This is a genomic window from Pantoea stewartii, assembly GCF_011044475.1.
GTDB classification, from domain to species: domain Bacteria; phylum Pseudomonadota; class Gammaproteobacteria; order Enterobacterales; family Enterobacteriaceae; genus Pantoea; species Pantoea stewartii.
Genome location: NZ_CP049115.1, coordinates 3959039 through 4073676, shown reverse-complemented (window position 1 = coordinate 4073676; position 114638 = coordinate 3959039). Strand labels below are relative to the sequence as shown.

113 protein-coding genes, 8 tRNA genes and 3 pseudogenes (1 of these 124 cut by a window edge) are annotated in these 114638 nt (G+C 51.2%); 70 read left to right on the top strand and 54 right to left on the bottom strand.

Going from position 1 to position 114638, the window contains the following annotated elements:
* From nagA to G5574_RS19185, 11 genes are all read left to right on the top strand, one after another.
* On the top strand, nt 1-635 hold the 3' portion of the coding sequence (nagA, locus tag G5574_RS19235; RefSeq protein WP_164483057.1) for an N-acetylglucosamine-6-phosphate deacetylase. The gene continues 514 nt to the left of window position 1, outside the view; the window shows 635 of its 1149 coding nt (coding positions 515-1149); the start codon falls outside the window, past its left edge; it ends in the stop codon at nt 633-635.
* Between the two features lie 7 nt (nt 636-642).
* A complete protein-coding gene (gene nagC / locus G5574_RS19230) occupies nt 643-1863 on the top strand; it encodes a DNA-binding transcriptional regulator NagC (RefSeq protein ID WP_033739308.1) in 1221 nt (406 codons plus the stop codon).
* 40 nt (nt 1864-1903) lie between these two features.
* Nucleotides 1904-2656, top strand: a complete 753-nt coding sequence (locus G5574_RS19225; RefSeq protein WP_164483056.1) for an HAD-IIA family hydrolase — start codon at nt 1904-1906, stop codon at nt 2654-2656.
* A 304-nt stretch (nt 2657-2960) separates the two neighbouring features.
* Nucleotides 2961-4628, top strand: a complete 1668-nt coding sequence (gene asnB, locus G5574_RS19220) for an asparagine synthase B (RefSeq protein ID WP_006118422.1) — start codon at nt 2961-2963, stop codon at nt 4626-4628.
* Nucleotides 4629-4844: 216 nt separating this feature from the next.
* Nucleotides 4845-4921 (top strand) — tRNA-Met (locus G5574_RS19215).
* Between the two features lie 10 nt (nt 4922-4931).
* Nucleotides 4932-5016, top strand: a tRNA-Leu gene (locus tag G5574_RS19210).
* Between the two features lie 22 nt (nt 5017-5038).
* Nucleotides 5039-5113 (top strand) — tRNA-Gln (locus G5574_RS19205).
* 34 nt (nt 5114-5147) lie between these two features.
* Nucleotides 5148-5222 (top strand) — tRNA-Gln (locus G5574_RS19200).
* A 22-nt stretch (nt 5223-5244) separates the two neighbouring features.
* Nucleotides 5245-5321, top strand: a tRNA-Met gene (locus tag G5574_RS19195).
* Nucleotides 5322-5327: 6 nt separating this feature from the next.
* Nucleotides 5328-5402, top strand: a tRNA-Gln gene (locus G5574_RS19190).
* 26 nt (nt 5403-5428) lie between these two features.
* Nucleotides 5429-5503: transfer RNA gene (locus G5574_RS19185), tRNA-Gln, on the top strand.
* A gap of 93 nt (nt 5504-5596) precedes the next feature.
* On the opposite strand, the gene ubiF is transcribed toward G5574_RS19185, so the two are convergent.
* Nucleotides 5597-6769 carry a 3-demethoxyubiquinol 3-hydroxylase gene (gene ubiF / locus G5574_RS19180; RefSeq protein WP_006118486.1) on the bottom strand — a complete coding sequence of 391 codons (1173 nt, stop codon included), beginning with the start codon at nt 6767-6769 and terminating at the stop codon, nt 5597-5599.
* Nucleotides 6770-6937: 168 nt separating this feature from the next.
* On the opposite strand from ubiF, the gene miaB reads away from it, so the two are divergent.
* The 5 genes from miaB to lnt all read left to right on the top strand — a co-directional run bounded on the left by miaB (nt 6938) and on the right by lnt (nt 12592).
* A complete protein-coding gene (miaB, locus tag G5574_RS19175; protein WP_033739300.1) occupies nt 6938-8362 on the top strand; it encodes a tRNA (N6-isopentenyl adenosine(37)-C2)-methylthiotransferase MiaB in 1425 nt (474 codons plus the stop codon).
* A 207-nt stretch (nt 8363-8569) separates the two neighbouring features.
* Complete coding sequence (locus G5574_RS19170; RefSeq protein ID WP_033739297.1) at nt 8570-9631, top strand: PhoH family protein; 1062 nt, start codon at nt 8570-8572, stop codon at nt 9629-9631.
* Nucleotides 9628-10101, top strand: a complete 474-nt coding sequence (gene ybeY / locus G5574_RS19165; RefSeq protein WP_033739295.1) for an rRNA maturation RNase YbeY — start codon at nt 9628-9630, stop codon at nt 10099-10101. The genes G5574_RS19170 and ybeY overlap by 4 nt, the downstream gene beginning before the upstream one ends.
* 81 nt (nt 10102-10182) lie before the next feature.
* The gene (gene corC / locus G5574_RS19160; RefSeq protein ID WP_033739293.1) at nt 10183-11064 is read left to right on the top strand and encodes a CNNM family magnesium/cobalt transport protein CorC; all 882 of its coding nucleotides are present in this window, start codon (nt 10183-10185) and stop codon (nt 11062-11064) included.
* Between the two features lie 4 nt (nt 11065-11068).
* The gene (lnt, locus tag G5574_RS19155) at nt 11069-12592 is read left to right on the top strand and encodes an apolipoprotein N-acyltransferase (RefSeq protein ID WP_164483055.1); all 1524 of its coding nucleotides are present in this window, start codon (nt 11069-11071) and stop codon (nt 12590-12592) included.
* Here the strand turns inward: lnt and G5574_RS23525 are convergent.
* A complete protein-coding gene (locus tag G5574_RS23525; RefSeq protein ID WP_174250604.1) occupies nt 12573-12800 on the bottom strand; it encodes a hypothetical protein in 228 nt (75 codons plus the stop codon). The two genes, lnt and G5574_RS23525, sit on opposite strands and share 20 nt — an antisense overlap.
* A 350-nt stretch (nt 12801-13150) precedes the next feature.
* On the opposite strand from G5574_RS23525, the gene G5574_RS19145 reads away from it, so the two are divergent.
* From G5574_RS19145 to G5574_RS19130, 4 genes are all read left to right on the top strand, one after another.
* Nucleotides 13151-14047: an amino acid ABC transporter substrate-binding protein gene (locus tag G5574_RS19145; protein WP_033739290.1), complete on the top strand. Its 897-nt coding sequence runs from the start codon at nt 13151-13153 to the stop codon at nt 14045-14047.
* A 153-nt stretch (nt 14048-14200) separates the two neighbouring features.
* Complete coding sequence (locus G5574_RS19140; RefSeq protein WP_006118418.1) at nt 14201-14941, top strand: amino acid ABC transporter permease; 741 nt, start codon at nt 14201-14203, stop codon at nt 14939-14941.
* Nucleotides 14941-15618 carry a glutamate/aspartate ABC transporter permease GltK gene (gene gltK / locus G5574_RS19135; protein ID WP_006118417.1) on the top strand — a complete coding sequence of 226 codons (678 nt, stop codon included), beginning with the start codon at nt 14941-14943 and terminating at the stop codon, nt 15616-15618. The genes G5574_RS19140 and gltK overlap by 1 nt, the downstream gene beginning before the upstream one ends.
* A complete protein-coding gene (locus G5574_RS19130; protein ID WP_039342886.1) occupies nt 15619-16344 on the top strand; it encodes an amino acid ABC transporter ATP-binding protein in 726 nt (241 codons plus the stop codon).
* Between the two features lie 33 nt (nt 16345-16377).
* Here G5574_RS19130 and G5574_RS19125 read toward each other — a convergent pair whose 3' ends face one another.
* Entirely contained in the window at nt 16378-16860 is a 483-nt protein-coding gene (locus G5574_RS19125) for a zinc ribbon-containing protein (RefSeq protein ID WP_006118415.1), read from the bottom strand.
* 222 nt (nt 16861-17082) lie between these two features.
* Here G5574_RS19125 and leuS point away from each other — a divergent pair, with 222 nt between their 5' ends.
* From leuS to lipA, 13 genes are all read left to right on the top strand, one after another.
* Complete coding sequence (gene leuS, locus G5574_RS19120) at nt 17083-19665, top strand: leucine--tRNA ligase (protein WP_164483054.1); 2583 nt, start codon at nt 17083-17085, stop codon at nt 19663-19665.
* A 14-nt stretch (nt 19666-19679) separates the two neighbouring features.
* Nucleotides 19680-20279, top strand: a complete 600-nt coding sequence (gene lptE, locus G5574_RS19115; RefSeq protein WP_164483053.1) for an LPS assembly lipoprotein LptE — start codon at nt 19680-19682, stop codon at nt 20277-20279.
* Nucleotides 20276-21307, top strand: coding sequence for a DNA polymerase III subunit delta (gene holA, locus G5574_RS19110; RefSeq protein WP_039342893.1), 1032 nt, complete (start codon nt 20276-20278; stop codon nt 21305-21307). The genes lptE and holA overlap by 4 nt, the downstream gene beginning before the upstream one ends.
* Complete coding sequence (nadD, locus tag G5574_RS19105) at nt 21300-21941, top strand: nicotinate-nucleotide adenylyltransferase (RefSeq protein ID WP_006118411.1); 642 nt, start codon at nt 21300-21302, stop codon at nt 21939-21941. Before holA ends, nadD begins: the two co-directional genes overlap by 8 nt.
* A 90-nt stretch (nt 21942-22031) precedes the next feature.
* Nucleotides 22032-22349, top strand: coding sequence for a ribosome silencing factor (rsfS, locus tag G5574_RS19100; protein ID WP_006118410.1), 318 nt, complete (start codon nt 22032-22034; stop codon nt 22347-22349).
* Between the two features lie 3 nt (nt 22350-22352).
* Nucleotides 22353-22823 (top strand): 23S rRNA (pseudouridine(1915)-N(3))-methyltransferase RlmH, encoded by a 471-nt coding sequence (gene rlmH, locus G5574_RS19095; protein ID WP_006118409.1) that lies wholly within the window; start codon nt 22353-22355, stop codon nt 22821-22823.
* Between the two features lie 34 nt (nt 22824-22857).
* Entirely contained in the window at nt 22858-24762 is a 1905-nt protein-coding gene (gene mrdA / locus G5574_RS19090) for a peptidoglycan DD-transpeptidase MrdA (RefSeq protein WP_033737455.1), read from the top strand.
* Between the two features lie 8 nt (nt 24763-24770).
* Nucleotides 24771-25883 carry a peptidoglycan glycosyltransferase MrdB gene (gene mrdB, locus G5574_RS19085; RefSeq protein ID WP_006118407.1) on the top strand — a complete coding sequence of 371 codons (1113 nt, stop codon included), beginning with the start codon at nt 24771-24773 and terminating at the stop codon, nt 25881-25883.
* A 10-nt stretch (nt 25884-25893) separates the two neighbouring features.
* Nucleotides 25894-27024, top strand: a complete 1131-nt coding sequence (gene rlpA, locus G5574_RS19080) for an endolytic peptidoglycan transglycosylase RlpA (RefSeq protein ID WP_054687999.1) — start codon at nt 25894-25896, stop codon at nt 27022-27024.
* Between the two features lie 132 nt (nt 27025-27156).
* Nucleotides 27157-28368 (top strand): D-alanyl-D-alanine carboxypeptidase DacA, encoded by a 1212-nt coding sequence (dacA, locus tag G5574_RS19075; protein ID WP_006118405.1) that lies wholly within the window; start codon nt 27157-27159, stop codon nt 28366-28368.
* Nucleotides 28369-28471: 103 nt separating this feature from the next.
* The gene (ybeD, locus tag G5574_RS19070) at nt 28472-28735 is read left to right on the top strand and encodes a DUF493 family protein YbeD (RefSeq protein WP_006118404.1); all 264 of its coding nucleotides are present in this window, start codon (nt 28472-28474) and stop codon (nt 28733-28735) included.
* Nucleotides 28736-28908: 173 nt separating this feature from the next.
* Nucleotides 28909-29565 (top strand): lipoyl(octanoyl) transferase LipB, encoded by a 657-nt coding sequence (gene lipB, locus G5574_RS19065; protein ID WP_039342901.1) that lies wholly within the window; start codon nt 28909-28911, stop codon nt 29563-29565.
* Nucleotides 29566-29734: 169 nt separating this feature from the next.
* A complete protein-coding gene (lipA, locus tag G5574_RS19060; RefSeq protein WP_006118402.1) occupies nt 29735-30700 on the top strand; it encodes a lipoyl synthase in 966 nt (321 codons plus the stop codon).
* 111 nt (nt 30701-30811) lie between these two features.
* Here lipA and tatE read toward each other — a convergent pair whose 3' ends face one another.
* The 6 genes from tatE to G5574_RS24080 all read right to left on the bottom strand — a co-directional run bounded on the left by tatE (nt 30812) and on the right by G5574_RS24080 (nt 34246).
* Nucleotides 30812-31015, bottom strand: coding sequence for a twin-arginine translocase subunit TatE (gene tatE / locus G5574_RS19055; protein WP_006118401.1), 204 nt, complete (start codon nt 31013-31015; stop codon nt 30812-30814).
* A gap of 146 nt (nt 31016-31161) precedes the next feature.
* A complete protein-coding gene (locus tag G5574_RS19050) occupies nt 31162-31959 on the bottom strand; it encodes a deaminated glutathione amidase (protein ID WP_110267783.1) in 798 nt (265 codons plus the stop codon).
* Nucleotides 31960-31998: 39 nt separating this feature from the next.
* Nucleotides 31999-32430, bottom strand: a complete 432-nt coding sequence (locus tag G5574_RS19045) for a GNAT family N-acetyltransferase (protein ID WP_033737452.1) — start codon at nt 32428-32430, stop codon at nt 31999-32001.
* Between the two features lie 311 nt (nt 32431-32741).
* Nucleotides 32742-32951 (bottom strand): transcription antiterminator/RNA stability regulator CspE, encoded by a 210-nt coding sequence (cspE, locus tag G5574_RS19040; RefSeq protein ID WP_006118399.1) that lies wholly within the window; start codon nt 32949-32951, stop codon nt 32742-32744.
* A 150-nt stretch (nt 32952-33101) separates the two neighbouring features.
* On the bottom strand, nt 33102-33635 hold the full coding sequence (pagP, locus tag G5574_RS19035) for a lipid IV(A) palmitoyltransferase PagP (RefSeq protein WP_164483263.1): 534 nt from the start codon (nt 33633-33635) through the stop codon (nt 33102-33104).
* A 527-nt stretch (nt 33636-34162) separates the two neighbouring features.
* A complete protein-coding gene (locus tag G5574_RS24080) occupies nt 34163-34246 on the bottom strand; it encodes a small membrane protein YohP (RefSeq protein WP_019105993.1) in 84 nt (27 codons plus the stop codon).
* A gap of 253 nt (nt 34247-34499) precedes the next feature.
* On the opposite strand from G5574_RS24080, the gene G5574_RS19030 reads away from it, so the two are divergent.
* Nucleotides 34500-34745, top strand: coding sequence for a hypothetical protein (locus G5574_RS19030; protein ID WP_006118397.1), 246 nt, complete (start codon nt 34500-34502; stop codon nt 34743-34745).
* Between the two features lie 52 nt (nt 34746-34797).
* On the opposite strand, the gene gntT is transcribed toward G5574_RS19030, so the two are convergent.
* On the bottom strand, nt 34798-36114 hold the full coding sequence (gene gntT / locus G5574_RS19025; RefSeq protein WP_110267785.1) for a gluconate transporter: 1317 nt from the start codon (nt 36112-36114) through the stop codon (nt 34798-34800).
* A gap of 290 nt (nt 36115-36404) precedes the next feature.
* On the opposite strand from gntT, the gene G5574_RS19020 reads away from it, so the two are divergent.
* Nucleotides 36405-37553: an iron-containing alcohol dehydrogenase gene (locus tag G5574_RS19020; protein WP_164483052.1), complete on the top strand. Its 1149-nt coding sequence runs from the start codon at nt 36405-36407 to the stop codon at nt 37551-37553.
* 37 nt (nt 37554-37590) lie between these two features.
* Here G5574_RS19020 and G5574_RS19015 read toward each other — a convergent pair whose 3' ends face one another.
* The 4 genes from G5574_RS19015 to G5574_RS19000 all read right to left on the bottom strand — a co-directional run bounded on the left by G5574_RS19015 (nt 37591) and on the right by G5574_RS19000 (nt 41893).
* On the bottom strand, nt 37591-38436 hold the full coding sequence (locus G5574_RS19015; protein ID WP_039342908.1) for a Cof-type HAD-IIB family hydrolase: 846 nt from the start codon (nt 38434-38436) through the stop codon (nt 37591-37593).
* Nucleotides 38437-38543: 107 nt separating this feature from the next.
* Nucleotides 38544-38975: an RcnB family protein gene (locus G5574_RS19010; RefSeq protein ID WP_164483051.1), complete on the bottom strand. Its 432-nt coding sequence runs from the start codon at nt 38973-38975 to the stop codon at nt 38544-38546.
* Between the two features lie 380 nt (nt 38976-39355).
* Nucleotides 39356-40450 (bottom strand): ABC transporter substrate-binding protein, encoded by a 1095-nt coding sequence (locus G5574_RS19005; RefSeq protein WP_039342958.1) that lies wholly within the window; start codon nt 40448-40450, stop codon nt 39356-39358.
* A gap of 159 nt (nt 40451-40609) precedes the next feature.
* A complete protein-coding gene (locus G5574_RS19000) occupies nt 40610-41893 on the bottom strand; it encodes an HAAAP family serine/threonine permease (RefSeq protein WP_244964652.1) in 1284 nt (427 codons plus the stop codon).
* A gap of 394 nt (nt 41894-42287) precedes the next feature.
* Between G5574_RS19000 and G5574_RS18995 the strand changes: the two genes are divergently transcribed.
* Nucleotides 42288-43481, top strand: coding sequence for a zinc-dependent alcohol dehydrogenase (locus G5574_RS18995; RefSeq protein ID WP_054634334.1), 1194 nt, complete (start codon nt 42288-42290; stop codon nt 43479-43481).
* A gap of 33 nt (nt 43482-43514) precedes the next feature.
* Here the strand turns inward: G5574_RS18995 and G5574_RS18990 are convergent, their stop codons facing one another.
* Entirely contained in the window at nt 43515-44777 is a 1263-nt protein-coding gene (locus G5574_RS18990; protein ID WP_054688004.1) for an acid phosphatase, read from the bottom strand.
* A 376-nt stretch (nt 44778-45153) separates the two neighbouring features.
* On the opposite strand from G5574_RS18990, the gene G5574_RS18985 reads away from it, so the two are divergent.
* Nucleotides 45154-46347 (top strand): AI-2E family transporter, encoded by a 1194-nt coding sequence (locus tag G5574_RS18985; protein ID WP_033737441.1) that lies wholly within the window; start codon nt 45154-45156, stop codon nt 46345-46347.
* 48 nt (nt 46348-46395) lie between these two features.
* On the opposite strand, the gene G5574_RS18980 is transcribed toward G5574_RS18985, so the two are convergent.
* From G5574_RS18980 to G5574_RS18970, 3 genes are all read right to left on the bottom strand, one after another.
* Nucleotides 46396-46713, bottom strand: coding sequence for a hypothetical protein (locus G5574_RS18980; RefSeq protein ID WP_033737439.1), 318 nt, complete (start codon nt 46711-46713; stop codon nt 46396-46398).
* Nucleotides 46714-46853: 140 nt separating this feature from the next.
* Complete coding sequence (locus tag G5574_RS18975; RefSeq protein WP_039342914.1) at nt 46854-47273, bottom strand: DUF4186 domain-containing protein; 420 nt, start codon at nt 47271-47273, stop codon at nt 46854-46856.
* Between the two features lie 21 nt (nt 47274-47294).
* Nucleotides 47295-47567, bottom strand: coding sequence for a cupin domain-containing protein (locus G5574_RS18970; RefSeq protein WP_033737438.1), 273 nt, complete (start codon nt 47565-47567; stop codon nt 47295-47297).
* A 160-nt stretch (nt 47568-47727) separates the two neighbouring features.
* On the opposite strand from G5574_RS18970, the gene G5574_RS18965 reads away from it, so the two are divergent.
* Nucleotides 47728-48630, top strand: coding sequence for a lipid kinase (locus G5574_RS18965; RefSeq protein WP_164483049.1), 903 nt, complete (start codon nt 47728-47730; stop codon nt 48628-48630).
* On the opposite strand, the gene G5574_RS18960 is transcribed toward G5574_RS18965, so the two are convergent.
* Complete coding sequence (locus tag G5574_RS18960) at nt 48627-49352, bottom strand: YoaK family protein (RefSeq protein ID WP_054688006.1); 726 nt, start codon at nt 49350-49352, stop codon at nt 48627-48629. The two genes, G5574_RS18965 and G5574_RS18960, sit on opposite strands and share 4 nt — an antisense overlap.
* 555 nt (nt 49353-49907) lie before the next feature.
* On the opposite strand from G5574_RS18960, the gene G5574_RS18955 reads away from it, so the two are divergent.
* Nucleotides 49908-50357 carry a hypothetical protein gene (locus G5574_RS18955; RefSeq protein ID WP_243835872.1) on the top strand — a complete coding sequence of 150 codons (450 nt, stop codon included), beginning with the start codon at nt 49908-49910 and terminating at the stop codon, nt 50355-50357.
* A 17-nt stretch (nt 50358-50374) separates the two neighbouring features.
* On the opposite strand, the gene G5574_RS18950 is transcribed toward G5574_RS18955, so the two are convergent.
* Nucleotides 50375-51670 carry a glycoside hydrolase family 28 protein gene (locus tag G5574_RS18950; RefSeq protein WP_244964694.1) on the bottom strand — a complete coding sequence of 432 codons (1296 nt, stop codon included), beginning with the start codon at nt 51668-51670 and terminating at the stop codon, nt 50375-50377.
* Nucleotides 51671-51961: 291 nt separating this feature from the next.
* Between G5574_RS18950 and G5574_RS18945 the strand changes: the two genes are divergently transcribed.
* From G5574_RS18945 to G5574_RS18935, 3 genes are all read left to right on the top strand, one after another.
* Entirely contained in the window at nt 51962-52456 is a 495-nt protein-coding gene (locus G5574_RS18945; protein WP_054688007.1) for a hypothetical protein, read from the top strand.
* Nucleotides 52457-52465: 9 nt separating this feature from the next.
* Nucleotides 52466-52912 (top strand): DUF421 domain-containing protein, encoded by a 447-nt coding sequence (locus tag G5574_RS18940; RefSeq protein WP_033737433.1) that lies wholly within the window; start codon nt 52466-52468, stop codon nt 52910-52912.
* Nucleotides 52913-53052: 140 nt separating this feature from the next.
* Entirely contained in the window at nt 53053-53730 is a 678-nt protein-coding gene (locus G5574_RS18935) for a class I SAM-dependent methyltransferase (RefSeq protein WP_244964651.1), read from the top strand.
* Nucleotides 53731-53954: 224 nt separating this feature from the next.
* On the opposite strand, the gene G5574_RS18930 is transcribed toward G5574_RS18935, so the two are convergent.
* The 15 genes from G5574_RS18930 to G5574_RS23910 form a co-directional block, all read right to left on the bottom strand.
* On the bottom strand, nt 53955-54287 hold the full coding sequence (locus G5574_RS18930) for a DUF6694 family lipoprotein (protein ID WP_033737428.1): 333 nt from the start codon (nt 54285-54287) through the stop codon (nt 53955-53957).
* A 345-nt stretch (nt 54288-54632) separates the two neighbouring features.
* Nucleotides 54633-55289 carry an EAL domain-containing protein gene (locus tag G5574_RS18925; protein ID WP_164483048.1) on the bottom strand — a complete coding sequence of 219 codons (657 nt, stop codon included), beginning with the start codon at nt 55287-55289 and terminating at the stop codon, nt 54633-54635.
* Between the two features lie 45 nt (nt 55290-55334).
* Nucleotides 55335-57047, bottom strand: coding sequence for a PglL family O-oligosaccharyltransferase (locus tag G5574_RS18920; RefSeq protein ID WP_164483047.1), 1713 nt, complete (start codon nt 57045-57047; stop codon nt 55335-55337).
* A gap of 48 nt (nt 57048-57095) precedes the next feature.
* Nucleotides 57096-57947, bottom strand: coding sequence for a hypothetical protein (locus G5574_RS18915; protein WP_244964650.1), 852 nt, complete (start codon nt 57945-57947; stop codon nt 57096-57098).
* 124 nt (nt 57948-58071) lie between these two features.
* Nucleotides 58072-58641 (bottom strand): fimbrial protein, encoded by a 570-nt coding sequence (locus tag G5574_RS18910; RefSeq protein WP_164483046.1) that lies wholly within the window; start codon nt 58639-58641, stop codon nt 58072-58074.
* A 13-nt stretch (nt 58642-58654) separates the two neighbouring features.
* Nucleotides 58655-59284 (bottom strand): hypothetical protein, encoded by a 630-nt coding sequence (locus G5574_RS18905; RefSeq protein ID WP_226376971.1) that lies wholly within the window; start codon nt 59282-59284, stop codon nt 58655-58657.
* A complete protein-coding gene (locus tag G5574_RS18900) occupies nt 59281-59850 on the bottom strand; it encodes a fimbrial protein (RefSeq protein ID WP_050504786.1) in 570 nt (189 codons plus the stop codon). Before G5574_RS18900 ends, G5574_RS18905 begins: the two co-directional genes overlap by 4 nt.
* A complete protein-coding gene (locus tag G5574_RS18895) occupies nt 59843-60463 on the bottom strand; it encodes a fimbrial protein (protein ID WP_226374641.1) in 621 nt (206 codons plus the stop codon). The genes G5574_RS18900 and G5574_RS18895 overlap by 8 nt, the downstream gene beginning before the upstream one ends.
* A 5-nt stretch (nt 60464-60468) precedes the next feature.
* Nucleotides 60469-61209 (bottom strand): fimbria/pilus periplasmic chaperone, encoded by a 741-nt coding sequence (locus G5574_RS18890; RefSeq protein WP_164483045.1) that lies wholly within the window; start codon nt 61207-61209, stop codon nt 60469-60471.
* 90 nt (nt 61210-61299) lie between these two features.
* The gene (locus G5574_RS18885; RefSeq protein WP_164483044.1) at nt 61300-63813 is read right to left on the bottom strand and encodes an outer membrane usher protein; all 2514 of its coding nucleotides are present in this window, start codon (nt 63811-63813) and stop codon (nt 61300-61302) included.
* A gap of 22 nt (nt 63814-63835) precedes the next feature.
* Nucleotides 63836-64381, bottom strand: coding sequence for a fimbrial protein (locus G5574_RS18880; protein WP_158281340.1), 546 nt, complete (start codon nt 64379-64381; stop codon nt 63836-63838).
* Between the two features lie 89 nt (nt 64382-64470).
* On the bottom strand, nt 64471-64998 hold the full coding sequence (locus G5574_RS18875; RefSeq protein ID WP_164483043.1) for a fimbrial protein: 528 nt from the start codon (nt 64996-64998) through the stop codon (nt 64471-64473).
* Nucleotides 64999-65685: 687 nt separating this feature from the next.
* Nucleotides 65686-67104 carry a sugar porter family MFS transporter gene (locus G5574_RS18870; protein ID WP_072209526.1) on the bottom strand — a complete coding sequence of 473 codons (1419 nt, stop codon included), beginning with the start codon at nt 67102-67104 and terminating at the stop codon, nt 65686-65688.
* Between the two features lie 867 nt (nt 67105-67971).
* Nucleotides 67972-68664, bottom strand: coding sequence for a hypothetical protein (locus G5574_RS18865; RefSeq protein WP_239001166.1), 693 nt, complete (start codon nt 68662-68664; stop codon nt 67972-67974).
* 118 nt (nt 68665-68782) lie between these two features.
* Entirely contained in the window at nt 68783-68917 is a 135-nt protein-coding gene (locus G5574_RS23910) for a hypothetical protein (RefSeq protein WP_255421286.1), read from the bottom strand.
* Between the two features lie 216 nt (nt 68918-69133).
* On the opposite strand from G5574_RS23910, the gene G5574_RS18860 reads away from it, so the two are divergent.
* Complete coding sequence (locus G5574_RS18860) at nt 69134-69304, top strand: hypothetical protein (RefSeq protein ID WP_033738761.1); 171 nt, start codon at nt 69134-69136, stop codon at nt 69302-69304.
* 357 nt (nt 69305-69661) lie between these two features.
* Here G5574_RS18860 and G5574_RS18855 read toward each other — a convergent pair whose 3' ends face one another.
* Nucleotides 69662-70369 (bottom strand): DUF1868 domain-containing protein, encoded by a 708-nt coding sequence (locus G5574_RS18855; protein ID WP_133745069.1) that lies wholly within the window; start codon nt 70367-70369, stop codon nt 69662-69664.
* 138 nt (nt 70370-70507) lie between these two features.
* Here G5574_RS18855 and G5574_RS18850 point away from each other — a divergent pair, with 138 nt between their 5' ends.
* Entirely contained in the window at nt 70508-70777 is a 270-nt protein-coding gene (locus tag G5574_RS18850; protein ID WP_164483042.1) for a hypothetical protein, read from the top strand.
* A gap of 12 nt (nt 70778-70789) precedes the next feature.
* Nucleotides 70790-72334: a methyl-accepting chemotaxis protein gene (locus tag G5574_RS18845; protein WP_033738753.1), complete on the top strand. Its 1545-nt coding sequence runs from the start codon at nt 70790-70792 to the stop codon at nt 72332-72334.
* Nucleotides 72335-72602: 268 nt separating this feature from the next.
* Here the strand turns inward: G5574_RS18845 and G5574_RS18840 are convergent, their stop codons facing one another.
* Nucleotides 72603-74231 (bottom strand): ABC transporter substrate-binding protein, encoded by a 1629-nt coding sequence (locus tag G5574_RS18840; protein ID WP_164483041.1) that lies wholly within the window; start codon nt 74229-74231, stop codon nt 72603-72605.
* A 282-nt stretch (nt 74232-74513) separates the two neighbouring features.
* Between G5574_RS18840 and G5574_RS18835 the strand changes: the two genes are divergently transcribed.
* Nucleotides 74514-74669, top strand: a complete 156-nt coding sequence (locus G5574_RS18835; RefSeq protein ID WP_164483040.1) for a hypothetical protein — start codon at nt 74514-74516, stop codon at nt 74667-74669.
* 255 nt (nt 74670-74924) lie between these two features.
* On the opposite strand, the gene G5574_RS18830 is transcribed toward G5574_RS18835, so the two are convergent.
* Complete coding sequence (locus G5574_RS18830; RefSeq protein ID WP_164483039.1) at nt 74925-75116, bottom strand: hypothetical protein; 192 nt, start codon at nt 75114-75116, stop codon at nt 74925-74927.
* A 948-nt stretch (nt 75117-76064) separates the two neighbouring features.
* Here G5574_RS18830 and G5574_RS18825 point away from each other — a divergent pair.
* Nucleotides 76065-76508: an ECs1072 family phage-associated protein gene (locus tag G5574_RS18825; protein WP_039342951.1), complete on the top strand. Its 444-nt coding sequence runs from the start codon at nt 76065-76067 to the stop codon at nt 76506-76508.
* Between the two features lie 30 nt (nt 76509-76538).
* Here the strand turns inward: G5574_RS18825 and G5574_RS18820 are convergent, their stop codons facing one another.
* Entirely contained in the window at nt 76539-78140 is a 1602-nt protein-coding gene (locus tag G5574_RS18820; protein WP_244964648.1) for an ArnT family glycosyltransferase, read from the bottom strand.
* A gap of 1531 nt (nt 78141-79671) precedes the next feature.
* Here G5574_RS18820 and G5574_RS18815 point away from each other — a divergent pair.
* The gene (locus G5574_RS18815) at nt 79672-79881 is read left to right on the top strand and encodes a hypothetical protein (RefSeq protein ID WP_033738740.1); all 210 of its coding nucleotides are present in this window, start codon (nt 79672-79674) and stop codon (nt 79879-79881) included.
* Nucleotides 79882-81213: 1332 nt separating this feature from the next.
* Here the strand turns inward: G5574_RS18815 and G5574_RS18810 are convergent.
* Nucleotides 81214-81714 carry a hypothetical protein gene (locus G5574_RS18810; RefSeq protein WP_244964647.1) on the bottom strand — a complete coding sequence of 167 codons (501 nt, stop codon included), beginning with the start codon at nt 81712-81714 and terminating at the stop codon, nt 81214-81216.
* Between the two features lie 46 nt (nt 81715-81760).
* On the opposite strand from G5574_RS18810, the pseudogene G5574_RS18805 reads away from it, so the two are divergent.
* From G5574_RS18805 to G5574_RS18785, 5 genes and pseudogenes are all read left to right on the top strand, one after another.
* Nucleotides 81761-82872: pseudogene (locus tag G5574_RS18805) on the top strand (IS3 family transposase).
* A gap of 44 nt (nt 82873-82916) precedes the next feature.
* Nucleotides 82917-83267, top strand: coding sequence for a DUF4755 domain-containing protein (locus G5574_RS18800; protein ID WP_244964646.1), 351 nt, complete (start codon nt 82917-82919; stop codon nt 83265-83267).
* Nucleotides 83268-83403: 136 nt separating this feature from the next.
* Complete coding sequence (locus G5574_RS18795; protein ID WP_164483037.1) at nt 83404-84057, top strand: EcsC family protein; 654 nt, start codon at nt 83404-83406, stop codon at nt 84055-84057.
* A 23-nt stretch (nt 84058-84080) separates the two neighbouring features.
* Nucleotides 84081-85235 (top strand): hypothetical protein, encoded by a 1155-nt coding sequence (locus G5574_RS18790; protein WP_164483036.1) that lies wholly within the window; start codon nt 84081-84083, stop codon nt 85233-85235.
* Nucleotides 85236-85767: 532 nt separating this feature from the next.
* The gene (locus G5574_RS18785; protein WP_039338453.1) at nt 85768-86094 is read left to right on the top strand and encodes a hypothetical protein; all 327 of its coding nucleotides are present in this window, start codon (nt 85768-85770) and stop codon (nt 86092-86094) included.
* On the opposite strand, the gene G5574_RS18780 is transcribed toward G5574_RS18785, so the two are convergent.
* On the bottom strand, nt 86091-86900 hold the full coding sequence (locus tag G5574_RS18780; protein WP_164483035.1) for a DUF4225 domain-containing protein: 810 nt from the start codon (nt 86898-86900) through the stop codon (nt 86091-86093). The genes G5574_RS18785 and G5574_RS18780 overlap by 4 nt on opposite strands.
* A gap of 148 nt (nt 86901-87048) precedes the next feature.
* Between G5574_RS18780 and G5574_RS23785 the strand changes: the two genes are divergently transcribed.
* Nucleotides 87049-87279, top strand: coding sequence for a type VI secretion system tube protein Hcp (locus G5574_RS23785; protein ID WP_338134690.1), 231 nt, complete (start codon nt 87049-87051; stop codon nt 87277-87279).
* Between the two features lie 98 nt (nt 87280-87377).
* On the opposite strand, the gene G5574_RS18770 is transcribed toward G5574_RS23785, so the two are convergent.
* From G5574_RS18770 to G5574_RS18745, 6 genes and pseudogenes are all read right to left on the bottom strand, one after another.
* Entirely contained in the window at nt 87378-87740 is a 363-nt protein-coding gene (locus G5574_RS18770) for a DUF943 family protein (RefSeq protein WP_244964645.1), read from the bottom strand.
* Between the two features lie 168 nt (nt 87741-87908).
* Nucleotides 87909-88220 carry a hypothetical protein gene (locus G5574_RS18765; protein WP_164483034.1) on the bottom strand — a complete coding sequence of 104 codons (312 nt, stop codon included), beginning with the start codon at nt 88218-88220 and terminating at the stop codon, nt 87909-87911.
* A 633-nt stretch (nt 88221-88853) separates the two neighbouring features.
* Nucleotides 88854-89280 (bottom strand): annotated as a pseudogene (locus tag G5574_RS18760) (hypothetical protein).
* Between the two features lie 672 nt (nt 89281-89952).
* Nucleotides 89953-90558 (bottom strand): annotated as a pseudogene (locus G5574_RS24055) (tyrosine-type recombinase/integrase); the annotation flags it as partial.
* Nucleotides 90559-90722: 164 nt separating this feature from the next.
* A tRNA-Arg gene (locus tag G5574_RS18750) sits at nt 90723-90799 on the bottom strand.
* A gap of 94 nt (nt 90800-90893) precedes the next feature.
* A complete protein-coding gene (locus G5574_RS18745; RefSeq protein ID WP_054634384.1) occupies nt 90894-91397 on the bottom strand; it encodes a DUF1198 family protein in 504 nt (167 codons plus the stop codon).
* 174 nt (nt 91398-91571) lie between these two features.
* Here G5574_RS18745 and folD point away from each other — a divergent pair, with 174 nt between their 5' ends.
* The gene (gene folD / locus G5574_RS18740; protein ID WP_006117852.1) at nt 91572-92438 is read left to right on the top strand and encodes a bifunctional methylenetetrahydrofolate dehydrogenase/methenyltetrahydrofolate cyclohydrolase FolD; all 867 of its coding nucleotides are present in this window, start codon (nt 91572-91574) and stop codon (nt 92436-92438) included.
* Nucleotides 92438-92650: a ribosome-associated protein YbcJ gene (gene ybcJ, locus G5574_RS18735; protein WP_006117853.1), complete on the top strand. Its 213-nt coding sequence runs from the start codon at nt 92438-92440 to the stop codon at nt 92648-92650. The genes folD and ybcJ overlap by 1 nt, the downstream gene beginning before the upstream one ends.
* Before the next feature lie 26 nt (nt 92651-92676).
* On the opposite strand, the gene G5574_RS18730 is transcribed toward ybcJ, so the two are convergent.
* Both G5574_RS18730 and cysS read right to left on the bottom strand, forming a co-directional pair.
* Nucleotides 92677-93783, bottom strand: coding sequence for an AAA family ATPase (locus G5574_RS18730; protein ID WP_164483260.1), 1107 nt, complete (start codon nt 93781-93783; stop codon nt 92677-92679).
* Between the two features lie 42 nt (nt 93784-93825).
* Nucleotides 93826-95211, bottom strand: a complete 1386-nt coding sequence (cysS, locus tag G5574_RS18725) for a cysteine--tRNA ligase (protein WP_164483033.1) — start codon at nt 95209-95211, stop codon at nt 93826-93828.
* Nucleotides 95212-95425: 214 nt separating this feature from the next.
* On the opposite strand from cysS, the gene ppiB reads away from it, so the two are divergent.
* From ppiB to purK, 4 genes are all read left to right on the top strand, one after another.
* Nucleotides 95426-95920 (top strand): peptidylprolyl isomerase B, encoded by a 495-nt coding sequence (gene ppiB, locus G5574_RS18720; protein WP_006117856.1) that lies wholly within the window; start codon nt 95426-95428, stop codon nt 95918-95920.
* Nucleotides 95920-96636: a UDP-2,3-diacylglucosamine diphosphatase gene (gene lpxH, locus G5574_RS18715; protein WP_164483032.1), complete on the top strand. Its 717-nt coding sequence runs from the start codon at nt 95920-95922 to the stop codon at nt 96634-96636. The genes ppiB and lpxH overlap by 1 nt, the downstream gene beginning before the upstream one ends.
* Nucleotides 96637-96948: 312 nt before the next feature.
* Complete coding sequence (gene purE, locus G5574_RS18710; protein ID WP_006117858.1) at nt 96949-97458, top strand: 5-(carboxyamino)imidazole ribonucleotide mutase; 510 nt, start codon at nt 96949-96951, stop codon at nt 97456-97458.
* Nucleotides 97455-98519: a 5-(carboxyamino)imidazole ribonucleotide synthase gene (purK, locus tag G5574_RS18705; protein ID WP_054634390.1), complete on the top strand. Its 1065-nt coding sequence runs from the start codon at nt 97455-97457 to the stop codon at nt 98517-98519. The genes purE and purK overlap by 4 nt, the downstream gene beginning before the upstream one ends.
* Nucleotides 98520-98562: 43 nt before the next feature.
* Here the strand turns inward: purK and ybbP are convergent, their stop codons facing one another.
* Both ybbP and ybbA read right to left on the bottom strand, forming a co-directional pair.
* Nucleotides 98563-100980, bottom strand: a complete 2418-nt coding sequence (gene ybbP / locus G5574_RS18700; RefSeq protein ID WP_164483259.1) for a putative ABC transporter permease subunit YbbP — start codon at nt 100978-100980, stop codon at nt 98563-98565.
* The gene (ybbA, locus tag G5574_RS18695; RefSeq protein WP_058701138.1) at nt 100977-101663 is read right to left on the bottom strand and encodes a putative ABC transporter ATP-binding protein YbbA; all 687 of its coding nucleotides are present in this window, start codon (nt 101661-101663) and stop codon (nt 100977-100979) included. Before ybbA ends, ybbP begins: the two co-directional genes overlap by 4 nt.
* Here ybbA and tesA point away from each other — a divergent pair.
* From tesA to G5574_RS18670, 5 genes are all read left to right on the top strand, one after another.
* Complete coding sequence (gene tesA, locus G5574_RS18690) at nt 101631-102254, top strand: multifunctional acyl-CoA thioesterase I/protease I/lysophospholipase L1 (protein ID WP_174250603.1); 624 nt, start codon at nt 101631-101633, stop codon at nt 102252-102254. The genes ybbA and tesA overlap by 33 nt on opposite strands.
* A gap of 20 nt (nt 102255-102274) precedes the next feature.
* Nucleotides 102275-103048: an SDR family oxidoreductase gene (locus G5574_RS18685; RefSeq protein WP_033738720.1), complete on the top strand. Its 774-nt coding sequence runs from the start codon at nt 102275-102277 to the stop codon at nt 103046-103048.
* A 79-nt stretch (nt 103049-103127) separates the two neighbouring features.
* Nucleotides 103128-103985: a co-chaperone YbbN gene (locus G5574_RS18680; protein WP_033738717.1), complete on the top strand. Its 858-nt coding sequence runs from the start codon at nt 103128-103130 to the stop codon at nt 103983-103985.
* A gap of 58 nt (nt 103986-104043) precedes the next feature.
* A complete protein-coding gene (locus tag G5574_RS18675; protein ID WP_164483031.1) occupies nt 104044-104958 on the top strand; it encodes an SPFH domain-containing protein in 915 nt (304 codons plus the stop codon).
* A complete protein-coding gene (locus G5574_RS18670; protein WP_164483030.1) occupies nt 104958-105416 on the top strand; it encodes an NfeD family protein in 459 nt (152 codons plus the stop codon). Before G5574_RS18675 ends, G5574_RS18670 begins: the two co-directional genes overlap by 1 nt.
* On the opposite strand, the gene cueR is transcribed toward G5574_RS18670, so the two are convergent.
* A complete protein-coding gene (cueR, locus tag G5574_RS18665; RefSeq protein ID WP_006117867.1) occupies nt 105392-105808 on the bottom strand; it encodes a Cu(I)-responsive transcriptional regulator in 417 nt (138 codons plus the stop codon). The two genes, G5574_RS18670 and cueR, sit on opposite strands and share 25 nt — an antisense overlap.
* A 399-nt stretch (nt 105809-106207) precedes the next feature.
* Between cueR and G5574_RS18660 the strand changes: the two genes are divergently transcribed.
* The 4 genes from G5574_RS18660 to ybaK all read left to right on the top strand — a co-directional run bounded on the left by G5574_RS18660 (nt 106208) and on the right by ybaK (nt 111021).
* On the top strand, nt 106208-106540 hold the full coding sequence (locus G5574_RS18660) for a seryl-tRNA synthetase class IIa (protein WP_033738713.1): 333 nt from the start codon (nt 106208-106210) through the stop codon (nt 106538-106540).
* A gap of 430 nt (nt 106541-106970) precedes the next feature.
* Nucleotides 106971-109487, top strand: coding sequence for a copper-exporting P-type ATPase CopA (copA, locus tag G5574_RS18655; RefSeq protein ID WP_164483029.1), 2517 nt, complete (start codon nt 106971-106973; stop codon nt 109485-109487).
* A gap of 67 nt (nt 109488-109554) precedes the next feature.
* Nucleotides 109555-110358, top strand: a complete 804-nt coding sequence (locus G5574_RS18650) for a TraB/GumN family protein (RefSeq protein ID WP_006117911.1) — start codon at nt 109555-109557, stop codon at nt 110356-110358.
* Between the two features lie 183 nt (nt 110359-110541).
* Nucleotides 110542-111021, top strand: a complete 480-nt coding sequence (gene ybaK, locus G5574_RS18645; RefSeq protein WP_164483028.1) for a Cys-tRNA(Pro)/Cys-tRNA(Cys) deacylase YbaK — start codon at nt 110542-110544, stop codon at nt 111019-111021.
* On the opposite strand, the gene G5574_RS18640 is transcribed toward ybaK, so the two are convergent.
* Nucleotides 111018-111887, bottom strand: a complete 870-nt coding sequence (locus G5574_RS18640; RefSeq protein WP_033738707.1) for a LysR family transcriptional regulator — start codon at nt 111885-111887, stop codon at nt 111018-111020. The genes ybaK and G5574_RS18640 overlap by 4 nt on opposite strands.
* A gap of 86 nt (nt 111888-111973) precedes the next feature.
* On the opposite strand from G5574_RS18640, the gene G5574_RS18635 reads away from it, so the two are divergent.
* Entirely contained in the window at nt 111974-112405 is a 432-nt protein-coding gene (locus G5574_RS18635) for a multidrug/biocide efflux PACE transporter (protein WP_039338466.1), read from the top strand.
* A 36-nt stretch (nt 112406-112441) separates the two neighbouring features.
* On the opposite strand, the gene ushA is transcribed toward G5574_RS18635, so the two are convergent.
* Nucleotides 112442-114208 (bottom strand): bifunctional UDP-sugar hydrolase/5'-nucleotidase UshA, encoded by a 1767-nt coding sequence (gene ushA, locus G5574_RS18630; protein WP_164483027.1) that lies wholly within the window; start codon nt 114206-114208, stop codon nt 112442-112444.
* Nucleotides 114209-114638 lie beyond the last annotated feature (430 nt).

Below are 114638 nucleotides of genomic sequence, written 5' to 3'. Positions count from 1 at the left end.
CACCTGAAGTGGTGGGCAGCGCGGTGATTCGCCAACTGAGCGAAGCGGGTATCGTGGTCTCAGCCGGGCATTCCAGTGCCACTTATGAAGAGGCAAAAGCGGGGTTTGCGGCGGGCATTACGTTCGCCACGCATCTCTATAATGCGATGCCTGCCTTTGCCGGACGTGAGCCCGGCCTCATCGGTGCGCTGTTTGATGCGCCTGATGTATACTGCGGCATTATTGCAGATGGTTTACATGTCCATTACGCTAACGTCCGCAATGCTAAACGCATCAAAGGTGACAAACTGGTGTTGGTCACCGACGCGACAGCACCGGCGGGCGCTGCTATCGATAAGTTTATTTTTGCTGGTAAAACAATCTATTATCGTAACGGGTTGTGCGTGGATGAGCAGGGCACGCTAAGCGGTTCAGCACTGACAATGATTGAAGCCGTACAAAACTGCGTTGAGCATGCGGGCATTGCGTTGGATGAAGCCCTGCGCATGGCATCACTTTATCCCGCACAGGCAATGGGCGTTGAAAAACAGTCAGGTACGATTCAGGCAGGGAAACTCGCCAACCTGACGGTTTTTACACGCGACTTTAAAATTATTAAGACGTTAGTCAATGGAGATAACGTCCTGAGCGAGTAAGCACTGAATGACCACTGGCGGCCAGACTCAAATTGGAAATGTCGATCTTGTCAAACAACTGAATAGCGCGGCCGTCTACCGGTTAATCGACCAGCAAGGGCCGATTTCACGTATTCAGATTGCGGATTTAAGCCAACTTGCTCCCGCCAGTGTCACCAAAATTACACGTCAGCTTATTGAGCGCGGTTTGATTAAAGAAGTGGACCAGCAGGCGTCCACTGGCGGTCGCCGCGCCATTTCTATCGTGACGGAAACCCGCCACTTTCACACCATCGGTGTGCGCCTTGGCCGCAATGATGCCACGCTAACCCTGTTCGATTTAAGCGGTAAATCCCTGGCTCAGCAGGATTATCCCCTGCCCCAGCGCACGCAGGAAGCACTCGAACAGGCCTTGTTCGATGCCATTGCGCATTTTATCCAGCAGAGTGAAGCGAAAATTCGCGAGCTAATCGCGATTTCCGTGATTTTGCCCGGCCTCGTTGATCCGCTTAATGGCGTAATCCGCTACATGCCGCATATTCATGTGAATCAGTGGCCGCTGGTTGCTAATCTAAAGCACCGGTTTAACGTCACCAGTTTTGTGGGCCATGATATTCGCAGCCTGGCGCTGGCTGAGCACTATTTTGGCGCAACGCGCGATTGTGCCGACTCGATATTAGTGCGCCTGCATCGGGGAACCGGCGCAGGCATTATCGCCAACGGGCAGATTTTTTTGGGCAGTAATGGCAATGTCGGTGAAATCGGTCATATTCAGGTCGATCCCCTGGGGGAACGCTGCCACTGTGGCAACTTTGGCTGCCTTGAAACCATTGCGGCAAACAGCGCCATTGAACATCGTGTAAGCGAGCTACTGAATAAAGGCTACCCGAGCATCCTGACTCAGGCGGCGTGCCAGATGCAGCATATCTGCCAGGCCGCCAATCAGGGCGATGCGTTAGCCTGCGAAGTTGTCGAGCATGTGGGGCGTTATCTGGGTAAGGCGATTGCGATTGCGATCAACCTGTTTAACCCGCAAAAAATCGTGCTGGCAGGCGAGATCACCGAAGCAGAACGTGTCTTGCTACCCGCGATTGAAAGTTGCATTAATACGCAGACACTGGCGGCCTTTCGTAAAAATCTGCCTGTGGTGCGTTCACAACTCGATCATCGCTCGGCGATCGGCGCCTTTGCGCTGGCGAAACGAGCGATGTTAAACGGCATCCTGCTGCAACATCTTTTGGAAGACTAAGCGCAGCCTGTTTTCTGACAGCGCGCATCGGAACACATTTATGACGATTAAAAATGTAATTTGTGACATTGATGGCGTGCTGATGCACGACAATACCGCGGTGCCCGGTGCAAAAGAGTTTTTGCAGCGCATTCTGGCTAAAGATATGCCATTAGTGGTGCTGACCAACTACCCTTCCCAGACGGCGCGGGACTTAGCCAATCGCTTCTCCTCCGCGGGCATCGACATCCCGGATTCGGTGTTTTACACCTCAGCCATGGCGACCGCTGACTTTCTGCGTCGTCAGGAAGGCAAAAAAGCCTATGTCATTGGTGAGGGTGCGCTGGTGCACGAACTCTACAAAGCGGGCTTTACCATCACTGACGTTAACCCAGACTTTGTCATCGTGGGCGAAACCCGGTCATTTAACTGGGACATGATGCATAAGGCGGCTTTCTTTGTGGCAAACGGGGCGCGTTTCATTGCCACCAACCCCGACACGCACGCCAGGGGATTCGTGCCCGCCTGCGGTGCCTTGTGTGCCGGTATTGAAAAGATCTCCGGTCGCAGGCCGTTTTATGTCGGCAAACCCAGCCCGTATATCATGCGTGCCGCGCTGAATAAAATGCAGGCGCACTCAGAGGACACGGTGATCGTGGGTGACAACCTTCGCACCGATATTCTGGCCGGTTTTCAGGCCGGACTGGAAACCATTCTTGTCCTGTCTGGGGTGTCAATCCTGAGCGATATTGACGCGATGCCTTTCCGTCCTGACTGGATTTTCCCTTCCGTGGCCGATATCGATCTCTTCTAAACGTTCAGCTTATGACGCACTGCCGCCTCAGGCAGTGCATCCCCCTTCGTTGCCCCTCTCTGCTGGCTTGATATCGTTCAAAAAACACCCCAAAATCACTTTTCATTGCCGATTCATCAATAAAAAGACACTTTCATTAGATAAAATTCAATATCCAGGGTTATTCAACAACCTTTTTATCAGTGAAACACGATTCCTCTTGCATTGTGTACCTGAAATAACGCATTTTCTTATACATCACGCAGCGAACGGCTGCCGGACAAACGTAAAATTACATCGCCGCAGGTGAGTTCAGGAGTCAGATATGTGTTCTATTTTTGGTGTGCTGGATCTGAAAAGCGATCCCGTTGAGTTACGTAAAAAAGCATTGGAAAGCTCACGCTTAATGCGTCACCGTGGGCCGGACTGGTCAGGTGTGTATGCTGACGACCACGCGATCCTTGCTCACGAACGTCTCTCAATTGTCGACGTCAACAACGGTGCACAGCCACTGTATAACGCCGATCACACTCACGTTCTGGCCGTCAACGGTGAAATCTACAACCATCAGGCCCTGCGCGCAGAGTTAAGCGATCGTTATAGTTTCCAGACCGGTTCGGACTGCGAAGTCATTCTGGCGCTGTATCAGGAAAAAGGCGTCGATTTCCTGGACGAGTTGCAGGGCATGTTTGCCTTTATCCTTTACGACACCGTGAAGCAAACGTATCTGATTGGTCGCGACCATATCGGTATCATCCCGCTGTATATGGGCAACGATGAGCACGGCAACCTGTTTGTGGCGTCTGAAATGAAGGCGCTGGTGCCGGTTTGCCGCACCATTAAAGAATTCCCACCGGGAAGCTACCTTTCCAGTACTGACGGTGAAATTCGTCGTTACTGGCAGCGTGACTGGATGGAATATAAAAACGTAGAAAACAACGTGACTGACGCGGCTGGCCTGAAACATGCGCTGGAAGAGTCGGTAAAAAGTCATCTGATGTCAGACGTTCCTTATGGCGTGCTGCTGTCTGGCGGTCTGGATTCTTCTATTATCTCAGCCGTGACCAAGCGTTTTGCCGCTAAGCGCGTTGAAGATCAGGACAAAAGCGATGCCTGGTGGCCACAACTGCACTCTTTCGCCGTCGGTCTGGAAGGCTCACCGGATCTGAAAGCAGCCAAACTGGTTGCCGAGCACCTGGGTACGGTTCACCATGAAATCCACTTCACGGTGCAGGAAGGTCTGGATGCTATTCGTGACGTGATCTACCACATTGAGACCTACGATGTGACCACCATTCGTGCCTCCACGCCGATGTACCTGATGTCGCGTAAGATCAAAGCGATGGGCATTAAAATGGTGCTGTCAGGCGAAGGCGCAGATGAAGTCTTCGGTGGCTACCTCTATTTCCATAAAGCGCCTGATGCCAAAGAATTCCATGAAGAGAACGTGCGTAAGCTGCTGGCTCTGCACATGTTTGACTGTGCTCGCGCCAACAAAGCGATGTCCGCCTGGGGCGTAGAAGCGCGCGTGCCGTTCCTGGATAAGAAATTCCTGGATGTCGCCATGCGTATCAACCCACAGGACAAGATGTGCGGCAGCAACGGTAAAATGGAAAAACACATTCTGCGCGAATGTTTCTCTTCCTATCTGCCTGAAAGCGTTGCCTGGCGTCAGAAAGAGCAGTTCTCTGACGGCGTAGGTTACAGCTGGATTGACACGCTGAAAGAAGTGGCGGCTAAGCAGATTAGCGATCAGCAACTGGCGACGGCGCATTTCCGCTTCCCGTATAACACGCCGGGTTCGAAAGAAGCGTATCTCTATCGCGAAATTTTTGAAGAACTGTTCCCGCTGCCAAGTGCTGCCGAGTGCGTGCCGGGCGGGCCGTCTGTTGCCTGTTCGTCGGCAAAAGCCATTGAATGGGATGAAGCCTTCAAAAACATGGACGATCCTTCAGGACGTGCCGTGGGCGTGCACCAGTCCGCTTACAAATAAGTGCTATACTGAGTGAACAGATGGGCCAGTAATGGCCCATTTTTTGTGGAGTGGCCGTTGTATTCACTGAAAAATTGCCGAATAAAGCACCACCCTGGTTATAAGCCAGACAAACAGGCGTTTGAAGGCAAAAAACGGCAAAAAACTTGTTGACGCTGTGTAGTCAACTCCGCATAATGCGCCCCGCAACGCCGATGAAGGTTGCGCGAAAAAGATGGCTACGTAGCTCAGCTGGTTAGAGCACAGCACTCATAATGCTGGGGTCACAGGTTCGATTCCCGTCGTAGCCACCATCTTTTTTTTGCGGGAGTGGCGAAATTGGTAGACGCACCAGATTTAGGTTCTGGCGCCGCAAGGTGTGCGAGTTCAAGTCTCGCCTCCCGCACCATTTCACGAGTCGGCAGCATGGATGGGGTATCGCCAAGCGGTAAGGCACCGGTTTTTGATACCGGCATTCCCTGGTTCGAATCCAGGTACCCCAGCCAATTTCGATGTATCTCGCGGCTGCGAGTGGACGAATGGGATATCGCCAAGCGGTAAGGCACCGGTTTTTGATACCGGCATTCCCTGGTTCGAATCCAGGTATCCCAGCCATCATCGAAAGGCAATACAATTTGGCTACGTAGCTCAGCTGGTTAGAGCACAGCACTCATAATGCTGGGGTCACAGGTTCGATTCCCGTCGTAGCCACCATTTTCTTGGGGTGTCGCCAAGCGGTAAGGCACTGGTTTCTGATACCAGCATTCCGGGGTTCGAATCCCTGCACCCCAGCCATTTTAGACAATTTGATTTGACACCATTGGGGTGTCGCCAAGCGGTAAGGCACTGGTTTCTGATACCAGCATTCCGGGGTTCGAATCCCTGCACCCCAGCCAAATTAAGCAAAAAAGCCCGCAATAGCGGGCTTTTTTGTTTCTGGCTTCCGGCTCATGACCACGCGTCACATCCGTGCGACGCGTGGCTGAGGCTTACAAGCCTAACGCATAGCGCAAGACCTGACGTTTCAGCACGCCGGAATGCTCAGCGGCGATCAATCCCAGATTGCGTACCAGCTTTAACGGGCCGACGCGGTTGCTAAACGTAAAATAGAACAGATCCATCCCGCTCTGCATCAGCAGATTATCGTGGCGGCGCTGGCGCTGATAACGTAACAGCACCCGTTCCGACGACCAGGTTTCAGCGTTGTCACGCGCAGCAATTAATACATCCATTAACGCATCGATGTCACGATATCCCAGATTCACGCCCTGCCCTGCCAGAGGATTAATGGTGTGCGCCGCATCGCCGACCAGCGCCAGCCCCGGCAGGACATAACGCGCGGCATGACGACGCACCAAGGGAAAGCCACCGGCTGCATGCACATGAAAACGGCCCAGTCGGGCCGGAAAGTGATGGGCGATCTCTTTCTCCAGTTGCGCGACAGGCATGGCCTGTAACTGTCGGATACGGGCGGCGGCGTCATACCATACCAGCGAGGCATGATGACCGAACAGCGGCAGGAAAGCGCGTGGACCGTCGGGCGTAAAGTGCTGCCAGGTCGCATCGCCAGCCGGATGCTCGCAGGTGACGCTGATCAGTAAGCAGGACTGTGCGTAACTCCAGCCGTGAATCCCAATACCCGCCATCTGTCGCACCTGTGAACTTGCGCCGTCTGCCCCCACCACTAATTTTGCGGTTACGGTCGTGCCATTGCTTAATGACAGCGTCCAGCCCGCATTACAGGGCTGAAGATCCTCCATCGTCGCCGGGCACAGCAAGGTGATCCCTCGCTGCGTCATCTCTTCCCACAGCGCACGTTGCAGCACCGTGTTCTCCACCATATAACCCAGTTCAGGCAAACCCAGCGACTCCGCATCGAAACTGACCTGCGCCGTCTGCCACTCCCAGGTTTCCAGTTTGCGGTAAGGCGCACAGCGCATCGCCTCTACGCGTTGCCAGACGTTCAGTTGTTTCAGGAGCGCCACCGACGAGGAGCCGACAGCGGAAATGCGCACGTCCGGCAGGCTGTCGGGATCGAAAGGTGGCGGGGTTGCCCGCTCAATCACCGCCACCCGGAAGCGGTGCTGCGCTAAACCACAGGCCAGCGCCGCTCCGACCATGCCGCCGCCGACAATCACCACATCAAACTGGTTATCCTGCATCACTTGTATCCCTCTCTTAGGCCGCCACTTTTCAGCGCGGTGGTATTCCTGCAAAGTGTACCGGAAAAATGAGGCACGATCAGAAAAGCCCTCAGGCTGGTCACATCCGCAGCAAAGCATTACAATACGCGCCCAGCACTTCACTGCACTGATTTAATGGCTAGCTCGATGACAAAAAAACTGCATATCAAAACCTGGGGATGTCAGATGAATGAGTACGATTCATCTAAGATGTCTGACCTGCTGAACAGCACGCACGGCTATACCCTGACAGAGGAAGCCGAAGAGGCGGATATTCTGCTGCTCAACACCTGCTCAATCCGCGAGAAAGCGCAGGAGAAGGTTTTCCACCAGTTGGGGCGCTGGAAAAAACTCAAAGAGCGCAACCCGGATTTGATCATCGGTGTTGGCGGCTGCGTCGCGTCGCAGGAAGGGGATCATATTCGCCAGCGTGCGCCTTGCGTGGACATTGTCTTTGGTCCGCAAACCCTGCATCGCCTGCCTGAAATGATTAATACCGTGCGCGGCAGCAAAAGTCCGGTTGTGGACATCAGCTTCCCGGAAATTGAAAAATTCGACCGCCTGCCTGAACCGCGGGCCGAAGGCCCCACCGCGTTTGTCTCCATCATGGAAGGCTGCAACAAATATTGTACGTTCTGCGTGGTGCCTTATACGCGCGGTGAAGAAGTCAGCCGTCCGTCAGACGATATTCTGCTGGAGATCGCGCAGTTGGCTGCGCAGGGCGTACGCGAAGTGAACCTGTTAGGGCAGAACGTGAACGCCTATCGCGGCGAAACCTTTGACGGCGACGTGTGCACCTTTGCTGAACTGCTGCGTCTGGTGGCGGCGATTGACGGCATTGACCGTATTCGCTTCACCACCAGCCATCCGATTGAGTTCACCGATGACATCATTGATGTCTATCGCGATACGCCAGAGCTGGTGAGCTTCCTCCACCTGCCTGTGCAGAGCGGCGCCGACCGAATTCTGACGCTGATGAAGCGTGCGCACACTGCGCTGGAGTACAAGGCTATCATTCGCAAACTGCGCGCTGCACGCCCTGACATTGAGATCAGTTCTGATTTTATCGTGGGTTTCCCGGGTGAAACACAGCAGGACTTTGAGCAAACGATGAAGCTGATTGGTGATATCAACTTTGATATGAGCTACAGCTTTATCTACTCAGCGCGTCCGGGCACACCTGCGGCAGACTTGCCTGACGACGTCAGCGACGAAGAGAAAAAACAGCGTCTGTATATTCTGCAGGATCGCATCAACCAGCAGGCCATGGCGATCAGCCGCCGTATGCTGGGCAGCGTGCAGCGGATTCTGGTAGAAGGCATTTCACGTAAAAACGTGATGGAGCTGACCGGACGGACCGAAAACAACCGAGTGGTGAATTTCGAAGGTCCGGTAGAGATGATTGGTAAGTTTGTCGACGTTGAAATTGTCGATGTGTATACCAACTCTTTGCGCGGCAAGCTGGTGCGGACTGAAGAGGAAATGGGCTTACGTGTGGTTGAAAGCCCGGCCTCCGTTATCGCCCGTACCCGCAAAGAAAATGATATCGGCGTTGGCGTCTTCCAGCCCTGATCTTCCGTTATGTGCGGCAGCTCACCGTCGGCTGCCGCACATTCTGCTGTTTTGCACTTGGTTTCTGCCGGTGCCGCCCAAATATCACCTCGTAAGCTTGCGCCCCGGCGTGACCGCATAAATAATTTCGTTATGATGCATCCGCTTAACACATCTGATGCACCCGCAATCCCTTTCAACTGGCCCTGAGTGACCCAAAGGATTCGTTTGAATATTGAAACCCGTGAAATCGCCCTTGAACCGGCTGATAACCGCCGTCTGATGAGCCTGTGCGGTCCATTTGATGACAATGTAAAACAGCTGGAGCGTCGTCTTGGCATTGAGATAAACCGCCGGGACAATCAGTTTAAACTGGTTGGTCGGGTGCTGTGCGTGAATGCCGCGGTCGAGATCCTGAAAACACTTTATGTCGATACCGCGCCCGTGCGCGGCGAAATTCCGGATATCGAACCCGAGCAGATTCATCTGGCGATCAAAGAAAGCCGGGTGCTGGAACAAACGGCAGAAAGCGTGCCCGACTACGGTAAAGCGGTCAATATTAAGACCAAGCGTGGCGTCATCAAGCCGCGCACCCCAAATCAGGCACAGTATATTGCCAATATCCTCGACCACGACATCACCTTTGGCGTGGGCCCGGCGGGTACCGGTAAAACCTACCTGGCTGTCGCTGCCGCGGTCGATGCGCTCGAACGCCAGGAGATTCGTCGCATCCTGCTCACGCGCCCCGCCGTCGAGGCCGGTGAAAAACTGGGCTTCCTGCCGGGCGATTTGAGCCAGAAAGTGGACCCCTACCTGCGTCCGCTTTACGACGCCCTGTTTGAGATGCTGGGCTTTGAAAAAGTCGAGAAGCTGATGGAACGCAACGTTATCGAAGTCGCGCCGCTGGCCTATATGCGCGGCCGTACGCTGAATGACGCGTTTATCATTCTTGATGAAAGCCAGAACACCACTATCGAGCAGATGAAGATGTTTCTGACCCGTATCGGCTTTAACTCGAAAGCGGTCATCACCGGCGACGTCACGCAGATTGACCTGCCCCGCCACACAAAATCGGGTTTACGTCACGCGATTGAGGTCCTGTCTGAAGTGGAAGAAATCAGCTTTAACTTCTTTCACAGTGAAGACGTTGTGCGTCATCCGGTCGTGGCACGCATCGTGACCGCTTATGAAGCCTGGGAAGAAGCCGATCAGAAACGTCGCGATCAGCAGGCTGAAGAGCGTAAGCGTGAAGCCCTTGCCGCCCAACATAGCGTTCAGGAGAAACCATGAGCGACGTGATTCTCGACCTGCAACTGGCCTGTGAACAAACAGAAAATCTCCCCACGGAAAGCCAGTTTCAGCGCTGGCTGGAAGCTGCGGTGACGCCGTTTCAGCCGGAGAGCGAAGTGACTATTCGTCTGGTGGATGAACAGGAAAGCCATGAGCTTAACCTGACCTATCGTGGTAAAGATAAACCCACCAATGTGTTGTCATTTCCTTTTGAAGCGCCACCCGGTATTGAATTGCCCCTGCTGGGCGATTTGATCATCTGTCGTCAGGTCGTGGAACAGGAAGCGCAGGAACAAGGGAAAAGCGTTGAAGCCCACTGGGCGCACATGGTGGTTCACGGTACGCTGCATCTGTTGGGTTATGATCACATTGAAGACAGCGAAGCCGAAGAGATGGAAGGTCTGGAGACCGAGATAATGCTTGCTCTTGGTTATCCTGATCCGTACATTTCGGAGAAAGAAAACGCCTGAGTTGTGGACTCAGGCCATCCTGCTGCCGGTAACCCGACCGGCAGCATCACTTACTGACCAGAGAGATCTTTAAAAACCGCCATGAGCGACGACCATTCTCAAAACAGCGATGCACCCAGTAGTAAAAAGGGATTTTTTTCCCTACTGCTCAACCAACTGTTTCACGGTGAACCCAAAAACCGTGACGAGCTCCTGAGCCTTATCCGTGATTCCAATCAAAAGGACCTGATTGATCAGGATACCCGCGACATGCTGGAAGGCGTGCTGGATATTGCAGAACAGCGCGTACGCGACATCATGATTCCGCGCTCTCAGATGATCACCCTGAAACGCAACCAGAACCTCGAAGAGTGCCTGGATGTGATCATTGACTCCGCACACTCCCGCTTTCCGGTGATCAGCGAAGACAAGGACCATGTTGAAGGCATCCTGATGGCGAAAGATCTGCTGCCGTTTATGAGCAGCGAATCAGAAGCCTTCAGCGTCGAAAAAGTGCTGCGTCCTGCGGTGGTTGTGCCTGAGAGCAAGCGCGTTGACCGTATGCTGAAAGAGTTTCGTTCCCAGCGCTATCATATGGCGATTGTGATCGATGAGTTTGGTGGCGTGTCCGGACTGGTCACGATTGAAGATATTCTCGAACTGATTGTTGGCGAAATTGAAGACGAATATGACGATGAGGAAGATCGGGATATCCGCCAGCTCAACCGCCAGACCTACACGGTGCGTGCGTTAACCCCCATTGAGGATTTCAATGAGGTGTTCGGCACCCAGTTCAGCGATGACGAAGTGGATACCATTGGTGGACTGGTAATGCAGGGCTTTGGTCATCTGCCGGCGCGCGGTGAAAGCATCGACATTGATGGTTACCAGTTCAAAGTTGCCATGGCCGACAGCCGCCGTATCATTCAGGTCCACGTAAAAATCCCGGAAAATTCGGCGCTACCTCAACTGGATGACGAATAACGCTATGGCATTAGCCTCCTTTTACCAGCAGCAGCGGGGCCGTCTGCTGCTGGCTTTACTGAGCGGCGCCTGTGGCACGCTCGCCTTTTCCCCTTATGATTTCTGGCCTGCCGCCCTGCTTTCGCTGTTCGGCCTGCAACTTCTGACGTTGAACCGCACCAGTCCTCAGGCCAGCGCCATTGGTTTCAGTTGGGGGTTTGGCCTGTTTGGCAGCGGTATTAACTGGGTTTATGTCAGCATTGCCACTTTTGGCGGCATGCCTGGCCCGGTGAACGTTTTTCTGGTGGTCCTGCTGGCGGCTTACCTCGCGATTTATCCGGCGCTGTTTACCGGCATCCTGAACCGGATTTGGCCACGTCCCACACTGTGGCGACTGGCGCTGGCCGCTCCCGCGTTATGGCAGGTGACGGAGTTTTTGCGCGGCTGGATTTTAACCGGCTTTCCGTGGTTGCAGTTTGGCTACAGTCAGATTGATGGCCCGCTAAAGGGGATTGCGCCGCTGGCTGGCGTGGAAAGTATTACCTTCCTGCTGATGGTCATTGCGGGTTTGCTGGTTTATGCGCAGCAGCGACGTCAGGTGAAAAGCCTGGTGGGCGCGCTCGCGGTACTGGCAATATGCTGGCCGTTGCGTTATCTGCACTGGTATCAACCTTTACCCCAGCAGGCGGTCGATGTCGCGCTGGTGCAGGGCGATATTCCCCAGTCGATGAAGTGGGACCCGCAGCAGTTGCTGAACACGCTGCGCATTTATAACGATTTAAGCCAGCCGCTGATGGGAAAAGCCCCCATTATTATCTGGCCGGAGTCGGCAATTACCGATCTGGAAAGTAACCAGCAACCGTTCCTGCGTTCGCTGGATGCCGAACTCCGCGCGCGCGGTAGCGCACTGGTGACCGGTATCGTGGATTCGCGCCTGGAGCAGAATCGTTATCATGATTACAACACGGTTATTGTGCTGGGCGGGCCGAAGCCCTACAACTACTTCAGCACTAACCGCTATCAGAAAAACCATCTGGTGCCGTTTGGTGAGTTTGTTCCCATGGCGGATTTGCTGCGCCCGCTTGCCCCCTTCTTCGATTTGCCGATGTCTGCCTTCAGCCGCGGTGCCTATTTGCAGCCTCAGCTCAATGTGGCGAATTATCACCTTACGACGGCGATTTGCTACGAGATCGTGTTGGGTGAGCAGGTGCGGGCGAACTTCCGTCCGGACACCGACTTTCTGCTGACCGTCTCTAATGATGCCTGGTTTGGTCACTCGATTGGTCCCTGGCAACACTTCCAGATGGCGCGTATGCGCGCACTTGAGCTGGGCAGACCGCTGCTGCGCGGCACCAATAATGGCGTAACCGCCGTGGTGAATGCCAATGGCGATGTGGAAAAGGTTCTGCCGCAATTCACGCGCGGCGTACTCGTGGATAAGGTAACGCCTACCCGCGGCGAAACGCCATACTCGAAAGCCGGGCTCTGGCCGGTATGGATAGCGACAGTGCTGGCCGGGTTACTGGCCTTCATCCGACGTCAGCGCTGACACGCTGTGGTGAAGCGCTGCTTCGCCACAGCCTTTCGCGGTGTCTTAATCCGCACGCTGTTTCCCTTCCCCCTTTTACTGCTTTTGTTTCTGCTTCTGCTTCTGCTTCTGCTTCTGCTTCTGCTTCTGCTTCTGCTTCTGCTTCTGCTTCTGCTTCTGCTTCTGCTTCTGCTTCTGCTTCTGCTTCTGCTTCTGCTTCTTCAGTCAAACCGCCCGTTCACCCCACTGTCATTTTATTCTGGCACGATGATTGCTAAATGTTTCTGTATTCCTGCAACGCGGGGCTTGTTACCCACGATGGCATGGGCGTAATGCACCATTAACGCTCAATCTGCGCACCTTCCGCGTGCATGGACGCGCGATTGCCTTTTTTTGGTGCGAATGCCATCGCAAAAAAGAAACTTTTTTGTTTCATTAGGTTAACAATCCGCTATGTTAGTGAATATTCTTAAGCGCAGACGCGCGAGGGAATAATAAGAAAAGCAGTGCAAAATACACACAACATCACACTCAGTACAGGGTTGATCCTGTGCAATTTCCACACGAAGGAGTTGGAACATGCAATTACGCAAAGTGGCATTATCTCTTTTGCTGTTGAGCGCAGCAGCGGGAGCGGCCCAGGCGGAAGATCTCAGCGGTACCCTGAAAAAAATTAATGACAGTGGCGTCATTGTTATCGGGCATCGCGAATCGTCAGTTCCCTTTTCATATTACGACAACCAACAGAAAGTCGTTGGCTATTCACAGGCTTATTCAAACGCGATTGCTGATGCCATTAAAGCGAAGCTGAATAAACCTGATCTGCAGATCAAAATGATCCCGATTACTTCACAGAACCGTATTCCGCTGCTGCAAAACGGCACCTATGACTACGAATGTGGCTCAACGACCAACAACCTTGAGCGCCAGAAACAGGCGGCCTTTTCCGACACCATTTTTGTTATCGGTACCCGCTTGCTGGTTAAAAAAGGCAGCCCAATTAAGGATTTTGACGATCTGAAAGGCAAGACTGTCGTGGTGACCTCAGGTACGACGTCAGAAGTGCTGCTGCATAAACTGAACGACGAGAAAAAGATGGATATGCGCATCATCAGCGCCAAAGACCATGGTGATTCGTTCCGTACGCTGGAAACCGGTCGTGCCGTGGCCTTTATGATGGATGACGCCCTGCTGGCTGGCGAACGCGCTAAAGCGAAAAAACCGGATGACTGGGTCATTATCGGTACGCCACAGTCTAAAGAAGCTTATGGCTGTATGCTGCGCAAAGACGATCCGCAGTTCAAAAAGCTGGTTGATGACACCATTGCAAAAGCCCAGACCTCCGGCCAGGCAGAAAAATGGTTCGACACCTGGTTTAAACAGCCTATTCCTCCTAAAAACCTGAACATGAACTTTGAATTGTCTGATGACATGAAAGCCTTGTTCAAAACGCCGAATGATAAAGCGCTGAATTAACAACGATAACAAGGGCGGCGCTGTCGCCCTCTCGATTGCTGAAACCGCGGCGTGGACAGACCGCCTGATCGGGTCGTTCCCCTGACTCAGGCGCATTAAGCCGTTCATCAATCTTCAGGGTAGCTCTGCTACCCTTTTTTACCGGAGTTCGTTATGGGTATCGATTGGAACTGGGGCATTTTTCTCGAACAGGCCCCGTTCGGAAATACCACCTATCTCGGCTGGTTGTGGTCCGGTTTTCAGGTGACAATTGCTGTCTCCTGCTGTGCCTGGATTATCGCTTTCTGCGTAGGTTCATTCTTTGGCATTCTGCGTACCGTGCCTAATCGGCTGCTGGCAACGATTGGCACCTGCTATGTGGAATTGTTTCGTAACATCCCCCTGATCGTGCAGTTCTTCTTCTGGTATCTGGTGGCGCCAGAGCTGGTTGGTCAGAAGCTTGGCATGTGGTTTAAGTCGGAGCTGGATCCCAACCTGCAGTTCTTTATCTCGTCGGTGATCTGTCTGGGCCTGTTTACCGCCGCACGCGTCTGCGAGCAGGTGCGCGCGGCGATTCAGTCTTTGCCGCGGGGACAAAAGAATGCCGGGCTGGCAATGGGCCTGACGCTGCCACAAACCTATCGCTACGTGTTGCTTCCTAATGCTTACCGCGTAATTGTGCCGCCAATGACGTCAGAAATGCTTAACCTGGTTAAAAACTCGGCGATTGCGTCGACGATCGGCCTGGTGGACATGGCTGCGCAGGCGGGCAAGCTGCTGGACTATTCCGCACACGCTTATGAATCGTTTACGGCCATTACGCTGGCCTACATTGCCATCAACCTGGTGATTATGTTTTTGATGAGCCTGGTTGAGCGCAAAGTGCGTCTGCCCGGCAATATGGGAGGCAAGTGATGTACGCGTTTGACTGGAGTTCCATTCCTCCCAGCCTGCCTTACCTGCTTAATGGTCTGGTCATTACCTTTAAAATCACCCTTACGGCGGTGGTCTTCGGCATCCTGTGGGGCACGCTGCTGGCGGTGATGCGTTTGTCGACCTTCAGGCCCATCAGCTGGTTTGCCAAACTGTACGTTAACCTGTTCCGTTCGGTACCGCTGGTTATGGTGCTGCTGTGGTTTTATCTGGTGGTGCCGAGTTTCCTGCAGCAGGTGCTGGGTATTTCCCCTAAAACCGACATTCGTTTGATTTCGGCAATGGTCGCCTTTTCGCTGTTCGAAGCGGCGTATTATTCGGAAATCATTCGCGCCGGCATCATCAGTATTGCGCGTGGGCAATCCAGCGCGGCGCTGGCGCTGGGCATGACGCAGTGGCAGTCCATGCGCCTGGTGATTCTGCCTCAGGCGTTTCGTGCCATGGTTCCGCTGTTACTGACCCAGGGCATCGTCCTGTTCCAGGATACCTCGTTAGTGTATGTGCTGAGCCTGGCGGACTTCTTCCGCACCGCCTCCACCATCGGTGAGCGTGACGGTACCCAGGTTGAGATGGTGTTGTTTGCCGGTCTGGTCTACTTCGTGATCAGCCTGAGCGCGTCACTGTTGGTCAGCTATCTAAAAAGAAAAAGGACGGTTTAAATGATTAGCCTGAAAAACGTTTCTAAGTGGTATGGTCAATTTCAGGTGCTGACCGACTGCTCTACCGAAGTCAAGACCGGTGAAGTGGTTGTGGTATGCGGGCCGTCAGGCTCGGGCAAATCGACCCTGATCAAAACCGTGAATGGCCTGGAACCTGTGCAACAGGGCAGCATTACGGTAAACGGTACTGAAGTAAACAACAAAAAAACCAATCTGGCCAAGCTGCGCAGTAAGGTCGGCATGGTGTTTCAGCACTTCGAACTGTTCCCTCACCTGAGCATTATTGATAACCTGGTGCTGGCGCAGGTCAAAGTCTTAAAGCGCGACAAAACCGCCGCCCGCGAGAAAGGCCTCAAATTGCTGACTCGCGTGGGCCTGTCAGCGCATGCAGATAAATTTCCCGGCCAGCTCTCGGGCGGTCAGCAGCAGCGTGTCGCGATTGCGCGGGCACTCTGTATGGATCCGATTGCCATGCTGTTTGATGAGCCGACCTCCGCACTCGATCCCGAAATGATCAATGAAGTGCTGGACGTTATGGTCGAACTGGCCCAGGAAGGCATGACCATGATGGTCGTGACACATGAAATGGGCTTCGCCCGGAAGGTGGCCAATCGGGTGATCTTTATGGACGAAGGGAAAATTATCGAAGACACCCATAAAGATGACTTCTTTAATAATCCACAGTCTGAGCGGGCAAAGGATTTCCTGGCAAAAATTCTGCACTAAACGTCAGGCGGGCACAAAGCCCGCCTGTTTCTTCTACGGCTCAAAAGGCTGACGATAAAACTGATCGTGATTGCATTCGGGGCAACGTGACAGCGTTTCCGGCGTATAAATGGCGCGAGTGAAGTGGCATTTTTCGCAGACCAGATTGCCCAGGCCTACCACCTCACCACTTTGGTACACACCGTGATGTTGCAAATCCTGAAAAACCTCACGCCACTCTAACTGGCTTTTATCCGTAATATCTGCCAGCTCCTTCCAGATGCTTTCCCTAATCACGCGCATAAAAACGGAGTCGGCGACCGGCTCTTCCGCCTCTGCATAGTTACGGCCAAACTCTGCCAGATCGCGACGCACCGACGTCAGCGCCCGATCGATTTCGTCCGGCGTCAGATCGGAGTGCGCTTGTAAATGACGGCGCCGATCGTCGACTAACGTATCCAGATCGCGATCGCCGTGGCGAAGACGTTCGGTTAATACCGCCAGTGAGGCGTGATATTCCTGGGCCACTTTATTCATTTTATTCTCCTTTTTGCGCTCAGTACCTGTACTAAGTTTAGCTACTTTGTCACATTTGCCCGGCTCGCTGGGTAAGGAAGCGTAAAAGAGTGAAAGCAGGGATGCGTTGACGATAAATCGCCCCCGTAAAAGTGGGAAGTGTTGTTGATGTGCGGCCTTATGGGTATGCTATGCGGATCGTAAAGTCAGCAAAGTGTCATCTATTAAGGACCACAGGCAGCCATGCAAGAGCAATACCGCCCGGAAGAGATTGAATCCCGCGTTCAGCAGCAGTGGGATGAAAACGAAACGTTTAAAGTGACTGAGCAGGAAGGCAAAGAGAAGTACTACTGCCTGTCTATGCTGCCCTATCCTTCTGGCCGCCTGCACATGGGCCACGTTCGTAACTACACCATCGGCGACGTCATTGCGCGTTATCAGCGCATGCTCGGCAAAAACGTGCTGCAGCCAATTGGCTGGGACGCCTTCGGTCTGCCTGCGGAAGGCGCGGCGGTCAAAAACAATACCGCGCCGGCGCCCTGGACTTATGACAACATCGCGTACATGAAAAACCAGCTTAAGCTGCTGGGATTTGGCTATGACTGGAGCCGCGAGCTGGCGACCTGTCAACCGGAGTATTACCGCTGGGAACAGTGGTTCTTCACCAAACTGTATGAAAAAGGCCTGGTGTACAAAAAAACCTCGGCGGTGAACTGGTGCCCGAACGATCAGACCGTACTGGCTAACGAGCAGGTTATCGATGGCTGCTGCTGGCGCTGTGACACCAAAGTCGAGCGCAAAGAGATCCCACAGTGGTTCATTAAAATCACTGATTACGCCGAAGAGCTGTTAAACGATCTGGATACGCTGGAAGAGTGGCCTGAGCAGGTCAAAACCATGCAGCGTAACTGGATCGGCCGTTCTGAAGGGGTGGAAATCACCTTTGACGTGGCAGACAGCAGCGAAAAAGTGACGGTTTATACCACGCGGCCGGACACCTTCTACGGCGCGACCTATGTCGCTGTCGCCGCCGGTCATCCGCTGGCGGCACAGGCGGCGGCCAGCAACCCTGCTCTGGCTGATTTTATCGCAGAATGCCGCAATACCAAGGTAGCCGAAGCCGATATGGCCACCATGGAAAAGAAAGGCATGGCGACAGGCCTGTCTGTCGTGCATCCGTTAACGGGTGAACGTCTTCCTGTGTGGGTCGCGAACTTCGTCCTGATGGAATACGGTACGGGTGCGGTCATGGCCGTGCCGGCGCATGACCAGCGCGACTGGGAATTTGCGACCAAATACGATCTGCCGATCAAACCGGTTATCCTCAATCTGGACGGCAGCGAGCCTGACGTCAGCGCCGCCGCGATGACCGACAAAGGTACGCTGTTTAACTCTGCCGAGTGCAGCGGCCTGGATCACAGTGCCGGTTTTAACGCCATTGCAGATGCGCTGGCGGCAAAAGGCGTTGGCGAGCGTAAAGTCAACTATCGCCTGCGCGACTGGGGCGTTTCTCGTCAGCGTTACTGGGGCGCGCCGATTCCGATGGTAACCCTGGAAGATGGCACCGTCATGCCGACACCAGAAGACCAGTTACCGGTGATTCTGCCGGAAGACGTGGTCATGGACGGCATTACCAGTCCGATTAAAGCCGATCCGGACTGGGCAAAAACCACCGTGAACGGTCAACCTGCGCTGCGCGAAACCGATACCTTTGACACCTTTATGGAATCGTCGTGGTACTACGCGCGTTATACCTGTGCAGACTATAAGGACGGTATGCTGGACCCGGCTGCAGCAAACTACTGGCTGCCGGTAGATCAGTATGTCGGCGGCATCGAACACGCCATCATGCACCTGATGTATTTCCGCTTCTTCCATAAACTGCTGCGTGATGCAGGCCTGGTGAATTCGAATGAGCCAGCCAAACGTCTGCTGTGCCAGGGCATGGTGTTAGCGGATGCGTTCTATTATCTGGGCGTTAACAGCGAACGTAACTGGGTTTCGCCGGTTGACGTGACCGTCGAGCGCGATGAGAAAGGCCGCATTGTTAAAGCCGTAGATACTCAGGGCCGCGAGGTGATTTACGCGGGCATGAGCAAAATGTCCAAGTCGAAAAACAACGGCATCGATCCCCAGCTGATGGTTGAGCGCTATGGTGCCGATACCGTCCGTCTGTTCATGATGTTTGCCTCGCCTGCGGATATGACGCTGGAGTGGCAGGAATCCGGTGTGGAAGGGGCAAACCGCTTCCTGAAACGTGTATGGAAACTGGTCTACGATCATTCACAGAAAGGTGCAACGGTTGCCCTGGACGTCGCCAGCCTGAATGACGATCAGAAAGCGTTGCGCCGCGACCTGCATAAAACCATTGCCAAAGTGTCGGATGATATTGGTCGTCGCCAGACCTTTAACACCGCGATTGCGGCAGTCATGGAGCTGATGAACAAGCTGGCGCGTGCGCCGCAGGACAGCGAGCAGGATCGTGCGTTGATGCAGGAGGCCTTACTGGCCGTGACGCGTTTGCTGTATCCGTTCACCCCGCATGCCAGCTACGTGCTGTGGCAGACGCTGGGCGGCGAAGGCACTATCGACAATGCGGAATGGCCAGTGGCGGATGACGCCGCAATGGTCGAAGATTCTCTGCTGGTCGTGGTGCAGGTCAACGGTAAAGTGCGGGGTAAAATTACTGTGGCAGCCGAGGCTACACAGGAGCAGGTTCAGGCGCGCGCTGCTGAGGAGCCCCTGGTGGCGAAATACCTTGATGGTGTGAGCATTCGTAAAGTCATTTATGTACCGGGCAAACTGCTTAACCTGGTTGTGGGTTAAGTTCAGGAGGAACTGTGCGACATCCGATTATCAGGTTGTTTGTCATGCTGGCGGCGGTAATCACTGCTGGCTGTGGTTTTCACCCGCGCGGCACCACTCAGGTGCCGACGGAACTGCGAACGCTGGTCTTAGAAACGGGCGATCCTTACGGGCCGCTGACGCGCGTGGTGCGCCAGCAGTTGCGAATCAACAACGTTAACATCGTTGAAGCGACGCAGAAAAACAGCATGGTCGTACCGACCCTGCGTCTGGGCGGGGAATCTCAGGGTCGAAGCACCGCATCCGTCTTCATCAGCGGCACTGCGGCTGAATATCAGATGACGATGGTGGTTACGGCTCAGGTCTTGATTCCCAACAAAGGGATCTACCCTATCAGCACGACCGTTTATCGCTCGTTCTTTGATAACCCGAACGCGGCCCTGGCGAAAGATGCGGAACAGGACATGATCACCCAGGAGATGCGTCAACGTGCAGCCGAACAACTGGTTCGTAAGCTGTTGGCGGTACATGCGGCCCAGATGGACAGCCCGCAGACATCCTCTTCGTCAACGGTGGCAAAACCGGTTCACTCTGCTGCGGGAACGGCCTCTTCCGCGGCACCCCTGACGCAATGATCAGGATTTATCCGGAACAACTCAGCGCGCAGCTCCGTGAGGGGCTGCGCGCCTGTTATTTATTAACCGGCAATGAACCTCTGTTGTTACAGGAAAGTGCGGATGCCATTCGCGCCAGCGCCGTGGCGCAGGGCTTTGAAGAACATGTGAGTTTTACCCTGGATGCACAAACAGACTGGGACAGCCTGTTTGTCAGTTGCCAGTCAATGAGCCTGTTTACTCAGCGACAGACGCTTACATTGCAGTTTCCTGAAAATGGTCCCAATGCCGCCATCGCCGAACATCTGATCACGCTCGCCTCGCTGCTTCATGAGGATATTTTGCTGATTTGCCGGATGGCGAAACTCAGCAAAGCGCAGGAAAACAGCGCCTGGTTTAAAGCGCTGTCAGCCCATGCGGTGCTGGTCCCCTGCCAGACGCCGGAGCAGGCGCAACTGCCGCGCTGGGTCACCAGCCGGGCCAAAGCGATGAGGCTCGCGATCGACGATGCGGCGGTCCAGCTACTCTGTTACTGCTACGAAGGTAACCTGCTGGCGCTGGCGCAGGCACTTGAACGTCTGTCTCTTCAGTGGCCCGATGGCAAGCTCACGCTACCGCGCGTTGAAGCCGCAGTCAGTGATGCCGCGCACTTTACGCCTTATCACTGGGTCGACGCGCTACTGGCAGGCAAGAGCCGTCGCGCACTGCATATCCTGCAACAGCTGGAAAGTGAAGACAGCGAAGTGACGATATTGCTGCGGACGCTGCAGCGCGATCTGATGACCCTGCTGCACCTGCAACGTCATCAGACACAGCAACCTCTGCGTACACTGATGGATCAACAGCGCATCTGGCAAAATCGCCGTCCTCTCTTTACTGAGGCGTTGCAGCGCCTTGATGCAGCGCGCTTACAACAGGCAATCCATCTGTTGACGCAAATCGAAATTACGCTGAAACAGGATTATGGACAATCGGTCTGGCCACAGTTGCAAACGCTGTCGATGCTGATTGCCAACCGTGCTTTTCCCGCGAGTTTTGCCCATGTCTGATTTACACGCCCTGTTTGGCGGCACCTTCGACCCGATCCATTTCGGCCATTTACGCCCGGCAGAAGCGCTGGCGCAGCAAACTGGTCTGGCCCGGGTTACCCTGTTGCCCAACAATGTGCCGCCGCACCGACCGCAGCCGGAAGCCAGTCCGCAACAGCGCCTGGCGATGCTGCGGTGCGCTATTCGCGATCTGCCGCTTTTTGATATCGATACGCGCGAACTGCAACGGGACACGCCCTCATGGACTGTCGATACGTTAGAAGCCATACGGGCTGAACGTGGCGATCAGCCGTTAGGGTTTATTATCGGTCAGGACTCATTACTGACGCTTGCAAAATGGCATCGCTGGCAGGATTTACTGAGCCTGTGTCATCTGCTGGTGTGCCAGCGACCAGGCTATCCGACTGAAATGGCGACGCCGGACATGCAGGACTGGCTGGACAGACACGTGATCCACGATCCTCAGGAACTGCAGCAGCGTCCGGCCGGCGGCATCTGGCTGGCAGAAACCCCGCGCTATGCCATTTCAGCTACCGAAATTCGCAAGCGTCGTCATCAGCATCTCGCCTGTGACGATTTACTGCCCGCCTCGGTAATCGACTATATCGACCGCGCCGGCTTATATCGCGACTGATATGGGCGTGATATACTACGCCGCTAAATTTTTCGGCTGTATCCCGGGCGTCAGCCAGCCCGCTCTCACCAGTTTTTAAAGGGGAACCTTTTGCAAGGTAAAGCACTCCAAGAGTTCGTTGTTGATAAGATTGATGATTTGAAAGGTCAGAACATCGTCACCCTCGACGTTCAGGGTAAATCAAGCATTACTGATTTCATGATCATCTGCACCGGCACCTCGACGCGCCACGTTACCTCAATCGCTGAACACGTTGAGCAAGAATCCCGCGCCGCCGGCCTGATGCCGCTGGGCGTTGAAGGCAAGACGGCCGCTGACTGGGTTGTGGTCGACCTCGGTGAAGTCATCGTGCATGTGATGCAGGAAGAGAGCCGTCAGTTATATGAACTGGAAAAGCTCTGGGGTTAAGCGGTGAAATTGCAGCTTGTTGCCGTCGGCACCAAAATGCCTGACTGGGTGCAGACCGGTTTTATGGAATACCTGCGTCGTTTTCCCAAAGACATGCCGTTTGAACTGACGGAAGTTCCGGCGGGCAAACGGGGTAAAAATGCCGACATCAAACGCATCCTGGAAAAGGAAGGTGAAGCGATGCTGGCCGCCACAGGTAAAGGCAACCGGATTGTCACGCTGGATATTCCCGGACAGCCCTGGGAAACCCCACAGTTGGCCCAACAGCTGGAACGCTGGAAACAGGATGGCCGCGATGTCAGCCTGCTGATTGGCGGCCCGGAAGGGTTAGCGCCAGCCTGCAAAGCGGCGGCGGAACAGAGCTGGTCGCTTTCGGCCTTAACGTTGCCTCATCCGCTGGTGCGCGTGCTGGTTGCCGAAAGCCTCTATCGCGCATGGAGCATTACGACAAATCATCCTTATCATCGTGAATAACCGATAAGCTCACTCCAGACATTACAAGTAGCGGATGAAATTACAAAGCAACGCCTTTCGCGATTACAGCGCCGAACAAAAAGTCTTTGTCCGCAGGGCTTTTATTGCTTTTGTCGGCGTCTTACTGCTCTCCTCCGTGCTGGTGGTTAATCTCTATCACCTGCAGATTTTACGTTTCGACGATTACAGTACCCGCTCCAACGAAAACCGAATCAAACTGGTGCCGGTCGCGCCCAGCCGCGGCATCATCTATGACCGCACGGGTACGCCGCTGGCCCTGAACCGGACCATTTATCAGGCGGAACTGGTGCCGGAAAAGGTCGATGACCTGAAACAAACCCTGCAAAATTTGCGTCCGGTCCTCGAACTCACCGATGAGGATATCGAGGCGTTTGAAAAAGAGCGTAAACGTTCGCGCCGCTTCACGTCGATTCCGGTTAAAACCGGGTTGAATGAGGTGCAGGTGGCGCGCTTTGCGGTGAATCAGTATCGCTTTCCTGGCGTAGAAGTGAAAGGCTACCAGCGCCGCTATTATCCCTATGGCCAGACACTGACTCATGTTGTGGGCTATGTGTCGAAAATTAACGACCGCGACGTGGCCCGTCTGGATAAAGAGGGAAAATGGCCCAACTATGCGGCAACGCATGATATCGGCAAACTCGGTATCGAAGCCTATTACGAAGACCTGCTGCATGGCAAAACCGGCTATGAAGAGGTCGAAGTTAACAACCGTGGCCGGGTCATACGGCAGTTGCACGAGCAGTCGCCCCAGGCCGGTCGTGATATTTATCTGACTATCGATCTCAAACTGCAGCAGTATATCGAGACGCTGCTGGCCGGTAGTCGTGCAGCGGTCGTGGTCAGCGATCCGCGCACCGGTGAGATTCTGGCGATGGTGTCGACCCCCAGCTACGATCCCAACCTGTTCGTTGACGGCATTTCCAGCAAAGACTATCGCGGCTTGCTGAACGATGAAAATCGCCCACTCTATAACCGCGCGATTCAGGCCGCTTATCCGCCTGCTTCTACCGTTAAACCCTATGTTGCCGTCTCCGCCCTGAGTGCGGGGGTGATTAACCGCAATACCAGCCTGTTCGATCCTGGCTGGTGGCAACTCCCCGGCTCCGAGAAACGCTACCGTGACTGGAAAAAATGGGGACATGGTCGCCTGAATGTCACCAAATCGCTGGAAGAGTCCGCTGATACCTTCTTTTATCAGGTTGCCTATGACATGGGCATCGATCGCCTGTCGGAGTGGATGACGAAATTTGGCTATGGCATGCGCACCGGCGTTGACCTGCCTCAGGAAAGCGCTGGCAACATGCCGACGCGTGACTGGAAAATGCGTCGCTTTAAAAAGCCCTGGTATCAAGGCGATACCATTCCAGTCGGCATCGGTCAGGGTTACTGGACAGCGACACCGTTGCAGATGAACAAAGCGATGATGATTCTTATCAACGACGGCATCATCAAAGTGCCGCATTTGCTGCGCGCGACCCGTGAAGGCCGTACGCTGGTGCCTTATCGTCAGCCGCCTTCCCAGCCGATTGGCGATATCCACTCTGGCTACTGGGAAATTGCCAAAGACGGCATGTACGGCGTCGCCAACCGACCAAACGGCACGGCCCACAAAAGCTTTGCCGATGCGCCTTACAAAATTGCCGCGAAGTCCGGTACCGCACAGGTCTTCGGTCTGAAAGAGAACGAAACGTATAATGCGCATAAAATCGCTGAACGCTTACGTGACCATAAGCTGATGACCGCTTTCGCGCCTTACGATAAACCACGCGTTGCCGTCACCATGATTCTGGAAAACGGCGGGGCCGGTCCGGCAGTGGGCACGGTCATGCGCCAGATTCTGGATCACATTATGTTAGGCGATAACAATACTGTCCTGCCGGATGCTGCGCCTACACCACCTGGCTATGAAGGTGAATAATCATGTCGATGAATGACAGCCCGCAGAAGCGGACGATCTGGATGCGCATGCACATTGATCCGCTGTTTATGCTGATCATCCTTGCGCTACTGACCTACAGCGCCATTGTTATCTGGAGTGCCAGCGGCCAGGATCCCGGCATGATGGAACGTAAACTGGGCCAGATCGCCATGGGATTAGTGGTGATGCTGGTGCTGGCGCAGGTCCCGCCGCGAGTGTATGAAGGCTGGGCACCTTATCTGTATATTATCTGCGTCATTCTGCTGATCGCGGTGGATGCTTTTGGGCAAATCAGTAAAGGCGCACAGCGCTGGCTGGATTTGGGGTTTGTCCGCTTTCAGCCTTCCGAGATCGCCAAAATTGCGGTGCCGTTAATGGTGGCGCGTTTTATTAACCGCGATGTCTGTCCACCTACCCTGAAGAATACCGCAATTGCGCTGGTGCTGATTTTTCTTCCCACACTGCTGGTGGCCGCACAGCCTGACCTCGGCACCTCAATTCTCATCGCCGCGTCCGGGCTGTTTGTGCTGTTTCTGTCGGGCATGAGCTGGAAACTGATTGGCATTGCCGTCCTGTTGGTCGCAGCCTTTATTCCTATCCTGTGGTTCTTCCTGATGCATGATTATCAGCGAGACCGCGTGATGATGCTGCTTGATCCGGAAAGCGACCCATTGGGCGCGGGCTATCACATCATTCAGTCAAAAATCGCCATTGGCTCCGGCGGCTTGCGCGGTAAAGGCTGGCTGCACGGTACTCAGTCACAGCTGGAATTCTTGCCGGAACGTCATACGGACTTTATTTTTGCCGTGCTGGCCGAAGAGCTGGGTCTGGTCGGCGTGTTGTTACTGCTGGTGCTCTACCTGCTGTTAATCATGCGCGGCCTGATCGTCGCCGCCCGGGCACAGACCACCTTTGGGCGCGTCATGGCGGGCGGATTAATGTTGATTTTATTCGTCTATGTTTTCGTTAACATTGGCATGGTTAGTGGTATCTTACCGGTGGTTGGCGTTCCGCTGCCGCTGGTCAGCTATGGCGGCTCGGCGCTTATTGTGCTTATGGCGGGATTTGGCATCGTAATGTCGATCCACACACACCGAAAAATGTTATCTAAAAGTGTTTAAGAGGTCGCAGATGCGTAAGGACTGGCTTGGCGTTGTATTGGCTTCAATGGTGTTGGCTGCATGTTCTACCCAGGAACCGCAACAGCAGAGTGCTCCACCCCAGCCCGCCTACAATGGCCCGGTGGTGGAAATTCCTGGCGTTGAGCCGCGTTATGAGCCGGTCAATCCGTCGACCAGTCAGGACTACAGCGTCAATGGCAAGACTTATCACATCATCAAAAATCCGGCTAACTACAGTGAAGTCGGATTAGCAGCCTGGTATGGCGACGAAGCCCAGGGCAGCCGTACCGCCATCGGCGAGGCTTTTGATCCGGATGCCCTGACCGCCGCGCATCCGACACTGCCGCTGCCAAGTTATGTGCGCGTCACGAATCTGGCCAACGGACGTCAGATTGTCGTGCGCGTTAACGATCGTGGCCCTTACACGCCAGGACGCATTATCGATCTGTCGCGTGCGGCCGGCGATCGTCTGAACATCTCCAATAACACCCGCGTCCGCGTGGATTACATCAGCGTCGCGCCAGATGGCACGCTCTCGGGTCCGGGTACTATCGGTACTGTTGTGGCAAAACAGAGTTACGCCCTGCCCGCGCGTCCCGATCTGAACGGCCCCGTCATGAGTTCGCCCTCCGTCATGAACGGCGGCGGTCAGACGCAAACGGCACCGGCAATGGAAACGGCACCTGCCGCACAGGACGTGTCGCCTATCAGTAATGCGACGCTGAAAACGGACAATGCCATGGGCGCGCCCGTTCAGAGCAGTGGTTTCCTGGGGGCCCCTCAGCCCTTACCGAGCGGTGTTCTGGAAGGCAGTGAGCCAGAGGCGGCCCCCGCCGCTGCCGCACCGGTGGTTGCCAGCGCCGCCGCGCCTCACGCCGCTTCAGCCAGCCAGAGCAGCAGCGCTTCGCTGTCCGGCTATGTCGTCCAGGTCAGCGCTATCAATGATGCTGCACGTGCGCGCCAGCTGCTCAGCAGTCTGCGCCAGCGCTTCGGCGTACCCGGCGCAGTGGAAAACGCGGGGAACAACGTCTATCGCGTACAGCTCGGCGGTTACAAAACCCGTGCCGAAGCTGTGGCGCTACAGCAGCGCCTGAGCCGTGAGGGCCAGAGCGCGGCTTTTGTGACCACCGCAGGTCGTTAAACAACAGCTTTACTCATAACTGGTAACGTCTGTTAACAACCCAGTTATCAAGCCGGATGCCTGTTAATCAGGCATTTGTTATGATGAATGACTTTTTTTAACCCTAAACCCATGGATGTTGTCGTCCCACACATGAACACGCTGAAACCTTCTCGTTTGTTAAAACGCCTGACAGTGGGATCACTGATCGCTTTCTCTCTCAGCCATGCCGCCATTGCTGATGATGTCAATCTTAAGACCATGATTCCGGGCGTTCCGGATATTGATGCGGAAGCCTACGTTCTAATCGACTACAACTCAGGCAAAGTGCTGGCTGAAAAGAACGCCGATGCACGCCGCGATCCTGCCAGTCTGACAAAGATGATGACCAGCTACGTGATCGGTCAGGCAGTGAAAGCCGGGAAAATTCATCAGGACGACATGGTGACTGTTGGTCAGGATGCCTGGGCAACGGGCAATCCGGTCTTTAAAGGATCATCACTGATGTTCCTGAAACCCGGCGATCGCGTACCGGTTTCTCAGTTAACGCGCGGTATCGTCCTGCAGTCCGGCAATGATGCCTGCGTCGCGATGGCGGACTATGTTGCCGGCAGCCAGGATGCTTTCGTAGGGCTGATGAACAACTACGTGAAAGCGCTGGGTCTGCAGAACACGCACTTCCAGACCGTCCATGGCCTGGACGCCGAAGGCCAATACAGCTCCGCCCGTGATATGGCGTTGATTGGTCAGGCGCTTATCCGCGATGTGCCGGAAGAGTATGCGGTTTACAAAGAAAAAGAGTTTACCTTCAACAACATTCGCCAGATGAACCGTAATGGTCTGCTGTGGGATACCAGTCTGTCGGTTGACGGGATCAAAACCGGCCATACCGCAGCGGCGGGCTATAACCTGGTTGCCTCTGCGACAGAAGGTCAGATGCGCCTGATTTCCGCCGTAATGGGTGGACATACCTTTAAGGGCCGTGAAACCGAAAGCAAAAAGCTGCTGACCTGGGGCTTCCGCTTCTTTGAAACGGTTGCACCGTTGAAAGCCGGCAAAGAGTTTGCCTCTGAGCCCGTGTGGTTTGGTAACAGCGATCGCGTACAGCTGGGCGTGGAAAAAGATGCGTATCTGACCATTCCTCGTGGCCGTATGAAAGACCTGAAAGCCAGCTATGTGCTGAGCAATACTGAACTGCATGCGCCGTTGAAGAAAAATCAGGTTGTGGGCAGCATCAACTTCCAGTTAGATGGCAAAACCATCGATCAACGCCCTCTGGTGGTGCTGAACGAAGTCTCTGAAGGCGGCTTCTTTAGCCGTATCGTTGACTACATCAAACTGATGTTCCATCACTGGTTTGGTTAAAGGTGCATGGCGGCGGTTGAAAAACCGCCACCTCGCCCCCATTACAGGTTAATATGATGCTCACGCTTCGGCGGGAGCCTGTTTTTTAAGTACCGGAGTGATTATGAAAACCAAACTGAATGAACTGCTCGAATTCCCGACCCCGTTTACCTATAAAGTGATGGGGCTGGCACAACCGGAGCTGGTTGATTTGGTGCTTGAAGTGGTGCAGCGCCATGCTCCCGGCGATTACAGCCCTGAGGTGAAACCGAGCAGCAAGGGTAACTATCACTCGGTCAACGTCACCATTAATGCGACACATATCGAACAGGTTGAAACCCTGTATGAAGAACTGGGCAAAATTGAAATCGTGCGCATGGTGTTGTAACACTGTCAGTCATACTGCCAACGGGCCATGTCGGTGCTACCGAATGGCCCGTTTTTGTTTGCAGACCGCGCCGGTGCGGCGGAAAATGTCTCAGCCTTCCTTTTACGCTCATCATTTCACTTCCGCGCGGCCGGCGTTATACTCAGCCTCTGCCCTCTTAACGGATATTCGTTTTGTCAGCTGAAACGCTCCTTATTCGCCAGCCTGGTTTATGTGACTGGCAGTTAACCTCAGACGCGATGCATCGCTACACCGACCAGCGCGACGCCGAAAGCCGTGATGAAGTCTGGCTGGTTGAACACCCGCCGGTCTTTACCCAGGGCCAGGCAGGCAAAGCCGAGCACCTGTTGATGCCCGGCTCGATTCCGGTGGTACAGAGCGATCGCGGCGGCCAGGTGACCTATCACGGTCCGGGTCAGCAGATCATGTATGTGCTGATCGATGTTAAACGTCGCAAAACCGGCGTGCGTCAGCTTGTCACCGCGTTAGAAGAAACGGTGATCGCCGTACTGGACAGCTTTGGTGTGGCGGCTCGGGCGCGCGCCGATGCACCCGGCGTTTATGTCGGAGAAGAAAAAATCTGCTCGCTGGGCCTGCGCATTCGCAAAGGGTGCTCGTTTCATGGGCTGGCTCTCAATGTCGATATGGATCTCAGCCCCTTTTTGCGTATCAACCCCTGCGGTTACGCGGGCATGCACATGACGCAGTTAAAACATTTTTGCCCGGAGGTCACGCTGGCGGATGTCCGCCCACGGCTTGCCGAGACCTTCGCCCGCCAGTTAGGTTATCAGCAGGTGGAATGGCATGAGACGGAACCGGCCTTACCTTGACGGTGCGTGCGTATTTACAAATATGTAACTTATCACGCACGTCTGTGGCTGCTTCCTGGCCGCTGAGATGATATAATTTTTGCACTTTTTTCAAATAAAGTTGAAAGCCGCCTTCTCGGGTTGAGTGAGACAGCTTTCAAATCGCAATCCGACCGGAACCTGCTGATTTATGAGTAAACCAATTCAGATGGAACGCGGCGTCAAATACCGTGACGCAGACAAAATGGCGCTGATCCCGGTGAAAACCGTGGCCGTTGACCGGCAAGAAATCTTACGCAAGCCGGAGTGGATGAAAATCAAACTGCCTGCGGACTCCAGTCGTATTCAGGGCATTAAAGCGGCGATGCGTAAAAACGGTCTGCACTCTGTTTGTGAAGAAGCCTCCTGCCCTAACCTTGCCGAATGCTTTAACCACGGTACCGCCACCTTTATGATTCTGGGTGCAATTTGTACCCGCCGTTGCCCGTTCTGCGATGTGGCACACGGTCGCCCCAACGCGCCCGACGCGAATGAACCCGGTAAGCTGGCACAGACCATTGCCGACATGGCATTGCGCTATGTGGTAATCACCTCCGTGGACCGCGACGATCTGCGCGACGGCGGTGCTCAGCATTTTGCGGACTGTATTACCGCCATCCGCGAAAAAAGCCCTAATATCAAGATCGAAACGCTGGTACCCGACTTCCGTGGTCGCATGGATCGTGCGCTCGAGATTCTGACCGCCACCCCACCAGATGTGTTTAACCACAACCTTGAGAACGTGCCGCGTGTATACCGTCAGGTGCGTCCGGGTGCCAACTATGAATGGTCGCTGAAGCTGCTGGAGCGTTTTAAAGAGGCGCATCCTGATGTACCGACGAAATCCGGTTTAATGGTTGGTCTGGGTGAAACCAATGCTGAAATCATTGAGGTCATGCGCGATCTGCGTCGTCACGGTGTGACAATGCTTACTCTGGGACAGTACTTACAGCCCAGCCGTCACCATTTACCTGTTCAGCGTTATGTCAGCCCGGCGGAGTTCGATGAAATGAAAGAAGAAGCGCTGGCGATGGGCTTTACCCACGCGGCCTGTGGACCCTTTGTGCGTTCTTCTTATCATGCGGATATGCAGGCAAAAGGGCTGGAAGTGAAATAAGCATTTGCCGTTGTGTCAGGTGCAGAAAAAACAAAAACCAGATTGTCCGCAATCTGGTTTTTTTCTGCAGTCAGAAATAAAAAGTAACACTTCTGTCATTCTGACGCGGTCTTACTCTTTATGAGAAACGCGTTCTGCAGGGGTTTCTTCCGCTGAGGTACGTGCTGCACTGGAATCTTCGTCTTTCATAGCCTTTTTAAAGCCTTTGATTGCGGAGCCCAGATCGCCACCCAGAGAACGTAACTTGTTGGTGCCAAAAAGCAGTACGATAAGCGCACCGATAATCAGCAGCTTGGCAATACTGATACCTTCCATATTTAACCTTATAATCTGACGAATAACGGTAATGACTATTTAGGCGCAGTTTAGGGGCAACCTCAAGCGGAATCTGTAACAGAGTAAGAAAACGTCCGACGCATTTTATGCGCTACGCTTTGCCCGTTCCCCCCGCGCCTCGGGGATCAACGCGCCGGATCCAGCTCTGGCCGGGCAAAGCGACGGTTCTCCAGCACCGGCAGCATAGCCCTCGCCGCCGCAATGCGCTGTGGGTCCAGATCGGCAACGATCAAAGCAGGCGACTCCGCGGCGCGACTTATGGGTACGCCCAGCGGATCGATCACCATACTGTTGCCAATATTACGTGCGCCGCACTCGCCCACCGCCAATACATAACAGGTATTTTCCAGCGCTCGCGTTCGGGTGAGTAAATCCCAGTGCATCTCTTTTAGCGGTCCTCTGACCCACGCTGATGGCACGACCAGCACGTCAGCACCATCCAGCACCAGACGTCGTGCCATTTCCGGAAACCGCACGTCATAGCAGGTCATCAGCCCAACGTTCATGCCCGCCACGGGCACCAACGGCGGCACGTCCTGACCGGCCTCAACCCGCGCCGATTCCTGCATTGAAAAGGCGTCGTACAGATGCAGCTTGCGGTATTCCGCCAGAATCTTGCCGTCGCGAATGGCCACCAGAACGTTAAAGACTTTATGGCTGTCGCCCGGCACATGCATCCCGAACACGGTCGTCAGCGCCTGCCCCTGGCTGGCGGTCAGTAACTGGGTCAGAAACGGGCCGTTCAGCGGTTGGGCCGCTTCCCGTATCCAGTCAGGGTTGGTCATATCTGTGGCCAGCACGGCCTCCGGTAGCACCAGCAGATCGGCGCTGGCTTCCCGGGCTTGTGCCATCATGTTTATACAGGCTTGCGCATTCTCCTGCCATTCCCGTTTAACGACAAACTGACCCAGCGCGACTTTCATTCGTCATCCTCCCTGCCGACAGCAGCCCTGCTGTGGCGCTTATAATGGCTGTAAGGCTTTCACATGGTAGCGTGGTGATTCAACATACCCTTCGCGGCCATAAAACTGGTTGGCTTTAAGGCGTGACGCATGACAATGTACTTCCATGCGATCACAGCCATGTTGCGCCGCCAGCGCTTCAGCCTGCTTAAGCAGCGTCTGTCCCACCCCTTTGCTGCGCTCACCATCGGCAATACAAAAATAGCTGATGCGGGCAAAATCACCGGCCAGGGCCAGTTGTGGGATGAAGTGCATAGAGAGAAAACCCAGCACCTGATTACCGTGTTCGGCCACCAGCAGCGTTTCACTGGGATCGGTTATCAACTGGGCAAGGCGCTGTTCAATAAACGACTCTGTGCCGCCATAACCTAATTCACTTAACAGCGCGCTCAACACGAAACTGTCCCTGGCCTGGGCGGGGCGAATATTCATCCTGTCACCTCTTCCTCTGCGATGTAGAAAGGTAGTTATAACCCGATCAGCCCGAAAATGCTGCCTCGGGAGGTTGTTATAATTATGTTACAGGAGCTATCTGTGACTGGTAGCGCAATTTATGCGCTGAAATACCGTCCTGACGGCGGATAAGCGGCTGGCTGGATTAAGAAAGGCAGCAGGAAAGCAGCAGTTCGTGTGGTTAAAGTGAGCAACACCGCAAGCAGGGTTCTCGCCGCAGCAAAAATCAGATTAACGCAGGCATAAAAAAACCCGCCAGAAGGCGGGTTTTTAGAATTCTGACTGTTAACTTACAGACTGATAACGTTAGCAGCAGATGGGCCTTTTGCGCCGTCAGTGATTTCAAACTCTACACGCTGACCTTCAGCCAGAGTTTTGAAGCCATTGCTCTGGATCGCAGAGAAGTGTACGAATACATCTTTGCTGCCATCTTCAGGAGTAATGAAACCGAATCCTTTAGATTCATTAAACCACTTAACGTTACCTTTAATCTTAGACATCTATATTACCTTTACATGAAAAATGGACACTAAACTGTGTCGTCATCTAGTACAGCAATTGCTGAAGGTTTTGTCCAGCCTGATTTGATGAAAAAGTGATAAATATCCATTTTATTTACCCTTCGGTGACTTATTCACTGGCGCGGACAGTTAAAACTGCCAGCGCACCCAGGCAAAATACACGTTCCCGTTGTTATAAGTCCCTGGAATGTAAGTCATTTGAAAGTTCACTGGGCCGTAACCTACTGATGCCAGAGGTAATATAGCCGGGATGGGATAATATCCCCAGTTATCCCTTGCCGTTACCCCAACCGTATAGCCCAGTCCATAATGAAATGCCTGATTAGTGAGCGGGCGCCAGGTCGCTTCCCAGCCATAGCCTGTAAAGGGTTCCCAATGATTAAAGGAGTCTTTGAACGCCATCGCATAAAGGCCATGCCAGTTCCCTTTCTCGTCGTAACGGGAAACGCCACCGCCCGCTCCCCAAGGACGTTCGTTGTAGCGATCAATATGCTCTCTGTCATAGGTCCAACGGTTGTGCCAGGTGATGGCAGGCACATAAAGATCGATGCTCTGCGGTTGTTCCCAGGTTTGCTGAACATTATCGCTAAAGATGTTCCAGCCGGATTTGATTTGCTGGGTAAATGTGGCGGCCTGGAGGGAAAAAGAGACAAACAGGGCCAAAAAAGGGCCTGAAAAAAGAGATTTATTCACGTCAATGCTACCTGTATCGTTTCGATTAAATTCAGTATTCCACACTGAAACTCAGTAACGGAAAAACGCCTCAATCCCGGATACGTGTCCCTCTCCGGGTATTTTCAGCATGTAATTATCATTCATGTTACGGAAAAGTGGGGAAATTTTAACGTAAAAAATCTGAACACATCCCAAACGGCAAGGGCAAATAGCCGCTTACCTGCCCTTCAGCCAGCGAAACAGCAACTTACAGGCAACCGGGCTTACTGAGAAGCCCGCTAAAATATGGTGTGTCCCTGTCCTACTCCTCTATGAAACCGGGCGCTGATCCTGCTTGTGCGGGCGTACGAGGGCCTTGATGAGAAGAACAGCGATTGCGGCCACAACGTACCCGGGGATGGCACAGCCTTGTCGGGATGACGCAGAGATGCAGGCTGAAATACGAAGGGGAGAGAAACAACACACAGGAAAATTTTAGGCATCGGGCACCCGTCTGGATGCCCGAAAAAACACGATCAGAAGATGAGCTTAAACACGCCTGTCAGCGTCAGCAGTCCGACGATAAAAATGATGGCGATGATCCACAAAATTATTTTCATTTCATATCCCTTACCTAATAAAACAATCCCCTGACAGTATAGGCGAGATTTTGCCGTTTGCTTTTTGCCAGCCGTGATCGCATACCGGAAGGCAATAATCGGTTTTAGCGGTTTCTTTCTGTGAGAAGTATCGCATCGCGTGGCTTTAGTGCGGCCTGCCGTTTCGTTTTGCAGATTATTCCTGGCTAAAATTTATGCCGACAGGAAAGCCCGAGAATGTTGACAGTCCAAATGCAGAGCAGGGAGAGACCTTATGAGCAGTATTAATACCAGTATGGGCCGCTACAGCCTTAAGGCAAAGTACAGCGGCGACAAAATCAAAGGTTTTTTCGCCATCAATGATGAAGGCGGCACGCAACTGACCCGACAAGAGTTTGCGGAGCATTACCTTGATGATGTGGTCAACAATGTGATTTATCCGGTTACGGGCGGTAACCGTGAGATTGCCCGCGCACTGCGAGAAGAAATGGTGAAAGCGGGTTTTGAAGATGCAGATTAACCTTTTGGGCCGCCCGTTCTGTGCGGCCCTTTTGTTTTCTACACTCTGATTTCTATACCACGTAAGAGAGCAACAAACAGCCCACCAGCCCACACACCGAAATAATGGTTTCCAGCGCAGACCAGGAGCGAAGCGTCTCGCCTATCGTCAGGTTAAAATACTCTTTAAATAACCAGAACCCCGGATCGTTAACGTGTGAAAAAATCACACTGCCCGAGCCCACCGCAATGACCATCAGTTCAGGGCTGGCACCGCTGGTCGCAATCAGTGGTGCCACAATGCCGCCTGCCGTAATGGCCGCAACGGTAGCGGATCCGAGTGCAATACGTAACACAGCAGCGATTGACCATGCCATGAAGAGAGGCGACAGACTGGTTGCATGCATCATACCGGCGATATATTTATCCACGCCGCTGTCCACCAGGACCTGTTTAAAGGCACCGCCGCCGCCAATGATGAGCAGCATCATGGCGATAATCTTGATGGAGTCGCTCAGGGTATCCATGACCTGTTCCATACTGCGACCACGATTCAGACCGAAGGTGAAGATAGCAATCAGCACAGCAATCAGTGTCGCCATGATGGGATCGCCAAAGAACTCAGCATAAGGGAGCAAGGCATGCCCTTTAGGCAGAACCATTTCGGCCACCGCGCGCAGCGCCATCAGTATTACAGGCACAAGCGATGTCCAGACGCTGACTCCAAAGCCCGGCATTTCCGCTTCCGTGAAAGTTTTGGGGTTGTACAGGCCTTCCGGAATCGGTTTATCAATGCCTTTCAGGAAACGGGCATAAACCGGCCCCGCAAGAATCACCGTTGGAATGCCCAGTAAGGTGCCAAACAGCAGCGTTTTCCCCATATCTGCGTTGAACAGCGTCGCAATGGCGGTCGGGCCCGGATGGGGAGGCAGAAAACCGTGGGTTACGGACAGTGCCGCGGCCATCGGCACGCCCACAAACAGCAGCGGGACACGTGCTGATGCGGCGACGCTAAACACCAGCGGCAGCATTAAGACAAAACCGACTTCATAAAACAGCGCAAACCCCACGATGAAGCCGGTCAGCACGAGCGCCCACTGAATATGCCGCGTGCCAAACTTCGCAATCAATGTGGTGGCAATACGCTGCGCACCGCCGCAGTCGGCCAGCAGTTTACCGAGCATCGCGCCAAAACCCATAATCAGCGCCAGACCGCCCAGCGTGCCGCCCACGCCATTTTTAATTGAAATAATCACTTTGTTGACCGGCATGCCCTGCATCACGCCCACCGCCAGCGCAACCAGAATCAACGCGATAAAACCATTAAGTTTAAAGCGAATCATCAGCAGTAACAGTAATGCCACGCCAATCGCCACATAGAGTAATGGCATAATTTTTCTCCACCTGATGCCCTGAATGATGTCAGTGCCGCTTGGTTATCGTGGTCCCGGAGGACGCTTAAAATCAGGGAAATGTCGTGACATTTATGTTTTGACACACCCTGTTACCGATAACATGTTAAGGGTAACATCCCGACTCGCGCATCACCCCGCCAGGGATGAATTTACGTTTTGCGAAGGTGATCAACTTTTTAACCGACCGCTATCAGAAAGTTTCTTAAGGCCTGACGTTGGGTTTTCGTTACACTCAAAGCTTAGCGAAGAGACAAAAGGATGCGCGGGTGAGTGACAATCTGAGTGAGCTGTACAGCAATCAACATACCCTTTTTGGCCGGGGAAGCCTCAGCAAGCTGATTCCTCTGCTGGCTGCCCAACCCCAGGCCACTCTGCTCTTTTGCGGCCGGTCATTTTTGCAGGGGGAAGCTTATGCACGTATCAAAACCACCCTGAACGATCATATTGTGGGTTATGAAATTGTCAGCCATGAGGCTTCCCCGGCGGATATTGATGGCTGGGTCACCCGCTGGCGAGGGCATGTTGATCGGGTCGTCGCGATAGGCGGCGGAAGCGTACTGGATGCGGCTAAAGCCTTTAGCGCCATGATTCAGCATCCACTCTCCACGGCCCGTTATCTGGAAAAAGTCGGCGATACGGCGGTCAACCCGGTTACCCTTCCCCTCATCGCCGTTCCGACCACGGCGGGCACCGGCAGCGAAGTTACCCAAAACGCGGTGGTGACCGACCAGCAGGATATCCAGATCAAAGCGTCGCTGCGTCATCCGGTATTTGTGCCGCAGGTCGCCATCCTGGATCCCGACTTACTCAAAGGCGCCCCCGATACTGTGCTGGCGACCTGCGGGATCGATGCCTTCACACATCTGTTTGAAGCCTACCTGTCTGGCAAGGGCAACCACTTTACCCGTCAGATGGCCTTGAGTGGGCTGCGTCAGTTTATCCAGGCCTGGCCGGCCTTGAACCAGTTGGATGAAACAGGCGATCGGGCGCGTGAGGCGATGATGATGGCTTCCTGGCTGGGCGGTGTCAGCCTGAGCACTGCCGGTCTGGGCGTGATTCACGGTATTGCGGGCGAGCTGGGGGCGATAAAGCCTTTCCATCATGGCGAAGTCTGCGGCAGGCTGTTATTCACGTTTCTGGACCATCTGGCCGTGAGCCAGCATCCTGAACAACGTCAGTTGATGGCCGACATGCATCAGCAGCTGTTTGGCACGCAAACGGACTCTCCGGCACGTGACCTGAAAGCCTGGCTGCAACGTACCGCGATTACCGCATTCTGGCTGGATGGCCCGACGCTGAGCGAAGCGGACGTGGCCTGGATTCTGGCCCGCGCGAACAGTAAAAACAGTCTGATCAGCTACAGTAAAGATGAGATGCACGACATGCTTGTTCGTGCCTGGACCGTCACCGCGTAGCCCACGGGCGGGCGTTTTGCCCGCCCGCATCAGGCCACTACCTCTGCTGCGCTGCCGCTGTATTGAACGGCGCTTCCCCTGCCAGCATCTGTTCAATCACCTGCAGGACACCTTCCTCATTGTTTCCGGGAGCCAAAAAACGCGCCGTTTGCTTTACCCGTTGCGGCGCATTGCGCATGGCGAAGCTGTACCCGGACTGCTGGAGCATTTCCAGATCGTTACCGCCATCACCAAAGGCCAGCACCTGATCGTGGGAAATGTCCCAGCGCTGTGCCAGCAGGTTCAGGCCATTGGCTTTATGCTGACCGGGCACGATTAAATCTACCGAGCCGTGACCGCTGGATGTGGCTGCTGCCGATCCTGCGTGCAGGCGACCAATATCCGCCATTAAAGGCTCGACGTAATCGTCTGACAGATTCAGCGCAAATTTCAGTATCCGATCGTCAGCCACCTCATCAAGCGTACGTATTGGCTTAAGCCGGTGACAGTAGTGACGCATCTTCACCAGCCACGTTTCATCCATTCCCTCAAAATAATAGGCGCTGTTTCGTCCACAAAGCAGATAACGCAGGTCGGGATAGTGTCCGTTTTTCAACGTATCGAGCACGGCATCAATGTCGCTGCGTGAGAACGCGCCACAGAACAGCTCTTCATCCCTGTCGATAATCAATGCGCCATTTTCAGCGACGAACGCGATCTCGCTGGCGATCTCAGGAAAAAACGACCGCAGTTGGTGGTATTGATTGCCACTGGCGACCACAAACCTGATGTTTCGCTGGCTGAGCTGGTGGTAACAGGCAAGAAAACGGGCGCGGTTGTACTGCTTTTTGTCATCCAGAAAGGTGCCGTCCATATCAACGGCAACCATTTTTACCGTGGTCATCAGAACTCCTTAGCAGGGAAACGTTCAGGATTCACTGTCAGAATAGCCTGATAATGCAGCGTATGTGGCATAAAAAAGGGATGGCATCTGCCATCCCTGTATGGTGATCAATGAAACGCGTTGTTGAGGATGAGTGAGGTGATAATGCCGGTGGCCGCTGCAATCAGCACATAGTTACCATCGATATCCGCCCAGTGCTGCCCTTCCGGTGGCTCTCTCAACCCGCGCTCACGCCAGTCATCGATCCGGTATCTGTCGCCGCAATATTCCCGTGGAACGGGTCGGCCGCGCCGGAATTCATGCCCTTCCCACGCAAACCGATCGTGGTCGTAGTCACGACGCGCATCAGGCGATGGCGGTCCACCCGGTCCCGGCGGTCCTTCGCGTCGCAGGCCCGGCGGGCCGAAACCATCAGGACCGCGTCCCGGATGATGCCATGGGCCACCAGGACCACCGGGGCCATCCGCCAGTCCCGGCAGGCTGTACAGGGTGCTGTATGCTAAAAGGACACTCACTAAAACTGATTTTATTTTTTTCATGGTACTGCCTCCAGTGTAACGGCGACGACGCGCCGTTATGACTACTATCGGCATGAGGCGTCACAATAAGTATCGCCAAAACTCTTAAAAGTCAGCAGATGAAAGCGCCGTGTCTCAGGACGCGCTGAACGACGCCGCAGGTGGAAGAACAACAGGGTGACAGCAGAGACTCACGCGTAATCAGGCGAGCAGGGTCAGCCCGACCATGATGTTAAACGGCACGAAAGCGCGTCAGCCAGAGGCGCGCGGTCATCGGCAACGTAACGGAATCCTTTCCGATAAGCGGATCAGCCTCAACCGCAGCGCGTTATGCAGGCTGACTCAACACATAATTCAGCCTGCACGCGGCGGTCAACAGGTTCGCGCCTCAGGGAAAGGTATCAGGGATAACTCAGCATGACGGGCGCATCCGGTAATTTAGTAAACTGGCGGATAATGTTGTGGTAATCCGCGGTAGGATCCAGGTCACTAAACTGCTTTGGATAAAGATCTTTTGCCAGAATTTCCATACCAATAATGTTGTAGGGATGGTTATAAAAGTGGTGATAAATCCCGTAGGTCTTTCCCTGTTTCACCGGCTCAATCTGCGCCAGCCCTGTGCGTTTTAGTAATGTGGTAAAAGTGGTGGCGACATCCTGTTTATTCGCCCCGTAGCCCAGCGGCAACACGTTGCTGTTGGACCGTTTCGAGCCGGTCATGATGTAAACGTCCGGCTTCATGGCGATGATCTTCTCCAGCGACACAAAACCGGCATTACCGGGCAGCAGTGACGAGCCAATATTTTTGCCGCCGACCGCCTCAACCAGCCCGCCCCAGCCGCTGTGAGCGTGGGTAAAACAGCAGCTGTCGCTGTTACCGGCGATCGGTTCAATAAAGACGGTAGGCTTGTTTTTGACCTGATCGATTTTCGTTTGCAGCGCATGCCAGCGCTGTTGATAAAAATCTGTATAGGCTTTCGCCTCCGCTTCACGGTTCAGCACGCTGCCCAGCAACGTTATCCCTGGCACCGTATTTTGCTTAGGATGCAGTTCGTCATCGACAAACACGACCGGGATATTCAGGCTTTTCAACGTGGTCAGTACCCCAGATTGCATCAGCGCCGGTTTGGCACGCAGTTGCGCAATCATCAGATCCGGCTTCTGCGCCAGCACGCTTTCAAGGTTTACCTGTCCCTGATCGTTGAATCCCATATCCACAATACTGGCAGCCTGCGGCCAGGTTTTCTCCAGCAGCGCCCACGTTTGCGTGTCCTGCTTTTTGGGCAGATTGTTCCAGGCCACGACGCGTTTGAACGGATTATCACGATCCAGCAACGCCAGCGCCATAATGTCGCGCCCGTCCTGCAAAATGATGTGCCGGGGCTCTTTCTGCAGCGTGATACGCTGGCCATCCATGTCGGTGACGGTGACAGGATACGTCGTTGCCGAACAGACGGTTGAGGCCAACAATGTTGCTGCAAAAATACCGAATTTCATGTTTAGTAACCCTGTTAAGGAATAAGAATTATTCTCGTTAACTTTAACATGCAAATTCGTAAAAAATTTAAAACTTTTTTTAACGAATACGTCTGAAGCCGTGAACAGAGGATCGCTGTCCGGCAGAAACACAGGGCGGCGTTGCCAGCCGCCCGTCAGTCACGCCTGCAAAAGCGAATAGAAAATAGCGGAAATGGCAATCAGCCCACTGGCCACCACAAAGACATTACTGAGCTTGCCGCTGTATTGACGCATGGCAGGAACACGATGAATAGCGTACATCGGCATTAAAAACAGAATGACCGCAATCACCGGGCCGCCCAAGGTTTCAATCATGCTCAGAATATTAGGATCGAGCGTCGCCACCAACCAGGTCGTCAGCAGCATAAAGCCTGCCGTCAGGCGATTCAGCCGCTGAGGCGCAATCGTCTTGCCCCGGCTACGCAGCGCTTTGTTAACGATGCCGTTAAACCCTTCGCGTGCCCCTAAGTAGTGCCCGAGAAAGGATTTAGCGATTGCGACCATGGCGATTACCGGCCCCGTCCAGGCGATCAGCGGCGCATTAAAATGGTTCGCCAGATAGGACAATATCGTAATGTTCTGAGCTTTCGCTGACCGCAGGTCATCAGGGGACAGGCTCAGCACACAGCTGAACACAAAGAACATGACGGTCAGCACCATTAACAGGTGCGCGCAGGCCAGAATCCGTGAGCATTTTTGCTCAGCCTGGGCGCCGTATTCCTGACGTTTGGCAACCGCAAATGATGAGATAATCGGCGAGTGATTAAAAGAAAAGACCATCACCGGCAGGGCCAGCCACAAGGTGCTCCACAGGTTGCCGCCGCCGCTGTGCAACGTTTGCAGTGCAGCGCCGTGCCAGTGAGGAATCAGGCAGACGGCCATCAACATCAGCACCGCGACGAAGGGATAAACCAGCACGCTCATCGCCTTGACAATCATGGTCTGGCCGAAGCGCACCACCGTCATCATGCCCACAATTAACAGCAGCGCCAGTAAGGCGCGCGGGGGCGCAGTCAACCCAAGTTGATTGACCATCAGGCTTTCGACCGTATTCGTCATCGCCACGCTGTACATCAGCAAAATGGGGTAGATAGCAAAGAAATAGAGCAGCGTGATCAACCTGCCTGCGCCAGCCCCAAAATACTCCTCCACCACATCCGTGATGTCGCCCGCCGGATGACTGCCTGACAGCACGAAACGCGTTAAGGCGCGATGGGCAAAAAATGTCAGCGGAAAAGCCAGCAGCGCCATAATTATCAGCGGCAACAGACCGCCCATCCCCGCATTGATGGGCAGAAACAGGACGCCTGCGCCGATTGCGGTGCCGTAAAGCCCCAGCATCCAGACGGTATCCGTTTTACGCCAGCCCGTTTCTTCTGTAATGCGGGCAGATTCCAGGGGGCGGGTGTGCGAGGTTTTCATTAGCTTTTCCAGAGTATGCATCAGCCGCAAAGGCGGCCAGTTGCGGGTAAAAGTGTGGCCGTTCTCAGAGGGAACAGGTAAACGCGGGCGACAGGAATGCCTCAGGCTGCCGCTGCGTAATCGATTGCGCGTGCGTTTTTTTACACTATCTGACGACCTGAGTTCAAGTAATGCGTCATATCTTGCAGATTCCGGGCGGGTTATGCGCATCATCCCCTACAGGAAAGGCTTTACAGGCCGTGGTTGTTTCCTGGTTTCACCCCACCGCTCTGCTTACCCGTTTTTCCCTCACTACACTTCAAGCACCCTTACAAATTTTGGCGACGACTGTTGTCGGGCTGGTATCGCCGACCGCGCCGTTGCTGTCCTTCACCGGTTTACAGGAGTCAACTACATGAAAGCCTTAACCTGGCATGGTCCGCATAAAGTCAGCGTTGATAATGTTGCCGATCCCGGTCTGGAAGCGGCCGATGATATTATTCTTCGCGTTACCGCCACGGCTATTTGTGGCTCAGATCTGCACCTGTACCGGGGAAAAATCCCGGGTACGGATCATGGCGACATTTTTGGCCATGAGTTCATGGGCGAAGTGGTGGAAGCAGGTCGCGCAGTGACCGCCGTGGCAAAAGGTGATCGGGTGGTGATTCCGTTTGTGATTGCCTGCGGCGACTGCTTTTTTTGTCATCTGCATCAGTATGCCGCGTGCGAAAACACCAACAGCGGAAGAGGCGCGATCCTAAACCGCAAAAAAATTACGCCACCCGCGGCCCTGTTTGGCTACAGCAAACTGTACGGCGGTATCCCCGGCGGTCAGGCGGAATATGTCCGTGTTCCCAAAGCGAATACCGGTCCGTTTAAAGTGCCTGCAACGCTCCCGGACGAGAAAGTGCTGTTTCTGTCTGATATCCTGCCGACCGCCTGGCAGGCGGTCAAAAACGCTGAGATCAAGCCGGGTTCAAGCGTCGCGATCTTTGGTGCAGGCCCCGTCGGCTTACTCAGCGCCGCCTGCGCCCGCCTGGAGGGCGCAGAACAGATCTATATGATCGATCATAATGACTACCGGCTGGACTTTGCGAGGGAACGTTATGGTGTGATCCCGATTAATTTCGATAAAACTGACGATCCCGCCGCCTGGATCATTGAACACAGTGCGGGCCATCGCGGCGTGGATGCGGTCATTGACGCCGTTGGTTTTGAAGCCAAGGGCAGCCTGACAGAAACGGTATTAACTAACCTGAAACTGGAAGGCAGCAGCGGGAAAGCGTTACGTCAGTGTATTGCGGCTGTTCGCCGGGGCGGGATTGTCAGCGTGCCCGGTGTGTACGCCGGCTTTATTCACGGCTTCCTGTTCGGCGATGCGTTTGACAAGGGCCTGACCTTCAAAATGGGCCAGACGCATGTTCATGCTTATCTGCCCGACCTGCTCAGCCTCATCGAAAAAGGGCATTTAACCCCGGAAGAGATTGTGACGCACCATATGCCGCTGGAGGATGCGGCACGGGGCTATGCCATCTTTGAAAAACGGGAAGAAGCGTGCCGAAAAGTAATTCTGGTGCCGGGCATGACGCCAACCCAGGCGACGCTGTAGCAAACACGGGCGGGGTTTCCCGCCCGTTACAGGTTAACGGTGCTTCGCCTGGGCGTAGGCCGCATCTAAATCCAGCCGCTGCCAGAATGCCTGATCCGCGCCCGGCCCACCCAGTGGGTAACCGGCGGGTAACGCGCTTTTCACCATCAGCGCACGGCGCTGCTTCGCCGACAATTGAGGCAAGGCGGTTTCCAGCAACACCTCTGCGCCGTCGGGAACCGTTAACCTGGCCTTATTGCCTGCCACCTTCGGCAGGTTATAGCTCATGGTGAAACGGTAAAACGGCTTCATGCTGCCAGTGCCATAGGGATCATCCTGTCCCGCAGGTTTTGCGCACACCGCTAATGTGGTACCACACTCTTTTTCCAGCGCACTGCGCAGTTGCTGGCGAGCCTCTGCGAATAACGTCCGGTAAGCAGCATCATTCAGATAATGTGCAACGTTATATTGGGCCACCATGCGCGATCCCATCACGTCCAGCGGATAATGTACGCCCAGAACCAGCCGCGAATACCCGTAACGCGCGCCCCGTTGCAGCAACGCATCAAAACGTTCCGGGATCATCTCAGCCAGCAATAACGCATCGGTGTAGCCGGTATTGGTATGTCCGCTGGGAAAAGCCCCCCCATCGGCCGTATAAGGCTGGTTATCTTTGATCACCGTGTCATCCGGCACCAGATGAATCGTATTGCCTTTGTGCAGGAAAGGACGTGGATAGTCGAAGTGTTTTTTTGCCGCGCTGGTGCTGACTTCACTGGCTTTTATCAGCGCGGCAGCTTTACTCAGCTCGCCTTTTTCATAGGCCGCAAGAAAAGCTTTACCTAAGCGCGGTCCCAGGGCATCGGCAAGGAAATACAGATAGCTAATCCCTTCGGCGTCCGCCAGCGCCTGACGGCGTTCGCCCTGCGTGGCATTAAGATTAATTGATGTCACTGTGGCCCGGTTAGCGTTCATCACGTTATCCGGCAGCGTACTGAATCCCGATAACAGCGCAATGCCCGCCTGTTGCAGGGGTTGGGTCTGGAAATTGTAGCCACTGGCTTTCAGCCAGCGATAGTCGGCGAGTTTGTCACTTTGTTTCGCCTGTTTTAGCTGGTCACGGCTGAGCGTAGGTGCACCGTTCTGGATGGCCGTGCGCTCTGCCGCCAGCGCCTGCAGTTCAAGCGCATTGAATACCGGACTGGATGAGCCCTGAGACGTTTTGTTCGCCAGCGCACTGGCTTCAGACAACGGGATTGCCTGCGCCTGTTGCGTCACGAACAGCGCCGCCGCAATCAGGGTAATGTGCATTTTCATTATTATTCCTTTTTTCTCTGACCTTGCCGGTTGTCACGCTAGCATTGCTGTATGACAGTTTTATTTCGCAAGCCTGGGCCGCGCGTCAGCCGTCAGTGGCAGGCTTATCTCAGAAATCTGTCGCGCTGCGCCAGCAAAACCGCCCGAACCCGCTACGCTAAGGTAGGCATCGTTCGCGGCCGCGGCCGGGGGCGCGACATGGCCTGTCTCTCGTCGGTTGTCTGCGACTGAAGAATGCGCTGGCGAAAGCAGCGTGAGGAGAAAATAAAAACAGAATTGATCGTTGATTCCCGATGCCACATTCATACACTTTCGGGTGGCCAATGCCCGCATCGGCATACGTGCTTATCAAGGGATGTTTACATGAGGTTATCCTATGCGCTTTAAAGGACTTACTATCGGGTTTTTCCTGCTGATACTGGCCATCGCGACGGTGGCTTTTTTCGAGGTATTAGCGCCCTACTTCTCGCCGATTCTCTGGGCTGCCGTGCTGGCCGTGATCTTCCATCCGCTGAAAACGTATTTGCGAGGCAAGCTGGGCGATCGTAACGGGCTTGCCGCCCTGCTGACGCTGTTATGCATCTGTCTGATCGTCTTTACGCCTTTAGCGATTATTGCGTCATCGCTGGTGGTCGAAGTGAATACGGTTTACCACAAGCTGCAAACCAACTCGGCCCAGTTCCCGGTCGTTTTCGCCGATCTGCTGCAACATCTGCCAGGCTGGGCCAAACATTACCTTGCAGAAAACAACCTGGACAATGCTACGCAGATTCAGCAAAAGCTGTCGGCCTTTGCCCTCAAAGGCGGCCAGTACCTGGCCGGTAGCGCCTTTATCATCGGTAAGGGGACATTCAGCTTCACCGTCGGCTTCGGCATCATGCTCTATCTGCTGTTCTTCCTGTTGAAAGATGGGTCGTATCTGGTCCATCTGATTCTGGAAGCGCTGCCGCTGTCTACCTATGTAAAACATCATCTGTTTAAGAAGTTTGCCGCCGTGTCGCGCGCGACGGTAAAAGGCACGGTCGTGGTCGGTGTGGTACAGGGGATTTTAGGTGGGCTGGCCTTCTGGATTACCGATATTGATGGCAGCCTGCTCTGGGGGGCCTTGATGGGTTTCCTGTCGCTTATTCCTGCCGTCGGCTCCGCTATTATCTGGGTGCCCGCTGCGATTTTCTTCTTCGCAACCGGGGCGTTGTGGAAGGGGCTGTTTCTTGTGGGCTTCTTTGTGGTCATCGTCGGGCTGGTGGATAACATCCTGCGCCCACTGCTGGTCGGCAAAGACACCAAAATGCCTGATTACCTGATCCTGATCGCCACCCTGGGCGGAATGGAAATCTACGGCATCAACGGTTTCGTCATCGGCCCGGTGATTGCTGCCCTGTTCATTGCCTGCTGGAATTTACTGTCCGGACGCGATAACCGCGAAAACATCGAGGAAATCGATGAAGAGTTTATCGAAGAGGGGAAAAAACAGTCTGATACGGCGCAGCAGGATGCCGCAGAAGCAGAGGCGGCAAAGGCCGAAGCCTTACAGGCTAAGACCGTTCCGGCCGACCCCGAACAGAAATAGGGAATAAAAAAACCCACCAGCGGTGGGTTTTTTCTACACAAAAGCGGCTTAGTTGGTCGCTTTGTTTTTCAGGTCTTCGGCACCCTGCTTGGTTTTATCCCAGCCTTTCTCGGTGCCTTCTTTAGTTTTGTGCCAGCCTTTCTGCGCACCTTCAGAGATTTTGCTTGAGGTGGCATTGCTCTTACCTTCCGCTGCATGCTCAGACTTCAGCTTCAGCTCCTGGCCTTTGTGCTGCGTCTGATGCAGTTTTTCTTTAGCGGTATCTGCGCCTTTATGCGCTTCAGCGACAGTTTCATCCGTTGTGGTAGCAGCGAAAACTGGCGAGGCCAGTAAAACAGCAGACAGTGCAATAATTGCTTTCTTCATCGTAATTCCCTCTTGTGTGAAATTTGTCGTCTTGCGTAATTATCCTGGCACAGGAGACCAAAGAACGATTTAAGAATAGACCTGAAATGAAATATAGCGAACCTGACTGGTTAAAAGGACACCAGAGGTATAATCGTTGCCTATAACAAATCGAGTTGCTGAGGCGACGGGTCCGGTGCCGCAGGTTTGCGCACGCGACGTGGAGGAGGGGGTTGCTGCATAGCCTGGTGAATCCAGTCCATGATCACTGCTACCACATAAGCCTGCTGATTATCAGTCAGCGTCTGATGTTGCGCAATACCGTGCCACTTTGCCAGGCATCCGCGACAGCAGGTCGCCGTCGCATGCTGAGCAATAAAGACCGGATGACCGCGCATCGGCGTTTGCTTGCCGTCATTCACCGGATGGGCGGCGGACAGACGCTGGTGGATAAACCCGGCGGCGTGCTGTTGCACCCCGGCCTGCCCTTTCGCAAGACAGTAATCGTATTCTTTACGACCCAGACGAAAACGCTGGCGAAAAGGCGAGCGCGACAGACGCGCAAACAGGTCCTCAAACATTGTTCTTCTCTGTCTTAACGATCACGACAACTTTCTTCCTGCCAGATAACGTACGCCCTGCGCGCCAAACGTCTCGCGGTGCGGTTGCCCGGCCTGCAAATGAAAAATGTCTCCTACCTGGTAGGTACGGACACCGTCTTCGGTAAACAGGGTGATATCCCCTTCAAGAATCAGCGCCATCGCCTCAAAAGGATGATCGTGCTGGTCCAGTTCACTGTGGGCTTCACGTTCGACAATGACCGGTTCTGCAAAGCCTTTCTCAGCCAGCAGCGTTCTGAATTGATGTTCTGTCATCGGCATCCTCGTCTGTCATTGGGTTTACTGGCAGTGTAGTCACTCGCGTGCTTTTTTGCCGTTACGTAAAGTAGCGCAAGCAAGGTTGTAACAGAGAATCCCGCATGTGTACTTTCTGCTAATCGTCTCGTTAACACGTCATCTCTTAAACGGATTAAGCATGCCGCACAGGGTAAAGACTGCGCTGTTATTGATCAATCAACGTTCACGCAAGGGCCGCATTGATGCCGCCCGCGCCACAGAACTGCTGCAGCAGGCGGGCATTGATCTGATCCTGCCCGCCCCGGGCGATCGACGTAGTTACCCCGATCTTATTTCTGCTTACGCCGGCCAAATCGATTGGGTGATTGTGGGCGGCGGCGACGGCACGCTCAATGCGGCAGCGCCGGGACTGATGCGCACCGGGCTGCCGCTGGGGATTCTTCCGCTGGGCACCGCCAATGATTTTGCGCGAACGCTGGGGATTCCCACTCAACTGGAACAGGCGGTCAGTGTCATTTGCCAGGGCCATACGCGCTCTGTGGATCTCGGTGAGGTCAATGGTCACCTGTTTCTCAACGTCTCCAGTATTGGTTTCTCGGCTGAGCTGGCTTGTAATCTTACGGCACAGGCGAAAAAGCGCTGGGGCGTGCTGGGTTATGCCTTTGCCGCGTTGCGCATTCTGCGGCAAAGTCGGCCTTTCCGCGCCACGCTGATTCATGGCGGCAAGGCAACCGCCATTAAAACCGTGCAGGTGTCGGTTGGCAATGGGCGCTTTTATGGTGGCGGAATGACCGTACAGCAAAGCGCCGCGCCTGACGATGGCTTGCTGGACGTCTACAGCCTCGAAATCAAACGCAGCTGGCAACTGCTGTTGCTGTTTCCTTCGCTGCGACGCGGCACTCATGGCCGCTGGCGCAATGTCCGCACGTTCAGCACGACCGCCCTGACACTGCAAACGCGTCGGCCACACTTTATTAATGCAGATGGTGAGATCATCGGGCAAACGCCAGCCCATTTCCGCCTGCTTAATGATGCGTTGAGGGTGCTGGCTCCCGCCCCCTCCGGCAGGGAAAAGCCTTAAGAGCTTACAGGTAGTGCGGGGCGCTTGCGCATAGCGCTCAGCGCCAGGATGACCAGCCCCAGCCCAATCAGCACCAGGAAGTAGTAATTGAGTAAATGCCAGAGCCCGATGCCGGCGATCCCGCCCGCCAGGAAAGAGAGGATCGTGTAGGTATGCAGCCGCAGGCGCTCAACATACAGCGGCGCGTCTTTTGGCGACGCCTTACGCCGAAGCACATCAAACAGCATCGCCAGCTCGATTCCAATGTCGGTGGAGGTCCCGGAGACATGTGTCGTTCTGACGCGCGCATTGGAGATGCGGGTCACCACCGCATTTTGCAGGCCCATCAAAAAACTCAGGCTCAGAATCAACAGCGCGCCGGACGACGCCAGCGTGTAATGGGCTTCGGTTATGCCCAGCGCCACCAGCGCCGCACCTTCCAGCAGAATATTCACAGCGTAGATTGTGCGAATCTGCCGTCGGCGTCCGGCATTAATAATCAGCGTCGATACCATCGCGCCAAAAATAAACATGCAGACAATCAGCAGGAAAAAGATGCCCTGATGCACATTGGCTTTGGCCAGATAATCCGACAGTGAGGATACGTTGCCTGTCATATTGGCCGAGAAGAAACCGACTATCTCAAAGGCAGCCGTGTTTAACGCGCCGGCGACAGCGGCAAGCGTGCAGGCAAGACGGCTGTCCGCGATATGCGTCCGTTCGGTTTCCGTGCTGATCAACATAATGTTCACTCAGATACGATGCGATTGGCTCTATCATTCGCTGAGTTCGTTAAGGAAACAAGCGCTAATTCAGCGACGTAGACCTCCGTCTGCCTGACTCTGTTTCACGAGAGGGTAGAAGCTATTACTGTGTCATTCGGCGCGAAGCCGGATGGCCTTTTCGGCTGGCGTGGCCTGTCTCCCTCTGTTCTGCTACTTACCGCCATAGAGAGACTGTTTCGACAACAATGCCGCACCTTATCAGGCTGTGTTCGCGTCTGTTGTGTTGGCCTCTGCTGCCCCGCTTCACGCTGTTCATAGCAACAGCATCAGAGAACATCGTCAGGAGAGCATATTTTATCTCGTCAGATCCGAACGCCGCGATAAAACCCCTCGCTAAAACAGTAATCGCCTCACTTTTCAGCCCGTTGCACCCTACTCTGTGGCAGATCAAGGTACCACGCTGCGCAACGCTTCATGCTTTGCGCTCCCTCCACCGACTCATTTATTAAGAGTATGAAACCGATTTCTAAAGCATTACTGACGTTAACAGCGACAGGATAGCTGGCTGGCAATGTGCTCGCTCAGCCGTTACGCGCACCGCTGCTGGGAAATTTGCAGGCCAGCGCACACCAGCGCTGTGGACAGGACATCACACTGCAACTGCTGAAAACGACCGATAACATCATGCTTATGGGCCTGAAAAACCGGGAAAGTGGCGAAACCGATCTGTTCATGTCCAGCAGCCCGTTTACTGCAGACAATAGCTATTCCCGCTTCGTGCCCGTGAAGTTCGATCAGTTGTCGAAGCACTTTATCGAAACGCATAACGCTGTGCTGGAGGTGATCTGGGGCGCAGCAAAAGACGATAAGAACGTGCTGCGCTATACACTGGCGTTAGGCAGTTACACCTATTCCTGCGGTGCCATTGAGTCCTGGCCGAATGATACGGCAAACCAGTTGTACGGTGAGCCGGATAGCAGCGATGCTGGCACTGCGGCAGAGAAAAAAGCGCTCAGGGAATAGCGCAACCCTCGACCTGTTTAACGGCACGCAGTCTGAGGCGCCCGCGTAAATTGACCATGAATAATGGCAAAGCGTTGTACTACCGTGGCCTGCTCAGCGATAGAGACATTTTTTATCGTCATCTCAAGCGGAAACGTCTCGCTGTACCCGTCCAGCGTAATTTTTCCGTTGCCTGTCCTGACGTTGTCGAAGGTGATATCCCGGTAATCGGGGATCATCGTGCCGCTGGCGTGCGGATCATAATGCGTATCAATGACCACGGGATTGTCCACATCCTGCATACAAATGTTTTGGTAGCGAACCGCCCGCACCTGACCACCGCGCGAGCGGTCGCTTTTGATGCGCAGGCCATTGGTCGTGCCGGTTAACGTCAGCCCGTTCACCAGCACATCGCTGACGCCTCGGTTTATTTCACTGCCAATCGACATACCATGACCAGAGCCAAACTGGTTATTCACGATGGAAATATGCGAGGCCGGTGCGTTTCCGGCTTTAATCGCCACATTGTCATCACCGGTACTGATCCGACTGTTGATTAACGTAACATCGCTGGACCCCATGGGATCCACCCCGTCGGTGTTTCGTGCCGTCGCGGGCGTGTCGATGGTGATGCCCCATAGCGTAATGCCCTCACTGTCACTGACAGCCACGTGAAAGTTTGGCGCATTCTTCAGGGTGATCTGATACAGCGTGATATCCCGGGCGTGATCAACCTGGATCAGCCGCGGCGCATTTTGCTTTGCGTCATCACTCTTGGCGCTGGCCGCCAGTTGCCACCAGGTTTGCGTCTTACCGGTGACAGAGGCTCCGCCCTGCCCGTCGATCATGCCCTGCCCGTATATCCCGCTACCGCGGACATGACTGAGAGTAATAAACGCCCTGCAACCGTTGCCCTGCGAATCCAGCGTGCCACAGCTTCCGCGCCCGTTATCATACAATCGTGGATCCGGAAGTGCGCGCAACACCGCTCCCTTATCAATGCCCAGACTGACACCCGAAGGCAAAGACAGTGGCCCGCTATAAAATACCTTCGCACGGGTTGAGGGTACTAACAGCACCATTTTGCCGGGCGGGCAGCTATCCAGCGCCTGTTGAATAGTCTGACTGACAGTGTATTGATCCATGGCCGGAATACGCTGGCAGACCGGCGGATAAACCGGTTGTGTTACCGTTCGTCGATCGCCCATTTGTGCCTGAGCGGTAAAACTGATCGCCAGGTCAACAATCAGGGCTAACAGAACAAAGGGAGAGCGATACATCGTCACAATCAGGTCAGTCATAGTGAAAGGGGCGACAGAGGGACAGGCCTTCACAATACGCAAGTCCTTCCTGGCAGGTAAAGCAGAAAAATGAGCCCGTCGCCGGAAGTGGTCAAAATGTTAAATTGATGCGCAGGGGTCAGCGAAATAAAAGCGGGATGGCTTCGTTTTCCCCTTTGAAATGCCGCCGTCCACAGCCTGGATACAGCGGATTTTGACCTTTATTCGCCCAAGGGATGGGTTTGACAGCACCAGGGCCAGTGCTACGCTTCTTGTCATATAACCGACTGATTTTTGGCAGCCTTCGCGAGGCCGGGCGGCCATTAAACGCTGAGGTATTGATGCATGATGCTCAGAAAACCCCGTATTAAGGAAAATATAAAAAACCTTAATTTTGAATATCAGTTTAGTCGTGCAGGGTTTATTTTACTGACAAGTATTGTTGTGGCGGCAGTGCTGGGGTTATTTTCTAACGGCCTGTTTAGCGAGCAGCACCTGCAGAATAAAACGCACACCTTACGTCTCGATTACGATCGGTTTGGCCGCCTGACCAGCGAAAACGAAATCAAAGTCTCCATCAAAGAGCTCAACGCACCGGACTATATTCTCAGCTTTGGAAAAACGTTTCTGGACGAATTTCAGATTGGCAGCATTAAACCTCAGCCTGACCGGATGTACAGCGAAAAGGGTTATGTCTACCTGGTCTATAACCACGCCGACAAACAGCCGACCTTCTCAGTCTGGCTGGCCCTTACCCCAAGGAAGCCGGGCGCTTTTAGTAATACCCTGCAGGTCAACAATGAACCCGAAATCCATTTCAGCCAGTTTATTTATCCGTAGGTAACCTTTATGGAAATGGTCCTCAGAGCCGCTGCGATATACCTGATCCTCCTCCTTGTGTTCAAAATTGCCGGGCGAAGAGCCCTGCTTCAGATGACCAGTTTTGATCTGATCCTGCTCCTCATCATCAGTGAGGCAACTCAACAGGCGCTACTGGGAAGCGATTTCTCCGTCACCGGCGCAATGATCACCATTATCACACTGATAGTGATGGATATGCTGTTTGGTTACATCAAGAGGAAACATAAAGGGTTTGAACAACTGATTGATGGCAGCCCGGCCATCCTGGTTGAAAACGGCCAGCCTTTTCCCGATAAGATGAAAAAAGTGAACGTCAGCGAGGATGATATTTTGCTGGTCGCGCGACAAAATCATGGGCTGTGCGAACTCGATGAAATTCGCTATGCCATTCTGGAAAGTAACGGGCAGATTTCGATTATTCCTGCTGAGAAATGAAACCCGTTTAATCCGCACCTGGCCATGGCGGCATTTCATCATGTGAGAAACGACACGAGGACCGAAAAGTCAGATACGGATCACGCATAGCCTGTATAAAATGCGTCAGAAGAGGATTCAGTGACGGCAGGAGGAGATGGGTGGTCGTGGAAAGCTATGACGATATCTATCGGCGCCTCAAAAATGAGGGCTATGAAGCCTGGACAGGAAGCGGCTTTTCGCGAGCCCGTCAGCGGCTCAGCGAGGTGCTTTATGAGCTTGAAGAAGCAGCATGGCTTCCTGACAAAGGGACTGTTCTTGAGCTCGGATGTGGCAATGGTGCCATGGCATCACATTATTTTGCCCGACAATCATTCATCGTTTACGGGGTCGATATCTCAGACGTGGCGATTTGCTGGGCCCGGGAACGCTTCAGGGAAGCAGGTCTGGTCGGTCATTTTAACCAAGGCAACGTATGCGACCTTTCTCTCTATAAAGATGCTCAGTTCGATGTCATCGTTGACGGCAGCTGCTTTCATTGTCTGGTGGGAACACAACGTACACATTGCCTTAAAGCCGTGCGCCGTGTACTGGCCTGTGACGGCGCGTTAATTATCAGCAGCATGTGTGGTTCGCCTAAACAAATAAGCGAATCTCTGCGTTATGACCCTGGACAGCACCTGTTACTGAAAGACGGCATTCCCTGGCGCACGCTGAAACCGCTGGACGACCTGACCGCAGAAATCACAGCAGCCGGTTTTAACATCCGTTATTTTTCAGTTAATCAGAATTCGTGGTGGGATCATGCAACGCTTGTGTGCCACAAGGCTTCCAGTTAGTGCAGCCCGTCATCGTATTGGTGCGGATTGCCCTTACCCGAATACTTACCGCTTTTTGCCCGACGCGGTTGGCAGTTCAATGCCAACAAAACGCCTGTAGACCGTAGGCATCAAGATTCCTGTAAAGATGGCGTAAAAAAGAGGCATACTAAGTATGCCTCATAGTGTAGTAACAGATTAATCAGACCGTAAATAAGCCGGGCTGAGAAACAAACACGCTGAGATTAGTTGGCTGCGCGCTCTTTTTTAATCTTATCTGCGTACTCAATAACTTCTTCGCCGGTCTTACCGGCCAGTGCGCCTTTGATCTTTTTATCAATCAGCGCACGTCCACCTTCATCACCGCTGCCCGCCTGCATCAGCTCTTTCATGCTGACCTGGCTGAAGGCGACAACCTGAATAGCATCGTTAAACGCGGCGCGCTTATCCTCTGCAAGTGACTCCCGAACTTTTTGAAGCGATGTCTGAAAAGCCTCTTCGGAAGAACCATCGATCTTAGGCTCTCCACATCCAGTGAGGACGAATGCTAACAAAACGACTGCGATTGCTTTTTTCATATGGGTTTTATCCTAAAAAAATTCTTATCAATCGTAAGTTTTTGTAGCAGTTTAATAAAGCTTTTTTTATTAACACTTACTGACTGATTACTACCTAAACGCCGCTACACGTTTGTTACGTTGAGTTTTCAGATAAACGACAAAAGAGGGTAACGTGTAGATTCATCGATGGATAAAAGGGGAAGATGCCAGGTCCACCGGCTGCCAGTCAAAACTGTTCATGCAAGTTTACTGAGTATTAAACATGTCTGAAGACAGCTTAAGACCTGTCCGAAGTATGCCAGACATTGCAATACATGAATGAAAACAGTTAACGAAGTCATCGGCACATTTTCTGATTTTGAATTAATACATTTTTTTGGGCACATTGAGTAATACCTTTCTTTCCGGCCACAGGAAACCTTGCCCGTACTGCGCATGTGTAAGCAGAATACGTTGTCTTTCTTGCTGCGTTTCAATACCTTCAACCAGAATCTGTGGGTAAATTACAGAAGCTTTTGAGATGAGGGCAACGATTCTGCCTGAATCTTTAATTTCATTTCGGTCAATTTTTATCCCATTTACTTGTAAAGGCATCCTGCTGATTAAAGGGATAAGCGTAGAAGTGACATCATCCAACCAGATACGCCATCCTGCCTGTCTGAGAACATCAACGCCTTTTTTAAAAGCGGTAAGCTCATCCCAGGAAAGGTGGGGCAGGTTTTCGGGATCCTGAACCTCCAAAATAATACGATTATCATGATTTATGTTTACAAGTTGCTTAATCTTATGGGTATTACAAAATATCTTCACGGGTAAATTAAGCCAGTACTCACCAGGAAATTTTGCTAAATATTCCATCTGCCATAGAAATAAAGAAAAAACCTTACCAGAAGACAGTTGTGAGAACCATTTTTCAGGGTTACTGTTTTTGATGCTTGACAATACTTCACAAGCAATAATCTCTCCAGTTTTGAGAGCAACAAGAGGTTGGAATCTGATTCCCTCAACATCACTAAGCATTTAAGGCCCATAGTTTTTGATAAATTAATTATGAAAGAGATTTTTTCATTTCCCACCCGAATGATCACAAATAAATCTTTTATCTTTCGGCCAGCGTCCATGAGCCTCATTACAGAGATAACGGTACTGCGAAGGCTGCTGAAGAAGCGCTATTCTAATCATGCTGTTATAAATATTTGGATCATTATGAGTTTTTAAGAAATCGTCTGCCCATTTTTGAAAAGCATACAGCACTGTGAGATCGCGATCTTTATTAAATCTTAAAAGCAGAGCCACATGATAATCAAAATCAACGCGTGCTCGCTGGCTATAGCGATTTGGAAAGGCCGACATCGTTTTTTCGGGCTCTACCACAAATGCCTGCAGGCCATTTTTTTCAATTTGTGTCAACTTTTGCTGCGTTATCAAACCGGTGAACGAAAAATAAATCATAAAAAGGGACACTGATCCCCAAAAGATTCTTGCCCGTAAAAATCTCGGTTTTATTTGCACTCCATTCTTCATTATTTCTTCTTTAACAGGTGATGCAGCCACGCCAGCAGCGAGCAGTAATAGCACTATTACCAGAGCATAAGCTGCCGACTGATAAAGAGGATATTCCAGATTCATATGTACTGCTACAGGCAATAAAAACGCCACACCATACCACTTTAGTGCCCCTCGTTCCCATAGTTGCCTGATGACACCAGCAACGATTAGCACTCCCCCACACAGAGCGATGACTCCACCTTCTACCCAGGCAAAAAGTAATTCGTTGTGAGGATGCGTTACCGTAGCGGCTTCAAGACCGGGCCAGACAGTCGAGGCCAGTTGACCAAAAACCGCCTCAAAGCTGCCATAACCCTGCCCTGTAATAGGTGACTGCATGATTAATTCTGTTGTCAACCGCATCATATAAAAACGGGCGCTATTCGATGAGGTTTTAACGATAACGGGCAGAAGCGGGCCAGGGAAAAAAATGGGTAAAACATACAGGATGAAAAGCCCGCATCCAGTGCCTGTCAGCAACAGTATAAGAGCAGTATAAGATCTGGTACGTTTTTCTGTGAACCCCTTCCACAGAACAATACCTGCACCGCCAATGACACCAATAAAAGCGGCTCGGGATTGAAGCACGACGATTATGCCCGCCAGTAATGCGATACTAAAACCATAATAATAACGTAATATCGTTTTCTGTTCTGTTTTATTCCTGTTAAAAACGAATAACAGACATACCAGACCTGTTGCCAAAAAAGAAGAAAGCACATTAACTTGCTGAAAACTTCCGTAAGGCCTTTCACCCGGCGAAAAAATCAATTGTAGAATGACGTAACCAGCCTGGAGTAAACACGCATTCACAATGACATGCAAAAATAAGTAACGAGATTTTAATCGGTAGGATAACGTGTGGTTAAGGGTAAAATAGAGAAAAATTAATACAATCAGAGCAACAACTCGTGGTAAAGCATTTTGAAACCAATCAAGATCTCGGGTAAGAAAAAGGGGGAAACACCATAAAATCACGCCCAATAAAATCACTCTCTCTCCGCCTGAAAGCGAGGATATTTTGACCCCTTCAAATTGTTTAGAAAAAGCACAAAACAATAAAACAAGAGCGATAACAAGCCATGTCAATAAATTTTGCGGCAGTGAAAGTCCTGAGCCGCCGCTATTAGGCAAAACATATAAGAATCCACCACACAACCAACACATGATAACACCTGATATATACATATGTATTTTAGGCATCATCTTTTTATTAGTTAAAACTTTCATAGTATTTATCGCAGGATGCGTTCTTATAAGAAAAATAAATTTATAAAATCAATCTTCTGACATAACAACCACAGAACTGGCACTAAAAGCACCTAATCGAATATCCTTGACCTTTACGTCTGGATTGCGGAAAAGATAAAACCTCACGGTTTTTTCATGAATACCATTTTGATAAACAGTACTTATGCTCTGTGCGTCCTCCTGCGCAAAGTGTCCATCAATATAAGGAACAATTTCGACGCCGCTGGAGGATGTATAGATAGTACGATATTTCCCTACCATTGAATTATGCAGAACCTCCATTTTTAAAGAGATACCCGCGTCACGCGTACAGGTAACAGGGATATTAATCTCTTTATAAATTGCGGCAGGATCTTCTGGGCTGGTAGTTAGATCTGTTCTTGTAACATTCCCGAAACGAACATGAATATCTCTGCCCCGGTTAATGTAACAGGTCGCTGCTTCGACCGGTAGTGGTACACCGTCACTGCATGAATAAGATTCATTGGGATCGACATAATAAGCATTATCCGTGCCATCCATATTTTGCAACGCAACACAAAATGATGCTGATGGCTGATTTTGTAATGCACTGGCAGCCCCACCAAAGTTAGGCTTCGATTTGGATATCGTTTTAGTTGTATTGAGAGTGTTAGTTGTCCGTGTATGCAATTGAAAATTAGCTGTTGAAATTGTACATTTTACTGCCTTTTTGCTCTGACAAAAAAACAACACTGCACTATAGTTTCCACTATACTGTGGATAAACTTTGTAGCCGTCTAATTCAGTGACATGGTTAGTCCCTGTGGGCATAGACCATCCTTCACCTATCAAAAATCCGGATTCAAGCCCTTCCTGAGTTGGATGGCAGTCGCCAAAACCCAGCAAACCATCCGTCATATGTTTTGATCCCTTAGGACAACTTTTGGGTAAAGGAATGCCTTTAACATTCGCCAGGGAAGTAACAGGAAGCCCAATGAGTAAAAGAAAAATTATTCCTGAAAGGTATTTTAAATAGTAATGCTTAATTATATACCACCGTCATGCTGGCAGAACCGGAAAAGTCATCGCCTTCCAGTGTTTTGGTTAACTGTTTAACTAATATTACTTCGAGTTGAGGCGGTGAAGCCAAATTAACCCTTTTTTTCTCATGAATCGTCATTGGTGCACCGTCCATCAGAATTTGCATTCCTAAGCCATTAATGCTGGTTTCAATCGTTTTTTCATCATCGAATCCGGCAGCTTTATTACCTTCTAATTCAAAAAAAACGTTATAGCCCGGCGTAGCATCCGAGCAAATAAATTCATACTGCAACGATTTTTTATATTTCCCGGATGAGATTTTATTGGGATCTACCGCATCAAATACAACATCCATAGATTCGTTGTTATTAATGATGCACCAGGGAGAAGTATCGAGTCTGGTCTGCATTAATACAAATGCGGAAAAACCACAAGATCCCGTTACTTCACCATTATCATCTACCTCGCTCTGACAACCATCATTACTACCGTCGTAAAAGGCTAACGCAAAATGAGAGGATATGCATACTATGAGTATGGCAATTGAAAAGAATATCCTGTTTTTTTTCATATTATTGAACACATTAATTAGGTTGGACAATCACATTGACGACGGCAAATAATGACATATTATCCTCTAAGTCAGCACCATACGGATCCAACTGAATTAACTGAAACGCCATACCTGTATTTTTTCCTACACGCATCCAATGAGGCCGCTGAGTGGTCACAGGATTTCCATTAAACAAAAGTTGTAAACCTAAAGATTTTACATACTTGAATAGAGGGAGAGACAGTAGACTCATTACACTGTTTTTTTGTCCCTTGACGGTACCGTAGACAGGATACACCTGAACCAGCATGTAACTTTCCAGTGCCAGTTCGCCAGTGCAGGTAAATTCGACGTTGAAATTTTTACGATATTTTCTGTCTAATATATAGCGGCCATTGTATGATCTAAATACCACTTCACCAAAATTATAATTATAGACGTTATCATTTTCGACAAGACCGCTTAGTGCATCACCAGGTCCGGGATTAAGTCCTTCAACGTTAAAATAGCACATGCCGGGATCGGTAACGATATTGCCATCAAAATAAATATTAGTTTTAAACGTTTCACCAGCAATAGCATCAAAAGCATAAAAAAAGACACATAACGCAGCCATCATCAAAGTCGAATTCATTTTCTTTAGAGAGGTGTTTAACATCATTCATACCTCAAAGTGAAGTTTGCTGTTGCTGTGAAATCACCAAGCATTACAGTTTTATTTTTTACCGCCTGAGGTTCACCTTGTATATAAGCACCCAATACGAAAAAAACATCATCATTATTGACAGAGCCCCGAACAGGCGAATGACTGTTAATTAAAACGGGGGAACCATTAACACCTCCGGACTTTAAACCTATTGCAATGCCTTCGGCCTGCCCGGATATATGAAGAAAACCAGGAAGTGTTTCACTTTCTACTCCACTGAAATCTATGGTCAATTCATTCCCCGGCTGGCAATTTTTCGCAGTGATAGTAAATTCCTTCGCTAAATCAGGCGAGTATGAATAAATGTCTTTTACGTTCACCTCTGAAAAATCAACCAGATGATCTTCACTAGCATCAATAACTTCACAGGTCGATATAACAAGTTTTCCTGAAACATTGATATTATCAATGTCAACAAATTCATCACTTGCAGAAGTCTTTACAGATAATAAAAAACCCGCAGTAAAAAGAATGATAATTGCAATAATTTTTAAGTGACGATAAATAAACATGTTATTCATAATCGACCTTGAAATTGGCTACCGCCCAAAAATCACCAAATAAAACTTGTGATTTCGTTTTAACGACCGATACAAAAAAAACAAACCGCTCTGTTTTATGAGAGATAAAGTACTTACCGCCCCGCTGATTTAATGAGACCATATTCATATCTTTGTCGCTTATTTTTAACGCAATCCCTTTGGCCCCCTGTACTTTCAGCAACGAAGTGAAGTCGTCATCAGCTAATCCTGAAAATGTAATCGTGGCTAATGGTTCTATATATGAAAACAGATTTTTTTTCCCAGGCATCTCTGATTGATCTTTAAATGAACGATAACAATCAGTCAGCCGGATACTAAACCTTACTGGTGTCGTCTCACTTCCTGGCTCTTCAAGCTCAGCCACATTTAATACACCTAAATCAATTTGTTGTAAAACCGAATTAAGATCCAGACGGCACGCGCCTTCGCTTAGTAAACCGTTCACAACAATTTGGCCATGCTCTCCCTCCACCTGCCAGGTATCATCTACTTTCGATGTGGCACTTACAAAAAATGAAGAAAGAATAAGACAACCAGCATAACACCCGGGTACTAGTCTACTTTTTAGATGTCTCAGGAGAACGTTGAACAAAATATTTAACCTGCTTTCTGCTCGGTGACCTTACAAGCATTACCTGAGCAACTAAAAATTAATTTTGGTCTTCCCCCCCAGTCGTTTATGTAAGTCAATACGGGTTGGGCTCCTAATTTTGCCGCACTCATTTCAACTATTTCGCTACTTTTCGGTGCAATCATTACCGATTTAAAATCATTGTTACTGGCAGCGTTATTAGCACTCATGTTGACTATCGTAATATAGTATCCCGTTGGATTGATAATACGGTAACGGTCGCCTTCACGACGCAATGTTAATGCTGTCTGAGGTACATCTCCACTTGCTAACTTAAGCGCCTCTGGTCGGTAAAACATTTTTATACGTGTTTGCAATGCAATCTGCAGCGTATTCGGTTTTTTGCTTTTAGGAGGGATCTCCCGGACATTAAAATAGTAAAGTGACTCTCTGTCTTGAGGATGTGAACTTCCCGCCATGGTCTGTACTTTGATTTGACCTTTTGAATTGGGTTCAATACGTTGCAAAGGGGGGAGCGCAATAAACTCGTTTTCAAGTTTTTTGCCCGAATTATCTTCAACCCATGACTGTGCCAGATAAGGGGCTTCTTTATTGTGATTAGTAATCGTTAATGTCTCAGATTTTTTATCGCCGTTAATAATCAGACGCGTGCGATCGAGTCCTACAGCAGCATTTGCTGCAGGAATAGTCATCACCATGATTGACGTTATAAAAAGCAATAGAAACTTTCTGTTGTTCGTAAGCATATAAACCTCTAATATAGCAATTCACAGGAAGTAATGTTTAAAGGCGTTTAAAAATAGTGGTTTTGCGTTAACGCAAGCCAATAATAAACATTACTCATTAATACAAGGCAGTAATAAGCTAGCAGTCTTTTCGTCTAGTTTTTCAGGAAGAATAAAGATACATCGTTCTTTGCCGTTCCAGCTTACATCCATTTTTCCACCCGGTTTCATACCAGATAGCCAGACTCTTCCGTTTTCAGCAATGATACCCGTCTGGATTTTATCTTCATTTTTTACCATCGCACCAAAAGGCGGAACAGAACCATCTTCGAGTTTGACGATAGCCATTCCTTTTTGTCCGGCTAAAATACCAAATTTGCGATAGCCGATAGCGCCCTTAGTCAGGGTATCTTCAACAACAGAACGCGTCGCTTCAACATCATCTGGTAATTCATCCAGATCGATATTAACGTTGCTGCGATAGTAACTATTTATGTCTGTTACCACGGCCTTACCAAAGTAATTGGTTTTGACATCGTTTCCGCCCCCGGAGACAGCAACATCACTGATCCCTGCCGTATCTACCATCAGTCGGGTGCCATCAACCCCGGATGAGCGGTGGAGTGCTGCGCCTTGTGCTGTTGCTGTCATTCCCCCTTCTACAGACAGACCCAGTGTACGATATCCATTATTTTCAAATCCGGCGGAGGCAGTCATTTCGGCTATACTGCCCGTGTAGTCGAGATAGCCATTAATCGAATGTTCACCATCCGAAGACGTGCCAATATCGACGTTGTAATCACTGTTATCGCCAAGGTTGTCACGCCAACCCACGTTTTGGCTTTGCGTCCCGCCTGAAGTTTGACCACTGTAGGACAAGGTACCTTCGCCAAAAGGCAGAGACAGACTTAAATAAACACCATCGTCATTAGTGTGATCATATTGTGTTCGATAGCCGGTGAGACTCAGACTGGCATTTTTGAAGCGACCCATATCAAAATTGCTGGAAAGTGAAAGATTCCATGTATCACTCGCAGCACGCTCCCAATAAGTTTGGTGGTTATAACTCAGGTATATTCCTGCATTAAGCTTTCTGAGTTGTTTTGCAATGGTAATGGTATATAACTCTTTACCCTTTCCCGGATTACTGTAAGCCGACGTTCTTGAGCTTAAAAACTGTGACATCGTCATATAGTTGCGGTCAGAAAACCGATAGCCTGCAAAGGTAATTTGACTATCATAATCATCAAACCGTTTGGAATAACTTAAACGGTAAGAGTTTCCTTTTCGGGTAACATGCTCATTTAATTTAGCCCGCGCTGAGGTGACATCCAGAGAAAGGGCGCCTAATGCTAATAAGTCTCGTCCCATACCTGCCGCAACGGTCAGGTAATCATTGGCAAAAAGCCCACCACCATAGACTGACCAGCCATTTGAGATCCCCCACGACAGTTCACCCGTAGCAAAATGAATATTTTGTGTGTGGTGTTCGTAATCCGATGGCTTACCTATTGCCAGTTTATAACGCACACTCCCTGGCCTGGTCAGGTAGGGAATCGTCGCAGTATCGACCTGAAATGTACGTCTGGTGCTATCCTGTTCCTGAATAGTGACATCCAGTTTGCCCATTACCGCATTATTGAGATCCTGAATGCGGAATGGCCCGGATGCTACTGTCGTTTCATAAATAACGCTGCCCTGCTGACTTACTGTTACTTTAGCGTTGCTTTTGGCCACGCCCACAACTTCTGGCGCATAGCCCCGTAAGTTTGGAGCAAGTTGCGCATCATCCGACGTTAAACTGGCACCTGTAAAACGAAATGAGTCAAATATCGTTGAGGGTAAATAAGATTCCCCTACTGTCAGTTCAGACTTGAGCGATTTGATGGCGCGAAAAATATAAAACCGGTCCCATTTGAAATTTTTCCTTAAAGTACCATCTTTACCAGATTCACGTTCATAATCGCCCTGCCAGTTTGCGCGTAAGCGCCAGGGGCCTATGTTAAATCCTGCCACCCCATTACCGCTTAATGACTGTGCATCCGAACTAGATTTCGACTGAGTGTGTCTCGCATTCAAGTAGTAATCCAGAATAAATCCCGGTATGCCGTCATCCCAGCGAGAAGGTGGCTCCCAGTTTTCAGAGGTATATTCCAGCAGAGACTGCGGTATATTAATTTTTAATATACCCGACCCCAAATCAGGCGTGACTGTCATGCCCGGCAATGAATTTACATCCAGACACTGGCCATCCTGCCACCAGCCTGCTTTTCTTATTTCATTTTCTTTAAAACCAAAGCGGCTGACTAAATCAGGAGAAAGGCACGCTAAAGAATCATCAGGTTTATCTTGAGGGGATAAGTAGCTAACTTTTTCCTCTGGAAATTCAGATTTATTAACAACAACATTGAATAGATATTCACCCGGCATCAAATAACCCGCGCGTGAGAATCGATTAATATCGACTTCATTACGTTCTTTAACGTCGAGCACGTCAATATTAAATTCCACCTCATCGCTGGCCGCGATAACACTTTCAGACATAAAACATGCGATGAATACGGCAAAGGCGACAGGACAAATGGATAACGTGAGATTGCGATTTTTATAATTCTGATTTCTCATAATATTTTATGTCAGGGAAAAATTAGTAATAATCAACTTTGAAACGCACAACAGCACGGAATTTCCCCGAATGCATATGGTGCGCATCTCCAACAATCCTCATTTGATAATCGAGTGTTTGTCTGCCTTGCGTGAGCTGACCAAATGGCATCGGTTTACCTGGAAAAGCATAATTACCAGCCATGTCTTTAATTTCGATGCCTATACCGCTGGCACCACTGACACCAAATAATTTTCCATCGGGGATTCCATCAAAAGTCACCTGGAAGTGGGTTTTATCTCCGCCAGTGGTATTGGAATCAAAAAGCGAGCAATGAATAAGATGAATAGAAAAATTTCTGGTGAAGCCTGCGCCATCATGAATGAGTTCACCTGTCGTTAACGCTGGTATGTCAATAAGCTGCTCTCTGTCATTGACTTCTATGGCACAGGGAGCATCAAGAATGCTGCCTTGCATACCGACAACACCCTGTCCATGTTCCTGCGAGTGGCAAATTCCAGATTCAGGCACGCATAATGTCAGTATGAAAGGCAGCATCCATAAAAATTTTTTCAATATTATTTCCATAAAAGATGCCTTTCCTGAAAAGGCATGAGCAGATCACGCTGCTCATGCAATCGAAGGCTAATGTATAATATTAACGTTCGCTTTCTGTCTTATTTATAAGCCAGAGTAAAGTTTGCTACAGAGGTGAAATCACCTGGGACAATAGTTGCGGAAGCACCGTCGCCCTGCAGGTATGCAGAAAATGCCAGGGTGTTAGTCCCATCCTGAATATCATGTGCAGGTGAAGCCTCACCCAGTTTGATGATCTGACCGGCACCATTGGTGATAGCAATTGATGCACCACTGGCTGTACCTGTAATACCTAACAGATCTTTATTACCTGCAGAAGCTGCACCGGTAAATGTTGCCGTTACGCTGTTAGAGGTTGCTGTATCGCACTGTTCAAGCTTGATGCTAAATGCTTTAGGTGCTGATTTTCCGCCATTTTTCAGCGCAGCATTGGTCACTTCACCTAAATCCACAGTCTGATTTGCAGACTCTGCAGTGATCGAACAAGGTGCATCAACAATTGAACCTTTGAAGTTGATTTCGCCATGACCCTGGTCAGCTGCAGTAGCGCCAAATGTAACCATCATTGCACACAGTCCGATTGATTTAACCGCTTTATTCAATTTCATTACAACAATCCCTTAAACTTAGATTTTTTATAATGCGAAATACGCATTCATCGCTCACACGCTTAATGAAAAGCATGGTTGCAGAAGAGAACCTATGTGCTTCTGAACGGAATAAATAATAATACCGACCTGAATTAATCAGCCAGAAAAAATCATGCAAACTATAACAACGAGATATTTACTCATCTTGCTCCACGCCCAAATAAAAATAAAGATAATAAAACCAAACAAAAGCATATAAGAAGTACAAAATATCGCACATGGTTACATTAATAGCGTCTTATTAAGTTAAAAACCTTTTAAAATAGCTCAAAAAACCAATCAAAAGACAATCGCGGCATAGTTATCGACTTATTTATTAGTGAAAAAAATACAAAAGAGACGGAACCCACTTTTTCTTTAAAACTTACACAAACTCCCGGCAAAGGGTAATTTCATGCACCCATTAATTTATTATTAAAATAATGCCTTATGCAACTGCATCTCAACACTTAAGCACGCTATAAAAACTTTAATGTTATTGCGAGAGGTAATATCAATGGCATTGATGAGATAAATAATAGTTATTAATAACAGTAATAAAACACAGGATTGTTAATTACGGTAAAAGACAGGAAAAAAAAGCCAGCGTTACAGGCTAACGCTGGCTTTTTTGATGCTGAGGATAAATCGTCAATTACACAAGTGCTAGCGCCCCAAATCCCGCAACTTCTCACCCGCCATCAAATTCTTCTCAATCCGCTCCAGCGTGACATTCTTGGTTTCCGGCACCAGATAAACCGTTATTACGATAAACACCAGATTAAAGCCGGTATAAAGCCAGAACGTGCCCGCCGCGCCAATGCTGCCCAGCAGGGACAGGAAGGTGGCACCGATAATCATGTTTGCCACCCAGTTAGTGGTCGTCGAACAGGTGATACCAAAGTCGCGGCATTTAAGCGGCTGAATCTCAGAGCACAGGATCCAGACGACAGGCGCTGCGCTCATCGCATATCCACCGATACACAACATGGTCATGCCCACAGAAACCCAGGATAACCCATGGCTGATCTCTCCCTGTCCCGCTTTCATCAGGCAATAGCCCAGCACCAGCGTAGCAAACGCCATGACTGAGAAACCAATTTTCAGAATCGGTTTTCTGCCCGCTTTATCTACGGTAAAAACAGCAATAAAAGTGGCAAACATAAAGGTCAGGCCAACAATGACCGTGGCGATCATCTGCTCCTGTGTGCTTTTAAAACCCGCCATTTTAAAAATCTGCGGCGCGTAATACATAATGATGTTCATCCCGGTAAACTGCTGCATGCCCTGTAATAACATGCCCAGAAAGACCGCACGCCTGACGTTCCTGTTACTTTTAAACAGCGAAAAACCCCCCTGCTTCATGCGCAGACTTTCCCGAATCTCGTTCAGTTCCTGACGGGCTTTTTCAGACGTATCGCGCAGCATCCGCAAGACATCTTCTGCTTCAACATGCATGCCTTTTGCAGCCAGCCAGCGCGGGCTGTTCGGCAAGAAAATAACCATGACAAACAGTACGACGGCGGGGATAGCCAGGACGCCCAGCATGGCTCGCCAGTTACCGCTGTAGCTAAAAGCCGTATCCGATACAAAGGCCAGTACAATGCCCAATGTAATCATCAGTTGATACAGACTGATCATTTTGCCACGGACGTTTTCGGTTGCCATTTCAGACAGATAAAGCGGTGCGGTATAGGAGGCTACGCCCACAGCCAGGCCCAGCAAGAGGCGAAAGATCAAGAGCATTTCAACGCTGGTTGCACCGGCTGAACCCAGCGATCCAATAGCAAACAGCACTGCGCCCGCCATCAGACTGTATTTGCGGCCAAGACGATGTGATACCCAGCCATTACATACTGCCCCTATTGCGGCACCCAGCATCATGATACTCACCACCCATTCCTGCTCATGGCTGCTCAGATTAAAGTGATGGGTGAGAAACGGCAGTGCCCCTGAAATCACGCCAATATCCAGTCCAAACAGCAGTCCTGCTAACGCAGCGGAAACAGAGATAAACAGGTTCATACGGCGAACTTTTTGCTTATGTTCGCTTTGAAGATTGAAAGTATTTACATGAGACATCATTAAGCTCCGCTCACACAACATGTAGTGTCCATGCAGCATATAAAGCAGAGACAGCGGGCGATGAGGGCAAATAAGGTCTGGATATGGACGATTTTACTGATCTCACTCTAAGTGTGATGGAGATCTCATCGACAGAGTGAGCGTCTGTTTTTCGTTTTATGACGTAATATTGCTACACGTCTTTTCTGGCGATAATGTGTAAAACAATCCATTGATGGGCCGCTTAATGCGGCGGACTGTTCAGGTCCGGCAGACACTCTGCAATACTTCACCACTGACGCAGTATATGAATTAAAGCGCTGTCAACATCGCTAAAAATCTGCCCTGGCCGCAACCGGTCTGACGATATGATGTATCGCCCAGACACCCTTCATAACAGAATCCCCCTTTATAATGAAAGCCAGCCACGACTCGCCCGCTTGAATCTCGTTCCAGGCTTATTTCGTTGTCGAGGGTTTATTCGCCGCACTACGGAAATACAATACTGCTCAGCAAAATGCATAACGTTTATCAGGATATGACAGGACGAAGGAAATGGTGTGCGCCGTTTTGGTTCAACCTGTTTTAATGACTGTCCTGTTTGAGCTCTGAGCATAACCTGATCTACTGAATGATCGTTTAAACCGTTTCCAGAACAGGCTGCCGTGAATACGTGCTTCAGTTACGGAGAAAAGTGAACACAGGAAATTAGTCATGACCGGCATCATTTTATTATTACTGCTCATTCTCATCTTGCTTCTGATTCAGGAAGTGCTTGATGAGCGTTATTCACCTCATTATGAAAGTAAGGATTACGATTAAATTTTCGTATTTCTGTCATGGCTTTCAACCTGAACGCTTATAATCGTTCATGACCACCCGACCTGTTTACACCGTTATCGTTTCTGGATCAGCCCAGTTATAAACCGCAAAGACCAGCCGGATATCGCCAGCTACGCTCCCATACCTACGGTGCATATTGTCAATAAAATACGATTTAAGCGAGTCGGGCAAGCTGGCAGCGCGATAGCGAAGTATTGTCGTATGCCAGAATTCAGGCGGGGTCGTTTTTCCACTGTGCCTTTCGAGCAGTAAATCCCGCCACGTCGCTGATGACATCAACGCATTCCAGAACGCAGCTCTCTGCGCGACTGCGCTGCCGTCAGGAAAACCTGCCAGCAACAGCTGATCGGGAAGCGCGACCAAACGCAATCCCTCTACCCTGAGTGATGAATCCGTTACGCACTGGCGGAAGGTGCCAGTCACTTCGCTTATCATCGGGATTTGCTGGCGCTCGTGATAACGGGCAGGTGTAAGCGGCAGGAAGGTGACATGAAAGTTTTTTGCCTGCATAACCTCTGCAAGTGGGTCATCGCGGGTTAAACGGCGGATGTCGTCAAGAAGAGCAAGGATGTCGGGATTCAGGTCAGGCAAAATGCCACAGCTCAGCGCTTTAAGCCCGTCAGGGTAAAAGAATTTTTCAGCATGGTGATGCGCTTGCCTGTTTTCCTGTTGCCACAGCCGCAGGGTTTCACTGTTTCGGTCTGCATAGAGAGCGTCAAAATAAGCCGCCTTTTTCACCTTCTCTCCTGAATGTCCCTGAACGAGGTGTCCACAGCATAGCCAGACGAGCGGGGAAATACAGCACTTTCTACAGCGGATATATTCCGGCCCACTTCACGCAGGTGGGCCGGCAGACTTAATCTGGCTGTTTATCGCCGGATTCAGGCGCGTGGGTTACATCATCTTCCGCGCCGTCGGTGCCGCCTTGTGACGGGCTTTTTTTCCCCGGTTGATAATCCGGATGATCACCCTCTACTGGTCTTTCTGTCATACAGGCCTCTCTGGTTAGCAAACCGAACACTAAGTCTGGCTCACAAAAAGCGGGTAAGCACAGCGGCTTCCCCTCGTGGGATGGCGCTGCACGTATCCGCTTTCACAAAAGCATTGATATCACGCACTTTTTTTTCGCTACATTGACTTAGCGAAAATACCGACCAGACTTATCAGGCGAGCTGTTTTTTAAGTGTGTTAATCACGAGGGAAAGAGATGAAAAGCATTTTGAGCGGTCTGTTAATTGTTTCCAGTCTTTTAATGATGTCGGGTTGTCAGCAGGACAGCAGCGCCGTCGGCAACGATGGTCGCCCGCATGCGCCAAGCGGTCAGTCAGTGCCTGGCGGTCCACTGGGCAAAGGGCCGGTTGGTCAGCCGCAGGCATAAAAAATCCGGCCATGTGCCGGTTTTTTTTATGTCTGCGCAGAAGCCCACCTGTGGCTTGAACTTTATGCACGTAACCATCATCCGCGACATTACTCCTGCGTAGTATTTAACGGCAATGGTCATATTGCTGCGTGCTGTAACAATTGCACAATGTGGGTTCACACCGCGTTTAAAGGTATCGTCACACCGGATACGGGATATAATCCCCGTCATATCTGTGGCACACGATAACGAAAGCATTTTCAGGCAATATAAGACCTGGCGCGAACACGGTATCTCAATACATGATTATTTCAATAACGCGCAACGAACTGACAACCCCCATGGCAGTCCGCTTTAACGTCAACCTCTCCTGCCCTACTGAATGGACGACGACAGCCGGAAAACCGGTCTGTATTCCGCCATATCCTCAAACACGCAAAACGCCGGTGCATTCAGTTCAATGATCGGAGAAACTCGCATAAGCTTTTCCAGATAAACCGCTCTTAACCTCTGAAGGAGGCGGCACTCCTCGGCGACCGGCGGGTTAATCAGATATGACACACTGATATGAAACTCGTAAACATCATGATTATGTCGTCTACAGCGCAGGACATGACTGAGACGATCTCTCAGCCCGCGAATTTTTATTTCTTCCGCCTGATTCATTGGCGCCAACGAGATCGAGACGCCGCGCTTTAATACAACAGCACCAATCCGCATTTTTACGGGAAATTCAGTTACGCTAAAGTCGGTCAGCTTTTGGGCAAATAACCGATCGCACGCCGACATGGGCGCATCGAGGCTCAGGTCTGCGGGCCAGGCCGGCAAATAACGCGCCCTGTCATTCGCACCATTAAAGACGGTCATGTGGTAGCTCGCCGACGGCAGAAAGGTATAACACCGTGCCAGTCCTTCCGCCTTCATGGCCTCCACCATCTCAGAGATCACGCTAACGATTTCGCTTCCCTGATCCAACTGGCAAATGAGCGTGTTACCTCTGAAAGGCAAATATGCACCATCAGCCGCAAATTTTTCACCGATAGCATTCTCTTTCCAGCCGTCGTACTCAAGCACTTCTGACATAGCTTCTGCCCTAATCAATGGATAAATGCCTGCGTTTGAGGCGCGCGTGCTTCGCACAACAAAAGACAGCGCCGCACAACATGATCGTCCACGCCTGAAAAGTGTGGCCTCACGGGCTTATGACAATAATGCCGAAACATGACCGTTTTTATTGCGCTGCACGAAGCAGGCAACGAACGCCGTCATGCAAGGTGGCTGCATATCAGCAGCGGAAAGGGGCGCGCAAAGACTGTTAAAATTTTATGTCTCTTTACCCTGCTGCGCCGGACAGACGTTGTATTCCTGTGCTGGCTACCCACGTCGCACGCGCGTGCGATGAAGTTTCATTCTGCAACAAATTTCACGCCATTTACCGCTTATGCCCGGAAGGCTTTTGCCGAAAACATCATGGGCGATATAAAATCTTAACTGGGGTGAAAAATGAAAGTATCGACGCGATTATCTGCTGGATTTGCTTTTTTAATGTTGTTTTTTGTCATTAGCTCTGGGGTTGCACTGAATCATCTGCTTGAAGCCCGAAAAAATATCAACGAAATCGTCAACACTAATCTGAAAAAAGTCACGCTGGCGAATGATGCGGGAACGGCTCTGCGAAATATGCTGGTCGAAGTCAGGAACATGGCCCTGTTTTCTGATCCCAAAGCCATCGAGAATGAATGGGGCCGTTTCGAGGGCCAGAAGGCCGTTTATACACAAAAGCGCGCTGAACTGGCCTCGCTGATTGAAATCAACAAAAACCCCGAAGAGCTCGGTCTGCTTAAAAAAGTGCAGGAAAATGAAAACGCCGCGCTTACCACCCTGGCGACAGCGGCCACAATGGGCAGACAGCGGCAACTGACCGGACTGGCGGACTATCTGACCAATGTTGTCCGCCCGCCCCAGCAAATCCTTATTGGCAGCCTTAATGAACTGACCGAGATGCAGCGGGCCTTTGCAGAGCAAACGGCAGAGAAGAGCAATGACTCTGTCAGCCGCATCATTAAGATCTTTATTTTTCTGGTTCTGGCGTCCCTGATTTCTGGCGCCGTGATCTGTGTATTAATGAGCAGGAAACTGATGGCGCAGTTGGGTGGAGAGCCGGCTCAGGCCCAGCAGCTGGCCGCCGCGATTGCGGCGGGTGATCTGACTACGTCCGTTACGTTACGCCGCCACGACAGGAGCAGTCTGCTCGCTTCTCTGGATACCATGCAGGCAAATCTGCGCGGCCTGGTGTCGCAGATTAAACATGCCTCTACTACTGTTGCTCAGGCCGCCGATGAAATTTCCCAGGGCAATACCGAACTGTCCTCACGCACCGAGCAGCAGGCCGCCGCGCTGCAGGAAACTGCCGCCAGCATGGAGCAACTCACAGCCACGGTGAAAAGCAACAGCGCTGGTGCGCAGCAGACGGCTGAATCCGCGCGCGAAACCGCCCGACTTGCCCGTTCCGGCGAAACGGATATGAATCGCATGTCGGATACCATGAACGCGATTGCTATCAGCGCGACCAAAGTGCGGGACATCACTGCGGTAATCGAAAGCATCGCTTTTCAGACCAATATTCTGGCGCTCAACGCGGCAGTGGAAGCGGCACGCGCCGGAGAAGGCGGACGCGGTTTTGCCGTGGTGGCGGGCGAAGTCCGAACGCTGGCGCAGCGCAGCGCTACCGCAGCCCGCGATATCAAAACGTTAATTGAACAGGCCGTAAGCCAGGTTGAAAGCGGTGTTGCAGTGGCGTCAGGCACGGGCGAAAGCATCATGAAGATTGTCGGCATGGTCGGAGAGCTTGCCAGCGCAATGGACAACCTGTCGCTGGCCTCTTCAGAACAAATGCAGGGTATTTCTCAGGTCAGCGTGGCGGTCAGCCAGATGGACAGCGTGACGCAGAATAACGCAGCACTGGTAGAAGAGTCTTCTTCCGCGTCACAGTCCCTGTCAGTTCAGGCCCATGCGCTTCGGGGCATGGTGGAAACCTTCCGGGTCTGATTATCATGGCGCGGCGAGACGGTTTTTCGCCTGAGGGCAGCAATCCGCCCTCTTTATCGTATCACCACCAGCCCGGATGCCGGGCTTTTTTCATTTGTATAAAAATCGCACTGACCAACAGTGAATATCGGACATGCTGTTATGGTTTTCAGTATGTGCGGGACCGGGCTGCCACCTTCGCTATCTTCATGTCGCTTACATTCGCCGGGGTCGATGAGCGACCCCGGACATTTTCGTCGTGCTGAGAACATCAGACACAAAGACTACGTTACTTAACCAGATACAGGTCTTTGGTATAGTAGAAACGCAGATGCGACGGCGCGTAGCCGCCTACTTTTGGACTGACCATCTGATTCAGAGCGCCGTAAAAGACCGGAATGACTGGCGTATCATTAGCAATAATATCGCTGGCTTTTTGATAATCCCGGGTCACGGCATCCAGGCTGGTATCCATGCCTGCGGCTTTTACAGCGGCATCAAAGGCCGGGCTGGCATAACCCGCCGTATTTTGACTGTCGCCGGTACGATAGGTGTTAAGGAAGGTGGACGGTTCGCTGTAATCGGCGACCCAGGTATAGCGCACCAGATCAAACTGCCCCTGATGCATATTATCCACCATGGTTTTCCACTCCTGGTTTTGCAGGGTGACCCGGGCGCCCAGCACTTTCCCCCACATCGACGCGGCAGCGATCGCGATACGTTGATTATCCTGATTGGTGTTGTAGAGCAGAGTAAAAGTTAAAGGATGGCTGGCGGAATAACCGGCTTCACTGAGCAGCGATTGGGCTTTTTTCACCCGTTGTTCCTGCGTCCAGCCCGCCCATGCTGGTGCCTTGAGCGTCACCTCCCCCATAGATAAGGGCAGCATAGCCCAGGCCGGTCGCTGGCCCATACCGATGACTTTATCAGCAATAATGGTTTTATCCAGCGCCAGGTTGAGCGCCTGCCGCACACGCACATCCGTAAAGGGCGGCTTGCGGTTATTAATTTGAAAATAGAACACGCTGTATATCGGTGTGCTGCGCACCTCTTTTGGCCGCTCTTTTTTCATACGAGGAAAGTCAACGGCAGGGATGTTATCCGTGATGGTAATGCCGCCCGCAAGATAGCGATTAAGCTCTGCGGATACATCGTTGATCGGTAAAAAAGTGACCTTGTTGATTACCGTATGTGCGTTATCCCAATAGCGATCGTTACGGACGAGCGTAATTTTTTCATTTACCACCCACTGGTCCAGTTTGAACGCTCCGCTGCTGACCATATTGCCGGGCCGTGTCCAGGTTTCTCCAAACTTTTTGACATTATTTTCGCTAATCGGGAACAGGGAAGGATGAGCGACAAACTGCAAAAAATACGATACCGGCTGATCGAGCGTGACCTGAACAGTATGGTCGTCCAGTGCCTTAACCCCCAAACTGTCAGTCGGGCTTTTTCCGCCCGTTACCGCATCCGCATTGAGGATGTGGGCATAGCTGGCAAAAGAGGCATAAGGCGAAGCCGTTTTGGGATCGGTGAGACGACGCCAGCTAAATACAACGTCCTGTGCGGTCAACGGCGATCCATCGGACCAGGTCAGATCCGGGCGAAGGTGAAAGGTCCAGACTTTGTTATCCGCCGTTTCCCATGAGGCTGCCAGCCCGGGCACCACCTTACCGTCGGGCGTGGTCTGCACCAGCCCCTCAAACAGATCGTTAAGAATTGAAAAAGCATCATTCGTTTCCGCTTTTTCGACGTCCAGTGTGGCAGGTTCAGCACCATTACCGCGCACGATTTCCTGTAAGGGAGCCAGCGTTACTCCCGCTGGCACATTTGCCCCTATGGCGGGAAAGGAAGATAGCAGCCCTGTAAAAATAACTGGCCCACATAAACGGATAGCATATGAACGGCTTACTGGCATTCGTCTGACTCCTGTTGGATAAATTATTATGTGACTTCGCGCCAGCAATGTTGCAATTTATGGGCCAGAGGCGAGGCGCTGTACTGCGCCAGTCTGCCAAAGGTCAGGTGGTAAAAAGCGTTATCACTGCACAGTTTTGATGCAAAACGACAAACGGGCTGTGCCGTTTGCCCCGTTGCGATTAACAGAACTTTTACGCTATGCCAGCAACCCTTTTTCACCCGCTTCACACCTCGACACAGCCAAATTGATAGAGTAATGGGATATCAATCTGGAGCCTGTATGAAAAAAGTCATCCTGTTAGTGATTGCGTTAGCCAGCGTCTCGGCGCTGTCGGGCTGTGTCTGGCCGTTCTGGGGACCGGGCGGTGGCGGCCCAGGGCATATGGGACCGGGCGGCGGACCCGGTGGTGGTCCGGGCGGTGGCCCGCACGGCTAAAGAACCCAGGACGGTCTCTTCATGAAGCCGTCCTGCTTCCCTAATCAAAATCATTCTGGCATTCACACCTGTGTTGCCAGATGCGCGCGACAACTGCGAAATACTGCACTGGAACTTAAATTGACAACTCAGCGTATGACACGATCCGCTGGCAGACGAAGTGCGCCGGCCGATAACACGCTGGGCTTACTGATCATCCTGACCGATCGCCTTGGCCGTACGCGGCGCGGACATTTTAATACGCGCGCTAATCTGCTATGACGGGATCCACCCGGCAACCTCATTCACCTTACCCTGCCAGGAGAACAGCAGCTCACGTGGCTGCATCACAGCTCCCGCCACGTCAACACCATTCGCTTTAATCAGTAACTGGTCAGTGAATTTACCCGTTATCGCCTGCCTCGGGAAATCTGCCACAGTCAGGAAGTGCGTGAGAATGTACGGCATGACGACCGCCCGGGCAGACGCACCTTACATCACGGTGAGCCTGAATTGGGTTGTTTTTTTGCTCCTCAGAGAAATCCATCTGTATTTCTGTGAAGAGTAATAAAGCATGATAATCTTGATTTTTTATTTCAAAGAAAATCTCCTGAAAATTGAAATTATATATTCTACAGATGAAATGTGTGATTAAAAAACAAAGCCAGCCACCAGGCTGGGTTTGCTATTTTTAAAAGTATAAATAAAATGCCTGACTTTTTTAGCAGGTAAGCTGAAGCCTGCAGAGTAATCGTTTACTTCATCATAAAATCCATCCCTGACATCCATTTCAATTAAAATTATCAACTAAAAAAAGATAAAACCAGCACTAATTAAAATAAAGCCCCCTCACTAATAAAACAACCGCATTACAAAATAAAAGTTAATATCACACCCGGGACAAAAAACACGTGCCGAAATCAGTAAAATAGATGATTAACAATAAATCATTAAGCTGTTAAGAATGAAATCTACTCCCTCTCAATGCCATTTTCTATGTCTTTTTTTACAGTATATACTTATTTTCCCACCAGACTTATGATTGCAAGGTGCCATGTGGACACGGTGGAGGTCGATATGAGAAATTTCGGTTTCGTCGTAATAGGTCTGGTTGGTTTTGCTGCATTCAGCGTTGCTTTTTGTGCCCTTTGCCTGACGACATCCGGTGTCATCCATTAGCTGCGCGGGAAATCCACGATATGGCCATTCGTGGCCATTTTGGTCAATATCATAACGCCCTCTACCGGCTCTGCCTTATCTCTTCGTTGCAGAGTCACAGCGCTAAGCGGTATCTGAACGTGCAACGACCTGAAAATTTTAACGGAAGGTCTGCGATGTTAAGGTCAACGATCTTTGCCCTGCGTCTGACTTCTGCTAACTTTGTTATGAAAACGTTAACTTCAGACAAGGCAAGCTATGAATCAGTATGACAACCTCTGGAATGCTATCGAAACGCGCGTTAAGCAGAACAATGATGCCTCAACGCTGGATATGAGCCATTCCGATAATCTGATGGTTAACCAGGTGAAACAACGCACCGCGCAGATATTTATTCTTGAAATCATTTTGGATAAACATCGTAAACAATTTGGCACGCGTTATTTCCCGTTATCCGGCGAAGAAGCGCTTTATCATTTGATCTTTACGCGCACGAACTGGTTACCGGCACAAATCAGAACCCTTTCACTTTCTGATGCACTTTTTGTCATCGCAGAACTGTTTCGCGATGGCAATCTACAGGAAGGCGTCAGAAACTTTCTGGGCACGCAGGGACTGCGAAATGTCTCTTATCCCCTTGATGAGTTTTCAGACAGAGACTGGGCACCTAAGGAAAACGAGGTGCATCTGTCCCTTCCCTGAGACAAACGTAACAGGATGCCGTAGGTGATATCACTGTGCCTGTGAGACTATCCCAGGCACCGTTGGCGCTAAAGAAAAAATGTCCTGGCCATCAAGCTGATAAAGTTGATAGCTTTCTTCTTTATCTGCTGGTCTTTCTCCCTGCCAGACAAGCGTGCCATCCACAAATTCCTGCGGATGCTTTTTATCGTGCTGTACCAGAAGCCAGTGACAGCGAAAGGCACCTCTGTGCTTTCCTTCCCTTAGCGTGACTAAGCCGTCGTAATACTCCAGTAACGCGCGCTGTGGCTCGCCAAGGTGCCGACTGGCTACGCACTCATCTTTAGGCAGCCAGGCTCGCATCGGGATAAAGACGTCTGAATAACGCTTCGTATAATCCAGATAAGGCATGCCAAGCGTCATGGCCAACACCCAGCACAGGGTTATACAACTGGTGAAGATATATAAGGGGCTTTGTCGCGCTGCCCGATGGAAAAATACGATGCCACTCATCATCAGGGTAACCAGCAGTGCCACGCTAAACATAAGCGGATGGAACTCAGGCATAAATCCAGGTGCGCCTGGCGCCACCCACTTATTCCATAACGGGACAGGCCAACCGGTTATCAGTATAATCCCCGCGCCCCACATCACCGCAGGAAGCAGACAAAACAGGCCCAGAGACCAGGGCCGCAATTTTTCAGCCCACTCCGCTTTTCGTTGACACGCCCCCGCCGCTAATATTGCCAGTGGCAGCAACAACGGCATGGCATAGAGTTCGCGTGCATCTGCGGCGGCAGACAATGTAGCAAACCCCGCCACAAAAAACGTCAACAGGACTTTGACTGCCGGGCTAATGCCGTTTGCCCCGCAGCGCCATAACCACCATACCGCCATAGGAAGCGCTGGAAATGCATACCACGGAAGCAATTTAAGATAAAAGAACGGCTTCGCTTTCGGACCCAGTCTGGCGGTACCGTCAAATCGGCCAAAGTTATTCACCATAAGCCAGGTTGAAAACAGTTTTTCTGAACGCATCCAGAGCGCGTAAAGCCAGGGCGCGACCAGTGGGCAGAAAACCAAAAAAGCAATGGCACAAAAGATGACATAGCGCCTGCTGCGAAATTCAGTATTGAGCAACGGCAACCCCATCGCCGTTACTCCCAGAATCCCGGGACCCAGTAGCCCCTTTGAGAGAAACATAACGGCAGCGCCCACGCCCAATACAATTCCGCCAGCAACATGGCGTCGAATCCCCAACACGAATCCATAAATGCCGATGGCGCCGCCCGCCAGCAAAGCCGTATCGGTAATCATCTGGTGCGCCCGAATGGGAAAGCCGACGCAGGCAAAGAGAATAAGAACAGCCCAGCGTCCGGCGCCCTTACCCAGTAACTCTCTGGCAGATAGTGCAATAGCGTAACAGGCGATCAGGATGAAGAAGCCCGTAGTCAGACGCGCTGCATCCGGCTCGCCTAATAACGGACTGAACAGCCGAAGGAAAAACGACGCCACCACAAAATAGAGCGGCGGCTTTTCCATAAAAGGCTCACCTGCCAGCGTAGGCACTACCCAGTCACCGGTCTGCGCGATGTGGCGAATTAACCCAAATGTATAAGCTTCGTCAGGCTTCCAGGGTTCATGTCCTACCAATCCTGGTAATAACCAGCAGCTAAAAATAATAAAGCATAAAAATAAGGGAATTTGCTGCGCAAGAGGAAAGAGAGTCGTAATACGCTGCGTGCGAGTATCGCTGCTGTCTGTGGATGTCAGAGGTATAAATGCATCCGGGGCAGCGGCCCGTGTTGCAGGAAAAATAACCTGAAAATGTTTTGTGTTCACGCGTTACTCGCTTGTCTTACCGACTTTTAGAGTAAAAATACGGTGTATAAGCTCTATGTCTGTTCGCAAAAATCTTTACAGAAACGGCCCAATAAAGATGCAAAATGTGCTTCTTAAGCAAAATGCTGAATCCCTTTATCCGCTCAGCACTTTTTGAAGTTTATAAGCGCTTATTAGTGCGAGGATTTGAACATCCGGAGCTCCGGGCTTACAAAAAATTCACTGTTAATAAGATAAAGAAGCGGAAGTAAACGAGAAATAAACATTCTGCGCTTTGAGTTTAAACGCTTAGCCCAGACTGACATTGAGGATAAGAACTGATGAGGAGCCACCACCAAATCTAAAAAGATGAATGTAAAGAACGGAATAATGACTTATGGGTCCGGTTCAATTACGGGATCTGATCATGATAGATGTGTTAAACGCGTCACTAAAGCAGAAGCATCTGGCATAGTGTTTCCGTTTAAAGAAAGCACGAAATGCACGAAATGTTCCCGTCAATAAGTCAGCTGAGGCACCATTAAATCACCTATTATTCGGACCCAAAGACGAACGTCTCTAAGTGCCCTGTGCCGCAATACGATCACAGGATCTAACGCCTTTCTGAAAAGGTGCAGATATGAGCCAGAGCGAGGCAAGTCGCCCATTGACTAAGAAGCATTATGAGACGCTTAAACGAAAAAAGCCCTGTAACGAGCAGGGCTGATAACCATTCAAAAAAATTTATCTATTTCTTATAAAAAGTGTATGATGAGCGCGGAGTATTCCCTGGTGTTGGCTGTGTTAGCCACCCTCACATCAACCCTTGAGGTTTCCGAGGCCACTGGTGGTGTGGGGGTTTCTTTTTTAAATCATAAATTATATTGAACCTTAACCCGCTTCATAACAACTAGACTTTAGATCAAAAAAAACTATACTAAAGGATAGCAAAGTGAGCTTTATCACTTTGTAATCAGATGCATAAGCGAGAACCCTCTCAAGCTAACTTCGGATTGCGCTTGAGTTTTTTGTTCATCACCTTTAATTAACCACACAAACACCTGAGCAGCATTATGCTCTGCAAGCACGTCGTTTCCAAACGCCTTCAGACTGATTCCCTGCCCCCGGAAAGAATAAAACCATCATAAAAATTGATACTAACCAAGTATGCTGCGCTGTAAGCTGAGCCGATCTGCCCTTCCACGTACAGCACCTGGTGCCAGTTCACCCCTTCTCCTGGTTTCACTGAATTCTCTTCCGCCGGACCCACGTATGTTTTACATCGTCGTATAATTGTCATCATCCTGTGATAGGTTCTCTGAGGGGTTATACACGCTCTTCTTAAACGCACTGGAGTTGTTACATGAAAACGACAAAAGCCCACTCTTTAGAACAGGCTAATGAATTACTGTCCAAAGGACTGGCTAAGAATGTTGAGTTGTGTTTTGAATTGACCACGGATGAGTTTTTCAGATTCACCGATCACTGGTGTGATAAAGGGGCAAAAATTCTAAAAAAAGAACACTTTGTCGTTAAACTGAAGCCTTCCGCTTCGGTCTCCGACCCAGAGTAATTCTGTTCTTTGCCTGCTGACTGCGATCTTAACGATCGAGACGCTAACCGCGTTTTTATACACGCAACGACAGTCAGTAGGTGTTTTTTCACGGCTTGCTTTTTGAATAACGCTGGAAATCCCTCCAGTAAAACCGGGTATAGTGCTGCCTGACCCGTCAAAATCCTTATACATCTCAGTTCAGCGTGCCGGTACAGCCCGTAAGCAGTAGCAGAACGACACAAAGCACCACGTTTATCACTCGCGGAGACATTCTGATTGAAGCGAGTAAATTACGGTCTTTTGATACGTGCTTATTGTGACCCGTTTTAGCGAAACGCTGAGACAGCATTAAAATGTCGAATGGCAGTAACAGCATTGCGGGGGTCAGCTTTGGCCGGTTCTCACTCTTTAATGGCTGCATTACGTTTTTCTCCATACCTAAGGCCTGGCGCCATTGAAATACGTTCGGCGATGAAAGACCTGATGCCAAAAGTCGCTCTATCTCTGCCCCACAGAAACCGCATAACCGAACGGTCAGAAAGACGCATCCATTTTCGAAATCTTTCAGGTGGACTGCGCCCAGAAACAGTACTTATTTTTTTTACCCTTACCTTCAGTCATTAGCTAAAAGCACTGGTCCTTAGTACTGACCCTACGATAGTAATTGTAGGTGATAAAAACTTTCCGCATCGACTACAGATAATAACGATGTGACAATCGTTAAAACCTGATAACGGGTTTATACTTATGAGCAGAAAAATTACCTGTCCGCCTGTTCATTTCTCAACATTTTTTGCTAAGACCAGCATCGAACAGTTCATCATGAGCAGCATGCAACTATGTGCACTGCCGTAGCATTATGATGTTCCCTGTACGGATGAGTATGAGCATGGCCATATGACAATACGATGGCGATAACAGCACTAACAGGGTAAATCGCACTAACGGCACCATAATGTTATTTAACTCCTGTCACAAATCTGATTCATTCAAAGTGAGGTGAATCTTGATAGTGGCGCATTCTCCGTGCTCATCAGCCTGAGTGGATTATCCTTAGCACATCAACAGACGGAAAACCCGGCATAAATTTATCAACCCATTAATTGTATAAGAGTTAGGTTAAATTATTAATTTCCATTTAAAGATAAGCATGGTCCGCTTTAATGTAACATCCTGCTATTAATGACCTGTTTTAGTGGTAATCTTTGGTAGACCAGGTCGCGATCTTCATAATTCACTTTTATAACCACATGAAATATTTATAATTTAACCAAAGCGATATAAAAGACGACAAATAAATTAGCGCTCTGGATACAGAGCGCCTGATGCTATTTACGCTTCAGAGCAACGTTAATTTTGCCACTTTTCGATAATTACGCTTAGAGAGCCAGAATTATCTGCACGTTGCCAGTCCTGTAGATACAAATCAAATCCACCACCTTGTGGAAAAGCATGCATAAGCGATGAAGCCTCAAGCCCATCATCATTCAAGCCATAAAAACTTACAGCGGCTGATTTATCAGAAGTAGTAGTGCGATCGTAGATCATTAAAGCAGCAGATTTATCAGAAGTAGTAGTGCGATCGTAGATCATTAAAGCAGCAGATTTAGAACGTGTGTTTCCTGCCTGCCCCGTTGCGTAATCGACGCCGGCTGATTCCGGGTCAATACGAAAACGATACACTCCAGAAGCCACATTAGTTTCATTGTAAAAACTCCCACCGGGAATGGTATTGTTATATCCATCCAAAGTGACGGTTTTATAAGGTTGCCAGCCCGCCATAGCGGAAAACGATGTGACAACAGAAAATGCAACGACTGAGGCTTTGATCTGCGCCCCGTTGATTAACACACCGCGATGTCAGTAATGTCTTCATAAACCACATGAGGACACCCCCATGAAGAAGCGTTTTTCCGACGAACAGATCATCAGTATTCTCCGCGAGGCTGAAGCCGGGGTTTCTGCCCGTGAACTTTGCCGTAAGCACGCCATTTCCGACGCCACCTTTTATGCCTGCCGTAAGAAGTATGGCGGTGTGCGAGCTTAAGCGCCTGAAGTTGCCTGAGGAAGAGAACGTCAGACTCAAAAAGCTGCCTGCCGAAGCCATGCTGGACAGAGAAGCACTTCAGGTGGCTCTGGGGCGAAAGCACTGACGACAGACCAGAAGAGGGAAGCAGTTGAGTTTATGTGTGATGCGACCGGTCTGTGGCAACATCGTGCCTGCAGGCTTACAGGTTTATCCCTGTCGACCTGCCGCTATGAGGCTCAGCGTCCGGCGGCTGATGCACATTTATCAAGCCGTATCACAGAACTGGCGCCCGAACGAAGGCGTTTTGGGTACCGGCGCATCTGGCAGTGATTGCGTCGGGAGGGTCTTCTCGTCAACCACAAGCGGGTATACCGCATTTACCATCTTAACGGCCTGAGTGTGAAGCGCAGACGACGTCGTAAGGGTCTGGCGACTGAGCGGCTTCCGCTTCTTCGCCCGGATGCGCCGGACCTGACATGGTCGATGGATTTTATCATAGATGTACTTGCCAGCGGCCGTCGGATTAAATGCCTGACTTGTGTGGATGATTTCACGAAGGCGTATCTGACAATCACTGTTGCTTTCGGTATTTCAGGCGTTCAGGTCACGTGTATTCTGGACAGCATCGCGCTCTTTCGGGGCTATCCAGCGACGATAAGAACGGATCAGGGCCCGGAATTTACCTGCCGCGCACTCGGTCAACGGGCCTTTGAGCATGGTGTGGAGTTGCGACTTATCCAGCCAGGTAAGCCAACGCAGAACGGATTTATTGCGAGTTTCAATTCCGCTTTCGGGATGAATGCCTGAATGAACACTGGCTCAGCGATATTCTTCATGCCCGGAAAATTATTAATGACTGGTGGCAGGACTATAACGAGTCCAGACCTCATTCATCGCTGAAATACCAGACGCCGGCTGAATTTGCAGCAAGCTGGAGAAACAGAAAATTAGAAGGTAAACAAACCGACATTACTAACTGAGCGTTGTACCTAATACTGTGGGCAGGTCAGGAGAGTATGAGGGTATGTGGAGTCATGAATTTGGTCCCACAGCAATGAAGCTCAATGTAAAACTGGGACTAATCCATCTCAAAGAAGAGAATAAACAAAAAACATACCTGTTATCTGCAGTCAAGGAGTGGCGATATAATTTGTCTACTACGAGAGAACGGGCTGGTATCAACAAAGAACTCGACCGCACTCATGATTTCAGAGAATCAGGCTTTTACATCGCAGTAGACGATGTTCAGTATCCAGAATGGAGAGTAATGTTGTTTCCTCAAAAAGGTGACTTCAACTCACAAGAAGGCATCCGGGATACGGAACTGCAACTTAAGCGCTGGATGCATATTTTTGACAACGCAATTAACAGATAAATTTTAATATTTTATTTATCAAAAAGTTAAAAAAACCAATCATCTGATTGGTTTTTTTTTACCTCTTAACTGTAAAGATAAACTTAACCAATCCGATAAGTTCTATGTTTTAACAAAATTTCAATAGGGACTTAGAATGGCTGAAGCGTTAAACGAAGGTAAAATCATGCAGGCTCTGAACTGGGCCTACGATAAGGCTCTGGATGGAAGCATACCAGGAACAGACTCTGCTTATGAAATGGCAGAAAGCTATCTAAAAGGCGATGACACTTTAGTTGAAAAAGTAAACTCTCTCATTCGCTGGCAAAACACTAAATCAGCCACAGCAGGATTTGTCTCCGGTCTTGGGGGAATCATCACCCTCCCTGTAGCAATTCCTGCAAGCATAGCTACAGTCATTTACGTTCAAATCCGCATGATCACGGCTATCGCTCTCATGGGCGGATATGATGTAAAAGATGATCGCGTAAAAACCATTGTCTATAGCTGCCTTGCAGGGAATGCCGCAAAAGACATACTCAAAAGCACAGGAATTATCATTGGCTCCAAAATGTCTACTCAGTTGATCAAAAGTATTTCAAAAGAAACCATTTTTGCCATTAACAAGCAGGTCGGTTTTAGGCTGCTGACAAAGTTTGGTGAAAAAGGGGCGATAAACCTGGGCAAGATGATACCTGTTGTAGGCGGGATCATAGGAGGCACTTTCGATGGTGTATCAACCAATATTGTTGGAAATGTTGCTCGCAAAACCTTCATTGAAAATAGTCCTTTGATTAAAAACAGGCAATGAAAAATTGAATAAGGATGTTAGAAATGCTTAGCAATGTAGATTCAAATAATGAAAAATTTTATTCGTTATTTTTAAAATTATTAAACCTAGTTCCAATCGCTGGACTGATATATTCATTAGGTGTCACATGTTTATGGATATACTTTGACAGATTAGGAAGACTTGACGTTTTTCATGCAGCATTAGAAGGTGAAAAATCATTTGACATAATCACAACATCTCTTTTTATATCGCTTTTTCTTTTTCTATTACTTTTTTACACCCCATCGTTGCTTATGGTGGTTTTTTTTAATAATAAATTTTATAAAAAAGACGGCTACCCTGAAACAATTGAGTATTCTATAAAAGCTGTATTTATAACCTCACTTTTGACTGTAGGTGTAGTTTTAACTGGCACTTACTTTTTTTCTTTAAATCCCACACAAACGGAAATGCTATTATTTTTCATAGCCATAATAACAATCAACTTAGCCTCCCTTTACCTAACCAAAAGGAAGGAAATAAAACTAAATAGCATCAGTCCCATGAGAAAGCTCAAGGCCTATTTCTTAATAACACCTGTATCAATTACGATTATTTCACTCGCTCCAATGACGGCACTGGCACTTTTTATACCGTTATTGAAAATAAATAATGAAACATCACCACTTAGCTTTATGAGTGTCGTAATGATCTCAGTTGTTGTGATAATGTTCTCTCAGATACCTGCAACTATTTTTCTGAGAGATGACAAAAAAATATCATCTTTTAAAAGAGCATGTTTGGCTATAGGATTTGCGCTGCTACTATTAATCCCTATTTCTTTTGTTATAAAACCAATACCTATAATGATTATAGACATAACTATGAAATTAGCAGGATTAACTGATTATAGAGAACATAATTATTCAGTTAATCCAGTTGACTACTCTGAAAAGATTTTTAACAACCCAGTTTGGAAAAAAGGCCTTGATAAAAGTGAAAAGAAATACACAATTAAAGGTGTCACTTTTTTCGCTTATAAAAATGTTAGCTTAGTATGTCCATTAGGCATTGAAAAAACATACAAAGAAGCAAGGAAATTTTCAATATTTGATCCAAATTTTGACACAAACATTTTGAAGGAGTTAGATAGAAAAATGCAATCATGTTTTGTTTTTGATAAAAACAAAATCATTCAGTGGAATGATATAAATTAAATAAAAGAAAGGATCGTAGCTTTCTTTATAATTATGTTCCTAATTTTTAAATTTTATTTGTTAAACCTTAGGTGGCAACTTCCTTTAATATCAAATTTCTCATAATTTAACTTGCATTTTATTAATATTTCCGCAAACAAAATTATTCCAAATGACATATTCTATTATAAGCTTGTAAAAATAAAGCACTCGTTTTAGAATTATTTTTGCTGAAATAGTGTGCAAATCAGGACTTAACAAGACCTATATTATGGTAGTAATAATGTTAATGCCCCCCTGTTAGAGAAGGGTTGTCATATTCTTGCTTAGACCTCAAAAAACATCCTACACATTACATACAGAAAGCCATATTTTATTACTGCAATTGATTTAACTGGTGTTGTTACTAAATTATAAATAAATAAATCGAATTTCCACGCCCCGATAATTACTTATGAACTCCCAACTTAGCTTTTAAAAAAGTAAGTAAAAGATGAATTCCTTCATAAATTTTTATAGGTTATAATCCGAGTAAGCGATGAAGGAGATAGCTATGAAAGAAACAATCACGAGAGAAGAACTTAAAAGACATGGATTTACTGATAACCAAGTCAATATCTTGCAGGAATACTCAGACAAGGATAACAAGCCTTTCATAACTCTTCTTGAAGAACTGAAGAAACGATTCTATGCCGGAATATTCTTAGTATCTTTGATGACTATCGTTTTATTGGTATCCATCATCAACTATGACAATGGGCATTTTATAGGTATCATTGTGGCTTCTATTATTGTATATGCATCCGTAATTTTTTTGATCCCAATGCAATTTGGCTACAAAGCAATGAAATATTTAAAGATAAAGAAAAAACCTCTTTAATTATTTTCATTTTTTCCAGTATGAATGTCATACATCAGCTTCAATTTAGGCCCATTACTGACAATTTTTAAAGCAAGAGAAGCTTTACTTATATTGTTAAAGTGACGGGCATAATCGCTTGGAATGTTTCTGAACAATCTCCAAGCATCAGGCTTAACAGTAAACTTCAATAGTCCGTATGCTGAGAGTCCTACATCCATTGCTGTATAAGCTTCTCTACCAGTAGTTGCATCGAAACCAAGGAATTCAGCGGAAGCGATATAACCCTCTTTAACCAATCCAGTATGTTTTTTCTGGCCTATTAGTGAGTAAACACTTTCCTCGACAGAGTTGGCCCCGTGCATAACCAGGAACAGCCCAGCTCCAGCTCCAACAACATTACCTGTGACGAAGGAAGCTACGAAGATTCCAACACCTGTTACAACCTGAAAAGCTCCAGTTACCACTCCTATTCCATTGATTATATAACCCAGTTCGTTCTGATAACCTCTGACTAATTCTACTGAAGCATGAACTACAGCTTCACCGCTTCTGAGCATACGATCCTGGATTGACAAGTAATCTTGTTCAATCTTCAGATTTTGAACACATTCCTGGCACTCCTTTTCAGATTTTGAATTCCGTATTGTATAGACTTGGTTATCAATAAATTTTTTGATTTCATTGTGAAACTGCAATCTGGCTAAACCATCCTTAAGATGTATCGCAGAGATAAAATTTGCTTGGCTAATTAACTGATTAGCCTCAGCATTTGCCATGACTAAGAAGTAATTCAGTAGCCTGTTTTTATCGAGGTAATTGTCCATACATTTGCCCTTTGTGTTTATAGATCCTGCAATATATTTAAGCAGATTGAGTTAAAAACGAAAAGAGGAAGCTGCAATCAATACGGACATCCACCTGAAAATCGATGCTATCACTAGAGAGGCAAAAGACAGTAATCATGCTGGATAGATAAACATTCATTCGTTCACATGGAGTGCGAGTCAGCCCAGACACATGTCCATTAGTGCTGCTGGCGGTGCTGGTAAAGTGAGATATCTTGACCTAAGTGCACAAGCACCGATTGACAAGGTAACTCCAGCTATCATGGGGTATGTTTCTAATAGAAAAATAAATCGTCACGGGTTTAAAAGATCTCGATATTACTATTCACAGTCTGTAAACATGGATAATGAAGCATAGTCAAAACAATTAACTAATAGAGAGCAGTCAAATTTTAAGGCTAGGGCCTGCCGATCTCCATACAGCATTGAATTCATGCTACCTAGTATATCCCCCGTTTAGCTTATAGGTTTGATGGTTACCATAAATCTATCCCCTTTAATGAGTTCACCAGAGGGTTTCCGATAGTAAGATTCGCCATTAAGACGATAATGAATGTAGCCATCCTTTGTTTTGGATATGTCCATGAGCCAGTTTGACTTATCAATACAATTTTCTTCTTTTTTCATATCGTCAAAGCATAGCAAGTAATCATTATCATGGTCCGGAAAAAATCCAGAATCCTTAGGAGCAAGCGTTTGATAACCGCAATTAAAATTCCAAAGTGAAACATTATAAGTTTTAGGGGAAGATATGAACTTATCTCTATTGTTATCCCACCACTTAATTTTATCACTATCAGTGAAAGGCATATTTTTCACTAACAATTCTTTATAAGAACCAGAACCGTGAATGGCAAGGACTTTAGGATGGTTGAAAAAAATGTAAACATGGTTAGTGCAAAAATGAAAATTGTAAATTTTTTGATATTCACTCGTTTCTCTAAACACTAACCTCAAAAGCGGCTTTCATATTGGTAAGTTTTACTCTTATTTGACAAACCTGTGTGCTTTCCAGGCCAGATTCATTGGTATGACAAAGTAAACGATTATGGCACCGATGATAAGGACGATTGCAAAAGAAATCAGGCTTTCTTTATGCCCTTTCGCTATACCATAAATGAAAACTGATAAAATAATGAGCATGGAAATTATACCTGCCCAAAAGCGCTTGCTCAGCTCCTGAATGAGAGACTGAAGTGTATCTGATTTGTTCTCATCTCGGGTAAGAATTTCATTAAGCTTGCGGATATCCTTCACTGAAAATCCATTCTGAAGGAGCTTATGCTCAAAATCGTTCATTTCATCATCCTGAAAAGCCATAAGATAAAAGAAAATATATCATACATTAAAGTTGAGATGCCATATGATCCATTTGCAGAACACTCGCCCTAAGTTAAGTGTAAAGATCATATGGCATAGTTATTGTATCGCCATACTGAATAAAAAGTATATTCTAAACCCTTTTCTTCATTTTGAAACCATCTGATTTAAGCTCTGGTGAAGGCGTAAAGCTCTGTTTTTGGGTAGCAAATATTCTTTCAACTTCATACTCATTCCAGATAATGTATTCAATAATAAACTTGTAGAAATACAGCACTCGTGCGAGACTGACAGTTGAAGGTATTGTATAGAAGTTTGGACTGAGCAAAGCCGAACTCAAAACTGCAATAATGTTGCTTGATCCCTTCAGATAGGGATTCTGACAGTCGTGCTGATACTTTAAAAAGTATCCTACACAGAACAGGTAGGCACTTTTATTATTTTTTCTTTATTGCAGTCTGATTCATTGTATCTAAGAATGGACCATTAAGGAGCATCAAAAACTTTTGATCTGATAAATGTCTGTTTAATTTATTCATAGTAGCATCTTTGCTATTGTGAATGTCATCCTAACACTTAAAGAAATAGCATATTATTCAATCATTTCAATAGTTAAAGCCTATCAATTTCTATTTGAATATCTTTTTTAGGTAAAGGACGATTAAGCTCTTCGGCTGTCATTTGCTTTAAATGAGAATTATATGGCCATATCTTATACTTTTCTAAATATTTGTTATTCAAAGCTATCAAAGCTTCGTTTTTCAGTTTCGAGCCTTTTTATTCTCTGGCAAGCAATTTTTAAATTAGCAGGGTTAACAACACATATTTCTGTCACACCAGACTTGATAAGCATCTTTTTTAAATTAAAACAATCAGCAATTTTAAAATGACTATTCAAATATTGCCTTGAAGGTCTCTTCTCAATGATCTTTATCAACTCGTCGCGTAAAGCCTCCCAGGTTAGCTTCTCATCGTCATTCCAGGTATTGATAACTTTCATTATGAATTTTTCATCATAACCAGTAACATGTTTAGCCATTTATTTTCCTTTTATTATTTTAGTTTGCAAAGCATACAATTTATCAGCATTGATATTACCACTATTTTTATCATGATGCGTTATTTCAATAATTTTTTATGTATTACTATTAGTCGTTCATCATCCTTTCCGGAGTCTTGTATTAGATAATAACCACATGGGTCAAAAGCATATGAGTGCATGCAGTAGCCATGCTTAGTGACGAGCACAGCTCCATCATTCAATAAATCGAAATCAGTTATGTCCATAACAGCTATTTATTTTTTCTATGACTGTTACCGACCCCGATTGAAGTTTTATCTTTCATGAGATTGATCATTTGTAAGTGTGATCGGTGATCTTAGGAAACATTTTGTGAGACCAGCTTCCTTCCAGACCATCTGGCGATGCTAAACTCGTCCATGCCATTGATTTGAGAAAACGTATTGAGTAGATGTCTTAACTGATGGGTCCTAATCGAATATGGGATACCATCATCGTTAATATAACCGTGTCTTTTAAACAGGTTTGTAGTGCCTATGATACTCGTAAAAGCATTAATATCCCGTCTAACAAACTGAGCTGTAGGTCTGAATAAAGGTTTCAAATGCTTGCTTGTTTTGTGAAAAATTGCCCCTCAAACAAAAGACACAAACCATTTGAATATTTGATTTTCTTCTCTTCATCGTACCAGGGGAAATTTTGAGGTTTTTTACTGAAAAGTAAATCTGATACGGGATTATGCTCAGCCCTGCCAGAAATCACTGCATAGATAAAAAACTGGCGACATGCCTGACGGGTTTTCTTTAGCTTATCGAGAACTCCCCGTTTTTCCATCTTGCGAAAGACATCAAGCATTTCTTTTGCATTGATATCCGCAACAGGTCTTTTGCCAATGTGAGGAAAAATATCCTTCTTCAGGTATTCCAGGATGTCTGTAGCATAACCTTTAGACCATGATGGCTTCTTATGCTCATGCCATTCAAGAGCGATAAGCTCAAAGCTATTGTTCACAGCCAGAATTTTTGCTGCCTTGATATCCTGCTTCTGCTGACTTGGATCTCCGCCTTCCAGCAGAAGCTTCTTAGCTTCTGAGCGCTTCTGTCTGGCTTCTGCGAGGCTCAGTAACAGATATGTCCCAAACACTACCCGCTTCTCTCTACCAGCTATACGGTATTTGAGTCGCCAGCTTTTGGCTCCGTTTGGAAATATTTCAAGATACATACCTCCACCGTCGGAAAGTTTGTATGACTTTTCCCTGGGCTTCGCGGAGTCGATTTGTCGGGCTGTTAGCTTCATTTGGGGGCATCATTTCCATTGAACCTGTCGATGCCCCCTATCGTGCCCCCATATTGGTTAAGAACGCAATAGGTGACCCTGGACCGAAATGGACCAGCTAGAAGATTTATATTCTGATTTTTAAGGGAAAAGTAGACTTTAAGAGATGTAAACAGAAGAGAAAGTGGCGCGCCCTACAGGATTCGAACCTGTGACCTACGGCTTAGAAGGCCGGTGCTCTATCCAGCTGAGCTAAGGGCGCGGAGAGGTTGGGTCGAATTATACGGTTGAACGCTGTTACGTCAACGTTTTTGCCGCGCCGACGCGGTGAGTGCCCAGGTAATGACCAATTTTCGCTAATGTTTGTCTCGCCAGGCGCTCAGCGACACCAGGTTACTCACCTCGGCGGTTTCACCTTCCAGCTCAACGCCTTGCTGAGTCACGCGCGTATTATACTGCTCGCGTAGCGCATTAAGCTCATGACTATCCGGCTCCAGCTGGCGCAAAAAGCCCAACGCCAGCAACAACTGCTGGCGGGAAATCGTCGCGGTAAAGCCTGCCCGGCTGAGTGCGCCGTGCCAGCGCCAGAGATTTTCATCGCTGCCATCGACAATCATCACCTGCCAGATTACCAGCACTGCCGCACCATTATTCAGATGTGCTTCATTATCACCGCTGATGTAGTCGGTAAACTCTTTTGCCGCCTCCTTTCCCATCAGGGAAAGCATGGATTCGATGTGAACCGGCGGGAGTTGTAGACGCTTACTGAGCGCCTGCGCGGCATGGCGCGAACCGGCGGTCAGCAGTTGGAAGCCTATAACAAACACGACAACTAAGGTGGCGATTATTAACCAAATCATTACGTCTTCCCTTCATTTCTCTGTCTGGCATCATAAGCGTTAACCCATACTTTCGTCACGGCGAAATGTCGGTAACCACACTGTGGTCAGAATCTCTACCTGACAGCCGGACGTGCTTCTGACAAAATAGGCGCCATTCCCGATTCAAACTCAACACAGTGGATTTACGCTCTGATGGCAGCAAAAATTATTGACGGTAAAACGATTGCGCAGCAGGTACGGCTTGAGGTTGCAGAAAAAGTGAAACAACGCCTGGCCGCCGGTAAACGTGCACCGGGTCTGGCCGTAGTTTTGGTAGGTGAGAACCCTGCCTCACAGATTTATGTCGGCAGCAAACGCCGCGCCTGTGAAGAAGTCGGCTTTATCTCCCGCTCTTACGATCTGCCCGACACCACCAGTGAAGCGGAATTGCTGCAGCTGATTGACACTCTTAACAGCGACAACACGATCGATGGCATTCTGGTGCAGCTGCCTTTGCCAGCCGGCATTGATAACGTCAAAGTGCTTGAGCGCATCACGCCCGATAAAGATGTTGATGGTTTTCATCCCTATAACGTTGGTCGCCTGTGCCAGCGTGCGCCAAAACTGCGCCCGTGCACCCCGCGCGGCATTGTGACACTGCTGGAGCGCTACAACATTGATGCTTACGGGCTCAATGCGGTGGTTGTCGGTGCATCAAACATTGTGGGCCGTCCCATGAGCATGGAACTGCTGTTAGCCGGCTGCACAACCACCGTCACGCACCGTTTTACCCGCGATCTGCGCCACCATGTTGAACACGCCGATCTGCTGATTGTCGCGGTCGGTAAACCCCATTTTATTCCGGGCGACTGGATTAAACCGGGCGCAATCGTCATCGATGTCGGTATTAACCGTCTTGAAAGCGGCAAAGTGGTCGGGGATGTGGATTATGAGGCTGCCTTTGAACGTGCTTCTTATATCACCCCGGTTCCGGGTGGCGTAGGGCCAATGACCGTGGCGACACTTATTCAAAATACCTTGCAGGCATGCGAAGCGTTTCATGATGGGGAGCAGGCATAATGGCTACGTTTTCTTTGGGCAAATTTCCCCACGTTGATCTCTGCGATCTGCTGAAACTTGAAGGCTGGGTAGAAAGCGGTGCACAGGCTAAAGTGGCGATCGGTGACGGCGAGGTGCGGGTCGACGGCGAAGTCGAAACCCGTAAGCGCTGCAAAATCTTTCAGGGGCAAACGGTCGAGTTTGCCGGGCAGCGCGTTACCGTTGTTGCCTGATCCGCTGGTGCCCCAGGCGGGGCACCTTAAATCCGCGCCTCTCCCACTATCCGCGTCTCACCGTTAACCAGCTCCAGCGCAATGTGACTGACCTCTGCATGTTGTGCAATCAGCGTCGCCAGCCGGGGCGAATGGCTGGTGATCCATAACTGACTGAACTGACTGGCCTCGGCAATCAGGGCGGCAAGGGCAGGCAGTAAATCCTCATGCAGGCTGTTTTCAGGCTCGTTCAGCGCCATAAAGGCAGGCGGGCGCGGGCTGAGCAGCGCCACGACCAGGCAGAGGAAGCGCAGCGTACCATCGGAAAATTCGGCGCTTTCCAGCGGGCGCAAAATGCCCTGGCGCTGCATCAGCATCTGAAAACGTCCGTTCTGCACATCCACCTGAAACTCAGTGTCCGGGAAGGCTGTTTTCATCACTTTATACAACAGTTCATGATGCCCACGTTCCACTATCGTTGCCCATGCTGCGGCGAGATTACTGCCATCATGGGCCAGAATGGGTGCGCGCACGCCAATCTGCGGCGAACGAATCGGTGAACCTGGCCAGACGGCAAACTCATGATAAAAGCGCCATGCTTTCAGGCGTTCACGCATCCGGGAAAGTTCGGGATAGCGGTGCGGCTCCCCCAGTTGTCCAAACAGGGATTCTTCAGGATGCAGTACGCCAGCATAACTGACGCGCTCTCCGTCGATGTTATGCAGAAAGGCGGTCTGATTAGTGCGCTGCATAATGCAGGAAGACGGTCGGCGCTGCTGGCCACTCAGCCAGATGCGTTCTTCTTTAACCAGCGGATCCAGGTTAAACAGGCTGGTTGATAGCGGTTCAGGAAAACCGGTTTCCAGCTGGTAATCCATATCATCCATCGTCACGGCCAGGATGAGCCGCTTAGGATCATGTCGGCGGTCGCCACGGCGCAATCCGCCCGCCCACATCACTTTTTGCACCCCGCCCTCTTCGGCCAGCGCCAGCGCAAGCCGTCCGTTAGCCGCCTCGTGCAGCAGCCGCACCGCTTTATAAAGATTGGATTTACCACAGCCGTTGGGACCGCTCACCACGTTGAGCGGGTGCAGCGGAAGCGTGAGATCGCGTACCGAACGGAAACCGCGAATGTGAATCTGCTTTATCGTCATCGACAAAAAAGGGCGATTGCTCGCCCTCTCCTGTGTTGCGTTTTATTTACGTCGCCAGGTGGAACCCTGCGGGCCGTCTTCCACAATCACGCCCAGCGCATTGAGCTTATCGCGTGCCACATCCGCCTGCGCCCAGTCTTTCGCCGCACGCGCATCGGCGCGGGCTTTGACCCAGCGTTCAATTTCAGCCACTTCATCGTCATTGCCTTGGGCACTGCTTTGCAAAAACACTTCCGGCTCCTGTTGCAGAATCCCCAATACATTGGCGATTTCACGCAGTTTTGCTGCCAGCGCACTGGCGGCCGTCATGTCTTCACTTTTCAGACGATTCACTTCACGCGCCATATCAAACAGCACCGAATAGGCTTCTGGCGTGTTGAAATCGTCGTTCATTGCTTCGCGGAAACGGGCTTCGAACGCCTCGCCACCGCTGGCCGCTACGGTGCGGTCAGTATGACGCAGCGCGGTGTAAAGGCGTTCCAGCGCGGCGCGTGCCTGGTTCAGGTTATCTTCACCATAATTTAGCTGGCTGCGATAGTGGCCCGACATCAGAAAGTAACGCACGGTTTCGGCATCATAATGCTGTAGCACATCGCGCACGGTGAAAAAGTTGTTCAGTGACTTCGACATCTTTTCACGGTCAATCATCACCATGCCGGAATGCATCCAGTAATTCACATACGGACCATCGTGGGCACAGGTCGACTGGGCGATTTCGTTTTCATGATGGGGAAACATCAGATCAGAACCGCCACCGTGAATATCAAAGTGCGCACCCAGCTGTTTGCAGTTCATCGCCGAACATTCAATGTGCCAGCCCGGACGACCGTTGCCCCACGGCGATGGCCATGAAGGTTCGTCCGCTTTGGACATTTTCCACAGCACGAAATCCATCGGGTTACGTTTCACGTCGGCAACCTCTACACGCGCACCTGCCTGTAGCTGCTCCAGATCCTGACGCGACAGTGCGCCATAATCAACATCGCTCAGGACATCAAACATGACATCGCCGTTATCCGCGACATAGGCGTGACCGCGGGCAATCAGCGTTTCCACCAGCGCAATGATGTCAGGAATATGGCGCGTGGCACGCGGCTCCACATCCGGCGGTAAAATCCCCAGCGCATCGAAGTCGCTGTGCATTTCGCCGATCATTCGGTTGGTCAGCGTTTCGATGCTCTCGCCGTTCTCATTGGCTCGTTTGATGATTTTGTCATCAATGTCGGTAATGTTGCGCACATAATTGACGTCATAACCGACGTAGCGCAGATAGCGCGAAACCACGTCGAAGGCCACAAACGTGCGCCCGTGCCCAATGTGACAGAGGTCATACACCGTGATGCCGCAGACATACATGCCGATTTTGCCAGCATGAATAGGGGTGAATTCCTCTTTTTGTCGACTCAGGGTGTTGTAAATCTTCAGCATTGGGGTTTCCGTAGTGAGGCGTGCGTAACGCACCGTTTTGAGTATCCTGTCATTGTGCCGTATTTTTATCTGTCACGCGACGCAAAGCAAGCCAACTGCGCTGCCTGGCTGACGTATTATCGGAAATTATGATATAAGAACGTTCGAGAAAAAGGCGTGTGCGCTTAAAAGCACACCCTATGCTACTGACGACAACCTTTACAGGACGAAAAAAATGGTAACTTTCCAGACTAACCATGGCGATATCGTGATCAAGACCTTCGATGACAAAGCGCCCGCAACCGTAAAGAACTTCCTGGATTACTGCCGTGAAGGTTTCTACGACAACACCATTTTCCACCGTGTGATTAACGGCTTTATGATTCAGGGCGGCGGTTTTGAGCCTGGCATGAAGCAGAAAGCCACCAAAGAAGAGATCCGTAACGAAGCCAACAACGGTCTGAAAAACACCAAAGGCACGCTGGCCATGGCCCGTACCTCTGCGCCGCACTCTGCGACCGCACAGTTCTTCATCAACGTGGCGGACAACGACTTCCTGAACTTCCGTGACGAAAGCCTGCAGGGCTGGGGTTACTGTGTATTTGCTGAAGTGGTTGAAGGGATGGACGTGGTAGAGAAAATCAAAGCGGTTTCAACTGGTCGCAGCGGTATGCATCAGGACGTACCGAAAGATGACGTCATCATTCAGAAAGTGACCGTTAGCGAGTAATGTCGCGCACGCTGTTTATCGCAGATCTCCATCTGTGTCAGGAAGAACCGGCGATTACCGCCGGTTTTCTGCATTTTTTGCAGCGCGAAGCGCCTCACTGCGACGCGCTTTATATTCTGGGCGATCTGTTCGAAGCCTGGATCGGTGATGACGATCCGAATCCGCTGCATCAACAGGTTGCCAGCGCCCTTCATGCCCTGCCCGTGCCGGTCTTTTTTATTCACGGCAACCGCGATTTTCTGATCGGCAAACGCTTTGCCCGCGCCAGCGGCATGACCTTATTGCCCGAGGAGCAGGTTCTGACGCTTTATGGTCACCGACTTCTGATTATGCATGGCGATACGTTGTGCACCGACGATGCGGGTTATCTGCAGTTCCGGGCGAAAGTGCATAATCTCTGGATTCAACGTCTGTTCCTGACGCTGCCGCTGTTTATTCGTAAACGGATTGCGGCACGGATGCGCGCCAACAGTAAACAGGCCAACCAGCATAAGTCGCTGGAGATTATGGATGTCAATCAACAGGCCGTGGTCGATGCGATGGTACGTCAGCAGGTGCCTTTACTGATTCATGGTCATACGCACCGCCCCGCTATCCATGATGTGTCGCTGAACGGAGCCCCCGCACAGCGCGCGGTATTGGGTGCCTGGCACAGCCGGGGATCAATGATCCAACTGGATGCAAACGGCATCCAGCTCATCGACTTCGATTTTTAGTCGTCCGGTGACATCGCGTTGCACACCTGCGCTGAGGCCCGTCGAGCGGCGCAAGGTACCCGGGGACTGTGCGAACGGGCGGCAGGCCAGCATAGTGAAACGCGTTCACGCCCTGCCGCCTGCCTTCCCCGCCCTGCGGTGAGCTGAGTTGTCTCACTCAGGCCGTATGCATTCCTGATGCGATAAGCTTATCGTCTGACGCTAACCCGCCCGACGCAACCGTTTTCCTTGCGCCTTTCTCATGGTATTCTCTGTGCCCTTCAAAACCTGTCCGCCTGGTCAGGTGTGTTTTTATTCACAGGAGTTGACCGCATGTCGTCGAATGCCGCCCCGGCCCGCATCGCAGTTGTTATGGGTTCCAAAAGTGACTGGTCCACCATGCAGTTCGCTGCGGAAATCCTTACCAGCCTGGACGTGCCCTTCCATGTGGAAGTGGTGTCAGCGCACCGTACCCCGGATAAACTGTTTAGCTTTGCGGAAACCGCAGCGGACAACGGTTTTCAGGTGATTATTGCCGGTGCCGGTGGCGCGGCGCATTTGCCAGGGATGCTGGCTGCCAAGACCCTGCTGCCGGTACTCGGTGTGCCGGTACAGAGCGCCGCGCTGAGCGGCGTCGACAGCCTCTACTCGATTGTGCAAATGCCACGCGGCATTCCGGTCGGCACGCTGGCCATTGGCAAAGCGGGCGCCGCTAACGCAGCCCTGCTGGCGGCGCAGATTCTGGCGATTCATGACAGCGCGCTGGCGTCACGTCTGGCCGCCTGGCGTCAGTCACAGACCGATGAGGTACTGGACAATCCGGACCCGCGGGAGGAAGCATGAAGCCGGTTTGCGTACTGGGTAACGGACAGCTTGGCCGTATGTTACGTCAGGCGGGCGAGCCTATGGGCATTGCCGTGCATCCGGTTGGCCTGGATGCCGACCCTGCTGCCCTGCCTATCGCCGGGAGCGTGATTACGGCTGAGATCGAACGCTGGCCCGAGACGGCACTGACGCGCGAACTCGCGAGCCACCCGGCCTTTGTGAATCGCGATATTTTCCCGCGGCTGGCCGACCGTCTGACGCAAAAACAGCTGCTGGATCAGCTCAGTCTGGCGACTGCCCCCTGGCAACTGCTGGCGGATAAAGGTGAATGGCCGCACGTTTTCAAAACGTTGGGCGAACTGGCTATTGTTAAGCGCCGCACGGGCGGTTATGACGGTCGTGGTCAATGGCGGTTACGTGCCGGTGAAACCGATACGTTACCCGACGACTGTTATGGTGAATGCATTGTCGAACAAGGCATTAACTTCTCGGGGGAAGTGTCGCTGGTCGGCGCGCGCGGCCATGATGGCAGCACCGTATTTTATCCGCTGACACATAATCTGCATGAAGAAGGCATTCTGCGTACCAGCGTTGCGTTCCCGCAGGCAGATGCCGCGCAGCAACAGCAGGCTGAGGCGATGTTAAGCGCCATCCTGCACGAGCTGAACTACGTCGGCGTCATGGCCATGGAATGCTTTGTCACGCCGCAGGGATTGCTGATTAACGAACTGGCGCCTCGCGTTCACAACAGCGGGCACTGGACTCAGAACGGGGCCTCAATCAGTCAGTTTGAACTTCACCTGCGCGCTGTTCTGGGTCTGGCTCTGCCACAGCCCGTGGTCATTGCGCCCTCAGTGATGGTTAACCTGATTGGCACAGCGTTAAATACTGACTGGCTCCAGCAGCCGCTGGTGCATTTGCACTGGTACGACAAAGCGGTGCGTGAAGGACGCAAAGTCGGTCACCTCAACCTGACCGACAGCGACCAGAGCCGTCTCGCTGCCGCCTTGCAGGCCTTGTTGCCGCTGTTACCTGCCGGGTATGCCAGCGGTATTCGCTGGGCAGCAGCCAAGCTGTAAATCTGTTCACGACCGGGCGCAGTATCATCGCGCCCGGTCGGTTTTACGTCGCGTCAAACGTCCTGAACAACGCATTGCCTTTCAACAAACGCACGCCCAGCCAGCCACCACAGAGCGACAGTAAGAGCGCGCCGCCCAGCGGTAAGGCCAGCCACAATGTCCAGTCGGGTTGCCACGGAAAATCAAAGATTTTACGCTGCAATGCCCAGAGTGCGGCCTCAGCACCGAGCGCCGCCGCAATGCCCGAGACGACGCCAATCAGCGCAAATTCACACCACAACGTAGTGCGCAGCAGACGTTTGCCCGCGCCCAGCGTGCGATAGACGACCAGCTCCTGTCGGCGCTGGCGCATCCCCACCTGAATCTGCGCCATGAGCAGCAATACACCGCAGGCCGTGACCAGCACTACCATGATTTCCAGTGCCTGGCTGACCTGGGTCAGAACCTGTCCAATCTGACGCAGGATACTGCCGATATCCAGCAGACTCAGCGTGGGAAATGTGCGGTTAAGCTGCGCCAGTAATGCGGCACGGTTGTCCAGACGGAAACTGGTCAGCCAGGTCAGCGGCTGGCTGTCCAGCGCGCCGGGGGGAAAAATAAAGAAGAAATTGGGGCGCAGGCTTTCCCAGTCCACTTTTCGCAGACTGGTGATTTTGGCGCTGAACCGCTGCGTATCGCCCTCAAAGGTCAAACTGTCGCCCGGTTTTACCCCCAGGCGATCGGCCAGCGCCACCTCCATGGACACTTCTCCGGCTTTCGGCGGCCAGCTCCCCGCGACAAGCGGATTATGATCGGGAAGCGTTGCCAGCGCAGTCAGATTCAGTTCGCGGTTCAGCGCGTTGTCCCGTGCGGGATCGGCAGGCTGACCGTTAATCTCACTCAGGCGCATGCGCGCAATCGGGTAAAAGGTTTCAGGTTTAACCTGATGCGACTGCAGAAACTCACGCACCTGCGGAATCTGCTCCGCCGTGATGTTGAGCAGGAAAAAGTTCGGGCTGTCTGCGGGCAACTGCTGCTGCCAGCGATCCAGCAGATCACCCCGCATCACCAGCAGCAACGCCAGTAACATAAACGACAGGGAAAAGGCGGCAAGCTGACTCAGCGTCATAGCAGGCTGACGCAGTAAACGATTAATGGCAAGCCGCAGCGCCAGATTACGTACGGACAAACGACGCAGAAGCAGTAATGTGCCCCAGCCGAGCAGGGCCAGCAGCCCTGCCAGCACCATCACGCCCGCCAGCAGTGCCCAGAGCATTTTGCTGCCGCCGACCAGTACCGCCAGCAGCGCCACCACCAGTAAGCCCATCGCGGGCAGATAGATTTTCAGCGGCCAGACGGCGGCAACGGCATCGCGTCGCAACACGCGTAACGGCTGTGTCGCCAGCAGCAAGCGGTAAGGACGTAATCCCACCAGCAGGGAAATCATAAACAGCGAACCGATTGCCCACACCCACGGCCACAGGCTGGCCGCTGGCAGAGACGCCGGCAGCACCGGTTTCAACATCGCCATCAGGATGGCTTCAACCACCTGACCGACTGCGCCACCGGCCAGGGCGGCCAGCAGCAACACCGCCAGCCACTGACCGATGATCAATCGTTGTAACGCGCCGCGCGTGGCACCCAGCGTTTTCAGCACGGCCACCAGATCGTAGCGGCTGCGGCAGTAGTGACTCATGGCGACCGCCACCGCGGCAATGTCGAGCATCAGCGTTAACAGAGCAGATAACAGCAAAAACTGCTGGGCACGCTGCATGGAGCGGCCCAGCGCGTCTTCCGAATTTTCAATACTGATCCAGCGCTGCCCGGTTTTAATCTGTGGCGTTATCCAGCGGTCATACGTGTCCAGTTGCTGAGGCTTGCCTGCGAATTTATAGCGCCAGGTGAGGCGACTGCCGGGCTGGATGGCACCGGTTTTATCCGCGTCAGCCAGGTTAATCAGTAAACGCGGGGCCATCTCAAACGGATTAAAACCGCCATCTGGCTCCTGGATAATCTCACCCGTAATACGTAGCGTGGTATCGCCCACATCCAGTTCATCGCCGACGTGCAGATTAAGCAGTGCCATTAAACGCGGCGCGGCCAGCGCGGTACCGGGCTGGGGCTTCAGGCCTGGCGGCTGCGTTTTCAGCTCACCAAACATCGGATAAGTGTTTTCTACGGCTTTCACCGCAGCCAACTGCGGTGTCTGACCGGCAAAAGTCATGGTCATAAAGCTTAACTGTCGGCTGACTAATAACCCCGTTTCGCGGGCTTTATCCAGCCATGCCGCCGGCGCCGCCGTGCTGCTGCGCAACGTGCGATCGCCTGCCATAAAATCCCGGCTCTGCTGGCTCAGCCCCTTTTCCATGCGATCGCTAATCGATCCCAGCGCCAGCACACAGGCGACAGCCAGCGTTAACGCCAGCCAGACGATCAATAATGAGGGCGAGCGCCACTCACGCCAGAACCACCGCCAGATCATTTTTCCTCCCATAATTTTCCCTCGCGCAGACGCAAACGGCGGTCACAACGCGCCGCCAGCTGCGCATCGTGGGTAACCAGAATTAACGTCGTGGCAAAATCGCGATTGAGGGAAAATAACAGGTCGGCAATGCGATCGCCGGTGTGGCGATCCAGATTGCCTGTGGGTTCATCGGCAAACAGCAGCCCCGGACGGCCGCTGAACGCCCGCGCCAGCGCAACGCGTTGTTGTTCGCCGCCGGATAACTGCGCAGGCAGATGCTGTAAACGCCCGGCCAGGCCTAACTGCGTCAGGAGATCGCGCGCCTGATCGCGGCTCTGCCGATCGCTCTCACCGCGCAGCAGTGCAGGTAACTGGACGTTTTCCAGCGCGTTGAGCGTGGGCACCAGCATAAATGACTGGAACACGAACCCGACCTGCTTCGCGCGCAACGCGGCACGCTGTTCTTCGTTCATGTGATGTAACGGCTGCCCCAACAGATGCACTTCACCTTCGCTGCCGTCATCCAGCCCGGCCAGAATGCCCAGCAAGGTAGATTTACCGGATCCTGACTCGCCAATCAGGGCTATCGTTTCTGCTGGTTTGACAACTAACTCAACTCCAGTAAGGATGGTTAACTGATGCTCTCCCTGACCCACGGACTTAGTAAGATGATGAACTTCAAGAATGTTTTCCGCTGGCATTATCCTTTCCTGTTATTGTGCTGTCTGTTGGTGTCCCGTCTTGCTGCGGCCGATACGTTGCTGGTGCTGGGTGACAGCCTGAGCGCAGGCTATCAAATGTCAGCCAGTCAGGCCTGGCCCAGCCTGCTGAATAAACAGTGGCAGCAGCAGCCCAGCGTCGTGAATGCCAGTATCAGTGGCGATACCGCCGCACAAGGGCTGGCACGCTTACCTGCCCTATTAAAACAACATCAGCCGCAGTGGGTGTTAATCGAACTGGGCGGTAATGACGGTCTGCGCGGCTTTCCTCCCAAAGACGTGGCGCAAACGCTGGGCACCATCATCGATCAGGTGAAAGCCGCAAAGGCAAAACCGATTCTGATGCAGATACGTTTACCCGCGAACTATGGCCGCCGTTATACTGATGCCTTCCGCGATATTTATCCGCAACTGGCAAAACAGTACGACATTGCTTTAGTGCCCTTTTTTATGGAGCAGGTTTATTTGAAACCGGAATGGATGCAGCAGGATGGGATTCACCCCAATCCTGATGCCCAACCGTTTATCGCCGACCTGATGGCAAAAGAGCTGGCTCCCTTAGTTAAGCAGTAGTTGTGCAAAAAAGGTAACGCATGCAAAAAACCATTTTGATAACGGGCTGCTCCAGCGGGATTGGTCTGGTCGCCGCCAAAGATCTGCTGGCACGCGGCTATCACGTCATCGCAGCCTGTCGTAAAGCCGACGATGTCGCACGGATGGACAGCCTGGGATTCACAGGGCTGCAGCTGGATCTGGACGATCCTGACAGCGTTGATCGCGCTGCCGACAGGGTACTGGCGCTGACGCATGGCCGACTGTTTGCGCTGTTTAACAATGCGGGATTTGGCACCTATGGTCCCTTAAATACCCTGACGCGCCAGCAACTGGAAAAGCAGTTTTCCAGCAATGTGTTCGGCACTCATCAGCTCACCCTGCGCCTGCTCCCGGCCTTAAAGGCCTGGGGCAATGCCCGAATCATTAATACCAGCTCGGTGCTGGGCATTATTTCGACGCCGGGCCGTGGCGCTTATGCGGCCAGTAAATACGCGCTGGAAGCCTGGAGCGACGCGTTACGTATGGAACTGCATACCAGTGGCGTGCGTGTCAGTTTAATCGAACCGGGCCCCATTCATACCCGCTTCACGGATAATGTTACTCAGGGTGAGCAGGATAATCCGGTGCAAAATCCGGGCCTTGCGGCACGTTTTACATTACCACCTGAGGCCATTTTACCCAAACTGCGCCACGCACTGGAGAGCAACCATCCTCGCCTGCGTTATCCGGTGACGCTGGTCGCGCATATCATGAGCCTGTTGAAACGTCTGCTGCCTGGCTGGATACTGGATCGCATAATTCGCAGTCAGTGAGGCGAATCCGCGAATACAACTTGAAGCCGGGTCGGTCGGCCCCATATTCTTTAAACATTTTCTGCAAAGAGACTTAGTCATGTCACCACACGCTTCGATTATCGACATTAACGAATCCAACCTGCATCAGACCCTTGAGCAGTCAATGCAGATTCCGGTGCTGTTCTACTTTTGGTCGGATCGCAGCCAACACTGTCAGGAACTGACGCCACTGCTGGAACGCCTGGCGCAGGAATATGCAGGCCAGTTTATTCTTGCCAGACTGGATTGTGACAAGGAACAACGGGTTGCCTCACAGTTTGGGTTACGCTCCATTCCCACGGTTTACCTGTTCCAGAATGGCCAGCCCGTCGATGGCTTCCAGGGGCCGCAGCCAGAAGAGGCCGTGCGCGCCCTGCTGGAAAAAGTGCTGCCGCGCGAAGAAGAGCTAAAAGCCCAACAGGCGATGGCGCTGATGCAGGAAGGCAAACCGCTGGACGCGCTGCCGCTGCTGAAAGACGCCTGGCAGCTCAGTAATAAAGACAGCGAAATCGGCTTTCTGCTGGCAGAAGTGCTGATTACGTTAAATCGTAGCGACGAAGCTGAAACCGTCTTAAAGGCTGTTCCCCTGCAGGATCAGGACACCCGTTATCAAAGCCTGGTCGCGCAGATCGACCTGCTGAAACAGGCCGCTGACACGCCAGAAATTCAGCAGTTGCAGTCGCAGCTGGAAAGTGATCCGGAAAACGCCGAACTGGCAACCAAACTGTCGCTTCAGCTGCATCAGGTCGGACGCAATGAAGAAGCGCTGGAACTGCTCTTCAGCTTTATCAAGCGCGATTTGAATGCTGCAGATGGCCAGGCGCGTAAAATGTTGCAGGAGATTCTGGCTGCATTAGGCACCGGCGACGCCCTCGCTGCGCGCTACCGCCGCCAGCTTTACTCCCTGCTTTACTGAGATAAGCAGAAAACGGGCCGAACGACTTGGCCCGTCACGCTGACAACCCGGAGGTTATATGTTCACGGTTATTCCCGTTCTTATTCTGGTCGCACTGGTCATTGTCTGGTCCGGCGTGAAAATTGTGCCGCAAGGTTACCAGTGGACAGTTGAACGCTTTGGTCGTTATACCCGTACACTGCAGCCCGGCCTGAGTCTGGTCGTGCCTTTCATGGATCGTATCGGGCATAAGATCAACATGATGGAACGGGTGCTGGATATTCCCTCCCAGGAGATCATCTCCAAAGATAATGCGAACGTGACCATCGACGCCGTCTGTTTTGTTCAGGCTATCGATCCGGCACGGGCTGCCTATGAAGTCAGTAATCTTGAACTGGCTATCCTCAATCTCACTATGACCAATATGCGCACCGTGCTGGGCAGCATGGAACTTGACGAGATGCTGTCCCAGCGTGACAGCATTAATACGCGCCTGCTGCATATTCTGGATGAAGCCACCAATCCCTGGGGCGTAAAAATCACCCGTATCGAAATCCGCGATGTCCGGCTGCCGCAGGAGCTGATCGGTGCTATGAATGCGCAAATGAAGGCCGAACGTACCAAACGTGCCGATATTTTAACGGCGGAGGGCGTGCGTCAGGCAGAGATTTTGCGCGCGGAGGGAGAGAAACAGGCCCAGATTTTGAAAGCGGAAGGGGAAAGAACGTCAGCTTTCCTTCAGGCAGAAGCGCGTGAGCGCCAGGCCGAAGCGGAAGCCCGTGCGACAAAAATGGTGTCGGACGCCATTGCCTCAGGCAATATCCAGGCCGTGAACTACTTTGTGGCGCAGAAATATACCGACGCGCTGCAAAAAATTGGCGAATCCAGCAACAGTAAAGTGGTGATGATGCCGCTGGATGCCAGCAGCCTGATGGGCGCCGTTGGCGGTATCAGTGAGTTGTTAAAAGAAACCCGTAGCGAGTCAACGCGCTGATGCTCAGCGAAATTGTGGCGCATCCGCACGGATTCTGGCTGACGCTGGGCGGCTTACTGCTGGCGGCTGAGATGCTGGGTACCAGTGGTTATCTGCTCTGGAGCGGGCTGGCCGCGATGCAGGTTGGCCTTGTAGTCTGGTTTCTCCCCATGAACTGGGCCGCACAAGGGATGCTGTTTGCCCTGTTCACACTGGTCAGCGTATTTTTATGGTCTCGCTGGCTGCGCTACCGCGAACGTCAGCAGCAGCCCAGTTCACTGAATCAGCGCGGCAGCCAGATGATTGGTTTACACCTGACGCTGGAACAGACGCTGCAAAACGGTATCGGACATGTGCGCATCGGTGACAGCAGCTGGCGCGTTCAGGCCGAACACAATTTGCCTGCCGGAACCGAAGTGGTCATCGTGGCCGTTGAAGGCATCACGCTACGTATTCAGCCACGTTTGCCGTCAGCCTGACGGCAGCAACCTGCCAGGTCATTAATGATGGGGCAGTCTGCACTGTCGTTGCCCGGACAGGCTGCCGCCAGCGCCAGCAAACGTGCGCGCATGGCGTGCAACTCTTCAATATGCGCAGCAATCTCATCGGCTTTTTGCAGCGTACGCGCCTTCACATCGGCGCTGTGACGTTCAGGATCGTTAAACAGCGCAACCAGTTCGCGGCATTCATCCAGCGTAAAACCAACCTGGCGCGCCTGGCGCAGCAGATTCAGCTCATCAAGATGATGCGTATTGTAATGCCGGTAACCATTATCCCCGCGCAACGGGGGCGTCACGACGCCCTTCTCCTCATAAAAACGAATAGCCTTGCTGGTCAGTCCGGTCTTTTTCGCTACGGCACTAATATTCATAATGGATTCCCTGCCCTTCCCCTTAACAGTTAGCGGGATGATGAAAACAACGTTCGCACGCTGCTGGCTTAATACTCAGTTTACCTGTTTAGCCTCTGCCTTATCACCCTGGTTTCACTTCACTATGTTGACCCGCTTTCCTGAGAAACTATAGCGCACATCATCCCGTTTCTGAGGTCTGAGCCTGCTCATCGTCAGGCTTCAGGGGCCGCGCGTTGATTCCTGTTTCCCTTATGTTGCTTACGTTGGCAGCTCTTCCTCTGCCCCAGGCTGCCCGTGCACAAGCACGGCACTTAAATCAAAGCCATAAAAACAGCCATATAAATCTTGTCAATGCGTAAAAATCTTATAAAATGCCGCACATTTGTAACTGTTAATCACATAAATTAAGGAGTGATTATGGCTTTAGTCAGCTGCCCTGAGTGTCATAAGGAAGTAAGTGATTCAGCATTACGTTGTCCGTCATGTGCCAAACAGCTCAGAAAACCACGCCGTTCGTTCTTTGGCAAAGTCATCAAATGGGCTTTCATCCTGTTCAACATTCTCATGATCTACTGCCTTGTTGCCGGATTAAGTGGAAGCGGCGAGGTGGTCAACAACGCGGCTTCTGATGCGGAAAGAGCGGGTGCTGCGATCGGTGCCGGTTTAGGTGTCATGGCTATTGGCGGCATTTGGGTGATTGGCGACATTATTCTGGGCATACTGGTCCTCTTCACAAGACCGAAGGGATGATGGACGTCACAGCGGTGTTGTACAGTATTTTTTGCGTTAAATGCGCCAGTGCGTCACCCCGCGATAACGCGTAAAAAACCCTGTATCGTGACCATCATTAACGATTAAGTCTGACAGTGAAGCGGACAGGCCCTGAAGGCGCCCTGCTGCGCAACCCCGGCAAAGGCTCGCCGCTCAGATAATCCGATTCGGGTTAGTTGTTACACAGCTCGTCTGACGCCGAAACGATGCATAAAAGCCCCGCGGATAACCCGGGGCTTTTGCTTTTCCACCCCCACCCGCGACACGGGCTGCACATTTTTTACCCACCCATTCTGGCATTCTGTCCCTTTTAACAGCCTGTATTTGACCTTCCCCTTGATGGAAGGTTTATCCTTAGTCACAGTCACTTCTGACTACTCACTCCGCCACACCAACCAAGGAGTCAACGATGTCAAATACGGTTATCCTGGCACTGGAAGGATTATCCTGCGGCCATTGCGTTAAACGCGTAAAAGAGGCGCTTGAGCAGCGCGACGATGTTGAACAGGCCGAGGTCACCCAACAGGAAGCCAGCATTTCTGGCAGCGCCGAGGTCACTTCGCTCATCGCCACTGTCGAACAGGCGGGCTATCATGCAACGCTGAAACCTGAAGGCGCGCGCCCAAAGCCTGAGCCGTTGACAGCATCAGAGCCGCCGCCGGAGGCGCTGACAACGGAGTCCTCTTCTCTGCCGGCAACCGAAGCATTGCCTGCTCACGTCCTGCTTATTGACGGCATGAGCTGTGCCAGTTGCGTCAGCCGGGTTGAAAAAGCCCTTGAACAGGTTGCCGGTGTACAGCAGGCACGCGTTAATCTTGCCGAGCGAAGCGCGCTGGTTATGGGTCATGTTGAGCCACAGCAGCTGGTCGCTGCCGTGGATGCGGCCGGTTACGGTGCGGAAGTGGTTGACGACGAGCAGCAACGACGTGAAAAGCAGCAAACCAGCGCCCGTCGCGCACTGCGTCGCTTTAGCTGGCAGGCGGGCGTCGCGCTGCTGCTGGGCGTACCGCTGATGGTATGGAGCATGATGGGCGACAATATGATGCTCACTGCCGCGAACAGAACCACCTGGCTGGTCCTCGGGATGCTCACCCTGCTGGTAATGATCGGGGCGGGTGGCCATTTCTACCGCAGCGCCTGGCGCAGTCTCCTTAACCGCAGCGCCACCATGGATACGCTGGTGGCGCTGGGAACGGCGGCCGCCTGGAGTTACTCCTTCAGCGTGGTCGTCTGGCCTGACTTTTTCCCGCCGCAGGCGCGTCATCTCTATTTTGAAGCCAGCGTGATGATTCTGGGCCTGATCAATCTGGGCCATGCGCTTGAACAACGCGCGCGCCAGCGTGCCTCACGCGCCCTGGAGCGGCTGCTGGATCTTACGCCCGCACAGGCCAATGTCATCACGGAACAAGGTGAGACGCTTATGCCCGTCAGCGCGGTAGAGCCCGGTATGATCCTGCGACTGGTCGCAGGCGATCGTATCCCCGTAGACGGCGAGGTTCAGTCAGGCGAAGCCTGGTGTGACGAAGCAATGCTGACTGGCGAAGCGGCTCCCCAATCCAAAACACAGGGCGATCGCCTGTTTGCCGGTACGCTGGTGCAGGACGGGACCGTTCGCTTTATTGCGCAGGCGACTGGCGGCAATACCGCGCTGGCACGAATTATTCAGCTGGTACGTAAAGCGCAGAGCAGCAAACCTGAGGTTGGCCGTCTGGCGGATCGTATCTCTGCGGTCTTCGTACCGGTGGTCGTGGTTATTGCCTTGCTGAGTGCGCTGATTTGGTACCTGGTGGGTCCACAGCCCCAACTGGCCTATGCGCTGGTTGTGGCCACCACCGTCATGATCATCGCCTGTCCCTGTGCGCTGGGTCTGGCAACACCGATGTCGATTATCGCGGGCACCGGACGCGCTGCTGAATACGGTGTGCTGGTGCGGGATGCCGATGCATTGCAACGCGCAAGTCATATCGACACGCTGGTGTTTGATAAAACGGGCACGCTTACCCAAGGTGCCCCGCAGGTCACCGAGGTTATCACCTGGCAGGGCAGCACCCGCGATGCCGTGCTCTCTGCCGCTGCGGCACTGGAACAGGCGTCAGGGCATCCACTGGCGAAAGCTATCGTGGCAGAGGCCGGCGCTGGCGAGAAGCCTGAGATTTCGCAATTTCGTACAATACGCGGCAAAGGGGTGAGTGGCATTCTTAACGGCAGACAACTTGTCCTGGGTAATGTCAGCCTGTTAAGCGAGCACGGTGTGGATTGCCAGGCGGCACAGGAAGAAACGGAGAGACTAACCCACCAGGGCGCAACGCCGGTTTTACTGGCTGAAGACGGGAAGCTTACTGGCCTGATTAGCCTGCGTGATACTCTGCGGCCGGAGGCGGGTGAAGCGCTGCAACGGCTGCATCAGGCAGGTTACCGGTTGATTATGCTGACCGGGGACCATGAGAATACCGCCCGCGCTATTGCTGATGACGTGGGCATGGATGAAGTGATTGCGGGTGTTTTGCCGGAAGGTAAAGCCGATGCGATCAGCCAGTTGCAGCAGCAAGGCCGTCAGGTCGCCATGATCGGCGATGGGATTAATGATGCACCCGCGCTGTCCCAGGCGGATGTCGGCATAGCCATGGGCGGCGGCAGTGATGTGGCGGTGGAAAGCGCATCGATAACGTTGCTACGTGACGACCTGCATGGCGTGGCAGATGCCTTAGCGATTGCATCCGCCACACTCAGGAATATCCGTCAGAACCTGTTTGGTGCCTTTATCTACAACATTATCGGTATTCCGCTGGCTGCGGGCGTGCTCTATCCCTTCACGGGGTTGTTACTCAGCCCGATTGTTGCCGGCGCGGCGATGGCACTCTCATCGATTACCGTCGTCAGCAATGCTAACCGGCTACTGCGCTTCACACCGCGCAAAAAGCCTTAACGGCCGCCTCTGTTTTTCGCCGCCGGATCCCGCTAGCATGGTGTCTTTAACACAGTAAGGACAGGGAATGACTGCGAGCCTTTGGCAACGTTTGCGTAACTGGATGGCGCCCCTTTTTCCCACCAGCTACCGGTGGCCGGCCGTCGATATCCGGTCAGGAGCATGCCAGTTTCATCTGGTGGGAAGCATTCATATGGGCACGCGCGATATGCAGCCTCTGCCAGTGCGGCTGCTACAACAGTTGCAAAATGCCGATGCCCTCGTAGTGGAAGCGGATATTACCCAGGGCGGTTCGCCATTTGATGACACCGAAGTATGCCCGCCGCTGTCGGTGCGTATGGATGAAGGCACGCTGGCGAAGCTGGACGCGTTATGCAATGAGACCGGTTTGTCCCTGACGCAGTTTGATACGTCACCGGCCTGGCAAATTGCGTTGATGCTGCAGGCCCGTCAGGCCCAGCGGCTGGGATTGCGCCCGGATTACGGCATTGATTATCAGTTGCTTCAGGCGGCACGTTCACTGCAAAAACCCGTGATTGAGCTGGAGGGCGCAGACGCGCAAATCACCCTGTTAAAGTCGCTGCCCGATAACGGTATGGCGCTGCTGCAGGATACGCTGACGCACTGGCACACCAACGCGCGTATGTTGCAGACGATGGTGAGCTGGTGGCTGGAAAGCCCGCCCCGCGAACCGCAAATCGCCTTACCGGCGACGTTCAGTCAGACGCTCAATGACACGCTGATTAGCCAGCGCAACCGTGAGTGGCGCGGGCGATTACAAACGTTGCCCGCGGGACGTTATGTGGTGGCCGTCGGCGCACTGCATTTATATGGCGAGAACAATCTGCCAGCCCTGCTACGGGCGGAGTAATCAGGGATAAAAAAAGAGAGCCGACAGTCATATCGGCTCTTCAAAGAGGAATGTGTTAATGATTTTAGTTATCGCTCAACAACCCAGTTGCTGGCGCGTGGCAATTCTCGCCTAAAGCACATTATTTCGCCACATTTATCTTTCAATAAAACGTAATAAGATTTTTCTGAATCAGAGGCCATTATGACGCCTGCGGTAAAACTGTTGCAAAAACAAAAAGTCAGCTTCACACTGCACCCTTATGAGCATGACGCAAGCGAAACGCATTTTGGCGATGAAGCGGTACGTAAGCTTAACCTGGACGCCCGCCAGGTCTATAAAACGTTGCTTGTAGCGCTGAACGGCGATGCAAAGCAGCTGGCCGTGGCGGTGACGCCCGTGGCAACGCAGCTTGATCTCAAAAAGGTGGCTAAGGCTCTCGGGGCAAAAAAAGCGGAGATGGCCGAGCCCCTGCTGGCGCAGCGGATTACGGGTTATCTGATCGGCGGCATCAGTCCGCTGGGGCAAAAAAAGCGTCTGCCGACGGTGATTGACCACTCAGCCAACGACTTTGCCACGCTGTTCATTTCTGGCGGTAAACGCGGACTGGATATTGAACTCAGCCCGCAGGATTTGTCCCGTCTTCTGGATGCCCCGCTGGCAGACATTGCCCGACGCGATTAAGCCGGTTGCAGAGCGCAGAGTTCATCAATCATCCAGCGCCCGGCCGGGCCGGGCGGATGGCGGCGCGACCAGACCACTTCTACGGCGATGCGCTGCGGCCACCCGGCGACAGGCAATTCCTTTAAGACACCATGTCCAAACTGTTTCACCAGCCAGCGCGGCAAAATGCTCCAGCCAAAGCCCTGTTCCGCCATCTCAAGCAGCACATAATATGTCTGAGCAGACCAGGCCCTGCCCTGAAAAGTGGGGGCGCGGCGTTCGGTCCAGGTATTGAGACGAAGGTGACGAAGGGGTTCAAGCTGGCTTTCATTCACCGTCGCTTCCTGCGCCAGAGGATGATCCCGGTGCAGGTAAATCCCTAACTCAGCATCGACCTGCAGGCGGGCGACCGCGATGTCAGCCGGGAGCGTCGGCTGGGCACGAATCACGCCGATCTGCGCGCGCCCGGTTTGCAACAGTTCGACGACATCGTCATCTTCTGCGGCAATGCCTTCCAGCTCCACCTCCGGATAGCGCCTGTCAAATTGCCTGAGCAGGCGCTGATGGTAGTGCGTTTGCCAGAAGTCAGATACCGCCACGCTGAGCCGTGGTTCGATTCCCTCGGACAGGCGCGTTGCCAGCGCATCCAGTCGCTCACTGGCGGCAAGAATCTGCTGAACCTGCGGTAAGACGCGTCGCCCTTGTTCGGTCAGTTGCGGCTGACGACCGCGCCGGTCAAATAAGGCAAAACCCAGATCGTCTTCCAGGTTAACCACAGCCACGCTGATGGTGGACTGGCTTTTGTTTAAGGCGCGCGCGGCGGCAGAAAACGAGCCACTGGCTACCGTTTGCACAAAGGCTTCCAGGGATTCAGGAGAGTAACGCATGTGAACCATCGCTTTTATCGATAGATGATCATTTTATCTTAGCATGATGCCATGGGAAAATAGGCACCTGAACTAAGGAGACTGACATGCAAACCCGTTCACTCACCGAGCGCATCTTACATGCCAGCCTGTTTGAAGGTCTGGCCATCCTCACCATTGCCCCGCTGGCAGCCTGGATGATGGATAAACCGCTGTTTCAGATGGGCGCACTGGCCATCATGTTGTCCACGGTCGCGATGCTCTGGAATATGATGTACAACAGCGTGTTTGATCGCTGGTATCCGCCTCGTCAGAAACGCAGTGCGTGGGTTCGTGTGCTGCATGCTCTGGGATTTGAGGGCGGCTTTATCCTGATAGGGCTTCCGCTGGCCGCCTGGATGCTGGAGATTTCGTTATGGCAGGCCTTTATGATCGAAGTGGCGTTTTTTCTGTTCTTTCTGCCCTACACCTTCGTCTATAACCTGGTGTGGGATAAACTGCGGTCGCACTGGTTCAACCGTAAGGCCTGCCGCGCCTGACAAGGCACTGGGGAGACGAAGCGCCTCCCCGGTGATTTAACGCGGTGCTGCACGTTCCCCGTTCCAGTGTTGTATCCATGCCAAAATCATTTTGGGATAACGACGCGCGGGCACCGTTTCTTTCGCGTCTTTCAATGTATCCTGGGCCGTTGCCGTCTGGTAAATCACCTTATCGCGAGGCACGTAGTCGCTGGCATTCAGCGGCGAATGTTTACTGACCCAGTCACGCAGCACCACGGCGTCAACGTTGCCACTGTTGACATAACCCGGAAGTGAATCAATACGGGGATAGCCATCGCCGCCTGCCGCATTGAAGCTGTTAGTCGCCATCCGATAAGTTTTGGTGTCATCCAGCGGCTGTCCGTTGATCGTGACTTTACTCACGCCGCTGCCATTCGCGGTCAGACTGACATTTGCAAACTGGGCATAACCGCCTGAACCCGGTTCGATATTCGCCACCACCGCCAGATAGCGTTTAATTTCCGCCCCACTCAGCGTGACGGAAACGACCTGATTGGCAAAGGGTTGGACCTGGAGCAAATCGCGCCACGCTACGGGCCCTGGTTTGAGCGAGGCCCGAATTCCGCCGCCGCTCATCACGGCGAAGTCGGCCTGGGTCGCGGCCATCTGCGCCCGCAGGATGAGCTGCCCGAGGCTGCTTTGCTGAACGCGCACGGTTTCTTTTTCGCCGGAAAACACCCCGTTGACGCGCCCGACATTCACCTGCAACGTCGCTTCAGTGCGTTTTTGAAACGGCGTCAGTAATTTCATCATAGCCGTGTTTTTGGGGATCTCTTCCTGCCAGGTCAGCCAGGATTCGCTGCCATCGAGATTTTTGATTTTATGTTTGAGATTAACCGGGATGAGCTGATACGACGCCAGGGTAACCTCGCCATTGCGGTAGGTAAAATCGCCACGTCCGACATATTTTCCCCACTTTTCCGCCTGCATAATCCAGACGCCATTTTGCCGGTCAGGCTGACAGGGCTGACCCGGCTGGTAATCTTTGCGGCTCACATTCTCTTTTTCCATACAGACCGCGTCATGCGAATGCCCCCCTACGATCATATTGAGGGTGCCCGCAGGCAACCTGCGCGCCAGCGTCACATCATCAATCCCGTTACTGCCGTGTTTGCCGTCGTCATAATGACCAAGATGGGCCAGCGCCACGATCACATCCGGTTTTTCTTTGGCGCGTAGTTCAGACACAACCTTTACGGCTTCGGCTACCGGGTCACGGAATTCGATATCCGTTAACTGTTCAGGGTTGGTCAGGCGGGCGGTATCCGGCGTGATTAACCCGATAACCGCAATCTTCAGCCCCATGCGCCGGAACATCGCCCAGGGCTTAAACAGACGTTTACCTGTGCTTTTTTGATAAACATTCGCGGCCAGAAAAGGGAATTTTGCCCATTTTTCCTGTTTCCGCAGCACGGCGAGGGGTTTATCGAATTCATGGTTGCCCAGCGTCATGGCATCGTAACCAATCAGGTTCATGCCACGAATATCAGGTTCGGCATCCAGGACATCCGATTCCGGCACGCCAGTGTTGACATCTCCGGCCGACAAAATCAGTGCACCACCGCCTTTGGCCTGAATATCGTAGCGTGCGGTATCTATTAATGTTTTTTGTGCCGCCAGACCGTACTCGCCCTGCTCATCAAACCAGAAATGGCCGTGCAGATCGTTGGTGTGCAAAATGCTGAAACGGTAACTCCGGTCAGGCACGGCGGCCTGAGTAAACAGTGATGAGAGCAACATCGCTCCGGTCAGACCCGCACCCGCCCATCGAGATAACACCACAGCCTCTCTCCTTTGAATAATGATTCTTGCCGATCGTCAGCGCCCTTCTGTGTCGCACATTCCCTGTGCTAACTCAAGTTTATCGCGCGTCGTCCGGTCATTATCGCAGGTTGTTCAGCGCAGGACAGGGTCTGATTTCGTCATCACTGTTATGCATGAAGGCGCAATGTTAAGCAAAAGGAACGATCAGCTTGTTAATTTTTAGCTACTTTCGCTGGTGTGATTCGCCCTGTGTTAAATTTATGTATTACTCTGTTTTTAACAGTGCATTTCGTCAAGATGGCCTTCGCGCGCGCAGACAAGGCTGGCTGAGCCAATGCTAAATAACAGACTGATTTGTTTGCTTTTTTATCATCCGCTTTCATGCCATCAGGTCAGCCGCCTATCCGGCCGCTCCGACGCACAGAGGCCAACGAAGCAAAGGGAGCAG

Excerpts from the sequence above, each read along its gene's own strand:
- nagC (WP_033739308.1), top strand. The coding sequence starts at position 643 with ATGACCACTGGCGGCCAGACTCAAATTGGAAATGTCGATCTTGTCAAA.
- G5574_RS19225 (WP_164483056.1), top strand. The coding sequence starts at position 1,904 with ATGACGATTAAAAATGTAATTTGTGACATTGATGGCGTGCTGATGCAC.
- asnB (WP_006118422.1), top strand. The coding sequence starts at position 2,961 with ATGTGTTCTATTTTTGGTGTGCTGGATCTGAAAAGCGATCCCGTTGAG.
- ubiF (WP_006118486.1), bottom strand. The coding sequence starts at position 6,769 with ATGCAGGATAACCAGTTTGATGTGGTGATTGTCGGCGGCGGCATGGTC.
- miaB (WP_033739300.1), top strand. The coding sequence starts at position 6,938 with ATGACAAAAAAACTGCATATCAAAACCTGGGGATGTCAGATGAATGAG.
- ybeY (WP_033739295.1), top strand. The coding sequence starts at position 9,628 with ATGAGCGACGTGATTCTCGACCTGCAACTGGCCTGTGAACAAACAGAA.
- corC (WP_033739293.1), top strand. The coding sequence starts at position 10,183 with ATGAGCGACGACCATTCTCAAAACAGCGATGCACCCAGTAGTAAAAAG.
- lnt (WP_164483055.1), top strand. The coding sequence starts at position 11,069 with ATGGCATTAGCCTCCTTTTACCAGCAGCAGCGGGGCCGTCTGCTGCTG.
- G5574_RS19145 (WP_033739290.1), top strand. The coding sequence starts at position 13,151 with ATGCAATTACGCAAAGTGGCATTATCTCTTTTGCTGTTGAGCGCAGCA.
- G5574_RS19140 (WP_006118418.1), top strand. The coding sequence starts at position 14,201 with ATGGGTATCGATTGGAACTGGGGCATTTTTCTCGAACAGGCCCCGTTC.
- gltK (WP_006118417.1), top strand. The coding sequence starts at position 14,941 with ATGTACGCGTTTGACTGGAGTTCCATTCCTCCCAGCCTGCCTTACCTG.
- G5574_RS19130 (WP_039342886.1), top strand. The coding sequence starts at position 15,619 with ATGATTAGCCTGAAAAACGTTTCTAAGTGGTATGGTCAATTTCAGGTG.
- G5574_RS19125 (WP_006118415.1), bottom strand. The coding sequence starts at position 16,860 with ATGAATAAAGTGGCCCAGGAATATCACGCCTCACTGGCGGTATTAACC.
- leuS (WP_164483054.1), top strand. The coding sequence starts at position 17,083 with ATGCAAGAGCAATACCGCCCGGAAGAGATTGAATCCCGCGTTCAGCAG.
- holA (WP_039342893.1), top strand. The coding sequence starts at position 20,276 with ATGATCAGGATTTATCCGGAACAACTCAGCGCGCAGCTCCGTGAGGGG.
- nadD (WP_006118411.1), top strand. The coding sequence starts at position 21,300 with ATGTCTGATTTACACGCCCTGTTTGGCGGCACCTTCGACCCGATCCAT.
- mrdA (WP_033737455.1), top strand. The coding sequence starts at position 22,858 with ATGAAATTACAAAGCAACGCCTTTCGCGATTACAGCGCCGAACAAAAA.
- mrdB (WP_006118407.1), top strand. The coding sequence starts at position 24,771 with ATGAATGACAGCCCGCAGAAGCGGACGATCTGGATGCGCATGCACATT.
- rlpA (WP_054687999.1), top strand. The coding sequence starts at position 25,894 with ATGCGTAAGGACTGGCTTGGCGTTGTATTGGCTTCAATGGTGTTGGCT.
- dacA (WP_006118405.1), top strand. The coding sequence starts at position 27,157 with ATGAACACGCTGAAACCTTCTCGTTTGTTAAAACGCCTGACAGTGGGA.
- ybeD (WP_006118404.1), top strand. The coding sequence starts at position 28,472 with ATGAAAACCAAACTGAATGAACTGCTCGAATTCCCGACCCCGTTTACC.
- lipA (WP_006118402.1), top strand. The coding sequence starts at position 29,735 with ATGAGTAAACCAATTCAGATGGAACGCGGCGTCAAATACCGTGACGCA.
- tatE (WP_006118401.1), bottom strand. The coding sequence starts at position 31,015 with ATGGAAGGTATCAGTATTGCCAAGCTGCTGATTATCGGTGCGCTTATC.
- G5574_RS19050 (WP_110267783.1), bottom strand. The coding sequence starts at position 31,959 with ATGAAAGTCGCGCTGGGTCAGTTTGTCGTTAAACGGGAATGGCAGGAG.
- G5574_RS19045 (WP_033737452.1), bottom strand. The coding sequence starts at position 32,430 with ATGAATATTCGCCCCGCCCAGGCCAGGGACAGTTTCGTGTTGAGCGCG.
- cspE (WP_006118399.1), bottom strand. The coding sequence starts at position 32,951 with ATGTCTAAGATTAAAGGTAACGTTAAGTGGTTTAATGAATCTAAAGGA.
- G5574_RS24080 (WP_019105993.1), bottom strand. The coding sequence starts at position 34,246 with ATGAAAATAATTTTGTGGATCATCGCCATCATTTTTATCGTCGGACTG.
- G5574_RS19030 (WP_006118397.1), top strand. The coding sequence starts at position 34,500 with ATGAGCAGTATTAATACCAGTATGGGCCGCTACAGCCTTAAGGCAAAG.
- gntT (WP_110267785.1), bottom strand. The coding sequence starts at position 36,114 with ATGCCATTACTCTATGTGGCGATTGGCGTGGCATTACTGTTACTGCTG.
- G5574_RS19015 (WP_039342908.1), bottom strand. The coding sequence starts at position 38,436 with ATGACCACGGTAAAAATGGTTGCCGTTGATATGGACGGCACCTTTCTG.
- G5574_RS19010 (WP_164483051.1), bottom strand. The coding sequence starts at position 38,975 with ATGAAAAAAATAAAATCAGTTTTAGTGAGTGTCCTTTTAGCATACAGC.
- G5574_RS19005 (WP_039342958.1), bottom strand. The coding sequence starts at position 40,450 with ATGAAATTCGGTATTTTTGCAGCAACATTGTTGGCCTCAACCGTCTGT.
- G5574_RS19000 (WP_244964652.1), bottom strand. The coding sequence starts at position 41,893 with ATGAAAACCTCGCACACCCGCCCCCTGGAATCTGCCCGCATTACAGAA.
- G5574_RS18995 (WP_054634334.1), top strand. The coding sequence starts at position 42,288 with ATGAAAGCCTTAACCTGGCATGGTCCGCATAAAGTCAGCGTTGATAAT.
- G5574_RS18990 (WP_054688004.1), bottom strand. The coding sequence starts at position 44,777 with ATGAAAATGCACATTACCCTGATTGCGGCGGCGCTGTTCGTGACGCAA.
- G5574_RS18985 (WP_033737441.1), top strand. The coding sequence starts at position 45,154 with ATGCGCTTTAAAGGACTTACTATCGGGTTTTTCCTGCTGATACTGGCC.
- G5574_RS18980 (WP_033737439.1), bottom strand. The coding sequence starts at position 46,713 with ATGAAGAAAGCAATTATTGCACTGTCTGCTGTTTTACTGGCCTCGCCA.
- G5574_RS18975 (WP_039342914.1), bottom strand. The coding sequence starts at position 47,273 with ATGTTTGAGGACCTGTTTGCGCGTCTGTCGCGCTCGCCTTTTCGCCAG.
- G5574_RS18970 (WP_033737438.1), bottom strand. The coding sequence starts at position 47,567 with ATGACAGAACATCAATTCAGAACGCTGCTGGCTGAGAAAGGCTTTGCA.
- G5574_RS18965 (WP_164483049.1), top strand. The coding sequence starts at position 47,728 with ATGCCGCACAGGGTAAAGACTGCGCTGTTATTGATCAATCAACGTTCA.
- G5574_RS18960 (WP_054688006.1), bottom strand. The coding sequence starts at position 49,352 with ATGTTGATCAGCACGGAAACCGAACGGACGCATATCGCGGACAGCCGT.
- G5574_RS18945 (WP_054688007.1), top strand. The coding sequence starts at position 51,962 with ATGATGCTCAGAAAACCCCGTATTAAGGAAAATATAAAAAACCTTAAT.
- G5574_RS18940 (WP_033737433.1), top strand. The coding sequence starts at position 52,466 with ATGGAAATGGTCCTCAGAGCCGCTGCGATATACCTGATCCTCCTCCTT.
- G5574_RS18930 (WP_033737428.1), bottom strand. The coding sequence starts at position 54,287 with ATGAAAAAAGCAATCGCAGTCGTTTTGTTAGCATTCGTCCTCACTGGA.
- G5574_RS18925 (WP_164483048.1), bottom strand. The coding sequence starts at position 55,289 with ATGCTTAGTGATGTTGAGGGAATCAGATTCCAACCTCTTGTTGCTCTC.
- G5574_RS18920 (WP_164483047.1), bottom strand. The coding sequence starts at position 57,047 with ATGAAAGTTTTAACTAATAAAAAGATGATGCCTAAAATACATATGTAT.
- G5574_RS18915 (WP_244964650.1), bottom strand. The coding sequence starts at position 57,947 with ATGACGGATGGTTTGCTGGGTTTTGGCGACTGCCATCCAACTCAGGAA.
- G5574_RS18910 (WP_164483046.1), bottom strand. The coding sequence starts at position 58,641 with ATGAAAAAAAACAGGATATTCTTTTCAATTGCCATACTCATAGTATGC.
- G5574_RS18905 (WP_226376971.1), bottom strand. The coding sequence starts at position 59,284 with ATGATGTTAAACACCTCTCTAAAGAAAATGAATTCGACTTTGATGATG.
- G5574_RS18900 (WP_050504786.1), bottom strand. The coding sequence starts at position 59,850 with ATGAATAACATGTTTATTTATCGTCACTTAAAAATTATTGCAATTATC.
- G5574_RS18890 (WP_164483045.1), bottom strand. The coding sequence starts at position 61,209 with ATGCTTACGAACAACAGAAAGTTTCTATTGCTTTTTATAACGTCAATC.
- G5574_RS18885 (WP_164483044.1), bottom strand. The coding sequence starts at position 63,813 with ATGAGAAATCAGAATTATAAAAATCGCAATCTCACGTTATCCATTTGT.
- G5574_RS18880 (WP_158281340.1), bottom strand. The coding sequence starts at position 64,381 with ATGGAAATAATATTGAAAAAATTTTTATGGATGCTGCCTTTCATACTG.
- G5574_RS18875 (WP_164483043.1), bottom strand. The coding sequence starts at position 64,998 with ATGAAATTGAATAAAGCGGTTAAATCAATCGGACTGTGTGCAATGATG.
- G5574_RS18870 (WP_072209526.1), bottom strand. The coding sequence starts at position 67,104 with ATGATGTCTCATGTAAATACTTTCAATCTTCAAAGCGAACATAAGCAA.
- G5574_RS23910 (WP_255421286.1), bottom strand. The coding sequence starts at position 68,917 with ATGACAGAAAGACCAGTAGAGGGTGATCATCCGGATTATCAACCGGGG.
- G5574_RS18860 (WP_033738761.1), top strand. The coding sequence starts at position 69,134 with ATGAAAAGCATTTTGAGCGGTCTGTTAATTGTTTCCAGTCTTTTAATG.
- G5574_RS18855 (WP_133745069.1), bottom strand. The coding sequence starts at position 70,369 with ATGTCAGAAGTGCTTGAGTACGACGGCTGGAAAGAGAATGCTATCGGT.
- G5574_RS18850 (WP_164483042.1), top strand. The coding sequence starts at position 70,508 with ATGACCGTTTTTATTGCGCTGCACGAAGCAGGCAACGAACGCCGTCAT.
- G5574_RS18845 (WP_033738753.1), top strand. The coding sequence starts at position 70,790 with ATGAAAGTATCGACGCGATTATCTGCTGGATTTGCTTTTTTAATGTTG.
- G5574_RS18840 (WP_164483041.1), bottom strand. The coding sequence starts at position 74,231 with ATGCCAGTAAGCCGTTCATATGCTATCCGTTTATGTGGGCCAGTTATT.
- G5574_RS18835 (WP_164483040.1), top strand. The coding sequence starts at position 74,514 with ATGAAAAAAGTCATCCTGTTAGTGATTGCGTTAGCCAGCGTCTCGGCG.
- G5574_RS18830 (WP_164483039.1), bottom strand. The coding sequence starts at position 75,116 with ATGCCGTACATTCTCACGCACTTCCTGACTGTGGCAGATTTCCCGAGG.
- G5574_RS18825 (WP_039342951.1), top strand. The coding sequence starts at position 76,065 with ATGAATCAGTATGACAACCTCTGGAATGCTATCGAAACGCGCGTTAAG.
- G5574_RS18815 (WP_033738740.1), top strand. The coding sequence starts at position 79,672 with ATGAAAACGACAAAAGCCCACTCTTTAGAACAGGCTAATGAATTACTG.
- G5574_RS18800 (WP_244964646.1), top strand. The coding sequence starts at position 82,917 with ATGTGGAGTCATGAATTTGGTCCCACAGCAATGAAGCTCAATGTAAAA.
- G5574_RS18795 (WP_164483037.1), top strand. The coding sequence starts at position 83,404 with ATGGCTGAAGCGTTAAACGAAGGTAAAATCATGCAGGCTCTGAACTGG.
- G5574_RS18790 (WP_164483036.1), top strand. The coding sequence starts at position 84,081 with ATGCTTAGCAATGTAGATTCAAATAATGAAAAATTTTATTCGTTATTT.
- G5574_RS18785 (WP_039338453.1), top strand. The coding sequence starts at position 85,768 with ATGAAAGAAACAATCACGAGAGAAGAACTTAAAAGACATGGATTTACT.
- G5574_RS18780 (WP_164483035.1), bottom strand. The coding sequence starts at position 86,900 with ATGGACAATTACCTCGATAAAAACAGGCTACTGAATTACTTCTTAGTC.
- G5574_RS18765 (WP_164483034.1), bottom strand. The coding sequence starts at position 88,220 with ATGAACGATTTTGAGCATAAGCTCCTTCAGAATGGATTTTCAGTGAAG.
- G5574_RS18745 (WP_054634384.1), bottom strand. The coding sequence starts at position 91,397 with ATGATTTGGTTAATAATCGCCACCTTAGTTGTCGTGTTTGTTATAGGC.
- folD (WP_006117852.1), top strand. The coding sequence starts at position 91,572 with ATGGCAGCAAAAATTATTGACGGTAAAACGATTGCGCAGCAGGTACGG.
- ybcJ (WP_006117853.1), top strand. The coding sequence starts at position 92,438 with ATGGCTACGTTTTCTTTGGGCAAATTTCCCCACGTTGATCTCTGCGAT.
- G5574_RS18730 (WP_164483260.1), bottom strand. The coding sequence starts at position 93,783 with ATGACGATAAAGCAGATTCACATTCGCGGTTTCCGTTCGGTACGCGAT.
- cysS (WP_164483033.1), bottom strand. The coding sequence starts at position 95,211 with ATGCTGAAGATTTACAACACCCTGAGTCGACAAAAAGAGGAATTCACC.
- ppiB (WP_006117856.1), top strand. The coding sequence starts at position 95,426 with ATGGTAACTTTCCAGACTAACCATGGCGATATCGTGATCAAGACCTTC.
- lpxH (WP_164483032.1), top strand. The coding sequence starts at position 95,920 with ATGTCGCGCACGCTGTTTATCGCAGATCTCCATCTGTGTCAGGAAGAA.
- purE (WP_006117858.1), top strand. The coding sequence starts at position 96,949 with ATGTCGTCGAATGCCGCCCCGGCCCGCATCGCAGTTGTTATGGGTTCC.
- purK (WP_054634390.1), top strand. The coding sequence starts at position 97,455 with ATGAAGCCGGTTTGCGTACTGGGTAACGGACAGCTTGGCCGTATGTTA.
- ybbP (WP_164483259.1), bottom strand. The coding sequence starts at position 100,980 with ATGATCTGGCGGTGGTTCTGGCGTGAGTGGCGCTCGCCCTCATTATTG.
- tesA (WP_174250603.1), top strand. The coding sequence starts at position 101,631 with ATGATGAACTTCAAGAATGTTTTCCGCTGGCATTATCCTTTCCTGTTA.
- ybbA (WP_058701138.1), bottom strand. The coding sequence starts at position 101,663 with ATGCCAGCGGAAAACATTCTTGAAGTTCATCATCTTACTAAGTCCGTG.
- G5574_RS18685 (WP_033738720.1), top strand. The coding sequence starts at position 102,275 with ATGCAAAAAACCATTTTGATAACGGGCTGCTCCAGCGGGATTGGTCTG.
- G5574_RS18680 (WP_033738717.1), top strand. The coding sequence starts at position 103,128 with ATGTCACCACACGCTTCGATTATCGACATTAACGAATCCAACCTGCAT.
- G5574_RS18675 (WP_164483031.1), top strand. The coding sequence starts at position 104,044 with ATGTTCACGGTTATTCCCGTTCTTATTCTGGTCGCACTGGTCATTGTC.
- G5574_RS18670 (WP_164483030.1), top strand. The coding sequence starts at position 104,958 with ATGCTCAGCGAAATTGTGGCGCATCCGCACGGATTCTGGCTGACGCTG.
- cueR (WP_006117867.1), bottom strand. The coding sequence starts at position 105,808 with ATGAATATTAGTGCCGTAGCGAAAAAGACCGGACTGACCAGCAAGGCT.
- G5574_RS18660 (WP_033738713.1), top strand. The coding sequence starts at position 106,208 with ATGGCTTTAGTCAGCTGCCCTGAGTGTCATAAGGAAGTAAGTGATTCA.
- copA (WP_164483029.1), top strand. The coding sequence starts at position 106,971 with ATGTCAAATACGGTTATCCTGGCACTGGAAGGATTATCCTGCGGCCAT.
- G5574_RS18650 (WP_006117911.1), top strand. The coding sequence starts at position 109,555 with ATGACTGCGAGCCTTTGGCAACGTTTGCGTAACTGGATGGCGCCCCTT.
- ybaK (WP_164483028.1), top strand. The coding sequence starts at position 110,542 with ATGACGCCTGCGGTAAAACTGTTGCAAAAACAAAAAGTCAGCTTCACA.
- G5574_RS18640 (WP_033738707.1), bottom strand. The coding sequence starts at position 111,887 with ATGCGTTACTCTCCTGAATCCCTGGAAGCCTTTGTGCAAACGGTAGCC.
- G5574_RS18635 (WP_039338466.1), top strand. The coding sequence starts at position 111,974 with ATGCAAACCCGTTCACTCACCGAGCGCATCTTACATGCCAGCCTGTTT.